90 protein-coding genes, 3 pseudogenes and 1 riboswitch (1 of these 94 running past the window's edge) are annotated in these 115,343 nt (G+C 71.3%); of the genes and pseudogenes, 60 read left to right on the top strand and 33 right to left on the bottom strand.

Features of this window, described 5'->3' with window-relative positions; translation table 11 throughout:
- Positions 1-750: the end of a catalase/peroxidase HPI gene (gene katG / locus ACIQMX_RS23925; RefSeq protein WP_363078823.1), read on the top strand. It extends 1,479 nt beyond the left edge of the window; 750 of the gene's 2,229 nt are visible here — the last part of the coding sequence; its start codon lies off the left edge, out of view; the stop codon is at positions 748-750.
- Between the two features lie 187 nt (positions 751-937).
- Entirely contained in the window at positions 938-1,555 is a 618-nt protein-coding gene (locus ACIQMX_RS23920; RefSeq protein WP_363077363.1) for an FABP family protein, read from the top strand.
- Here the strand turns inward: ACIQMX_RS23920 and ACIQMX_RS23915 are convergent.
- Positions 1,518-3,728 carry a HelD family protein gene (locus tag ACIQMX_RS23915; RefSeq protein ID WP_402480927.1) on the bottom strand — a complete coding sequence of 737 codons (2,211 nt, stop codon included), beginning with the start codon at positions 3,726-3,728 and terminating at the stop codon, positions 1,518-1,520. The genes ACIQMX_RS23920 and ACIQMX_RS23915 overlap by 38 nt on opposite strands.
- Before the next feature lie 217 nt (positions 3,729-3,945).
- Positions 3,946-5,031, bottom strand: a complete 1,086-nt coding sequence (locus ACIQMX_RS23910) for a GH25 family lysozyme (RefSeq protein WP_402480925.1) — start codon at positions 5,029-5,031, stop codon at positions 3,946-3,948.
- 198 nt (positions 5,032-5,229) lie between these two features.
- Here ACIQMX_RS23910 and ACIQMX_RS23905 point away from each other — a divergent pair, with 198 nt between their 5' ends.
- Positions 5,230-6,042 carry a M23 family metallopeptidase gene (locus ACIQMX_RS23905; protein ID WP_363077369.1) on the top strand — a complete coding sequence of 271 codons (813 nt, stop codon included), beginning with the start codon at positions 5,230-5,232 and terminating at the stop codon, positions 6,040-6,042.
- 234 nt (positions 6,043-6,276) lie between these two features.
- On the opposite strand, the gene ACIQMX_RS23900 is transcribed toward ACIQMX_RS23905, so the two are convergent.
- Positions 6,277-6,945, bottom strand: coding sequence for a DUF4097 family beta strand repeat-containing protein (locus ACIQMX_RS23900; protein ID WP_363077371.1), 669 nt, complete (start codon positions 6,943-6,945; stop codon positions 6,277-6,279).
- A 231-nt stretch (positions 6,946-7,176) separates the two neighbouring features.
- Between ACIQMX_RS23900 and ACIQMX_RS23895 the strand changes: the two are divergent.
- The 9 genes and pseudogenes from ACIQMX_RS23895 to ACIQMX_RS23855 all read left to right on the top strand — a co-directional run.
- A pseudogene (locus ACIQMX_RS23895) lies at positions 7,177-7,477 on the top strand (helix-turn-helix domain-containing protein); the annotation flags it as partial.
- Between the two features lie 266 nt (positions 7,478-7,743).
- Positions 7,744-8,151 (top strand): VOC family protein, encoded by a 408-nt coding sequence (locus ACIQMX_RS23890; protein WP_363077373.1) that lies wholly within the window; start codon positions 7,744-7,746, stop codon positions 8,149-8,151.
- Between the two features lie 153 nt (positions 8,152-8,304).
- Entirely contained in the window at positions 8,305-8,874 is a 570-nt protein-coding gene (locus ACIQMX_RS23885) for a PadR family transcriptional regulator (protein WP_402480922.1), read from the top strand.
- On the top strand, positions 8,861-9,643 hold the full coding sequence (locus tag ACIQMX_RS23880; protein ID WP_402480919.1) for an SGNH/GDSL hydrolase family protein: 783 nt from the start codon (positions 8,861-8,863) through the stop codon (positions 9,641-9,643). Before ACIQMX_RS23885 ends, ACIQMX_RS23880 begins: the two co-directional genes overlap by 14 nt.
- Before the next feature lie 569 nt (positions 9,644-10,212).
- Positions 10,213-10,799 (top strand): annotated as a pseudogene (locus ACIQMX_RS23875) (ABC transporter ATP-binding protein); the annotation flags it as partial.
- Positions 10,800-11,107: 308 nt separating this feature from the next.
- Positions 11,108-11,291, top strand: a riboswitch (cyclic di-AMP (ydaO/yuaA leader).
- Between the two features lie 5 nt (positions 11,292-11,296).
- Positions 11,297-12,175, top strand: a complete 879-nt coding sequence (locus ACIQMX_RS23870; RefSeq protein WP_363077379.1) for a transglycosylase SLT domain-containing protein — start codon at positions 11,297-11,299, stop codon at positions 12,173-12,175.
- A gap of 195 nt (positions 12,176-12,370) precedes the next feature.
- Entirely contained in the window at positions 12,371-13,855 is a 1,485-nt protein-coding gene (locus ACIQMX_RS23865; protein WP_402480917.1) for an FG-GAP repeat protein, read from the top strand.
- Between the two features lie 112 nt (positions 13,856-13,967).
- Complete coding sequence (locus ACIQMX_RS23860; protein ID WP_363077383.1) at positions 13,968-15,047, top strand: dihydrodipicolinate reductase; 1,080 nt, start codon at positions 13,968-13,970, stop codon at positions 15,045-15,047.
- A complete protein-coding gene (locus tag ACIQMX_RS23855) occupies positions 15,044-15,523 on the top strand; it encodes a carboxymuconolactone decarboxylase family protein (RefSeq protein WP_363077385.1) in 480 nt (159 codons plus the stop codon). Before ACIQMX_RS23860 ends, ACIQMX_RS23855 begins: the two co-directional genes overlap by 4 nt.
- A 90-nt stretch (positions 15,524-15,613) precedes the next feature.
- Here the strand turns inward: ACIQMX_RS23855 and ACIQMX_RS23850 are convergent, their stop codons facing one another.
- Complete coding sequence (locus tag ACIQMX_RS23850; protein ID WP_402480915.1) at positions 15,614-17,200, bottom strand: GMC oxidoreductase; 1,587 nt, start codon at positions 17,198-17,200, stop codon at positions 15,614-15,616.
- A 267-nt stretch (positions 17,201-17,467) separates the two neighbouring features.
- Between ACIQMX_RS23850 and ACIQMX_RS23845 the strand changes: the two genes are divergently transcribed.
- Positions 17,468-17,656, top strand: a complete 189-nt coding sequence (locus tag ACIQMX_RS23845) for an antitoxin (protein WP_363077388.1) — start codon at positions 17,468-17,470, stop codon at positions 17,654-17,656.
- Positions 17,657-17,888: 232 nt separating this feature from the next.
- Here the strand turns inward: ACIQMX_RS23845 and ACIQMX_RS23840 are convergent, their stop codons facing one another.
- Entirely contained in the window at positions 17,889-18,059 is a 171-nt protein-coding gene (locus tag ACIQMX_RS23840; protein ID WP_363077390.1) for a hypothetical protein, read from the bottom strand.
- Positions 18,060-18,193: 134 nt separating this feature from the next.
- Here ACIQMX_RS23840 and ACIQMX_RS23835 point away from each other — a divergent pair, with 134 nt between their 5' ends.
- The gene (locus ACIQMX_RS23835; RefSeq protein WP_402480911.1) at positions 18,194-20,710 is read left to right on the top strand and encodes a SpoIIE family protein phosphatase; all 2,517 of its coding nucleotides are present in this window, start codon (positions 18,194-18,196) and stop codon (positions 20,708-20,710) included.
- A gap of 30 nt (positions 20,711-20,740) precedes the next feature.
- Here ACIQMX_RS23835 and ACIQMX_RS23830 read toward each other — a convergent pair whose 3' ends face one another.
- Positions 20,741-22,075, bottom strand: coding sequence for a geranylgeranyl reductase family protein (locus tag ACIQMX_RS23830; RefSeq protein WP_402480909.1), 1,335 nt, complete (start codon positions 22,073-22,075; stop codon positions 20,741-20,743).
- Between the two features lie 626 nt (positions 22,076-22,701).
- Between ACIQMX_RS23830 and ACIQMX_RS23825 the strand changes: the two genes are divergently transcribed.
- On the top strand, positions 22,702-25,299 hold the full coding sequence (locus ACIQMX_RS23825; protein WP_402481407.1) for a SpoIIE family protein phosphatase: 2,598 nt from the start codon (positions 22,702-22,704) through the stop codon (positions 25,297-25,299).
- 63 nt (positions 25,300-25,362) lie between these two features.
- On the opposite strand, the gene ACIQMX_RS23820 is transcribed toward ACIQMX_RS23825, so the two are convergent.
- A complete protein-coding gene (locus ACIQMX_RS23820; RefSeq protein WP_402480906.1) occupies positions 25,363-27,549 on the bottom strand; it encodes a discoidin domain-containing protein in 2,187 nt (728 codons plus the stop codon).
- Positions 27,550-28,038: 489 nt separating this feature from the next.
- Between ACIQMX_RS23820 and ACIQMX_RS23815 the strand changes: the two genes are divergently transcribed.
- Complete coding sequence (locus ACIQMX_RS23815) at positions 28,039-29,454, top strand: helix-turn-helix domain-containing protein (RefSeq protein ID WP_402480904.1); 1,416 nt, start codon at positions 28,039-28,041, stop codon at positions 29,452-29,454.
- Positions 29,455-29,509: 55 nt separating this feature from the next.
- Here ACIQMX_RS23815 and ACIQMX_RS23810 read toward each other — a convergent pair whose 3' ends face one another.
- Positions 29,510-32,992 (bottom strand): M28 family peptidase, encoded by a 3,483-nt coding sequence (locus ACIQMX_RS23810; protein WP_402481404.1) that lies wholly within the window; start codon positions 32,990-32,992, stop codon positions 29,510-29,512.
- A gap of 458 nt (positions 32,993-33,450) precedes the next feature.
- Between ACIQMX_RS23810 and ACIQMX_RS23805 the strand changes: the two genes are divergently transcribed.
- Together ACIQMX_RS23805 and ACIQMX_RS23800 are read left to right on the top strand one after the other, a co-directional pair.
- Positions 33,451-34,365: an aldo/keto reductase gene (locus ACIQMX_RS23805; RefSeq protein ID WP_402480901.1), complete on the top strand. Its 915-nt coding sequence runs from the start codon at positions 33,451-33,453 to the stop codon at positions 34,363-34,365.
- Positions 34,366-34,455: 90 nt separating this feature from the next.
- On the top strand, positions 34,456-35,448 hold the full coding sequence (locus ACIQMX_RS23800) for an aldo/keto reductase (RefSeq protein ID WP_402480899.1): 993 nt from the start codon (positions 34,456-34,458) through the stop codon (positions 35,446-35,448).
- Positions 35,449-35,604: 156 nt separating this feature from the next.
- Here ACIQMX_RS23800 and ACIQMX_RS23795 read toward each other — a convergent pair whose 3' ends face one another.
- Positions 35,605-36,657: an Lrp/AsnC family transcriptional regulator gene (locus tag ACIQMX_RS23795; protein ID WP_402480896.1), complete on the bottom strand. Its 1,053-nt coding sequence runs from the start codon at positions 36,655-36,657 to the stop codon at positions 35,605-35,607.
- Between the two features lie 89 nt (positions 36,658-36,746).
- On the opposite strand from ACIQMX_RS23795, the gene ACIQMX_RS23790 reads away from it, so the two are divergent.
- Together ACIQMX_RS23790 and ACIQMX_RS23785 are read left to right on the top strand one after the other, a co-directional pair.
- The gene (locus ACIQMX_RS23790; RefSeq protein WP_402480893.1) at positions 36,747-38,048 is read left to right on the top strand and encodes an MFS transporter; all 1,302 of its coding nucleotides are present in this window, start codon (positions 36,747-36,749) and stop codon (positions 38,046-38,048) included.
- Positions 38,045-39,328: an amidohydrolase gene (locus ACIQMX_RS23785; RefSeq protein ID WP_402480891.1), complete on the top strand. Its 1,284-nt coding sequence runs from the start codon at positions 38,045-38,047 to the stop codon at positions 39,326-39,328. Before ACIQMX_RS23790 ends, ACIQMX_RS23785 begins: the two co-directional genes overlap by 4 nt.
- Before the next feature lie 120 nt (positions 39,329-39,448).
- Here ACIQMX_RS23785 and ACIQMX_RS23780 read toward each other — a convergent pair whose 3' ends face one another.
- From ACIQMX_RS23780 to ACIQMX_RS23760, 5 genes are all read right to left on the bottom strand, one after another.
- On the bottom strand, positions 39,449-40,555 hold the full coding sequence (locus tag ACIQMX_RS23780; protein ID WP_402480889.1) for a serine/threonine-protein kinase: 1,107 nt from the start codon (positions 40,553-40,555) through the stop codon (positions 39,449-39,451).
- A 271-nt stretch (positions 40,556-40,826) separates the two neighbouring features.
- Complete coding sequence (locus ACIQMX_RS23775; protein ID WP_402480887.1) at positions 40,827-41,552, bottom strand: HAD family hydrolase; 726 nt, start codon at positions 41,550-41,552, stop codon at positions 40,827-40,829.
- Between the two features lie 13 nt (positions 41,553-41,565).
- Positions 41,566-42,099, bottom strand: coding sequence for an Lrp/AsnC family transcriptional regulator (locus ACIQMX_RS23770; RefSeq protein ID WP_402480884.1), 534 nt, complete (start codon positions 42,097-42,099; stop codon positions 41,566-41,568).
- A gap of 131 nt (positions 42,100-42,230) precedes the next feature.
- On the bottom strand, positions 42,231-42,821 hold the full coding sequence (locus ACIQMX_RS23765) for a lytic polysaccharide monooxygenase (protein WP_402480882.1): 591 nt from the start codon (positions 42,819-42,821) through the stop codon (positions 42,231-42,233).
- Between the two features lie 305 nt (positions 42,822-43,126).
- Positions 43,127-44,305 carry a PP2C family protein-serine/threonine phosphatase gene (locus ACIQMX_RS23760; RefSeq protein WP_402480879.1) on the bottom strand — a complete coding sequence of 393 codons (1,179 nt, stop codon included), beginning with the start codon at positions 44,303-44,305 and terminating at the stop codon, positions 43,127-43,129.
- 280 nt (positions 44,306-44,585) lie between these two features.
- On the opposite strand from ACIQMX_RS23760, the gene ACIQMX_RS23755 reads away from it, so the two are divergent.
- From ACIQMX_RS23755 to ACIQMX_RS23720, 8 genes are all read left to right on the top strand, one after another.
- Positions 44,586-45,320 carry an ABC transporter ATP-binding protein gene (locus ACIQMX_RS23755; protein ID WP_402480876.1) on the top strand — a complete coding sequence of 245 codons (735 nt, stop codon included), beginning with the start codon at positions 44,586-44,588 and terminating at the stop codon, positions 45,318-45,320.
- A gap of 161 nt (positions 45,321-45,481) precedes the next feature.
- Entirely contained in the window at positions 45,482-48,805 is a 3,324-nt protein-coding gene (locus ACIQMX_RS23750; RefSeq protein WP_402480873.1) for an FtsX-like permease family protein, read from the top strand.
- Between the two features lies 1 nt (position 48,806).
- Positions 48,807-51,527 carry an FtsX-like permease family protein gene (locus ACIQMX_RS23745; RefSeq protein ID WP_402480870.1) on the top strand — a complete coding sequence of 907 codons (2,721 nt, stop codon included), beginning with the start codon at positions 48,807-48,809 and terminating at the stop codon, positions 51,525-51,527.
- Positions 51,524-52,486, top strand: a complete 963-nt coding sequence (locus ACIQMX_RS23740; protein WP_363077424.1) for an ABC transporter ATP-binding protein — start codon at positions 51,524-51,526, stop codon at positions 52,484-52,486. The genes ACIQMX_RS23745 and ACIQMX_RS23740 overlap by 4 nt, the downstream gene beginning before the upstream one ends.
- A gap of 113 nt (positions 52,487-52,599) precedes the next feature.
- A complete protein-coding gene (locus ACIQMX_RS23735) occupies positions 52,600-52,938 on the top strand; it encodes an inner-membrane translocator (RefSeq protein ID WP_363077426.1) in 339 nt (112 codons plus the stop codon).
- Positions 52,939-53,150: 212 nt separating this feature from the next.
- Positions 53,151-53,318, top strand: a complete 168-nt coding sequence (locus ACIQMX_RS23730) for a hypothetical protein (RefSeq protein ID WP_402480866.1) — start codon at positions 53,151-53,153, stop codon at positions 53,316-53,318.
- A 314-nt stretch (positions 53,319-53,632) separates the two neighbouring features.
- Positions 53,633-55,144 carry an FUSC family protein gene (locus ACIQMX_RS23725; RefSeq protein WP_402480863.1) on the top strand — a complete coding sequence of 504 codons (1,512 nt, stop codon included), beginning with the start codon at positions 53,633-53,635 and terminating at the stop codon, positions 55,142-55,144.
- A 132-nt stretch (positions 55,145-55,276) separates the two neighbouring features.
- Positions 55,277-56,341: a lactonase family protein gene (locus tag ACIQMX_RS23720; protein ID WP_402480860.1), complete on the top strand. Its 1,065-nt coding sequence runs from the start codon at positions 55,277-55,279 to the stop codon at positions 56,339-56,341.
- Positions 56,342-56,461: 120 nt separating this feature from the next.
- On the opposite strand, the gene ACIQMX_RS23715 is transcribed toward ACIQMX_RS23720, so the two are convergent.
- Positions 56,462-57,385 carry a hypothetical protein gene (locus ACIQMX_RS23715; RefSeq protein WP_363077434.1) on the bottom strand — a complete coding sequence of 308 codons (924 nt, stop codon included), beginning with the start codon at positions 57,383-57,385 and terminating at the stop codon, positions 56,462-56,464.
- Positions 57,386-57,465: 80 nt separating this feature from the next.
- Positions 57,466-58,527 (bottom strand): N-acetylglucosamine kinase, encoded by a 1,062-nt coding sequence (locus ACIQMX_RS23710; protein WP_402480858.1) that lies wholly within the window; start codon positions 58,525-58,527, stop codon positions 57,466-57,468.
- Positions 58,528-58,684: 157 nt separating this feature from the next.
- Here ACIQMX_RS23710 and ACIQMX_RS23705 point away from each other — a divergent pair, with 157 nt between their 5' ends.
- Positions 58,685-59,362, top strand: a complete 678-nt coding sequence (locus ACIQMX_RS23705; protein ID WP_328952227.1) for a uracil-DNA glycosylase — start codon at positions 58,685-58,687, stop codon at positions 59,360-59,362.
- 94 nt (positions 59,363-59,456) lie between these two features.
- Here ACIQMX_RS23705 and ACIQMX_RS23700 read toward each other — a convergent pair whose 3' ends face one another.
- The 3 genes from ACIQMX_RS23700 to ACIQMX_RS23690 all read right to left on the bottom strand — a co-directional run bounded on the left by ACIQMX_RS23700 (position 59,457) and on the right by ACIQMX_RS23690 (position 62,310).
- Positions 59,457-60,545, bottom strand: a complete 1,089-nt coding sequence (locus ACIQMX_RS23700; RefSeq protein ID WP_402480854.1) for a WD40/YVTN/BNR-like repeat-containing protein — start codon at positions 60,543-60,545, stop codon at positions 59,457-59,459.
- A gap of 132 nt (positions 60,546-60,677) precedes the next feature.
- The gene (locus ACIQMX_RS23695; RefSeq protein WP_402480852.1) at positions 60,678-61,205 is read right to left on the bottom strand and encodes a GNAT family N-acetyltransferase; all 528 of its coding nucleotides are present in this window, start codon (positions 61,203-61,205) and stop codon (positions 60,678-60,680) included.
- Positions 61,206-61,251: 46 nt separating this feature from the next.
- Positions 61,252-62,310: a LacI family DNA-binding transcriptional regulator gene (locus tag ACIQMX_RS23690; protein ID WP_219572646.1), complete on the bottom strand. Its 1,059-nt coding sequence runs from the start codon at positions 62,308-62,310 to the stop codon at positions 61,252-61,254.
- Between the two features lie 214 nt (positions 62,311-62,524).
- On the opposite strand from ACIQMX_RS23690, the gene ACIQMX_RS23685 reads away from it, so the two are divergent.
- The 14 genes from ACIQMX_RS23685 to ACIQMX_RS23620 all read left to right on the top strand — a co-directional run bounded on the left by ACIQMX_RS23685 (position 62,525) and on the right by ACIQMX_RS23620 (position 84,484).
- On the top strand, positions 62,525-63,772 hold the full coding sequence (locus tag ACIQMX_RS23685) for an extracellular solute-binding protein (protein WP_402480849.1): 1,248 nt from the start codon (positions 62,525-62,527) through the stop codon (positions 63,770-63,772).
- Positions 63,773-63,774: 2 nt separating this feature from the next.
- Positions 63,775-64,704, top strand: a complete 930-nt coding sequence (locus tag ACIQMX_RS23680; protein ID WP_363077446.1) for a sugar ABC transporter permease — start codon at positions 63,775-63,777, stop codon at positions 64,702-64,704.
- Between the two features lie 4 nt (positions 64,705-64,708).
- A complete protein-coding gene (locus ACIQMX_RS23675) occupies positions 64,709-65,602 on the top strand; it encodes a carbohydrate ABC transporter permease (RefSeq protein ID WP_363077448.1) in 894 nt (297 codons plus the stop codon).
- Between the two features lie 50 nt (positions 65,603-65,652).
- Positions 65,653-68,067: a glycoside hydrolase family 3 N-terminal domain-containing protein gene (locus ACIQMX_RS23670; protein ID WP_402480846.1), complete on the top strand. Its 2,415-nt coding sequence runs from the start codon at positions 65,653-65,655 to the stop codon at positions 68,065-68,067.
- Positions 68,068-68,222: 155 nt separating this feature from the next.
- Positions 68,223-69,320: an endo-1,4-beta-xylanase gene (locus tag ACIQMX_RS23665; protein ID WP_402480844.1), complete on the top strand. Its 1,098-nt coding sequence runs from the start codon at positions 68,223-68,225 to the stop codon at positions 69,318-69,320.
- A gap of 23 nt (positions 69,321-69,343) precedes the next feature.
- The gene (locus tag ACIQMX_RS23660) at positions 69,344-70,612 is read left to right on the top strand and encodes a glucarate dehydratase family protein (protein WP_402480841.1); all 1,269 of its coding nucleotides are present in this window, start codon (positions 69,344-69,346) and stop codon (positions 70,610-70,612) included.
- A 72-nt stretch (positions 70,613-70,684) separates the two neighbouring features.
- Positions 70,685-72,217 (top strand): sodium:solute symporter family protein, encoded by a 1,533-nt coding sequence (locus ACIQMX_RS23655; protein ID WP_402480838.1) that lies wholly within the window; start codon positions 70,685-70,687, stop codon positions 72,215-72,217.
- A gap of 83 nt (positions 72,218-72,300) precedes the next feature.
- Positions 72,301-75,483 (top strand): glycosyl hydrolase 115 family protein, encoded by a 3,183-nt coding sequence (locus ACIQMX_RS23650; protein WP_402480835.1) that lies wholly within the window; start codon positions 72,301-72,303, stop codon positions 75,481-75,483.
- Between the two features lie 34 nt (positions 75,484-75,517).
- Complete coding sequence (locus ACIQMX_RS23645; RefSeq protein WP_402480832.1) at positions 75,518-75,901, top strand: hypothetical protein; 384 nt, start codon at positions 75,518-75,520, stop codon at positions 75,899-75,901.
- Positions 75,902-76,031: 130 nt separating this feature from the next.
- On the top strand, positions 76,032-76,304 hold the full coding sequence (locus ACIQMX_RS23640) for a DUF1876 domain-containing protein (RefSeq protein ID WP_219572999.1): 273 nt from the start codon (positions 76,032-76,034) through the stop codon (positions 76,302-76,304).
- Positions 76,305-76,488: 184 nt separating this feature from the next.
- A complete protein-coding gene (locus tag ACIQMX_RS23635; RefSeq protein WP_402480829.1) occupies positions 76,489-77,586 on the top strand; it encodes an NADH:flavin oxidoreductase/NADH oxidase in 1,098 nt (365 codons plus the stop codon).
- Between the two features lie 250 nt (positions 77,587-77,836).
- On the top strand, positions 77,837-80,272 hold the full coding sequence (locus ACIQMX_RS23630) for a GH92 family glycosyl hydrolase (RefSeq protein ID WP_402480826.1): 2,436 nt from the start codon (positions 77,837-77,839) through the stop codon (positions 80,270-80,272).
- 262 nt (positions 80,273-80,534) lie between these two features.
- Positions 80,535-83,819: a LamG-like jellyroll fold domain-containing protein gene (locus ACIQMX_RS23625; RefSeq protein ID WP_363078268.1), complete on the top strand. Its 3,285-nt coding sequence runs from the start codon at positions 80,535-80,537 to the stop codon at positions 83,817-83,819.
- Between the two features lie 152 nt (positions 83,820-83,971).
- Entirely contained in the window at positions 83,972-84,484 is a 513-nt protein-coding gene (locus tag ACIQMX_RS23620) for a GNAT family N-acetyltransferase (RefSeq protein WP_402480823.1), read from the top strand.
- 80 nt (positions 84,485-84,564) lie between these two features.
- Here the strand turns inward: ACIQMX_RS23620 and ACIQMX_RS23615 are convergent, their stop codons facing one another.
- Both ACIQMX_RS23615 and ACIQMX_RS23610 read right to left on the bottom strand, forming a co-directional pair.
- Entirely contained in the window at positions 84,565-86,910 is a 2,346-nt protein-coding gene (locus ACIQMX_RS23615) for an AbfB domain-containing protein (protein WP_402480820.1), read from the bottom strand.
- An 89-nt stretch (positions 86,911-86,999) separates the two neighbouring features.
- On the bottom strand, positions 87,000-89,456 hold the full coding sequence (locus ACIQMX_RS23610) for an RICIN domain-containing protein (RefSeq protein WP_402480818.1): 2,457 nt from the start codon (positions 89,454-89,456) through the stop codon (positions 87,000-87,002).
- Positions 89,457-89,989: 533 nt separating this feature from the next.
- Between ACIQMX_RS23610 and ACIQMX_RS23605 the strand changes: the two genes are divergently transcribed.
- The 7 genes from ACIQMX_RS23605 (at position 89,990) to ACIQMX_RS23575 (ending at position 97,822) form a co-directional block, all read left to right on the top strand.
- Positions 89,990-91,075: an ABC transporter substrate-binding protein gene (locus tag ACIQMX_RS23605; protein ID WP_363078262.1), complete on the top strand. Its 1,086-nt coding sequence runs from the start codon at positions 89,990-89,992 to the stop codon at positions 91,073-91,075.
- A gap of 253 nt (positions 91,076-91,328) precedes the next feature.
- Entirely contained in the window at positions 91,329-93,014 is a 1,686-nt protein-coding gene (locus tag ACIQMX_RS23600; protein ID WP_402480815.1) for an ATP-binding cassette domain-containing protein, read from the top strand.
- Entirely contained in the window at positions 93,011-93,985 is a 975-nt protein-coding gene (locus tag ACIQMX_RS23595; protein WP_363078258.1) for an ABC transporter permease, read from the top strand. The genes ACIQMX_RS23600 and ACIQMX_RS23595 overlap by 4 nt, the downstream gene beginning before the upstream one ends.
- Positions 93,982-95,025, top strand: a complete 1,044-nt coding sequence (locus ACIQMX_RS23590; RefSeq protein ID WP_363078256.1) for an ABC transporter permease — start codon at positions 93,982-93,984, stop codon at positions 95,023-95,025. The genes ACIQMX_RS23595 and ACIQMX_RS23590 overlap by 4 nt, the downstream gene beginning before the upstream one ends.
- Positions 95,026-95,124: 99 nt before the next feature.
- Positions 95,125-96,162: a LacI family DNA-binding transcriptional regulator gene (locus ACIQMX_RS23585; RefSeq protein ID WP_363078254.1), complete on the top strand. Its 1,038-nt coding sequence runs from the start codon at positions 95,125-95,127 to the stop codon at positions 96,160-96,162.
- Between the two features lie 101 nt (positions 96,163-96,263).
- Positions 96,264-97,343, top strand: coding sequence for an aldose epimerase family protein (locus tag ACIQMX_RS23580; protein ID WP_402480811.1), 1,080 nt, complete (start codon positions 96,264-96,266; stop codon positions 97,341-97,343).
- 62 nt (positions 97,344-97,405) lie between these two features.
- A complete protein-coding gene (locus tag ACIQMX_RS23575) occupies positions 97,406-97,822 on the top strand; it encodes a thioesterase family protein (RefSeq protein ID WP_363078250.1) in 417 nt (138 codons plus the stop codon).
- Between the two features lie 7 nt (positions 97,823-97,829).
- On the opposite strand, the gene ACIQMX_RS23570 is transcribed toward ACIQMX_RS23575, so the two are convergent.
- The gene (locus ACIQMX_RS23570) at positions 97,830-98,432 is read right to left on the bottom strand and encodes a YdeI/OmpD-associated family protein (RefSeq protein WP_363078248.1); all 603 of its coding nucleotides are present in this window, start codon (positions 98,430-98,432) and stop codon (positions 97,830-97,832) included.
- A 148-nt stretch (positions 98,433-98,580) separates the two neighbouring features.
- Here ACIQMX_RS23570 and ACIQMX_RS23565 point away from each other — a divergent pair, with 148 nt between their 5' ends.
- A complete protein-coding gene (locus ACIQMX_RS23565) occupies positions 98,581-98,949 on the top strand; it encodes an ArsR/SmtB family transcription factor (RefSeq protein ID WP_402480808.1) in 369 nt (122 codons plus the stop codon).
- A 92-nt stretch (positions 98,950-99,041) separates the two neighbouring features.
- Here ACIQMX_RS23565 and ACIQMX_RS23560 read toward each other — a convergent pair whose 3' ends face one another.
- Positions 99,042-100,415 carry an FAD-dependent oxidoreductase gene (locus ACIQMX_RS23560; protein WP_402480805.1) on the bottom strand — a complete coding sequence of 458 codons (1,374 nt, stop codon included), beginning with the start codon at positions 100,413-100,415 and terminating at the stop codon, positions 99,042-99,044.
- Positions 100,416-100,528: 113 nt separating this feature from the next.
- Complete coding sequence (locus ACIQMX_RS23555) at positions 100,529-101,197, bottom strand: DUF305 domain-containing protein (protein ID WP_402480802.1); 669 nt, start codon at positions 101,195-101,197, stop codon at positions 100,529-100,531.
- A gap of 175 nt (positions 101,198-101,372) precedes the next feature.
- On the opposite strand from ACIQMX_RS23555, the gene ACIQMX_RS23550 reads away from it, so the two are divergent.
- Positions 101,373-102,863 (top strand): hypothetical protein, encoded by a 1,491-nt coding sequence (locus ACIQMX_RS23550; RefSeq protein WP_363078240.1) that lies wholly within the window; start codon positions 101,373-101,375, stop codon positions 102,861-102,863.
- Between the two features lie 247 nt (positions 102,864-103,110).
- Here ACIQMX_RS23550 and ACIQMX_RS23545 read toward each other — a convergent pair whose 3' ends face one another.
- The 6 genes from ACIQMX_RS23545 to ACIQMX_RS23520 all read right to left on the bottom strand — a co-directional run bounded on the left by ACIQMX_RS23545 (position 103,111) and on the right by ACIQMX_RS23520 (position 106,956).
- Positions 103,111-103,335 (bottom strand): hypothetical protein, encoded by a 225-nt coding sequence (locus tag ACIQMX_RS23545; RefSeq protein WP_363078238.1) that lies wholly within the window; start codon positions 103,333-103,335, stop codon positions 103,111-103,113.
- Between the two features lie 113 nt (positions 103,336-103,448).
- Positions 103,449-103,628, bottom strand: coding sequence for a hypothetical protein (locus ACIQMX_RS23540; RefSeq protein WP_363078236.1), 180 nt, complete (start codon positions 103,626-103,628; stop codon positions 103,449-103,451).
- A 70-nt stretch (positions 103,629-103,698) separates the two neighbouring features.
- Complete coding sequence (locus ACIQMX_RS23535; protein ID WP_402480798.1) at positions 103,699-104,400, bottom strand: HAD family hydrolase; 702 nt, start codon at positions 104,398-104,400, stop codon at positions 103,699-103,701.
- Between the two features lie 74 nt (positions 104,401-104,474).
- Positions 104,475-105,164, bottom strand: coding sequence for a phosphatase PAP2 family protein (locus ACIQMX_RS23530; RefSeq protein WP_402480795.1), 690 nt, complete (start codon positions 105,162-105,164; stop codon positions 104,475-104,477).
- 182 nt (positions 105,165-105,346) lie between these two features.
- Complete coding sequence (locus ACIQMX_RS23525) at positions 105,347-106,282, bottom strand: M56 family metallopeptidase (protein ID WP_363078230.1); 936 nt, start codon at positions 106,280-106,282, stop codon at positions 105,347-105,349.
- A gap of 86 nt (positions 106,283-106,368) precedes the next feature.
- The gene (locus ACIQMX_RS23520) at positions 106,369-106,956 is read right to left on the bottom strand and encodes a DUF5134 domain-containing protein (RefSeq protein WP_402480792.1); all 588 of its coding nucleotides are present in this window, start codon (positions 106,954-106,956) and stop codon (positions 106,369-106,371) included.
- A gap of 242 nt (positions 106,957-107,198) precedes the next feature.
- Here ACIQMX_RS23520 and ACIQMX_RS23515 point away from each other — a divergent pair, with 242 nt between their 5' ends.
- Positions 107,199-107,750 carry a GNAT family N-acetyltransferase gene (locus tag ACIQMX_RS23515; RefSeq protein WP_402480789.1) on the top strand — a complete coding sequence of 184 codons (552 nt, stop codon included), beginning with the start codon at positions 107,199-107,201 and terminating at the stop codon, positions 107,748-107,750.
- 72 nt (positions 107,751-107,822) lie between these two features.
- Here the strand turns inward: ACIQMX_RS23515 and ACIQMX_RS23510 are convergent, their stop codons facing one another.
- Both ACIQMX_RS23510 and ACIQMX_RS23505 read right to left on the bottom strand, forming a co-directional pair.
- On the bottom strand, positions 107,823-108,506 hold the full coding sequence (locus ACIQMX_RS23510; RefSeq protein ID WP_402480787.1) for a glycerophosphodiester phosphodiesterase: 684 nt from the start codon (positions 108,504-108,506) through the stop codon (positions 107,823-107,825).
- Positions 108,507-108,558: 52 nt separating this feature from the next.
- On the bottom strand, positions 108,559-108,711 hold the full coding sequence (locus ACIQMX_RS23505) for a hypothetical protein (protein WP_363078224.1): 153 nt from the start codon (positions 108,709-108,711) through the stop codon (positions 108,559-108,561).
- Between the two features lie 336 nt (positions 108,712-109,047).
- On the opposite strand from ACIQMX_RS23505, the gene ACIQMX_RS23500 reads away from it, so the two are divergent.
- The 4 genes from ACIQMX_RS23500 to ACIQMX_RS23485 all read left to right on the top strand — a co-directional run bounded on the left by ACIQMX_RS23500 (position 109,048) and on the right by ACIQMX_RS23485 (position 112,971).
- Positions 109,048-110,445: a DUF6421 family protein gene (locus ACIQMX_RS23500; RefSeq protein ID WP_363078222.1), complete on the top strand. Its 1,398-nt coding sequence runs from the start codon at positions 109,048-109,050 to the stop codon at positions 110,443-110,445.
- Positions 110,446-110,471: 26 nt separating this feature from the next.
- The gene (locus ACIQMX_RS23495; protein WP_363078272.1) at positions 110,472-111,239 is read left to right on the top strand and encodes an SDR family NAD(P)-dependent oxidoreductase; all 768 of its coding nucleotides are present in this window, start codon (positions 110,472-110,474) and stop codon (positions 111,237-111,239) included.
- Entirely contained in the window at positions 111,218-112,300 is a 1,083-nt protein-coding gene (locus tag ACIQMX_RS23490) for a low specificity L-threonine aldolase (RefSeq protein ID WP_148015410.1), read from the top strand. The genes ACIQMX_RS23495 and ACIQMX_RS23490 overlap by 22 nt, the downstream gene beginning before the upstream one ends.
- A gap of 71 nt (positions 112,301-112,371) precedes the next feature.
- On the top strand, positions 112,372-112,971 hold the full coding sequence (locus ACIQMX_RS23485) for a transglutaminase domain-containing protein (protein ID WP_363078219.1): 600 nt from the start codon (positions 112,372-112,374) through the stop codon (positions 112,969-112,971).
- A gap of 118 nt (positions 112,972-113,089) precedes the next feature.
- On the opposite strand, the gene ACIQMX_RS23480 is transcribed toward ACIQMX_RS23485, so the two are convergent.
- Entirely contained in the window at positions 113,090-113,812 is a 723-nt protein-coding gene (locus ACIQMX_RS23480) for a lysophospholipid acyltransferase family protein (protein ID WP_363078217.1), read from the bottom strand.
- A 218-nt stretch (positions 113,813-114,030) separates the two neighbouring features.
- On the opposite strand from ACIQMX_RS23480, the gene ACIQMX_RS23475 reads away from it, so the two are divergent.
- The 3 genes and pseudogenes from ACIQMX_RS23475 to ACIQMX_RS23465 form a co-directional block, all read left to right on the top strand.
- Positions 114,031-114,357 (top strand): TlpA family protein disulfide reductase, encoded by a 327-nt coding sequence (locus ACIQMX_RS23475; RefSeq protein ID WP_402480782.1) that lies wholly within the window; start codon positions 114,031-114,033, stop codon positions 114,355-114,357.
- A 196-nt stretch (positions 114,358-114,553) separates the two neighbouring features.
- Positions 114,554-115,060: a flavin reductase family protein gene (locus ACIQMX_RS23470; protein WP_402481401.1), complete on the top strand. Its 507-nt coding sequence runs from the start codon at positions 114,554-114,556 to the stop codon at positions 115,058-115,060.
- 199 nt (positions 115,061-115,259) lie between these two features.
- A pseudogene (locus ACIQMX_RS23465) lies at positions 115,260-115,343 on the top strand (electron transfer flavoprotein subunit beta); the annotation flags it as partial.

Below are 115,343 nucleotides of genomic sequence, written 5' to 3'. Positions count from 1 at the left end.
GGCGCCAACGGCGCCCGCATCCGCCTCGAACCGCAGAACGGCTGGGAGGTCAACGAACCCGACCGGCTCGCGGGCGTGCTGCGTACCCTCCAGGGCATCCAGGAGTCCTTCAACTCCGGCGCGCAGGGCGGCAAGCAGGTCTCCCTCGCCGACCTGATCGTGCTCGCCGGAGCGGCGGGCGTCGAGAAGGCGGCCAAGGACGCCGGCTCCGGCATCGAGGTCCCCTTCACCCCGGGACGCGTCGACGCGTCGGCGGAGCAGACCGACGTGGAGTCGTTCGTCGAGCTGGAGCCGCAGGCCGACGGATTCCGCAACTACCTCGGCAAGGGCAACCGGCTGCCCGCCGAGTACCTGCTGCTCGACCGCGCGAACCTGCTGAACCTGAGCGCGCCCGAGCTGACGGTCCTCGTCGGAGGCCTGCGTGTTCTGGGCGCCAACCACCAGCAGTCCTCGCTCGGCGTCCTCACCGACACCCCCGGGCAGCTGACCAACGACTTCTTCGTCAACCTGCTCGACCTGGGCACGGCGTGGAAGGCCACGTCCGACGACGCGAGCACGTTCGAGGCCCGCGACGCCTCGGGCAAGGTCAAGTGGACCGGCAGCCGGGCCGACCTCGTCTTCGGCTCCAACTCCGAGCTGCGCGCGGTCGCGGAGGTCTACGCGAGTGACGACGCGAAGGAGAAGTTCGTGAAGGACTTCGTCGCCGCCTGGGACAAGGTCATGAACCTGGACCGGTTCGACCTCGTCTGAGCGTGAGTCCGGGCCGGCCCCCTTCACGGGGCCGGCCCGGACGTGTGCCGCGGGGCGGCGCCCGCCGCCCCGGCCCCGGGGCCTTTCGCCCGGATGGTGCCGGGCGCGCGGGTCCGGCACCATCCGGACGAAAGGCCCTAGGCTGCCAACCGGCACCGGCACCGGCACCGATCCAGGAGCTCACCTCATGTCCGACCCCGCAAGCACACCCCCGTACCCCGATGCCTTCGGGCCGGACGAGACCCCCGCGCCGCACCCGCTGCTGGAGCCGCTGGCCGGAATCCTCGGCAGCTGGACCGGCCGGGGCCGCGGCGGGTACCCGACCCTCGCCGAGGACTTCACGTACGCGCAGCACGTCACCTTCAGCCATGACGGGCGGCCCTTCCTCCACTACGAGGCGCGTGCCTGGCTGCTGGACGCGGACGGGCTGCCCCTGCGGCCGGCCGCGCGGGAGAGCGGCTGGTGGCGGATGCAGCCCGACGGCCGGGTGGAGGCGCTGATCACCCAGCCCACCGGCATCGCGGAGATCCTGACCGGCCGCGCGGAGGGCGGCGCGGTCGACCTCACCACCCACCAGGTCGCGGTCACCCCCACCGCCAAGGACGTCGAGGCCAGCCGGCGCCGGTACACCCTGGCGGACGACGACACGCTCGACTTCGTCCACGACCTCGCGGCTGTTGGCCACCGGCTGCGGCATCACCTCACGGCGCGGCTCCGGCGCGAAGCCCCGAGCCGGGGGCAGGGCGCGGAGCGTCCGTCGGACGGGCTCAGCGCAACGCCTCCGGCAGCTCCGCCCGGTGGATGATGCCCAGACGCTGCGTGGCCCGGGTCAGCGCCACGTACAGGTCGCTCGTCCCGAACAGGGCGGGTTCCACGACCAGCACATGGTCGAACTCCAGCCCCTTCGCCTGCCGCGGGTCGAGCAGCACCACCGTGTGCGTGAGGTCGGGTTCGGCGCCCGCGGTGACTCCGGTCAGCGGAGCGCTGATCTCCTCGTGGAGCGCCCGCGGCGCGATCACCGCGAGCCGGCCCTCCTCGGGTGTCAGCTCCAGGACCGCCCGGGCCACCGCGCCCGCCAGATCGTCACCGGATTCGCGCAGCCACGGCAGCTCACCCGTGGACCGCACCGAGGCGGGCGGTTCGAACGACGGGTCATGGGCGCGCAGCACGCGGGCGGCCAGCTCCATGATCTCGGCGGGCGTACGGTAGTTGACCTTCAGCGCCACGTGCTCGAAGCGGTCACCGACGTACGGCGCCAGGATCTTCTCCCACGAGCCGACGCCCGCCTCCTCGGAGGTCTGCGCGGGGTCACCGACCAGGGTCATCGAGCGGGTCGGCGAGCGGCGCATCAGCAGCCGCCACGTCATCGGTGACAGCTCCTGCGCCTCGTCGACGATGATGTGCCCGAACGCCCAGGTGCGGTCGGCGGCGGCGCGCTCGGCAGCGCTGCGGTGATCGGCCTCCTCCTGGCGCTCCGCCATCCGCTCCGCGTCGATGATGTCGTGGGCGGCGAGGACCTCGGACTCCTCGTCCTCGAACTCGAAGGACTCCGAGCCCCGCGACAGCTCCAGCACGCCCTGCGCGTAGGCGATCCGCTCCTGGCGCTCGGCCTCCGCGGCCGCCCGCTCGGCGCTGTCGTCGGAGCCGAGGAGCTCCGCGGCCTCGTCGAGCAGCGGGACATCGGCAGGGGTCCACCGCGCACCGCCGGGCGCGCGCCGGATCGCCTCGGCGTCCTTAGCGGGTACGTGGACCGGGTCCGCCAGGTACTCGGTGAGGAACGCCTCCGGGGTGAGCGGCGGCCACAGCTCGTCGATGGCGCCGTGCACCGCGCCGCTGACGGCGACCGCCTTGCCGAGCTGGGCGATGTCGTCGGGGCCGAGGAAGTTGGGCCCGCCGTACGGATCGGCCCCGATGCGCTCCGTGAGCTGGGCGGTGAGGGCGTCGATGATCCGGAACGCGAAGTGCGGGCGGGCGAGATTGTGCGGCAGCAGGGTGTCGCGGGCCGCCTGGCGGGCCTCGTAGGCGATCTCCCAGTCGAGGATCAGGTCGCCGTCGTCGTGTGCGATGACCATCGGCGCACCGGGCTCGGGCAGCAACTGCCGGTCGCGTACGGCCATGGCGAGCGCCTCCGCCATCGGCTCGCCGCCCTTGACCGTGGCGGCGCGGGGGGTGTCCGTGCCGTCGGCGTGGACCCCGGGGAACAGCTCGGCCTGGGTGGCGAGCAGCACCCCGGTCTCGCCGAGCGCGGGCAGCACCTCACCGATGTAGCTCAGGAACGCCGGGTTGGGGCCCACGATCAGGACGGCCCGCTTGGCGAGCAGCTCACGGTGTTCGTACAGGAGGAACGCCGCCCGATGCAGCGCCACCGCCGTCTTTCCGGTACCGGGACCGCCCTCGACGACGAGCACACCGCGGTGCGGCGCGCGGATGATGCGGTCCTGCTCCGCCTGGATGGTCCGCACGATGTCGCCCATGCGGCCGGTGCGTGCCGAGTTCACGGCGGCCAGCAGCACGGCGTCACCGCTCGGGTCCTCGAACCCGGTGCGCTGCCGGTCCCCGACGTCGAGGATCTCGTCGTGCAGCTCGGTGACGTCGCGGCCCTCGGTGGTGATGTGCCTGCGCCGGCGCAGCCCCATGGGAGTGTGACCGGTGGCGAGGTAGAAGGGACGCGCGACCGGCGCGCGCCAGTCGATCAGCAGCGGCGTGTGCGCGGTGTCGTCCTCACGGATGCCGATACGGCCGATATGGTGCGCGGTGCCGTCGGAGAGATCGATTCGGCCGAAACACAGGGAGCCGTCCACCGCGTTCAGGGCGGCCAGCAGCCCGGAGCGTTCGGCGACGAGCACATCACGCTCGAGACGGGCCTGCAGCCCGTTCCCGACCGGCGTCAGCGCGTCCTCGACATGCTGGGCGGCGACTCCGCGCACCGCGTCGACGCGGTCGTAGAGCCGGTCGATGAATTCCTGCTCCTTCTGCAATTCGGCACTTTCCCGAGTTGACAACATTGCTCCCTGACGGATATGGTGTTTCTTAGTGGCCCCCCGTGCGGGGCCTTTTCTGTGGGCGCACAGAAACACTCAATATACTCGGGAAAATCCCCGGCCCGCAATTGCGGACCGGGGATTTCTTGTGCCGCGGGTCGTGTGGGGCGGCGGGTGGTCCTGGGGGTGTGGGTCAGTCCCACTGGTCCTGGTTTCAGTCCCACTGGTCCTGGTTGATGAAGCGGCTGAAGCCTCGCCAGGAGTTGGGTCCCATGACGCCGTCGATGGGTCCGGTGTAGCCGTGGGCGGCTGCGAGGCGTTGTACGGCGGCCCAGGTGTTGGTTCCGGGGACTCCGTCGAGGGGGCCGGTGTAGCCCCAGTTGCGCATGTTCAGCTGGAGCGCGGCGTAGGTGCGGGGTCCCGGGACCCCGTCGATGGGTCCGGTGTACCCGGACTGGATCCGGAGCCAGTTCTGCGTGCGCTGCCACATCACCGGGCCCGGCACACCGTCCTGCTCCGTCGACGTCTTCGGCAACCCGCCACCCGTCGGTGGCGGGTCGGTCGGCTCGGTGAGGTCGAACGCCCAGGGGCGGGCGAGGCTGAGATCGACCGGGGAGACGCCGCCGGCGGACCCCACGGAGGTGTACTGGTGCGCCGCCCAGTCGGGGTACCGGCCGCCGAGGTCGGGTGCGCCGGGCCAGGTGCCGTCGTTCGGCCCCCAGGAGGCGGCCCACAGATGGGCGCCCGCGGCGATCGTGCGGTTCCAGGTCCGGGACCGCAGCGCGCCGGTGCTGATGTAGAACCACGGCACGTAGCTGCCGACCCGCTCCCGTACGCGGTTGAACCAGGCGGCCACGTCCGTGTCGTCCCACAGGCGGGTCGAGTCGTCCAGGACCTCGACATCCAGCGCGAGCACGTCGCCGGCCCGGTAGTCGTGCAGATGGTCCACGAAGTAGTCGGCGGCGGCAGCGGGGGCGAGGAAGTCTCCCGACAGCCAGTAGTGGCCCACCCGTAGCCCGGCGGCGCGGGCTCCGTCGACATGGGCGGCATAGGAGGACGTGGTGTACGGGCCCTCGGCGAGCTGGCACCCGCCGGCCTTGGCGATCACGAAGCTACGGCCCTCAGCGGCCGCCCGGGCGTAGTCCACGCCCAGCTGGTAGTTCGAGACGTCGATGCCCTCCAGGTCGGCCGCCCGTGTGCGGGCCGGGCCGTCCGCGATCGCCGGGCCGGCGGCCAGGGCGATGCCGGCCGGGGTCAGGGCTGTCGCCACGAAGCCGCGAATCAGAGCTCTCCTGTGCATGTCTCCTCCGGTGGGGGCGGGGGTCCCGGCATGGATGTGCCAGGGGTGTGAATGTCATGCACTTATCAATATCTATGCGCGTAGGCTACCGTGACACCGCACCCCTCTGCCAGGTCAAGTCGCTTTATTCACAAGGGAGTTGCTGTGTGCGAGAAGCATGGTTCCGATGACGTCCAGAACGCTCGGCCCCGGGCCGGGATGAGCCGACGTACGCTGCTGCGCGGCTCGGTCACCACGCTCGGCCTGGCGGCCGGCGGTGTGCTGTTCTCGGGTAATCCCGCCCAGGCGCTGGACATCTACAACCCGTTCAGCGGCTATCAGATCACCGGCACCTGGCAGGACCACCTCGACAGCGGCTCGCTGGGCGGGATCGACTACGGAATGGGCGTCGGCACGGCGCTGCCGGCTGCGGGTGCCGGAGTCGTCACGAACATTCCGAACAACGGCACCGGCGGACACACGGTGACGATCACCCACAGCGACGGGTACCGGACGCAGTACATGCACCTGTCGCAGTTCCTGCTGGCCAACGGCGCCTCGGTCGGCAAGGGAGGAATCGTCGGCCGCTCCGGCGGCGCGGTCGGCGCTCCCGGCTCCGGCAGTTCTACCGGGCCGCACGTGCACTGGCACCTCATCACCCCGGGCGGCACGCGCGTCAATCCGCTGAACTACCTGGGGGGCGGTGGCGGGTTGCCGAAGACGTCGACGGAGCAGGACGGTGTGCCGGGCCCGGTGATGTGGCAGCGCACGCAGAACTGGCTCCGGATCCAGTCCGGGTACACCGGACCCATCGACGGGATCCCGGGACCCCGCACCTACGCCGCGCTCCAGCTGAACATGCGTAACTGGGGCTACACCGGCCCCCTCGACGGCGTCCCCGGAACCAACACCTGGGCCGCCGTACAACGCCTCGCAGCCGCCCACGGCTACACCGGACCCATCGACGGCGTCATGGGACCCAACTCCTGGCGAGGCTTCAGCCGCTTCATCAACCAGGACCAGTGGGACTGACCCACACCCCCAGGACCGCTCCGTGCGCGTGCCGGCCCAAGGGTCGAGGGCGCCGAAAGGGCGGCGTACGCCGACGTGTTGTCGGGGTGCGCCGCCCTTGCGGCGGGACGGGGTGAGGCGGATCCTGCGGCGGCATGACGGTCGCTCTGTTGCTTCGGGTCGTCCGCGCAGGACCTGCGCGGACCGTTCGCCGAGAAGGCCGGGTTGCGCAGGAGGGACGCTCTTTCTGCAGGTCTACAGGCTGCGGGCCGAGATGTCGCCGTGCGTGGTGGTCGCGTGGATGTTCAGACCTGCGTCGCCGTCGGTGTTCCTGAGCGCGTTCTCGATCCGGCCGAACGCGGCACCCGCGTCCAGGGACGCGGAGACGCCGCGGGCGGCGCCGACGGAGATGTGGCCGTACTCGGTGCGCAGTTCGACCGTGCCCTGCACAGCCTCCGCGACGTGGATGTCGCCCTTCTGGACGCGGATCTCCGCGGGGCCGCCCAGCAGGCCGACCGAGACGTCACCGGAGAGCAGTGTGACGCGGGCACCCGCGGTCTCGTCGAGCTTGACCGAGCCCTGAGCGCACTCGAGGACGACATCGCCGAGCCTTCCGACACCCCGGAGTTCGGCGTCGGCCGTCTTCGCCTCGATGCGGGAGCCGGCGGGCAGCTGGATGGTCACCTCGACGGAACCGGTGTTGCCGACGAGGCGGTTCTTGGCCGGTGCGGACTCGATCCGCAGAACGCCGTCGCCGTACCGGACGGTGGTCTGTTCCGCGGCCTTCGTGTCGCGGCTCTTGGAGGCGTCCGCGGGCAGGATCTCGACCGTGGTGTCGGGCCGGTCGGCCGCGATGAACCGGACGTGTCCGGCCGCGATGTCCAGGATGGCGAGGACCGGGGTGGGGGTGTCGTACTTCTGCATGATGCCTTCCTCCGACTCGTTGTTTCCGATGGCGAAAACGCTACGTTGCGTTCACTGATCGCGCAATGACGTTGTTGCTCCAAGTGGCCATACGTACAGGTGAAAGGTGTAGCATCGTTGCAATGGTTGTGCGGCTAACGCAACAACCCCGTCCTCATTCATTGCAATGGATTGAACGCGAACGCTACGGTCGGGGTATCGGCGCCGATGAAAAACCAGGGAGGGGCCGTGATGCCGGGAGGCAGGCTCGCCCAGCAGGAACGGCAGCAGATCGCGCTCGGGCTCACGGGCGGTCTCCGTACGCGGAGATCGCCCGACGCCCCGACCGCCCCACGTCGACGATCACGCGTGAGGTGAGGCGTAACGGCGGCCCACCACCTACCGCGCCGACCTCGCGCACCGTCACACCGAACGCCGCACGCACCAGTGCAGACAGGCCGTCCCCGGCGGATCGCAGGCATCTCCGCTGCCGCACGGGCGTGACGCCGAGGCCGTGCGCGCGTACGAGGAGGCGTTCACCACCGTCCTCGTCGCCCGCTTCCTCGACTTCGTGAACGAAGGCATAACACGCGCTGCGGAGCGGGCCCGTGAGGTTCTCCGCACGAAATCCGGAACGTTCTCGGGCGACGCCGCCGGACCGGACCCGGATCGCTTGTGGGCCGGCCAGGGCGTGCCCGGTCGAAGTGGCTCGACAGGCGGGCGGAACCACTCCTATGATCTCAGGCGGACATCGCGTGCCGGTCACCGGCCGGGTGAGGCATGGAGGTGTCCGGGAGATGCCTTCGGAGGCATTCCGCTTTGTCTGTCGAGTTGAATCACACGATCATCCACGCCCGGTCCAACCGGGAATCCGCCGAGTTTCTGGCCCATCTTCTGGATCTCGAAGTAGGCGCGGAGTGGGGGCCGTTCATTCCGGTCCTGTTCAGCAACGGCGTCACGCTGGACTTCGCCACCCTTCCGCCCGAGTCGATCGCCCCGCAGCACTACGCGTTCCTCATCGGAGACGCGGAGTTCGATGTCGCACTGCGGCGTATCCAGGACGCGGGAATCACGTACTACGCCGATCCGCGTCTCGAACAGGCGGGTGAGATCAATTTCCATCATGGCGGGCGCGGGCTGTACTTCATGGATCCCGCGGGTCATGGAATGGAAATCATCACGCGCCCTTACGGAAGTCACGCGGCGACGACGCCCCCGGCGTCGTAGGCCGTAGTCCTTCCCCAGGGCCGCAGCCCCTCCCGCCGCCGGGCGGCAGCATCGTCACTTGTACTCAAGAGCTTGAGTAGTCCTATTCTTGAGTACGACGGGTGTCGGCCGGTGTCGCCGGCCGACCGGTGAGGAGAGGGAGGGGCTGCTTCCATGGCCTTGCGACATGCCGTGCTGGCGGCGCTGCTGGACGGCGAGTTCAGCGGGTACCAACTGGCGAAGGCGTTCGACGTCGGCGTCGCGAACTTCTGGCACGCCCTGCCCCAGCAGCTGTACACCGAGCTGGCCAGGCTGGAGAAGGAGGGGCTGGTCGAGGGCCGGCAGGTGGTTCAGGAGACCCGGCCCAACAAACGTGTCTTCCAGGTCACCGACGCCGGCCGCGAGGAGCTGGAGAAGTTCGCCGCGACCACGTCCAAGCCGTCCTTCATCCGCGACGACCTGCTCGTCAAGGTCCAGTCCGCCGACCGCATCGGCACCGCACAGGTCATCGAGCAGCTCGATGAGCGAGTGGCCGCGGCGGACGCGAAGATCGCGCTCCTCGACGATCTGCTGCGGCAGATGCGCGGGGAAGCGGACGAGGACGAGTTCCTCCGCCACGGCGAGCGCATCGGGCCGTACCTGACGTGCCTGCGCGGCGTGGCCTTCGAGCAGGGCCACCGGGACTGGTGCCTGCGGATCGCGGCCGTGCTGCGGGAGAGGCAGGCGGCTCATGCCGGGCGTTGAGTACCTGCGCTACGTCGCGCTGGGCGACAGCCAGACCGAAGGGGTCGGCGACGGGGACGACATCATCGGCCTGCGCGGCTGGGCCGACCGGCTCGCCGAGCACCTCACCACCGTCAGCCCCGGCCTCCAGTACGCCAATCTGGCCGTGCGGGGACGGGTCGCCGGCCAGGTCCACGCCGAACAGCTGGAACCGGCTCTCGCCCTGCGCCCCGACCTGGCCACCGTCGTGGCCGGGGTCAACGATCTGCTCCGGCCGCGGGTCGACGTCGGGGAGGTGGCCGGCCACCTGGAGGAGATGTTCGCCGCGCTCACCGCGGCCGGGGCGCAGGTGGCGACCCTGACCATCCCCGACGTGGGGAAGATCGCGCCCGTCGCCCGGCCCGTCAGGTCCAGGGTGTCGGAGCTCAACACCCTCATCCGCGCCGCCGCGGCCCGCCACGGCGTCGCCGTCGCCGAGATAGCCCATCACCCCGTCGCCACCGACCCGCGCCTGTGGAGCGTCGACCGGCTGCACGCCAGCCCGCTCGGCCACGCGCGGATCGCCTCAGCCGTCGCCCAGGCCATCGACCTGCCCCACAGCGACTCCACCTGGACGCACCCGTTGCCACCCCAAGTGCTCCCCACCGGCTGGCAGTCCGCCGGGGCCGAACTGCGCTGGGCCGCCGCGTTCCTCGGCCCGTGGCTCGGGCGCCGGCTGCGCGGCCGGTCATCGGGAGACGGACGCACCGCCAAGCGCCCCCACCTCCTGCCCCTGAGTACCGCGGCATGACCGCCCGCCCGCGCCGCCGCGGCTGAGGTTCACGCACGGGTGCCCGAAGGGGTCCGGCCCACCGCGTCGCGCGGTGGGCCGGACTCCTTCGGCGGGTGACGGAAGGTCAGCGTGCGAGGCGGATGCGGTGCAGCTGGTCCTTGCCGTCGGCGCCCGCACCGGACGTGTCGATGACGGACGTGACCCCCGACAGCGCCGTGCTCCGCGCCGTCGACGCCCACACCGGAGTTGCCGACGAGGGACGTGGCCCCGTACGACAGCGTGGTGCTCCGCACCGGGACGCTCTCCTGGCTCCTCCGGAGGCGCAGCCCGCTGGCCTCAGCGCTGCTCGTTCCGCTGCCGGCTTTCCGCGTCAGCCTTTCAGTGATGGCGCGTTCGTCCGGGACGAGCCTGTCGCGGACTCTCTCGGGGTTCCTGGGAACCGGCGACGCCGGAACCGTCACGATCGTGTGGGAACCTCCGGCGGCCCCGCGTCTTCACCGGCCTGCTGGTCGGTGCCGCCTCGGCGTCGCGGGCAGTCCCACCCGGACCCTGGCCGCAAACCGCCTCGCCGCACCCGGGAGACCGGCCGCCGCAGGGCCGCCCGCCATGTCGCGCCGCTGCCGCAGTCGCCTCGGGCCCCCGAGGCGGTCACCGTGGACGGCCTGGTGCGGGCTACGGCCGCAGCCCGCACCAGAGGCTGCTGCGTCAGTGGTCGCGCGAGGACGAGCGGGCGGTACACGACGCACTCGACGCCACCGGCACCACCGGCCTGGCCGGAGGGGAGCGCGTCGACCGGTTGTCCCGGCGGGCAGCGCCGGCGCTGCCCGCGCGGTGGGGCCGGCCCGGCAGACCCCGGTCGTCCTGCTCGACGAACCGACCATCGCCCTCCACCCCGGGCCTGCCGTCGAGGTCCTGGAACCCGTCCGCGAGGTCGCGGCCACCGGCCGTGCCGTCGTCATGGTCCAGCACGGCCTGGCTGCCGCTGCCCGCTACGCCGACCCGCTCGTCGCCATGAAGGACGGCCGCGTCATCGCCTCGGGCGCCCCCCGGGCGACGGTCGACGCGGCACTGGTGAAGGAGCATGTACGCGCTCGGCGCGGACATGCTCGCCGCCCCGGGCGACGGCTCACCGGTCGTCGTGCCGCGCACCGAACAGGCGTCGCCGGGCAGGTGACCCCCACCCCTCAATGTCCCAATTAGGTGATTGATCGTAATAGTCGGGAATGCTCCCCGTGTCGCGGGCCCGGGGGTGCGGCGTCCGGGCGACGGGCAAATCGCCCGTTTCGGGCGCAGTGGCCAGCGTCACGTTTCCCGCCCCTGACGCGGAACCAGATGCTTCGGTTCCCTGTCGCCCCTAGAAAGCCGGCCCGCCCGGATGTGACCGGCATCGCACATTTCCTTTTATTGATCTTGCGAATCAATTGTGATCAGGAATTCCGGGCTTGTTTCGCCCGGTCTTTCTCGCTTACGGTCACCGTCAATCCGGATGGAACGCCGAATCCTGCCGCCGTCCGGTAACCCGACCACTCACGTACGGCAGGAGCGGGGGACCCAGGTTTGCCGCCGTTCCGGGAATCCGGAGCGGCTAGGGGTGAAGTCGCCATGCGCGGCCGGACATCTCCAGTCCGAACCCGACAGCTCACCTCGCAGGCGGCGGAGAGGAAAAGCGCCATGCCCATCAAGGGTCATCACCGTCGTTCCAAGTCCACCCCCCTGACCCGCGGTCTCATCGCCGTGAGCGCGGGCAGCGCGGTTCTCGCGCTCCCCCTGATCGCTGCCGGATCGGCTTCCGCCGCACCGGTCCAGTCGGTCGTCGCGGAAAAGGCCGTGGCCCCGGTTTCCGTTGCCGGCAAGGGAATTGCCGTACAGCAGGGCAAGTCCACCACCTATTCCGTGATCTCCGGCGATTCGCTTGCCAAGATCGCTCGTGGGCATTCCCTCGCCGGTGGCTGGGAGCAGCTCTACAAGGACAACCGGAACGTGGTCGGCGGCAACCCCGACCTGATCCACCCGGGCCTGAAGCTGACCATCGGCGCCAAGTCCACCGCCGCCGCCCCCAAGGCCGCGACCCCGAGCGATTCCAAGGCGGAGAACACCTCCGACAGCGCTTCGCAGTCGTCGGCCGCCCGTGCCGAGAGCGCCGACCGCGCCGACCGTTCCGAGCGGACGGCGATGCCCGTCGCCGAGCAGACCGCCGAGACCGCTCCCGCGCAGGCCGCGACGGCGTACACCGACGACCTCGACGGCTGGATCAAGGAGTCCCTCGCCATCATGGCCGAGCACGGTATCCCCGGCAGCTATGACAGCATCCACCGCAACATCATGCGCGAGTCCTCGGGCAACCCGCAGATCGTCAACAACTGGGACTCGAACGCCGCCGCCGGCACCCCGTCCAAGGGCCTCCTCCAGGTCATCCAGCCCACGTTCGACGCGTACCACGTGCCCGGCACCTCGCTGGACATCCTGGACCCCGTCGCCAACATCACCGCCGCGTGCAACTACGCCGCCGCGACGTACGGCTCGATCGACAACGTCTTCGGGGCCTACTGATCCACCGCGGTACCGCCCCCGCGCGGAGCCGTGAGAAGGGGTGGAAGGGAGCTCGGCAGCTCCCTTCCACCCCTTTTGCGATGCCGTACAACCCTTGCGCCGCCGAGCCGGTCCAACAGGGCGCCGGGAGGGAAACGGGCTCTTCCCGGCATCCCCCCGGTCTCGCCCGGTCATCCTTGAACCGAGGAGCCGCTCGTGCGCACCTACCGGCCGGCCGCCGTCGTCGCGGCCTCGTTCCTCCTGATCGCCGGGGCCGCCGTCACCGCGCCCTCCGCCTACGCCGCCGGCACTCCCGGCGGAACGCACGCGGACGACCGCAACACCGACTTCAACGGTGACGGCTACGAGGACGTGCTCATCGGCGCGCCCGGCGGGACCATCGGCGGCAAGAAGGGCGCGGGCTACGTGACCGTGCAGTACGGCGGGCCGGGCGGCATCGGCACCGCCCGGGGCGCCGTCCTCAGCCAGGACACCACCGGGGTACCGGGCGGCGCCGAGGCCGGGGACGGCTTCGGCACCGCCCTCGCCACCGGCGACCTGGACGGGGACGGGTACGACGACGCCGTCGTGGGCCTCCCGGGCGAGAACGTCGAACCGGTTACCGACGCGGGCGGCGTCATCGTCCTGTGGGGCTCCGCGCAGGGGCTCTCCGGCTCGGGCAGCGACTGGATGCAGGCCGGGGAACTCGCCGCCGGCATGGGGTTCGGCAGCGCCCTCGCCGCCGCGCACTTCAGCCCCGACATCCCCGGCGACCAGCTGGCCGTGACCGACCGCACCGGCTTCGCCCTGTTCCAGTACGCCCCGGGCACCCGCCGGAACGCCACGTCGAGCAGCAGCAGCGGCATCCCCGGCACCCCCGGGCGCGAGATCGCACCCCGTGCCCTGACCACCGGCGACTACGACGGCAACGGTCTCGCCGACCTCGTCATCTCCGGCGTCACCGTCGGCGACGAGCCGGGCCACGGATGGTCCGCGCTCCTCCTCGGCGAGGTCCAGGGGCTCCGCTACGACCACGACCTGCGCGGCGGTCCGGCAGTCGCCTCCGGCGACATCGACAACGACGGCTACGACGACCTGGTCACCGGGGAGCCGAACAGCCCGGGCGACGGCGGCGAGGCGATGACCGGCGGTGTGGTCGGCGTGTACTACGGCAGCGCCGGCGACGGACCGGTCGGCGCCGAGGGCCCGGGCACCCCGCCCGTGTGGTGGACGCAGGACACCCCGGGGGTCCCTGGTGTTTCGGAGGCCGGCGACGGCTGGGGCGCTGACCTCTCCGTCGCGGACACCGACGGCGACGAGTACGCGGAAGTGGCCATCGGCGCCCCCGGCGAGGACATCGGCGCTGTTGCCGACGCGGGTGCCGTGTGGGTGCTGCGCGGTGCGGCCGGCGGGCTGACCGCCGCCGGTGCGGGCTCCTGGGACCAGGACTCGGTGAACGTGCCGGGCGTTCCCGAACGGGGTGACCGCTGGGGCGGCCGGGTGCGGCTGACCGATCCCGACGATGACGGGCGGTCCGGTCTGCTGACCGCCGCGCCCGGAGAGAACGCCGGCGACGGCATCGTGTGGGCGTTCCCGGCCGGTACCGGCGGCGTGACAGCCGCCGGCTCGTGGACGTTCGACGCGGGAACGTTCGGAGGTCCGGAGAAGGGCGCCGGATACGGGACCGCGATCGACGAGTAGCAGCCCGGGGGAGCGGGGCGGGGACAGTTCTCCCGGGCCCGTCCCCACCCGCTCCCAAGCCGGTGCGCGAAGGCACTATGAACCTTTCATCCCGCGCGCTACCCTCCGCCGCATGATTTCCACGGTGGTCTGGGGAACCGGCAATGTCGGCCGTGCGGCCATCCGCGCCGTCGAGGCCCATCCGGCCCTGAAACTCGCGCACGTCCTCGTCCACGATCCCGGCAAGGTGGGCCGCGACGCGGGCGCCCTGGCCGGGCTGGAACGCGACCTCGGCGTCGCGGCGACCGACGACATCGAAGCGGTGCTCGCCACCGCCCCCCGGGCCGTCGTGTACGCGGCCTCCGGCGACATCCGTCCCGACGAGGCCCTGGCCGACATCACCAGGGCGGTGGCCGGGGGCGCCGTCGTCGTCACTCCGGCGCTGTACGCGCTCTACGACGGCCGCGGGGCCCCGCCCGAGCTGCGCGAACCGGTGCTGGCCGCCGTGGCCGGCGGTGGCGGATCGCTCTTCGTCTCCGGCGTGGACCCGGGCTGGGGCAACGACGTACTTCCCCTGCTCATCAGCGGTCTCGGCACCACGATCGACGCGATCCGCTGTCAGGAGATCTTCGACTACTCCACGTACGACCAGCCCGACTCGGTGCGCCACCTGATCGGCATGGGGCACCCCATGGAGTACGAGCCCCTCATGCTCGCGGCCTCCGTCCCGACCATGGTGTGGGGCGGTCAGATACGGCTGATGGCCCGGGCCCTGGGCGTGGAACTCGACGACATCCGCGAGACCATGGCCCGGCGGCCGCTCGAAACCACCGTCACGACCAGGACGATGGGTGAGTTCGAGGCCGGGACCCAGGGCGCGGTCCGCTTCGAGGTCCAGGGCATCGTCGAAGGCGAACCCCGCATCGTCATCGAGCACATCACCCGCATCCATCCGTCGTGCGCCCCGGACTGGCCGTCGCCGCCCGACGGCGCCGGCGCCCACCGGGTGATCATCGAGGGACGCCCGCGCATCGAGGTGACCGTCGAGGCCACCGACGAGGGAGAGAACCGCTCGGCGGGCGGCAACGCCACCGCCGTCGGACGGCTGGTGAACGCCATCGACTGGCTGGTGGAGGCGGAACCCGGACTCTACGACGCGCTCGACGTGCCCCTGCGTCCCGCAGCCGGCCGACTCGGAAGGAAGCAGTCATGATCATCGACATCCCCGAAGGCCAGGAGCCGATCGGATACGTGTGGGGTGACATGGTCCCCGGCATCGGCATGGCCGCCGCGAACTTCTCGCTCTCGGTGTACGAGCACACCACGCTCGGACTCCGTGAGTTCGAGGCCGCAAGGCTCCGCATCGCGCAGATCAACGGCTGTCTCTTCTGCCTGGACTGGCGCACCGAACGCGACGGGCGGAAGGTCGAGGAGGAGTTCGCCGGCGCGGTGAGCGACTGGCGCACGACCGATGCCTTCGACGACCGGACCCGGCTGGCGGCCGAGTACGCCGAGCGGTACGCCCTGGACCACCACGGCCTGGACGACGCGTTCTGGGCCCGGATGACCGCGCACTACAGCCAGCACGAGATCGTCGAGCTGAGCATGAGCATCGGCTCCTGGCTGGCGTTCGGCCGGCTCAACCATGTGCTGGGACTCGACGCGGTGTGCGTACTGCCGGGCCACTGAGAGACACCGGAGGACCCGGTCGTGGCGCGCATCCGGTAGGAGGCCTGTCCGGCACCTCCTACCGGAGGATTCGCGCGAGGGCACCCGCGGTCACAGATCGGTGGCGATGATCTTCTCGATGTTCCGTTCGGCGAGTGCCGTGATGGTGACGAACGGATTGACGCTGGTGTTGCCGGGGATCAGCGAGCCGTCGATGACGTAGAGGCCCGCATAGCCGTGCAGGCGGCCGTAGTTGTCGGTGGCCTTGTCGAGGACGGCGCCGCCGAGCGGGTGGTAGGTGAGGTGGTCGCCCCAGATCTTGTAGACACCGAAGAGGTCGGTCCGGTAGATCGTCCCCTCCCTGGCGTTGATCTTGTCGAAGATCGTCTTCGCCATGTTGATGGACGGCTGCTTCCAGGCGGTCTGCCAGTTCAGGTCGACCTTCCCCGTGGCGGCGTTCCAGGAGAACTGGGCGCGGTTCGGGTTCTTCGTGATCGACAGGTAGAACGAGGCGAACGTCTCGATCCCGGTCGGCAGCGGCGCGACCTCGGCGAACGCGCCTCCGGCGGCCCAGTTGTCGATGCCGCCGCACGGGATGCTCGACTGGACCGCGCCGGTCGCGTCCCACATGTGATTGGCGCGGCCGCACATGACGTTGCCGTTGTCGCCCCAGCCCTTGCCGATCTCGTCGTTCAGGCCGGACAGCGCGCCCGTGGCCTTCAGCCGGGTCAGCAGCTTGCTCGTGCCGACGCTTCCCGCGGCGAAGAACACCTTGTCCGCGACGACCGTCTTGGTGGTCGCCACGCTTCCGTCGGTGCGCAGTTCGTCGATCACGACCGTGTAGCCGCCGCCCGTCGCCGGGGTGACCGAAGTGACCTGGTGCAGCGGCGAGATGGTGACGTTGCCGGTGGCCCGGGCCTGGGCGAGGTAGGTCTGCTGCAGCGACTTCTTGCCGTGGTTGTTGCCGTAGAGGATCTCACCGTCCAGCGCCGACTTGGGTACGGTGCCGGCCGCCTCCTGCTCCATGTAGTCCCAGTCGTACACATCGGGCACGAAGACGAACGGGAAGCCGGAGCGCTGTGCGTGCTTGCGGCCGACCCGGGCGTACTGGTAGCAGTCCACGCTGTCGAACCACGCCGGGTCGACGGTGCCGACCCCGAGGCCGGCGTTGGCGCGCGGGTAGTAGGTGGAGTACATCTCGTCGGCGTTCACGGACGGGAGGACGGCGCCGAAGTTCTCCCGCCTGGGTGTCACCGCCATGCCGCCGTTGACCAGCGACCCGCCTCCGACGCCGCGCCCCTGGTACACCGTGATGCCGCTGAAGTCCTCGGCGTCCAGGATGCCGGTGTAGCGGGGGATCGCCCGGTCGATGGGAAAGCCGAGGAAGTTGCTGAGCGGCTGCTTGCTCTTCGTGCGGAGCCAGTACGAACGGCCGTCCGGCTGCGTCGTGTTGGCGAAGATCTTGCCGTCCGCCCCGGGGGTGTCCCAGGCCATCCCCATCTCGACGAGATGGACGTGGATCCCTGCGCGGGCGAGCCGCAGGGCGGCGACGGAACCTCCGTACCCGGTGCCCACGACCAGAACCGGGACGTGGTCGCCGCTGCCGATCACCGCCGCTGCGCCTGTGGTGCGCGCCTGGGCGGCGGTGGCATGACCGGAGAGGGCCGCGGCTCCCAGAATGAAACCTGTTCTTGCCATGAACCGGCGACGCGAGACCTCGCTCGATCTCTTGTGGGGTAAGCTCGAATCCGTCATGTGACGTTCCTCACTCTCGATCGAATGAGAACGAGTTCTACTGGCGCTCGCGTGAGAAGTCACTACATACCTATGGGTAATTTCCCCGGCCCGTGAGCGTCCGCCGCCGGTGCCGGGGGGTGCCGGTGCCGGCGGCCGTCGTCGTCCCGGATGCGGCACATGGGCATCGCATGGATGCTGGGAGGGTCAGCGTTCCATGAGGAGGAAGTCATGAGCATGCTCGACAAGATCAAGGACATGATCAAGGGGCATCCCGATCAGGCCCGCCAAGGAGTCGAGAAGGGCGGCGACTTCGTCGACAAGAAGACCGATGGCAAGTACGGCGGCCAGGTCGACTCCGCCCAGCAGAAGCTCAATGACGAGTTCGGTGACCGCCGTCCGCCCACCGGCGAACAGTAGAGCCGGCACCACCTCCGCAGGGCCCGCCGCCCGGATCCGGGCGGCGGGCCCTGCGTCGTGTTGCGGGTGGCAGGCGCTGCGCCGCGATTCGTACGCGGGCGCCGCGCTCCATGTCGTATTTCGTTCGGGACGGCGCCCGGAGGCGATACGGCCCGAGCGAGCGGCAGTCTCCGTGAGACGGTGGCTGCCGCTCCTGAGCGCGCGGTGGCGGTGGCGCCGGCGCGCCGCAAGGTCAGTTGTGGCCGAACTTCCGCTCGCGCTTGTGGGAGACCTGCTCCGAGATCGCCTTCACCGCATCGGGTTCGGGCGCCGTGCTCGTCTGCTCCTTGGCCTCCGCTGCAGCGGAGTGCTCATGGCCTCCGGTGCGGGCGCCGCGGTTGTGCCGGCTCTGCTTCTTGCCCATGATCGTGCCTCCTCGCGGATGTCGGACGATGGGCCGCCTTCAGAGTTGCATACAAGGACGCAGGGTGCATTTCGGCAGCCGGTGCCGGACGCTCCGAAATGCGCGCCGCCGTGGCAGGGGAGCATGCTGGCTGTGTGACCTGGTACGGCGCGGTCCGGCGCAAGCCGCTGAGCGAGGGCAGTGGTGTGTCCGGGAGGCTCATGAACGGCCGGGCGCCGGGCGAGCTGTCGCTGGTGCTCGCCCAGGCTGTCGTGAGCGCGATCGAATCCGCCGGCGGCCGGGCCGGCGGCGTCTATCTGCGTTCCCTCACCCCCGGGCTGCTGCGGCTCGCGGTTCTGGCCGGGCTGCCCGGCCCCCTGTTCCGGCCCTGGTGGCGGATGCATGTGAACCGGCCGTTCCCGGTCGCCGAAGCGTTCCGGTCGGGGCAGCCCGTGCACCTCGCCGACGCGGAGGAGGCGATGCGCCGCTTCCCCCAGCTGATGGCGGGGCTGCCGTTCCCCTTCAGCTCGTTGTACGTCCCGGTCATCAGCGCCGGCAGGCCGGTCGGCGTTCTGGTCGTGCTGCGCGCGGCGACCCCCGGAAAACCGGTGGCGAGCTCCGACCGGCGCAGACTGCAGGGCATCGCCGAAGGACTCGGAGGAGCGCTGGCCGCCCTGGAGTCCGCCGGGACCACGGTGGCGTGGGACGAGGAGCCACTGCCCGTACAGCTGCCGGCGGGCAGTTCGCCACCCGTGCGGATCGGGCGCTTCGACTGGGACCTGCGGAGCGGCGCCGTCGGCGCGGACGACGAACTGTGCGCCATCCTCGGCACCGGACGGCACCGGTTCCCCGGCACCATCGACGCGCTCGCGGCCCGGCTCGCCCCGGAGGACGTATACGGACTGTGGGCCCTGGCCCGCCAGGCCGCGGACTCGGGCGGCCCCGTCGTCCGCAGGATGCGGCTGCGCGGCCCCGACGGAGGTTCGCACCTGCTGGAGGTCTCCGGCCGGCGGGACACGGGCGCGGACCCCGGCGCCTCGACGCATCTGACCGGCTTCCTGGTGGATCTCGGCATCGGCCCGGTCGTCGCCGAGGCGGCCGACCGGCTGCCGCGCGGCATCTTCTCCCTCGACCGCTTCGCCCGGATCACCTACATCAACCGCCTTGCCGAGGAGATCCTCGACCACCCCCGGTCGGAGCTGGTGGGACGGGTGCTCTGGGAAGCCCTGCCGTGGTTCGCCAACCCGGCCTACGAGGACCACTACCGCGCCGCGATGCTCTCCGACGCCCCGGTCCACTTCCTCGCCCGTCGCACCCCTCCGCCCTGGCTCTCCGTCTCCCTGTACCCCGGCCACGACGGCCTCACCGCCGTACTGACCCCCACCGAACAGCCCGTCTACGCGCCGGGATCCGTCGTCTCGCCCGGCCTGGGCCTCGGCTCCCCGGCCGACCGCTCCGCCGCGCTCTACCGGCCGGTCGCCCTGGCCATCGCCCTCACCGAGGCGGTCACCGCCCGCCAGGTGTCCGCCGTGGTCACCGAGGAACTGCTCCCCGCCTTCGGCGGCCGCCAGCTCGCGATCTACCTGCTCAAGGAGCGCCACCTCTACCTGGAGTGGGAGACCGGCTTTCCCCAGGGCTTCCTCGACCGCTTCGACGGGGTGGACCTCGACGCGAGCATTCCCGGGGTCGAGACGCTGACGACCGGGCGCCCCATCTTCTTCGAGTCCATGCAGCGACTGGCCGCCGCATACCCCGGCATCCCCATGGAGACCGACGTCGGGGCGCGTGCCTTCCTCCCGCTGATCGCCTCCGGACGGCACGTCGGCTCCTGCATCCTCGGGTTCGACCAGCCGCGCGGCTTCAGCCCGGAGGAGCGCACGGTCCTGACGGCCCTCGCCGGCCTCATTGCCCAGGCACTGGAACGGGCCCAGCGGTACGACACCGAGGCCGCCCTGGCCCGCGGCCTCCAGGACGTCCTCCTTCCCCACGGGCTGCCCGTCGTCGTGGACGGCGTCGACACCGCCGGCCGCTACCTCCCCGGCACCCAGGGCATGGACGTCGGCGGCGACTGGTACGACGTCATCGAGACCGACGGAAAGCTCGCACTCGTCATCGGGGACGTCCAGGGCCACGGTGTCGCCGCCGCCGCGACCATGGGCCAACTGCGCAGCGCGGTCCGGGCCTTCGCGCTCAGCGGACACGATCCGCAGGAGGTGATGAGCGGCACCAACCGGCTGCTCATCGATCTCGACCCCGGCCAGTTCGCCAGCTGCTGCTACATCGTCATGGACCCCGCCACCGGCCTCACCCGGGCCGTCCGGGCCGGCCACCCGCAGCCCGTGCTCCGCCGCCCCGACGGCACGACCGAGGTCATGGACCTGCCGGGCGGCATCGTGCTCGGCATCGACGCCCAGGCCTCGTACCCCGTCACCGAACTGCTCCTGGACCCCGGCGCGATGCTCGTCCTGTACACCGACGGCATGGTCGAGGAGTCGGGCACGGACATCGACGTCGGCATCGAGCGGCTGCGCGGCATCATCGCCGCATGCGGCCCGGCGCCCCTGGACGAAACGGCCGACCACGTGATCGGCCGCGCCACACAGGCGGCCGACCGTCCCGACGACATCGCCCTGCTCCTCGCAGCCCGCTGGCACGACGGGGCCCGGGCCTGAACGGCCCCGGGCCCTGCCGGTGGCCGGGGATCAGCGCCGACGGGCGTCCGGCGCGGGGACCAGGCGTACCGCGGTGTTCAGCACATGGTCGATCACATCGCGCGAAGGCTTGTCCGTGAGGTTGGTGAGCAGCCGGGCCAGCGTGTTGAGGAGGAACGGCGAGCCCATCACGTAACGGTTGAGCACGGGCTGGAAACCCGACCGGCTGAACACCAGGTCGGCGGCCGTGTTGCCGAGCCGGTAGTAGCTGCCCCAGCGGCGGTTCATCTCGGCCGGATAGTGATGCAGCGCCCTCTCCCGCCCGGGGCCCTCCGGCAGGGCCAGCGCGAGTGCGGCCGTCTCGGCAGCGACCTCCCCGGCCTCCAGTGCCTGGCCGATTCCCTCACCGTTCCAGGGGCTGATCATGCCTCCGGAGTCGCCGACCAGGAGAAGCCCCCGGGTGTACAGCGGATGACGGTTGAAGCCCAGCGGCAGGGCGGCGCTGCGGACCGGCCCCTCAGCGTTCTCCTCGCGCAGCCCCCACGCCTCGGGGGTCCTGGCCATCCACCGGTCCAGGGCGGCCCGCAGGTCGGCCTTGCCGTGGCGGCGGTGCGGGATGGCGCCGAGGCCCACGTTGACGCGGCCGTCACCCATCGGGAAGATCCAGCCGTAGCCCGGCAGATAGCGGTCGCTCCGCGGGTACCGGAGGTCGGCCCAGAGCTCCAGGTACTCCTCGCGCGAACGCTCGGGACTGCGGTAGTAACGGCGGGCCGCCGTGGCGATCTGCCGCTTCGTGTCCCGCTGCAGCCCCATCGCGAGCGCGAGCCGCGCCGAGGCGCCGTCCGCCGCGATGACGACCGGGGCCCGGTGCACCACCGGATCCCCGGCACCCGACACCGCCGTGACCCCGGTGACCCGGCCGGACCGGTCCGTCACGGGATCCGTCACCTTCACACCGGTGCGCAGCCGGGCTCCGGCGGCCACCGCGTGGCGGGCCAGGATGTCGTCGAAGTCGTGCCGGCTGCGGGTGAGACCGAAGTCCGGGTAGCCGCCCAGCGCCGGCCAGTCGATCCGCACCTGCCTTTCGCCGGCCACCCAGCGCATCCCGCGCGACCGCGTCCAGCCGGGGGCCTTGATGTCGACGCCCATCCGGATGAGCTGGTGCACCGCGCGCGGAGTGAGGCCGTCCCCGCACACCTTCTCCCGCGGGAACGCGGACTTCTCCAGCAGCAGCACGTCGACGCCCGCTCTCGCGAGGTGGAAGGCGGCGGACGAACCCGCCGGCCCCGCACCCACCACGATCACCTGGGCCTCCTCGGACGGGCCGGGGGCGGAGCCTTCGCCCCGACCGGAAGGACCGGACTGGTCTTCGTGCGCTTCCCGCATGGGAACCCCTTCGTGGGACGGCCGGTGCCGTCCGCGGACGGTGACTCTGTACACCGACATCCTGCCGGGTCGCGGCGCTGCGCGGCAGGGCGCAACATCCGCGCGCGCCCCCCGCGACGTGCGGGAAGCGGGCGCCGGCCGGCCGCTCCGGAACGCGCCTCGGGGCCGCACGGTGTGCGGCCCCGAGAACAGCGGAAGAAGGGGTGGAGGCGTAAGTCAGTAGGGCAGCGGGCGCCCGGACGGCGTGCGCAGATCGAGCGGCGGCGGCCGGGACGGAAGCTGGGGACGTCGGACGATCCTGATGCGGCCCACGGGCACCACCTCCTGTCGGTAATCCGTCATATGCCCTGACGGCGCGCCGTTCACACGCCCGGCGGTCATCGACCCCGCCCGGGCCCCGAGGGGCGGCCCCGGCGAATCGTGTTAAACCTGAAGATGTGGGTGGTACAGGTCGGTTCGCGACGCGGTTTCGCCACTCCGCCCGACGGCGGCGTCGACACGATGGCGGCCGTCCGGGCGGTGACGGGCACGCGCCCTCCGGCCCGGGCGCGGGAAAGCCCCCGCTCCTTCGGAGGCTGCGCACCCTCTTCAGCGTCCATTCCGTGGCCGGCCAGGTGTTCGTCCTCATGCTGGCCATCGTGATGCTGCTCGTCACCGCGGCCGTCGTCGCCCTGGTGGTGCAGGGCAGACGGGACAGTATGAAGGAGGCGCGGACCCGGTCGCTGAGCGTCGCGGAGACCTTCGCCCACGCGCCCGGAGTCGCGGCCGCCATGGACAGCAGGGACCCCACAGCCATTCTGCAGCCCCGTGCCGAGGAGGTCCGGCGCAGCACGGATGTGGAGTACGTCGTCGTGGCCGGGACCGACGGCATCCGCTACACGCACCCCGACATCGCGCTCATCGGCAAGCACATCATCGGCCCGTACAAGGAGGCGCTCGAGGGCGAGTCCATCACGCGCACCGTCAACGCCAGCCGGGGCCTGGCGGTCAGCTCGGTGGTGCCGGTGGAACGCCGCGACGGCACGGTCGCCGGTCTGGTGTCCGTCGGCATCAAGGTCGACACGGTGAACAAGCTCGCCTATCCGAGCCTCCCGCTCGCCCTCGGCGCCGCCGGCGTCGCGCTCGCTCTCACAGCGGGTGGCGCGGGTCTGGTCAGCCGGCGTCTGGGCCGGCAGACGCATGGCCTCGGCCCCGCCGAGATGACCCGGATGTACGAACACCACGACGCGGTGCTCCATGCCGTTCGCGAGGGCGTCCTCATCCTCGGCGCCGACGGCCGGCTGGTCCTCGCCAACGACGAGGCACGCCGCCTCCTCGGGCTGCCCGCCGACGCCGAGGGCCGGGCCGTGACAGAGCTCGGGCTGGCCCCCAGTACCGCGGAGCTGCTGGCCTCCGGAAAGGTGGCCACGGACGAGGTGAGGCCGGCCGGGAACCGGCTGCTGGCCGTCAACCTCCGCCCCACGGGCGAACGAGGAGGGCCGCCCGGCACGGTCGCCACTCTGCGGGACACCACGGAGCTGCAGGCCGTCACCGGACGCGCCCAGACCGTACGGGAACGGCTGCTGCTCCTGTACCGGGCCGGAGCCCGGATCGGCACGACCCTCGACGTCACCACGACCGCGCAGGAACTGGCGGAGGTCTCCGCGCCCGGATTCGCCGACTGCGCGACCGTCGACCTCGCCGACTCCGTACTGCGCGGGGAAGAACCGGAACCGCCCACCGGGAACGTGATGGACATGCGCCGCACCGCCGTCAGCGGCATCGGCCCGGACCACCCCCTCTACCCGCTGGGCCGCGTCATCGGCTTCGTGCCGACCAGCACCGAGGGCATCGGCAGCAGCAGCGGCCACACCTGGATCGTGCCCGATCTCGCCGCGTCCCAGCAGTGGCGTCTGCCCGACCCCGAGCAGGCGGCACGGATCCTGGAGTCCGGATTCCACTCGCTGCTCTCCGTTCCCCTGCACGCGCGCGGGGTCATCCTCGGCATGGCCAACTTCTGGCGCGCCGGGAACGAGACCCCCTTCGACGCCGAGGACCTGTCCTTCGCCGAGGAACTGGTGGCCCGGGCGGCGGTCAGCGTCGACAACGCCCGGCGCTACACCCGCGAGCACGAGATGGCCGTGACCCTGCAGCGCAGTCTGCTCCCGAGCGGCCTTCCCGAGCAGAACGCCCTGGACGTCGCCTACCGCTATCTGCCGGCGCAGGCGGGGGCGGGCGGGGACTGGTTCGACGTGATCCCGCTGTCCGGCGCCCGGGTCGCGCTCGTCGTCGGCGACGTCGTCGGGCACGGTCTGCACGCCGCGGCGACCATGGGCCGGCTGCGCACCACGGTGCACAACTTCTCCACGCTGGACCTGCCGCCGGACGAACTCCTCGGCCATCTCGACGAACTCGTCGTCAGGATGGACCAGGACGAGGAGGCCGGCGGCGGGGGCATCACCGGGGCCACCTGTCTGTACGCGATCTACGACGCGGTCTCCGGGCGCTGCTCGGTGGCCCGGGCCGGCCACCCCGGACCCGCCCTCGTCCTGCCCGACGGCACTGTGGAGTTTCCCGAGATCCCCGCCGGCCTGCCGCTCGGCATCGGTGGCATGCCCTTCGAGGCGACCGAGCTGGAGGTGCCCGAGGGGAGCCGTCTGGTGCTGTACACGGACGGTCTCGTCGAACGTCGCGACCGGGACATCGACGACGGCCTGGAACAGCTGCGGAGCGCTCTGGCAGGCCGTGCACGCACACCCGAGGAGACCTGCGACGACGTGCTGGAGGCCCTTCTGCCCAGTCGCCCGGGCGACGACGTCGCCCTGCTGGTGGCCCGCACCCGCACCCTGGATCAGGACCGCCGCGTCCAGTGGCAGGTGGACCCCGACCCCGCGGCCGTCGCGGGTGTGCGCAAGCAGGCCGGCCGCTGGCTCGCCGACCGGGGGCTGGACGAGGAGGGCTTCGTCACCGAGCTGATCCTGAGCGAACTCGTCACCAACGCGATCCGCTACGGCTCCGAGCCGATCAGCGTACGGCTGCTGTACGACCGGGCGCTGATCTGCGAGGTGTCCGACTGCAGCAGTACCTCCCCGCACCTGCGCTACGCCGCGACGACGGACGAGGGAGGCCGCGGGCTGTTCCTGGTCGCCCAGTTCGCCGAGCGCTGGGGCACCCGCTACACCGAGCGCGGCAAGGTCATCTGGTCCGAGCAGTCGCTCGACGGGCCGCCGCCCGGTCAGGCATAGGCCGCGGGGCCCGGCAGCGACTGCCGGGCCCCGCGGGACGGTCGGATCACCCCATGCGCGGTGTCAGGGGAAGGACACCACGTTCGAGGGGATGGTCGAGGTGCCGGATGTGGGTGATCCGGTGTTGTTGATGACGTGTTCGTACTGGCCCTGGCCGCCGAGGGAGACGACGAGCAGGTCGTGGAACTTCACGCCGGGCTTCACCGGTGCCTGGAAGCCGTGGTCCTGGCGGATGGTCGGGTCGACGTTGAAGTAGCAGTAGCTGCCCAGGCCCCAGCCTTCGTGGGTGGTGACGGAGTCGTCGACCTTGTAGGCCGCGTAGCCCTTGGTGCCGCCGTTCTGGATGGCGGCCTGGTTCGGGGCGTCGTACGCCTTCTCGTTCTGGAAGAAGATCGTCTTCCCCCGCTCGCCGGACCAGCGGACGTCGTACTTGTTGAAGTGCTCCACGAACAGGCCCGTGGCGAGGACGTCGTCGCCGTTGACCTGGAGGCCGTAGTCGGCCCGGTTGGTCTCCCAGCCGACGCCGTCGCCGTGGTCGGCGCGCCACAGCCAGGTGTGGTCGATGATCGTGTCGTCGCTGTTGACGACCATGCCGGTGGTGGCCTTGCCCGCGCCCGCGCCGCCGACGCGCACGAACACGTCCTGGACGGTGGTCGGGTTCGCCGCGTGGTCGGCGGAGGCGCCGTCGGGGCCGACCTGAACGAGCACCTGCGAGTTCTGCGGTCCGGCGTCGACGAGGAGTCCGGCGAGCTTCACACCGTCCACGTCACCGACCTTGATGGCGGTGACCCCGTTGTCCGGGATGATCGTCGCGAGACCGAGACCCAGCACGACCGTGTTGGCGCGGTCGATGTTGATCGCCTGGTCGACGTGGTAGATCCCGGGTGTGAACAGCAGATGCAGGCCCTGCTGTACCGCCGCGTTGATGGTGGCGGCCGAGGCACCCGGCTTGACCACGTAGAACTGGCTCAGCGGGATGGACTCGCCCTGCGGCGTGCCGTTGGCCCACGAGACGCCGCGTGCGTTGGTGCGCTTGGCGGGCACGAAGACCTTGTAGTTGTTGCCGTCCAGGTAGAGGAACGGCTTCTCGCGGGAGACCGGGGTGTTCTCCAGCGTGGTGTACGGGGGGTTCGGGAAGCTCTGGGCGGGTGCGCCCTCGACGCCGGAGAACGTCATGTTCCAGACGCCGTTGCCCCAGCTGCCGATCGAGCTGTCGCGGGTGTACCACTGCTGCTGCGAGTACGGGCCGACCTGGCCGTCGATCTTGCTGTCGGCGATGTACCCGCCGCTCGCCCAGCCGTATCCGTTCGGCGCGAGGTTCAGTCCGCCCTTGACGTGCATGCGGCGGAAGGGCGCGGCCTGGGAGACCGCCCAGCGGTCCGTGCCGTTCACCGGGTTGAGCGCGAGGTTCTCGGCCGAACGCCAGAAGTTCTGGGTGGCGTTGCCGTTGAACCAGCCCGCGTCGACGGTCACGTCACCGTTGAACGTGGTGTCGTCCGGCTTGAGCCCGAGGCCGGCGATCTGGGTGTAGAAGCCGATCTGGGCGTTGATGTTGTTGTACGTGCCCGGCTTGAACATCAGCGCGTAGCGGCCGGTGCCGAACTGCGCCGACTCCTGCTGCTTGAAGATCTCGTCGACCTTGGCCTGGATGTTCGGCGTCGACGGGTCGAAGACCAGGACGTTCGGGCCGAGGTCGCCGCCGCCCGGGATCTGGGGGCCGCCCCCGCCACCGGTCGTGCCGAACACCTGGAACTCCCAGAGCGAGTACCCGTACTGGGTGGCCCTGGTGGTGCCGGTCAGCCGGACATAGCGAGCGTTTCCGGAGACGTTGAGCGTCTCGGTGCCACCGGGGCTCGTGGTGGTCGAGTAGGCGGTGCTCCAGGTGCTGTCGTCCGTGGAGAACTCGATCCGGTAGCTCTTGGCGTAGGCGGTCTCCCACTTCAGCGCGATCTGGCTGACCGAGGCGGTGGAGCCCAGGTCGACCTTGATCCACTGAGGGTCGGAGAACGCACTGGACCAGCGGGTCCCGTTGTCGCCGTCGACGGCGGCGGTGGCGGGGGTGCCGCCGTTCTCCTGGCTGGAGGTGGTGACCGTTCTGCCCTGCGAGAGAAGCGAGGGCGCCGCACTGGCGGAGGTGGACGGCGTGAAGGCGAGCAGCGAGACGACGAGGCCGGCGACGGCGGTCAGTACACCGGTGCGTCTTCTTCCGGTCGAGGGAGCGGGTCTGCGGAACAAGGGGGGTGTGTACATGGGGGCTTGTCTCCTGAGTCGCGGTAGCGGGTGCACGACACGAAGCCGGAGAGAGCGCTCTCTCCGGCCGATCGGATACTTCTCCCTTGCGTCCCCACACGTCAATAGGTGTGCAACAGCCGCTTGTTCCAGCCCTGTTGGGAACAAGAATTGACGACAGGTATCTCACGATTGCCCTGATTGCCTACGCCTTGAGATCGTCGTGGTGCGGATTCTGATGGGTCGTGGATTCAGATGATGATGTTGCGGGCATGCTCAACATGCATGGGCCGGGCTGTCGTTGCTCTCGTGGGCTCGACGGCGGCGGGGCGCCCGGAGAAGGGGACGGTAGCGGTGTGGGCAGGCAACCGCTGCGCCTGTTACCGGACATCTTGTCGACACCTGCGGGACAGCGGGCCCGGCTGCTCGCTATCCTCCGGGCATGAGCCGTGAGCGTGGCACGCCTGGCGCCGCTGACCAGGCGCGACGGGGTCCCGGGTGAACGAGGCCATGGGTCCGGTACCGGCGGGCGCCCGTACCGCGGAGGCGTGGCGGTCGTTCGGATCCCGGTTACGCCGGTGGCGCAGGCGGGCCGGGCTCACCCAGGCCCAGGTGGGTGCCCGGGTCGGGTACGACCACACCGCCATCAGCAGACTGGAGCACGGCAGCCGGCGGACGCCGTTGCCACTGGCCAGGCGCCTCGATGAACTGCTGATGGCTCAGGGCGAGTTGGTGACCGCCTGCGAGGCGGCCGAGGAGCAGGAGCGGGTGGGCGGCGTGCCGGGTGCACCGGCCCCCGTGCGGAGCGGCCCGCTGCCCGGGGAGCCCGCCGGCGGGGCGCTGCTCGCGATGCTGCCGCCGGGTACCGTCCTGCCCGCGAGCCTGCCCGCCTACGGACTCGTCTGCCCGCTGCACGGCCGCGACGGCTGCACGGTCCCGGTCCTCGCGGACGTCATCGCGCTGCACGCCGCCTTCTGCGCGCTCGGCCCCGACGCACGGTCACGCCCCGTCCTCGACAGCGATACCGTGCACGCGCTCACCGCCCTGCTCGCGGTCTGTCTGCGCGCCGACGAGGAACGGGCCTGGCCGGGGGCGACCGTCGTCGTCGAGGGCACGCTGCACGCCATGCTCCGGTGGATGGCGCTTCCCGCCGCGTCGTACCAGGCCCAACTGGCCCCGCTGGCAGCCGAGTACGCGCAGTCGGCGGGCTGTCTGCGGCTGTTGTGGGGTCGCAACGGGACCGCGATGGCCTGGCTCGACCGCTCGCTGCAGTGGGCAGCCATCGCCGGCCGTGTCGGGACCCAGGTCGCGGCACTCGGCGACATGAGCACCCTGGCCCGGCTGGAGGGTGACGGTCCGTCGGCACTCGTCTACGGCGGGGCGATCGGCGAGGCCGCCGCGGGCCGGCACTGGGCGGGCGCCTTGAGCGACCTCTACCAGGCGCGCGGCCACGCGGTCCGCGGCGACGCCGCCGGGACGCTCAGGCACATCGACCGGGCCTGGTCGCAGATGGACCGCGCCGGCGAGCGCGACGAGACGGAGGCGCCCTGGCTCTCCGTCGCCTCCGTGCGCCTGCGGGTGGAGTCGGGTGCGGCCGGCGCGCTGCGCGATCTCGCCGCGGCCACCGGTGACCGCCGCTTCGCGCTCCGCGCCGTCGGGGCGGCCCGCACCGCGCTCGGGCTGCTGCCGCCCGGCATGCATTCGGCGCGGATGCTGTTCCTGGCCCGGATGGCCGACGCCCACGCGTGCGCCGGTGACCCGGCGGCGGCGCAATCCGTGGCGGACCCGGTCCTGGACACCACCGAGATCAATCCGTCGACGCTGCTGGGCCAGGAACTCCGCGGACTCCACACGCGGCTGGCGGCCCGGGGCCGCCGCCCGGAGACCGACGACTTCGTCCGCAGGCTGGCGGCGGTGGTCCGCTGACACGCAGGGGCGGGGCGTGTGGATCACGCCCCGCCCCGGTTGCCGTGTATCCGGATCAGCTCACGTTCAGCGCCACGTCGTCCACGACGAAGCTGGTCTGCAGGTAGGCGTCCTCCTTACTGGTGAACCCCAGCGTCACCGTCTGTCCCGCGGCGGAGCCGACGTCGAAGGACTGCTGCACGTAGCCGTTGCTCGCGTCGAGATTCGAGTACGTCGCGAGGGTCCGGGAGCCCAGTTTCACGGTGAACGTGTCGTAGGCGGTCGGGTCACCCGCCGACTCGTCGGTGTCGGTGCTCAGATAGAACGACAGCCGGTACGTCGAGCAGCCCGCCGGAACGGTCACAGACTGCGTGGCCGTGTCGCTGTGGGTACTGCCCCAGCCGCCGAACCACGCCTGGTACGAACCGCTGTGTGCGGGCTTCTCGGAGGTCCGGTTGTTGATGATCGCGTCCGACTGGGTCCATGGCGTGGTGCCGTTCTCGAAACCGCCGTTGGCGACGACCTGCCGCGCCTGGCAGGTTCCGCCGCCACCGACGACCAGCGAGTACGTGGTGGTGTGGGTCGCGGTACCCGTACCGGTCACAGTCAGGGTGTACGTACCCGCGGTGACCTGCGTTCCGGCCGAGACGGTCATCGTGGACGACGAGCCCGACTGCACGGAGGACGGGGCGAACGAGACGGTGACCCCGCTCGGCGCACCGGAGGCCGTGAGCCGCACCGTCTGCGCGGAACCGGTGGTGGTGGCCGTGGACACGGCCGCGGTGACGGAGGCGCCCGGCTGGACGCTGCCGGACACCGGGTTCACCGAGATGGAGAAGTCGTCGGCCGGTGCCGTGGTGCCGACGGCCGTCTTCCACAGCGTGTAGGCGACCCCGTCCGCGCTGCGGTTGAGCGCGGTCGCGTTGATGTTCGCCGTCGTGTCGCACGCCTGGTGGTAGCACGGATCGTACGAACGGCCCGCGGAACCGCCCCACTTGGCCGCCTGAGCGGACGACTTGGTGTCACTGGCCCCGGTGGCGTACCCCGAGGTGGCGATGCCGCCCTGCTGGAACGAGTAGTCGTCGGAGCGGCCCTGGCCCTCGACGTTCTCCTCCGGGGCGAGGCCGAGGGACGTCCAGTACTCCTTCATCGGCGCCGAGGCCGTGGAGTTGAGGTTGTTGATGAAGTATCCGCCGTTGGTGGAGGCGACCATGTCGAAGTTGTAGTACGCGCCGATGGCCGACCGCTGGGCCGCGGAGAGCTGGCCGACGTAGTACTCGGAGCCCTCCAGGCCCTGCTCCTCGCCGTTCCACCAGGCGAAGCGCACATGCTTGGTCATCGTCGGGTTCTGCTGGGCCAGGGCGAGCGCGTTCTCCAGCAGCGTGGCGGAGCCGGAACCGTTGTCGTTGATCCCGGGCCCGGCGGCCACGCCGTCGAGGTGGGCGCCGAACATCACGGTCCGGTCGGCGGGACCGCCCGGCCAGTCCGCGATCAGGTTGTTCCCGCGGTAGGTGCAGGTGGTGCAGGTCTGCTCGCTGACGGTGTAGCCGGCCGCCTGGAGCTTGCCCTTCACATAGGCGAGCGAGGCGGTGTAACCGCTGCTGCCGGCCCTGCGGTTGCCGCCGTTCTGCGTGGCGATGGTGTTGAGCTGGGTCAGGTGCGCCTGCACGTTGGCGACGCTGATGTCGGGGGCCGTGCCGCCCGGATTCCCGCCGTCACCGATGGTCAGGGTGTACTGCGCGGTGTGTTCCTGTGTGCCCGCGCCCTTCACGGTGAGCGTGTACGTACCGGGCGCCGCGGCCGATGTGGCCGACACGGTCATGGCCGACGTCGCGCCGGACTGGACCGAGGACGGGCTGAACGAGACGGTGACACCGCTCGGCTGTCCGGTCGCCGACAGGTTCACCGTCTGCGCGCTGCCGGAGGACACGGTGGTCCTGACCGTGGCCGTCACCGAACCGCCCTGCTTCACCGAGCCGGAGGCGGGGTCGAGCGACAGGGAGAAGTCGTTGTTTCCGCTCGGGGCACACGTCGGGTCGCCGCTCTGGGCGGGGACGCTCACCGCGTCCCAGGCCGCCTTCGCGCGGTTGAACAGCACACAGGTGGCGTCGAGGGCCTTGGCCGAGGTCAGTGTCGCGGTGCGGTAGCGCTTGTACGTCATGCCGCTGGTCTTGAGCAGCATGCCGCCGTAGAAGACCTTGCCGGCGCTCTGGATGCCCACACCGGTGACCGAGGAGCTGTTGCACGTGGGACTGGACGGCTTGCCGCCGCCGGGGTTCGAGCCCTCGGCCAGCAGATAGAACCAGTGGTTCAGGGGGCCGGCCGCCGCGTGCTCCTCCGTGCTGGGTATGGAGGAGCTGTAGCAGTTCGGGTCGCCGATCTGTCCCGGGTTGTACATGATCCGGATCGGTCCGTTGCCCACCAGGTTGATCTTCTCGCCGACGGTGTAGTCCGGGTCGTCGTACGGCGCGGGCTCATTGGTGTACGCCTCGGTCAGCGCTCCCATGATGTCGCCGGTGGCCTCACCGAGACCGGACTCGTTGTTGGCGCCGCCGGGGGTGTACTGGTCGATGCCGTGGCCGAACTCATGGCCCACGACGTCCATGGCAGCGATCCACTGGTTGGCGTTGTTGTGGCCGATGGAGACGGTGGATCCGTCCCAGTAGGCGTTCACGTCGTTGAGGCCGACCTTGACCGGCCAGCTGCGGCCGTTCCCGTCGTGTCCGTTGCGGCCCAGCCAGTCGCGCAGCATGTCCCATTCGTGCTGGGCGGCCCACATCACGTCGACGCAGCCGGTCTCCTTGCTGGAGGCGCTGCCGGTTCCCCAGGAGTCGCTCGACTTGGTGAAGACGCTCCCGGTGCTGTAGTCGGCGCAGCTCAGCCCGGGACGGGCCGGGTCGCGCAGTGAGTAACTGCCGCCGGAGGAGGTGGTGTTGATGGACAGTGGGGAGGGGCCGTTCCACTGGCTGTTGCCCGTTCCGGCCTTGACGTCGTCGTAGCTGTCGAGCACCTTGCCGGTGCCCGCGTCGACGAAGACGTGCAGTCGGCTCGGCGCCTTCGCGGTCCGGCCGGTGAGCACGGTCTCCCAGGCCAGCCGGGACTTCGCGCCGGTGGCCCGGACGACCAGCCGGTGGCTTTCGACCCGCTCCACCGTGCGCAGTTCCCCGCGTGAGGTGGCCTCGGCGGTCTTCGCGGAGACGGTCGCGGCGACCGGCACGTTGATGCGCCGGGAGACCGCCGACTGGGATCCGCGGACGCGTCCCTCGGCGTCGGCCACCACGACGGCGTCGCCGCCGACGACCGGCAGGCCGCGGTAGGTGCGTTCGTAGGCGACGGAGTAGAGCCCGTTGACCCAGGGGGTCACCATCTGCCGCTCGTACCGCTCGTCCGGCCCCTTGGCCAGGGCGTCGAGACCACTGGCCGCCGCCCGGTCGGCGGCGGACACGGCGGTCGACAGCGCGCTCGGGGTGGGCGGCGGCGACGGTTCCGCGGAAGCTGACTGGCCACTCGTGGCAACCAGCATTCCGGCGAGGACGGCCAGGGTTGTCCCGGCCGTCATCGGTCTGCGTTTCATCGAGGCTCCTCGGTTCGTGGGGAGCTCGGTCACGGGCAGCGGCGTGGGGAGACGTACCGTCCCTGCCGTCGGTACGGGGCGTCCGCCCAGGTGGTGTCCGTGATCGGGCGACCGAACACTCACACGTGGGCATGACCCCGTCAACGAACTGCGGGCGTACGGGGAGGGCTTGGCAAGTCTGGTCAAGTCGTCATGGTGCGATCGCACAGCCGGCCCACAGGAAGGGGGCGGTGGCGAACGGTCCGAGAGGGGCTGTCGAGGGGGGCGGGCCCGGAGGGGGCTGGACAGGATGATGGCGTGGATCTATCCTGCATGCGCACCAAGTGGAGTTAGCGACAGACGCGTTGGCGCAAAGATATCATGAAGTTGTAAATTAAGCAAGCTTTCTGGCGTGTCATCACTTTGTGCACATCGGCTCACCCGTTTCATGGAAGGCATCACCCTTGACGCTGGAAACTCCCGACGCAGCGGCTGCCGGTACCTGGCAGCTCGGCGATCTGACCGTCAACCGGATCGGTTTCGGCGCCATGCGCCTGACGCAGAACGGTGCCGCGTTCAGTGACGACCGCGGCCCGCACGACCGGAACCGGGCGATTTCCGTGCTGCGCCGCGCCATTGAGCTCGGCGTGAATCACATCGACACGGCGGCCTTCTACTTCTCGCCCCTGCGTTCAGCCAACGAGCTGATCAACCGGGCACTGGCTCCGTACGGCGACGACCTGGTCATCACCACCAAGGTAGGCCCCGGACGCGGCCCCTCCGGTGACTGGCAGGAGTGGGCGCGCCCCGAGCAACTGCGCGGACAGGTCCAGGAGAACATCCGTCAGCTGGGCCTGGACCACCTCGACGTGGTGAACCTGAGGGCGAACGGACCCGCCCCGATCGGCGAACAGTTCGGTGCCCTGGCCGAGCTGCGGAAGGAGGGCCTCGTCCGCCACCTGGGTCTCTCCAACGTCCGGCCGGACCAGCTCGCCGAGGCCCGTGCCATCGCGCCCGTCGTCTGCGTGCAGAACAGGTACGGCATAGGCGAACGGCGTGGTGACTGCGAGGACGTCCTTCGTACCTGCGGTGAACTCGGCATCGCCTTCGTGCCGTTCTACGCCATCGCGGCCGGCGGCCGCGAGGCCGGTGCGGACCTCACCGCGGAGCACGAGGTGCTGCTCGACATCGCCCGGGCCCACGACGCCTCTCCCGCCCAGGTCAGGCTCGCCTGGACGCTTCGCAGGGGCCCGCACGTCCTGGCCATCCCGGGCACGGGCAACCCCGCGCACCTGGAGGCCAACGTGGCCGCGGGTGCCCTGCGGCTCACCGACGACGAGGCCGGCCGGCTCACCGCACTCGGTCAGCCCGCCGGCTGACCGCCGGCCGGGGCGGGGAACGAGGTGGCCCGCCCCGGTTCTCCGGGCGGCTGCGGCGCCGCTCCGGACCGGCCACCCGGCGGACGTAGCATGATCGCCATGGAGCAGCGAGAACTGGGCAGGACCGGACGGAACGTTTCGGTCGTAGGGCAGGGCACATGGCAGCTCGGCGGCGACTGGGGCGAGGTGCGCGAGGCCGATGCCTTCGACGTCCTCGACGCCGCCGTCGGAGCGGGCGTCACCTTCTTCGACACCGCGGACGTGTACGGGGACGGACGCAGTGAACAGCTGATCGGCCGCTATCTGAAGGAGCGCCCCGACGCGGGCGTCCTGGTCGCGACCAAGATGGGCCGGCGCGCCGACCAGGTGCCGGAGAACTACGTCCTGGACAACTTCCGTGCCTGGAACGACCGCTCACGCGCCAACCTCGGGGTCGACACCCTCGACCTCGTGCAGCTGCACTGCCCGCCCACGCCCGTCTACTCCCGCGACGAGGTCTACGACGCCCTGGACACGCTCGTCGCCGAGCAGCGGATCGCGGCCTACGGGGTGAGCGTCGAAACGTGTGCCGAGGCGCTGACGGCCATCGCCCGCCCCGGTGTCGCGAGCGTGCAGATCATCCTCAACCCGTTCCGCCTCAAGCCGCTGGACGAGGTCCTGCCCGCCGCTCGCGCGGCCGGCGTCGGCATCATCGCGCGGGTGCCGCTCGCCTCCGGGCTGCTGTCCGGCAAGTACACCGCGGACACCGTCTTCGCACCCGAGGACCACCGTGCGTACAACCGGCACGGGGAGGCGTTCGACCAGGGCGAGACCTTCTCGGGGATCGAGTACGGAACCGGGCTGGAGGCGGCGGCCGAGTTCGCCGGACTCGCTCCCGAGGGGGCGACACCCGCGCAGACGGCACTGCGCTGGATCATTCAGCAGCCCGGTGTCACCAGCGTCATCCCCGGGGCCCGCTCGGTGGAGCAGGCCCGGGCCAACGCGGCCGCGGCGGCGCTGGAGCCGCTGCCGCGGAGCACGCTCGACGCGGTGCGCGGCCTGTACGACCGCAGGATCCGGGCGGCGGTCCACGACCGCTGGTGACGGACCCTGCTCAACCCGGGGGCCTGTCGGTGGCGGACCGGGCCCGGGGGGTCCGGTCCGCTCCCCGAGGTTCGGTCTCTGCCCGGTCGGGGGACTCCCGGCGCTGCCGTCGGCCGCCCGCTGTCGCACCGTCGACGACTCGCTGACGAGACGCACTCAGAACCCCAGCGCCACGTGCCCCACCGCGCGCCCGTCCTCCCCGAGGAGGCGGCCCATGCGCTTGGCGGTGTGCAGGGTGACGGTGCGGTCCTGGACGGTCAGCCGGGGAAACCGCGCGTCCAGCAGCGCCTCCAGGGCCGTGATCCCGTCCAGGTCGCGCAGCCATATCGAGAAGAGCAGGTTGCACGAGCCGGTCACGGACGCGCACAGCCGGACCTGCGGCAACCGTGCCAACGCCTTCCCGGTGGCGTCGAGTTCACCGTGCGGCACAACGGCCCGGTACGTGGCGATGCCCGGCCATCCGGCCGCTTCCTGGGCGAGGTCGCAGCGCACCAGAATGTCCCGGTCACGCAGCTCGCGGGTGAGGCGGCGGCGCACCGTGGACTCGCTCAGCCCGGTGTGCGCGGCGAGTTCGGCCCAGCCGGCACGGCCGTCCGCGCCGAGCGCGTCCAGGAGCCGGCGGTCGATCTCCGCGCGCGGCGCGTGTGCGGAAGGACCGCCGGCCGAGTGCGGTGCGGCGAGCCGGGCGCGCCGCGCCGGTTCGAGGGCCCGCACCTTCCATCCGCTGCCCTCCTGGTAGATCCGCAGACCCAGCCGGGTGCGGGTGGACCGCACGCCCGGCAGCATCCCGAGGTCGGTGCCGATGCGGCGGCCGAGCGCGGCCAGGTCGGGCGCGACGACGGTCAGGAACAGGTCGCAGTCGCCGACCACGTGCTCGACGCTGGCCACCCACGGCAGCGCAGCGGTCCGCTCGCTCAGCTCGGTGAGGCGGCGCGGCCGGCAGCCGAGCTCCACGTAGCCGACGGTCGCGGTGGCGGGCCCCGCGTAGGCGGTCACCCAGGCCAGGCCCGCCCGCTCCAGGCGTGCCCAGCGGCGGGCCGCGGTGGTGGCGTCGACGCCGACCGCCGGTCCGATGCGGGACCAGGGGGCGCGCGGATCGGTCTGCAGGGCGTCGACGAGCGCGAGATCCGTCTCCTCGAAGGCCGTGATCCCTTCGAGCGTGGTGGCGGAATCCGGATCCGATGTCGGTCCTCTGCCTGTTTCCTGCAATTCGGGCCTCATTTCGTGCGGCGGCCGGAGTCTGTCCCCACTTCCGAGCCGCACCACCACCATCGCACGCCACCCTGGAAGGAGTGCCCGTGGCTCCATCGTCCCCGGACCGCAGCAGAGAGCGCCTTGACCGTGGCGCGAGGATCACCGTCGCGCTGCTCTTCGGCGCCTGGCTGATCGACTACGTCGACCGGCTCGTCATCAATCTCGCGCTTCCCTCGATCGGCGAGGAGTTCGACCTCAGCCGCGCACAGCAGGGCTTGGCCGTCTCGGCGTTCTTCCTCGCGTACGCGGTCTGTCAGATACCTGGCGGAATGCTCGCCGACCGGTACGGCGCCCGGCGGGTGACCTGCTGGGCGTTGCTGCTCTGGTCGGCGTTCACCGCGCTGACCGGATTCGCCGGGTCGTTCGCGATCCTGCTGGTGGTGCGGTTCCTCTTCGGGGCCGCGGAGGGGATCTTCCCCGGTGCCTCGATGAAGGCGATCACCGAGCGGACCACCCCGGGGCAGCGGATGGGTGCCAACGGTGTCGTCCAGTCCGCGAACGCGATGGGCGCGGTGCTCGCGCCTCTGGTGGCCGCCCCGCTGATCATGCAGTTCGGCTGGCGCTCCGCGTTCTTCACGGTGGCCGGCATCGGCGTGTTCGTCTACGCGGCGGTCCGGCTGTGGCTGCCCGAGCCGATCGCGCAGGACGCCGGCCCGCAGGACGCCGGCCACCGCGTCCGGCCCTTCGGCGGCGGGGCCGGAGCCGTGCTGCGTTCGCCCGCCATGTGGGGTTTCGCCGCGATGTTCTTCGGTTACGACATCATCGTGTGGGGCCTGAACACATGGGTGCCGTCCTACCTGAGCCAGGAGCGGGGCATCTCGTTGACCTCGGCCGGAGCGCTCGCCGTCATCCCCGCGGCCGCGGCGGCCGCGGCCGTGATCACCGGAGGGCGGCTCGCGGACCGGCTCCAGGGGAACCAGCGCAGAATCGTGGTGCCCTCGATGAGCGTGGCCGCCGTCGCCCTGATCCTGATGGCGACCGCGTCCGGCACGGCCGTGTTCATTCTGTGGATGACCGTGGCCGTCGGCTCCGCCTCCCTGTCGTACATGCCGGTCTACGCGGTTCCGCTGCGCAGTCTGCCGCCCGGACTCACCGGCGCGGGCGCCGGGCTCATCACCTTCGGGGGTCAGCTCGCCGGCGTGATCGCGCCGACCGCGATGGGCCTGCTCGCGGACCGGCTGGGCTTCGGCGCCGCCTTCGGTTTCCTGGTCCTCGGTGCCGTACTGGCCGGAGTGGTCGCGGTCTTCACCCCGCAGGACTCCGCCTCCTTCCACCGGGCACTGCGGCTGCCGGACCCCACCGCCGCATCCTCCGCCTCCCGTCCCGCAGAAAGCGAGCTGACATGACCACCGCCTCCACCCCTCCCGACGACGGCCTCGACGCGCTGCTGCCCGGCCTGCGCGAGCTCTACCGGGACCTGCACGCCCACCCCGAACTCTCGCTCCAGGAGACCCGCACGGCAGCTGTCGCCGCGGCCCGGCTCCGCGCGCAGCCCGGCTGGGAGGTCACCGAAGGCGTCGGCGGCACCGGAGTCGTCGGCGTGCTGCGCAACGGCGACGGGCCGACCGTGCTGCTGCGGGCCGACATGGACGGCCTGCCCGTCCTGGAGACGACGGGCCTGCCGTACGCGTCCGTGGACCGCGCCACCGATCGCGACGGCAACGATGTGCCGGTGATGCACGCCTGCGGTCACGACATGCACGTGACCTGTCTGCTGGGCGTCACCGCGCTGCTCGCGCGGCAGCGGGGCACCTGGCGCGGCACCGTCGTCGCCGTGTTCCAGCCCGCCGAGGAGACGGCCGAGGGCGCGCGCGGCATGCTCGACGACCGCTTCGCGGAGCGCTTCCCGAAGCCGGACATCTGCCTCGGCCAGCACGTCGGCCCGTTCCCGACGGGCGTCGCGGTGACCCGACCCGGGCCGCTGATGGCAGCGTCCGACAGCTACCGGGTCCGTCTGTTCGGCCGCGGCGGACACGGCTCGTCGCCCGAGTCGACGGTGGACCCGGTGGTGATGGCGGCGGCCGTGGTGCTCCGCCTCCAGACGGTCGTCTCGCGCGAGGTCGGCGCCTCGCAGGCGGCTGTGGTGACGGTGGGCTCGATCCACGCCGGCACGAAGGAGAACATCATTCCGGACGAGGCGGAGCTGAAGATCAACATTCGCTCCGTGGACCCTGTCGTACGCGAGAAGGTCCTGGCCGCGGTGCACCGGATCGTCCATGCCGAGGCGGTGGCGTCCGATGCGCCCAAGGAACCGGAGATCACGCCTCTGAACGCCTTCCCCCTCACCGTGAACAGCGCGGGTGCCACCGAGACGACGATCGAGGCCCTGCGCGTCGTCCTCGGCGAGCAGGCGGTGATGGTCCTGCCGCAGCCGGTCAACGGCAGCGAGGACTTCGGCCTGTTCGGCAGCGAACTCGGCGCGCCGTCGGTGTTCTGGCACTTCGGCGGCGCCGATCCGGCCGCCTTCGAGGGCCTCGACCCGGCTGTGCTCGCCACGCGCGGGCTGCCGGCGGACCTTCCCATGAACCACTCGCCGCTGTACGCACCGCTTCAGGACCCGACGATCGAGCTGGGCGTACGGGCACTGCTGGGCGCCGCCCGCAGCTGGCTCGCCGACGGGGAGTGACAGGGGGCCCGGAGAACGGGAGCGGGCCGCCGTTGTCCCGGGCGGGCCCCCACGGTCGTGTCCGCGAAGTCTCGTCCGGGCCCGGCCGTCCGGGCGGACGACGACACCGCGCGGACACTCCTAACGGCCGGGCGCGGGGGACTGCGGTCCGCTCGTCGTCGGGCTGCCGTCCGGGGTGGTGGCCGAACTGGACTCCGGGGAGAACAGGCTCATCCCCAGATACACGGCTGCGAGGAAGGCGATCGTGCCCGCGATGGCGCTGGCCACCCGGGGTCTGCGTCTGATGGCCTCGCGGGCGCTGCGCCGTCGCCGGACGTTCTGGGGACGGGCCGCGGCGCGCCTGCCGTGTCCGGCCGCCTGGGGCAGCCGGTAGGTCGTCGGGGCGCCCGAATCCGTTCCGGACCCGGGGACGGGTGCGGGCGGTCCCTGCGGGGGAGCGGGCCGGTGCCGCGGCAGCGGTTCCGGCCGCCCCCGCCAGGCCTCGCTGTGGAACCAGTCGGCGACCTGCTGTGCGGTGGGCCGGTCCTCCGGCTGCTTGGCGAGCAGACCCAGCAGGTACGAATCGAAGGCGGCGGACATGTCGACGCCGCGCTGCCGCAGCGGCACGGGAGGCGTGTCCACGTGCTGGTACAGGGTCGCGGTCGGGGTGTCCGAGCGGAACGGCGGCTGGCCGAGCAGCAGTTGGTAGACGACACAACCGAGTGAGTACATGTCCGAGGCGGCGCCCGCGGTGTGGCCGAGGGCCCGTTCCGGAGCGAGATAGAGGCTCGTGCCGACGATGTGACCCGTCGTGGTGAGGGCGGCCGAGGGGTCGTCGACGAACTGGGCGATGCCGAAGTCGCCGATCTTGACGGATCCTTCGGCGTCCAGCATCAGGTTCCCGGGCTTGATGTCCCGGTGGACGATGCCCTGCCGATGGGCCGCCGCGAGTCCGGCGGCCGCCTGGCCGGCGATCCGGGCGACCTGTTCCGGGCCCAGCCGCTCCTGCGACAGGAGCAGGTCGGACAGGCTCCTGCCCTCGACGAGCTCCATCACCAGGAAGAGCCGGTCCTCCCAGGAACCGAAGTCGAACACGGCCACCAGATGCGGGTGGCTCAGCCGGGCGGCGGTCTGGGCCTCGAGCCGGAACCGCGCGGTCGCCGACTCGTCGGCGTGTTCGCCGAGCAGCAGCTTCACGGCGACGGACCGGCCGAGTACCTCGTCCGTGGCCCGCCAGACCTCACCCATCCCGCCACGGCCGATGGCGGATATCAATCGGTACCGACCAGCAACCAGCACCTGCGCACACCTATCTCGAATAGCTCACGTGTCTCGAACAGCTCGGGCCGAGGACCGCTTCGGCTGCCGCGGCGGCGACCTCGCCGGGAACGGGGGACGGGGTGGGGGCACGCGGCAAGATCAGGATATCCGGCGCGGGGACCCGGGGCGACCGATTGTCATTTCGCCCCGGCCACCCCGACGGTGACGGCCCGGCAGCCCCGCCCGCGTCCCGCCGGGCTCAGGCAGCCGGTCCGCGCTCCTTCGGCCCCGGTGCGGTTCCGGGGAACAGCCAGGTGTACGCCGCCCGAGCGGTGAACTCGTCCTGCCCGGCGGGGAAGAGCAGCCCCGCCGTGTCGAACGCCGGATCCGTGGTGTCCACCGGTACGTAAGGGACCGCGATGCAGCGCATTCCCGCCGCATGCGCGGCCCTCGCGCCGGGCGCGGCGTCCTCCACCACCACACAGTCGGATGGCGCGGCGCCCAGGCGCCTGGCGGCCTCCAGGAACACATCCGGCTCCGGCTTCCCGCGCCGCACCTCGTCGGCGGAGACGTACGTGGTGAAGAAGGCGTCCAGGCCGGTGCCCGTCAGCACGGCCTCGATCCCGGCCAGGGACGAGCCCGATGCCACCGCCACGGGGACACCTCGCCTGTGCAGCAGCTCGACGAACTCCCGCATCCTGGGGAAGACTTGGGTGGATTTCCGTGCCAGGTCCAGATAGATCGCGTCCTGACCGGCCACCAGCTCGTCGGCGGACGCGGCGATCCGGTACTCGGCGCGCAGGACCGTCAGCGCCTCCAGGTTGCTGATCCCGATGAAGCGGGCGTTGCGCTCCCAGGTGAAGTCGGCCACGCCGTACCGTCCGAGGAGCAGACGCATCGACTCGTAGGCGTTCGGCTCACTGTCGACCAGGGTGCCGTCCAGGTCGAAGATGACGGAAAGAGCGTCTGCGTGCGATGAGTTCATGGCCGCCATGGTCTCAGCCGGGCGGCCGGGGCCGTTCCGGCGGACCCGCTTCGGGCGGTCCCTGGCCGCGTCCGGGCGAAGCCGCCCGGCCCACCGACTCCACCAGCGGCAGCAAACGGTGCGGTACCCGTTCGCGCAGCGCGACCTCGGTCCGGGTCCTGACGACGCCCGGAAGCTGGATCAGTCGCTGGATGACGTCCTCCAGGTGCCCGTTGTCCCGGGCCACCACCTGGGTGAGCAGATCGCCGCCGCCCGTGGTGGAGAACGCCTCGATGATCTCCGGTACCTCGGCGAGCGCCTCGCCCACGTCGTCGAGATGTCCCTGCGTCACTTCCAGGTGTACGAAGGCGAGCACCGGGTGGCCGAGGGCGGCGGGGGAGAGGAACGGGCCGCTTCCGGTGATGACGCCGTCCCGTTCGAGGCGGTCGATACGGGCCTGGAGGGTGCCCCGGGCGATGGCCAGGATCCGCGCGTACTCGCGCACGCTCGTCTGCGGCTGCTCGATGAGGAGCCGCAGGATCCGGGTGTCGAGCGCGTCCACCGCCATGGTCCGCCGGCCTTTCCCTGGTACGTCGTTCGCGGCAGCGACTGTACCAATGGCCCACCGCCGCCCGCGGCGCCGGACGTCCGCCCCCGGCCCCTCGTGCGGGCGGGCACGGGGCCGGGGGCGGCGCGGCGTCAGAACTTCACGTCGGAGCAGGCGTAGAACGCGTTGCCCGTGTCGGAGATCGTCCAGACGCCGAGGATCAGGTGTTTGCCGGACTTCTGCGGCAGCACGCCCGAGTGGGTCACGGTCGAGCCGGGCTGCCTGCCGCCGAAGGGAACGGTGAGGAACGGCTGCGGTTCGAGGTCGGCCCGGGTGAGCGGCTGGGACGGGTCGTAGCCGTCCCGGGTGATGTAGTACCGGAAGTCGGTCGTCGCGTGCCGGGCCTCGATCCGCCAGCGGAAGGTGTAGCTCTGCCCGGCGGAGACCTGGGTGGCGGGCCAGGCTCCGCCCCGCGGGTCGTCGAGCTCGGAGAAGCGGCCGATGCCGCCCGAGCAGATGTGGCCGTCGGCCGGTCCACGGGTGGGGAATCCCTTGGGGCCCTCGACGCTCGGCGGCTCCCACTGGATCTGGCCGCAGTGCTTGACGGTGCCGATCCCGCAGAGTTGCTGACGGCTGATCGGCGCGTCGGTGTAGCCGTGGCTCTGCGCGCTGCCGGATGTGGCCAGCAGGGCCACGCCGGCCAGGCCGAGCCCGGTCAGTAAGGAAGTGATCTTTCTGCGCATACGTCGCTCCTGGAGATGTGGGGTGATGTCCGGAGAGTGCTGCGGTCTAGACCAAGGGTGAGCGTAGTGATGTCAACTCGGTGTGTCCATACCGCCCGGAGCGGGCTCCTGGCACCGTGCACGGCCCGTCCGCCGGCGGGTCGCCGGGGAAGCTGCCGGGCGGCCTGATGCCGGGTGCTCGGCCTTCCGGGGCACGCCGGGGGAGGACGGCGGCCCTGTCGGTCAGTTCCCGCAGGCGGCACCGTGTCGTGCGAAGGGACGGTGGAGTTCAGGGCTGAGCCACGTCTGCGAAGCCGCGGTGGCGTTCAGACCGGCGGGCCCCTCCACTCGAACATCAGGATCGTCGCGTCGTCACGAAGGGTCGTGCTCTCCGGGTCCAGGAGGGAGTGGATGAGCCGGCGCAGGGTCTCCGGCGCGAGTTCTCCGGACGCGGCGGCACGTACGACGTAGTCGGCGAAACGTTCGAGGCCGAACTCCGTTCCGTTGCGCATCCGGGATTCGGTGGCGCCGTCCGTGTACATCAGCACGCGGTCCCCCCGCTCCAGGGCGATCCGGTGGACCTTGCGCGGTTCCGGCGCGAAAGCGAAGGGGAAGCCCATGGGCGGGTCCGCTTCCTTCTCCATCGCATGCGGGACCAGGGCACGGTTCCGGATGAGCAGCGGGGCCGGATGGCCGCAGTTGCTCCAGTGCAGCACGCCGGAGGCCAGGTCCAGTTGGGCCAGGATCCCCGTACAGAACTGTTCGGGAAGCCACCGGGTGAGTGCCCCGTCGACACTCTCGACGAGCCGGGGGAGATCGGCTCCCGTGCGGCGCGCATTGCGGCAGGCGGCCAGGGTGACCGAGGTGGCGAGGCCCGAGGCCAGGTCGTGCCCCATCGAGTCGAGGATCGAGGCGTGCAGGGTCGTGGGCGTGAGGGCGTGATCGAATCCGTCCCCCGCGATCTCGTACGCGGGTTCCAGGACGGCCGTGGACACGACGTGCGCCGTACCGATCGTGCGGGGAGGCAGGAACGCCCGGAGCATCTCCGCGGGCAACTCCATGGGTTCCGTGCGGGTCCGGGCGACGAACGAATCCTTGTAGGACCGCTTGGAGGTGATCATCATGGCCAGCAGCGAGGCGAGTACCCGGGCGCGGCGCAGCAGCACGGCGTCAAGCGTCGCGGACAGCACCGCCACGACACCCAGGCGCTCCGCGCCGTCGACGAGCGGCAGCCACGCCGTCAGGCCGCCCATGTCCGCTTCTTCCACCCGCAGCGACTGGGTGCGGTACGCCCAGCCCGCCAGCGAGTCGTCGATGATGAGTTCGGGGCCGTAGCCCGTCAGGGGAGCCAGGACGCGCTGCTGCACATCGGCCAGATAGACCGTCGAATGCTGGAGGCCGAGGGCCTTGGAACAGCGGTCCACGGCTGTGGTCAGGTCGAGGGCGGAGTTTGCCGGGTCGGCCAGAAAATCGCCCAGCAGGTCATCGCTCGCGGACGCCGCCATTCCTCAGCCTCTCCCCGTCGTCTGCCCGTCCCCCTGGGTAGTCTCGCCCGGGCACGCGCCTCCCGCGCGGCGGGGCGGTCCCGTCCCCGGGCTGCGCGGGCCCGGCGACGGGGCGAAGGGCCCGGACCGGGCCGTTGCCGAAGGGGCGGCGCACGACCGCGTCATCCGGTGCCGGACAGGGCCCGCCATGGCCGCGTGACCTCCGGCGGCCACCCGCCATTGCCCGGGCGCAGGCCCCTGCACATACTTGGCCGGACCGATTCCGTACGGGGGACCCTTCATGGCAAAGAACATCAGCGCGCACTCCGGCACGACCCTTGCGGCGGGCAGGGACGGGGAGCCCATGGTGCGTGTGGAGAACCTGCACCGCTCCTACGGCTCCGGGGCCGCCGCCGTCCACGCGCTGCGCGGCGTCTCCTTCGACGTGGCGCCCGGTGAGCTGGTCGCGCTCAAGGGCAGATCGGGCTCCGGCAAGACGACGGTCCTCAACCTGGTCGGCGGGCTCGACTCCCCCGACGAGGGCCGCGTCACCGTGGGCGGCACCGATCTGGCGGACCTCGGTGAGGACGGCCTGCTGGAGCTGCGGCGTGACCGCATCGGCTTCATCTTCCAGTCCTTCGGCCTGATCCCGATCCTGACGGCCGCCGAGAACGTCGGTGTGCCGATGCGTCTGCGCAGAACCGATCCGAAGGAGCGCGACGAGAGGGTCGAGCTGCTCCTGGCACTGGTCGGACTCGCCGAACACGCGGAACAGCGGCCCGGTGAGCTCTCCGGTGGCCAGCAGCAACGTGTCGCCATCGCCCGCGCACTCGCCAATCGGCCCGCCCTGCTGATCGCCGACGAACCGACGGGCCAGCTGGACGCGGAGACCGGGCTGGCGGTGATGGAGCTGCTGCGGGCCGTGGTGCGGGCCGAGGGGGTGACGGCGCTGGTCGCCACGCACGACGCCCAGCTGCTGGGTCTGGCCGACCGGGTGCTCGAACTCAACGACGGCCACATCGTCGAGCACGTCTGACGCACGGCTGGAGCTCCGCATTCCGGTACTCACGCACCGAAATGCGGTCACAATTCGGTCAAGTCGTGGGGGAGAGTGGTGCCCTCTGGTCGCACTCTCTGTAAACATCCCTTTCGAAAGATTTTTCGGGGGATGTGTGCAAGGCGCTTCGGGGGAGACCGGTGACGGGATTTGTGTTTCTGCGCGTCCGCGCACACCGGTTGCTGGTCACGGCGGCGCTGCTGGCCGTCCTGCTGACCACCGCCGTGCTGGCCACGCTCGCGGCTTTCGCGGGTTCCGTCGGGGACGCCGGTCTGCGTCACGCCCTGCAGACCAGGGACGCGGCCGCCGCCTCGCTGATCATCAAGGCGGAGAGCCCCGGCGCGGACCGCGCCGCGGCCGCACAGGCGGTCCGGCGCGGAGCCAGGCAGTCCTTCGACGGGCTGCCGGTGACCCTGCGGCAGTTCGACCGCTCGGGGCCGTACGCGCTGCCGCGGAGTCTGCAGCCGGCGGCCGCCCGCGCGGGCGAACCCGACCTCACCACGTTCGCTCTGGCCGACCGCTCGCGGGTCCGCCTGTCGAAGGGCGCCTGGCCGACCGCGGGACAGGATGACGTGGTCGGGGTCACCGTGCCCGAGGTCGCCGCGAAGCAGCTGAAACTGGAGCCGGGACGGGTCATGACCCTCACCGACCGGTTCGGCGGTCCCGCCGTGCGCATACGCGTCACCGGCGTCTACCGTCCCGTCGACCGGAACGATCCGTACTGGCAGCTGGACGAGCTGGGCGGGCGCGGCGTGCACAAGGACTCGTTCATGACGTACGGGCCGCTGCTGACCGACACCGCGGCCTTCGGGTCCGGCCGGGTCACGCAGGGCGGTCTGTCCTGGCTGGCCACGGCCGACTTCACCGCGTTCGGCGCCGACCGGATCGACTCGCTGCGCACGGCCGCGAAGAACAGCCAGAAGTTCCTCGCCGCCCAGCCGGGGCTGGAGAGCGACGTCACCACGCGTACCTCGCTGCCCGACGTCCTCGGCTCCTTGGAGCGGGCACTGCTCGTGTCCAGGGCGACCCTCCTGATCATCTCGTTGCAACTGGTGCTGCTCGCCGCGTACACGCTGCTGCTGGTGGCCCGGCTGCTGAGCACGGAACGCGCGGGCGAGGCCCAGGTGCTGCTGGCCCGAGGCGCGTCCCGTCGCCGTCTCGCCGCGCTCTCCGCCCTGGAGGCGCTGCTGCTCGCGCTGCCCGCCGCCGTGTGCGCGCCGCTGCTCGCGGGTCCGCTGACCCGGTTGCTCGCCGGCCAGGGGCTGCTGGCCAGGATCGGGCTGAGCGTCGACACCGGTCCGACCGCGGAGGTCTGGCTGGTCGGCGTGGCGGCGGCGCTGGCCTGTGCCGCGGCCGTGGTGGCCCCGGCGCTCACCGCGGCAGTGGCGGCACGCGGCCGAGGCCGCACGCTGCCCGCCCCGCTGCGGACGGGCGCGGACATCGCCCTCGTGGTCGTCGCCGCGGTCGCGTTCTGGCAGCTGGACCGGCGTACCTCGGGCGGCGGCGCCCTCAACGGTGACCGTGAGGGCGCGTTGGGCATCGACCCGCTGCTCGTCGTGGCGCCGGCGCTGGCGCTGCTGGCCGGAACCGTCCTGACCTTGCGGCTGCTGCCGCCGACCGCGAAACTCGCCGAGCGGCGGGCGACCGCGGGCCGGGGTCTGACCGTCTCGCTGGCGGGCTGGCAGATCAGCCGCAGACCGCAGCGCGGCGCGGGACCGGTGCTGCTGCTGGTGCTCGCCGTCGCGATGGGCATGCTGGCGATCGGTCAGGGCGCGTCCTGGGACCGCTCGCAGGACGACCAGGCGGACTTCCGGGCCGGCGCCCCGGTACGCGTGCTGGGCAGCGGCACCTCCCGGTTCGGCCAGGGCGGTGTGTACGACGGGATGCCGGGCGTACGGGCAGTGGCGCCGGCCGCCCGGACCGCTCTCGGTCTCTCGGGCGGACGCCAGGCCACCGTGCTCGCGCTCGACACCGGGCTCGCAGGCGGGGAACTACGGCTGCGAGGCGACCTGGCCGACACCGACCCGGGCGGACTGCTGAGGACCCTGACCCCGGCGAGGACCGCACGCGCCGGTGTACTGCTGCCCGATGACACGGTCCGCCTCGTCCTCGACGTCACGCTGAGCGCCGCCTCGGACGGCCCGAACGAGCGAGAGGGCACCGCCATCACTCTCACCTTCGAGGACCGTTTCGGGGTGTCCTACCGGCTGGAGTCGGACGCACCCGTGCCGGACGGCAAGCCGCACGCGCTGACCGTCGACTTCGCCAAGGCGGCGGACGCCCCGGCGGGAAGGCCGGCGGGTCCGCTGGCGCTGACCGGGGTGGAATTCGACGAAACCGGCTACCCGGATCGGATCGCCGCCAAGCGCCTCACGATCGGCGCGATGCGCTCGGTCACCGCGGACGGCGCCACCCGGCGGGTCACCGTGCCGAAGGGGCCGGCGTGGGAGGCCAGGGCCACGGCGAGCGTCGAGCCCGACCTCTCCCGGAACGAGCGCGGCCCCGCGATCACCGCGGTGAGCTCGTCGTCCCGTACACCCCTCGACGTCACCTACCACACGGGCAGAGCGGTGTCCGAGGACCAGTGGGGCCCCGAGCGCAGGGTCACCGTCCGGGTCACGGCCAAGCGCGGGAAGCCGGCTCTGCCCGCCGCGCTCGCGACCGACCGCTTCCTCGAATCCAGTGGAGCGAAGACCGGGTCCCTGATCGACATCCCGATGCCCGGAGGCGCCGTCAGGGCGAAGATCGTGGGCACGCTCCGCGGTGTTCCGACCACCGGACCCGGGGCGGGCGCCCTCGACCCGGCCGCCACGCCCGCCACCGACGGCGGCGCGCTGCTGATCGATCTGCGCGCCGTCAACCGGGTGCTCGCCACCCGTCCCGACTCGTCGTTCCCGCCCACCGAATGGTGGCTGTTCACCGAGCGCGGAGCCGCGGACGAGGTCGCGGCGGCGCTGCGCGACAGGGCCGAGATCGACCCGACCCAGATCCAGGTCCGCGACGAGATCGCCGAGGACCTGCACGACGATCCGCTCGGCGCGGGCCCGCAGTCGGCGCTGCTCGCGGTGGCGCTCGTCGCCGCCGCACTGGCCGCGGTCGGCTTCGCGGTCAGCACGGTGGGAACGCAGCGGGAACGCTCGGCGGAGCTCGCTGTCCTGCGGGCACTCGGCGCCCCGCGACGCCAGCTGGCCCGGCTGCTCACCGTCGAGCAGTCACTGCTGATCGCGCTCGGGCTGCTGATCGGGGTGGCCCTCGGCGCTGTGCTCACCCGTGCCGTCGTACCGCTGATCGTGCTGACCGGACAGGCCACACAACCCGCTCCGAGCGTGCTGGTGGAACTGCCGCTCGGGCGCGTGGCGCTGCTGGTCGCGGGAGTCGCCGCCGCACCCGTGCTCATCGTGGCGATGTGGACGATGCGCCGAGGCGATCCCGCCGCGGCGCTGCGTGTCCAGGGAGGCGAGTGACATGAAGACCGCTGCCCCCTGGGTCCGCACCCGGCTGCGTACAGCGCCGGGGTCCGCCGCCGCCCTGCTGCTCCTCGTCCTGGTCACCTCGTTCCTCGCCGCGGCGTTCCCGGGCGCGGTGGACGCGTACGAAAGCCGGGGTCTGCGCCACGAGGTGAGCGCCACCTCACCGGATGGAACCGTCATCCAGCTGAGCAGCGATCCCGGACAGGACGTGGACGGTGGACCGCAGGCGCGTACCGACGCACTGCGGGCCCGTCGGCTGACCGAGAACTACCGGCAGATCCTGGCCGCCCTGCCCGGGTCCCTGCGCGTCGACACCCGCCAGTCCGCCTACGGAGCACGCACCCTCAAGCCGGTGGAGGTCACCGACACGTGGCTGCCCGAGCTGAACGGCGGCCTGCCGGTATTCACCCTGTCCGCCCAGACCGCGGTCGCCGAGCACTCCACGCCGGTCTCCGGACGGATGCCCAGGGCGACCGCGGGGTCCGTCACCCCGGCCACCGGCACCGTCGAGGCAGCGGTCACCTCCGCCACTGCCGGGGCGCTGCGCATCAAGGTCGGCTCGACCATCCATGTGCCGCGCGCCGAAGGCGCACCCCTCGCCGTGCGGGTCACCGGCATCGTCGAGCCGCTGCGCCCGCAGCAGAGCTACTGGTCCGTCGAATCCGTGCTGCGCACGCCGACCTACCTCCACACGCCCGATCAGCCCCCACTGCCGTACTGGCACGGCTCGCTGCTGCTGGCCCCGGAAGCGGCACCCATCCTGCTGTCCATGCCCGTGGACACCGAGGCCTACTGGCGTATCGCGCCCGACCCGGCCGGGATGGACATCGCCGGCCTGCCCCGGATCAAGCAGACGATCGCCTCCCTCGAACACGGCCCGCTGCAGAGCGCGCTGCGTACCGAGATCGCGCCGTGGCTGGAGACCAGTTCCGGCCTGGACGACGTCCTCGTCGAGTTCGACGGCATCCGTGCCGCCCTCAAGCCCGTGGTCGCCGTCGCCGCCTTCGGCGTCGGCAGCGTCGCGGCCGTCGTCCTGCTGATGACCGGCGGCCTGGCCGCCTCGCGCCGGCACGCCGAGCTGTCGCTGCTCCGCTCACGGGGCGGATCGGTCCGGGGAATCGCGGGGCGGCTGCTCGCCGAGGTCGCCGTGCCCGTGCTGACCGGCGCGGCCCTCGGCTGCGCGCTCGCGCTCGTCGCCGTGCCCGAGGGCAGGACGCTGCCGGCGCTGCTCGCCTCGGCCGCGGTCGCACTGTTCGGCTGTGCCACGCTGCCGCTGCGGGCGGCCTTCGTGCACCGGCGGCCGCGCCTGCACGGTGACCGTGACGATCTCGTACGGGCCAGGCCCTCCCGCCGCCGGACCGTGGCGGAACTGACGCTGCTCGTGCTGACCGTGGCAGCGGTCACCGCGCTGCGGCGCCGCGGCACCTCGGACGGCGACGCGGACGCACTGATCAGCGCCGCCCCGGTCCTGGTGGGTGTGATCGCCGCGCTGCTGCTCGTACGGCTGTATCCGCTGCCCCTGCGGCTCGCGGCGCTGCCGATGGCGAGGCGGCGCGGTGCGGTCGGCTTCCTTTCGCTCGCCCGTGCGGGCCGCTCCTCCGCCGCCTCCACCGTGCTTCCGCTGCTGGCGCTGCTCGTGGCCCTGACGACGACGGCGTTCGGCGGCTCGGTACTCTCCGGTGTCGCCGACGCCCGGGACCGGGCGTCCCTGGCCGCGATCGGTGCCGATGCCCGGATCGACGCGGACCAGGGGCTGCCGGACGCGCTGGCCGGGACGGTACGGAAGGTGGCCGGGGTGAGCGATGTCGCGCCCGTCCACCGGGAGTACGACCTGGACCTGCGGGACGGCAGGCTCGAGCGCGTCACCCTGCTCGCCGTCGACCCCGATTCGTACGCGCGTCTCGCCGGCCGCACCGGCCTCGGTCCGTTCCGGGCCGCCGAACTGCGGAAGTCCTCCGGGGTGCTGCCCGCGCTCGCCTCGCCCGCAGTCGCCGAGCGGCTGCGTGGCGGGACGGCGACGATCGGCTCGGCGGCGGAACCGTTCTCGGTCCGTGTGGACATGGTGCGCAGCACCACGCCCGCCGCCACCGACGGCGACTTCCTGGTGATCGACGCAGCCGGCCTGCCGGGCAGGCACCCCGCCTCCATGCTGCTGATATCCGGGCCCTCCGTGGCCGGCGCCGACCTGGGGGCAGCGGCCCGCGCAGCGGGCTCCGCCACGGTGAAGCTGCGCTCCGCCGAACGGGCCGGATTCACGACGTCACCCGTGCAGAGCGGCGCCGAACGGATCTACGCGGTGGCCGCGGGTGTGGGAGCCGGGTACGCGGTGCTCGCGCTGGTGCTCTCACTGCTCCAGACCTCCGCCGAGCGGGCCGCGCTGCTGGGACGGCTGCGCACCATGGGCCTGACTCGCAGGCAGGGGCGCCGTCTGCTGATTCTGGAGAACCTCCCGCAGGCCCTGCTGGCCGCCGTGGGCGGTGCGCTGGTGGGCTGGGTGGCGATCCTGCTGCTGGCTCCCGGAATCGATCTCGGCCGGCTCGCCCTGGCCGATCGGGCGGTGTCGCTCGGCGAGGTGGAGCTGCGCGCAGATCCGCTGAGCCTGCTGCTGCCCGCGCTCGCCCTGGTGGCGATCGCGTCGGCGGTGGCCGCCGCGCAGGCCTGGGTGATCACCCGGCGTACGACAACGACCGAACTCAGGGCAGGAGACACGCGATGACCGAGACCTCCACGGGCATCACCCTCGGCGAGCTGGAGCGCCGGGCGGCGGCCCGGCGCGACCGGCCCGAGTACGGCCACGACGCGCTGATCACCTGCGACCGTCTGGTCCGCATCTTCTCCACGGACGGAGTCGAGGTGCAGGCGCTGCAAGGGCTCGACCTGCTGGTCCGCGAGGGAGAGCTGATGGCGCTGGTCGGGGCGTCCGGCAGCGGCAAGTCGACGCTGATGAACGTCCTGGCGGGTCTGGACGAGCCGACGGCGGGCGCGGCGAAGGTGGCCGGCTGTGATCTGCTGACCATGAACGCGAAGGACCGGCTGCGCTACCGGCGTGAGGTGGTGGGCTTCGTCTGGCAGCAGACGGCACGCAACCTCCTGCCGTACCTGAGCGCCGTGCAGAACGTGACGCTGCCCATGCAGCTGGCCGGCCGCACGAGGAAGAAGGCCGAACGGGCCGCGCGCGCCGAGTCACTGCTCTCGCTGCTGGAGGTGGCCGACTGCCGCGACCGCCGCCCGCACCAGATGTCCGGCGGCCAGCAGCAACGCGTCTCCATCGCGGTGGCCCTGGCGAACGAACCGTCGGTGCTGCTCGCCGACGAGCCGACGGGAGAGCTCGACTCCCAGACGGCCGAACAGGTCTTCGCCGCGCTGCGGATGGCGAACCAGGAGCTCGGCACGACGACCCTGATCGTCACCCACGACCAGTCGGTGGCCTCCGAGGTCCGCCGCACGGTGGCCATTCGCGACGGCCGAACCTCCACGGAGACCCTGCGGCGCACGGAGGTCGACGCGACGGGCCGGGAATCAGTGGTGGCCAGGGAATACGCGATGCTGGACCGCGCGGGCCGCCTGCAGCTGCCCGCCGACCACACCGAAGCCCTGGGCATGCGTGACCGGGTGATGCTGGAGCTGGAGACCGATCACATAGGCATCTGGCCCGACGACACGGCGGTGCACTAGTCCCCTCGTTCGGATCATGCCGGGCTCGTCGGGGCATGAAGAGCCGGGCACGCCTCGGTTGCGAGTCGGCTACGGCCCGTTCGGAATGGTCTGTTCCGGGTGATCGTCGAGCCATGACCGAACGTGCCGACAAGCAGCCCTCCGGCGGAGAGCGTGCCCTCACCGCAGGTTGTCTTCTGTTCCTCGTCATGGCGGCGGACGCGGCGGCCGGGTTGCTGGTCGTCATCGTGCTCGCCGTGCGGGGACTGGACCGCATGGGCTCCGGCTCCGGACGGACGGCGACCGGCATGCCGCCCCTGGACCGGGCGCCGGTGCTGGGCTTCGGCGCTCTGGCCCTGGCGGCCGGCATCACGGCCGTCGTATTGCTGCGCATCGGGCACCGGGCCATCGGGGCGGTGCAGCTGACGTTCTGCGTTCTCCTGGCGGTCCAGGCGCTGAGGTCCTGGCCCTGACCTGGGCGCGGCGCTCACGGCGTCGTGTGCCGGCAAGCGCGAGCGCCGTGCAGGCGTGGAGGCCTGGTGCCGCCCGGAGCAGGCAGGGGGGGAAGCATCGATTGCTGACAGAACTGTGCATTCCGGTTTAAGTCGGCTCTCGCGGGTATCCCGTCACACACGGGCCGGATGCCAAGCGGCCCGCACGCTACGACGCGGAGGCCAGCGAACACATGGAACGGCACGCCGCACTCATCCGAGCCCTGGCGATGAAGGCGAAGGGGGCCAAACTCAAGTCCGACGGCGCAGCGCTCGGCGACGAACGCCTCAAGGCGGAAGGACGGCGATGGGCCGAAGCCGGACGCGCCGTCCAGGCAGGCGCGAAGGTCCCCCGTCACTGAGACTGCCTGCGCGGGCCCGGCGCCGCGAGCGGGACCCGGTGGACCTGGCGCGGTCCACGCGCCGTGTGAACGGCCACCCTGCTCCGGCGGGTCCGGTGGGTGCGGACGTCGTGGCAGCCTGATCCGTTGGCTCTGCCGTGGCCCGGCAGCGTGGGGTGATCATGAGCCATTGGTCCATAGGTGGTGGTTCAAGTTGAACCATTAGCTCTTCAGGTGCTGAAATGGCTCTATCAATGGCGCTGCGGGTCCCCCGGGATCTCTGTGGCGCCTTTTTCATGTCTGCGCTGATGCATGCGCGAAAGGGGCGGGGCCACGTGCTGAAGAGGGCGTTCATCGCACACGATCCGGGGCGGATCCGGTTGCGGTTCGCGTCCAGAGCCGTGCTCGGCATCGGGCTCGCCGTGGCGCTGTGCGGGGCGGCCGGGCACTCCCTGGCGGCGGCCATCACCGGCGGTCTGGCCGCGCTGCTCGCGCTGTTCACGGTGACCGACCCGACAGTGCGTGGACAGGCGGTCACGACCGCGCTCCTCCCCGTCGTCGGCCTCCCGGTCCTCACGCTCGCGGCCGCGCTGCACGATGTGCCCGTCGCCCGCGACCTGGCGTTCCTCGCGGTCGTGGGGGCGGGCGTGTACGCCCGGCGGTGGGGGCCGCGCGGGCACTCGCTGGGCGTGTTCGGCTTCATGGCCTACTTCTCCGCCCAGTTCCTGCACACCGTTCCCGGCAAGCTGCCCGAGCTGTACGCGGCGGTGCTGCTGTCGCTCGTCGCGTCGTCGGTGGTGCGGTTCGGGGCGTGGTGCTACGAGCGGCGGCTCGCGGCACCCGTGGCGGTCGCCCTTCCGGCCGGGGGAGCAGGGCTCGCGCGGATCACGACACGCCAGGCCGTGCAGGCGACGCTCGGATCGGGGTTCGCGCTCGCCGTGGGGCAGGTGCTCTCCGACCAGCGTTGGTACTGGGCGGTCGGCGCCACCTGGTGGGTGTTCGTGGCCACGACCTCGCGGGGCGAGACCGTCGTGCGCGGGTTCAGGCGATTCCTGGGGACCGTGCTCGGAATCGGTCTGGGCTTCGCCGTGGCCGTGCCGCTGCACCACGAGCCGGTCGTGGCCGCCGTGGTCGTGGCGATCAGCGTGTTCGGCATCTTCTACTCCGCCGCTGTCTCCTACACCTGGATGATGCTGGCCGTGACCGTGATGGCGAGCATGCTGTACGGGCTGCTCGGTGTGCTCGACGCGGATCTGCTCGTGCTGCGGGTGACCGAGACGGGGGCCGGGGCGCTCGGTGCCGTACTGGCGGTGCTGTTCGTGCTGCCGGTCACCACGCACTCGGTGACCGAGGTCTGGGTGGAGCGGGCGCTGCGGTGCGTGCACACGTGCACGGCGGAGGCCGCCGCACGGCTCGCCGGGAGCGAGGAAGCCGACCCGCCGCGGCGCGTCGCCGAGCTGGAGGCGATCCTCGGCCGGGTGCGCCTGTCGCTCGCGCCCCTGGTGCACCCGCTCAACCCGATGAGGGCCCGCAAGCGACGGGCACGGCATGTGCTCGCCCTGCTCGACGACTGCGCGCGGGAAGTACGCGGGCTGGCCTCTGTCGCGGCGGACCCGGAAGCCTCCCACGACGCCCGGCTCGCCGCCGCCTGCTGGCGCGTCGAGAGCGCCGTGGAGGCGCTCACCGCGCCCGAGCGCCCGGCCCGTGCCACAGCGGCCGGGGGCGTCCCGGCGCACTCGGCGGCCACCGAACCCGCGCTCGCCCACCTGCACAGCCTGGAGCGCGCGCTCGCCGAACTGGCCGCGCCCCTGCACGCCCCGCGCCGCGCACCCCTCCTCCCGGCCTGACCCCGCACCCCCGACTCCGTACCGCCGAGTCCGCACCCCTGGTCCAGACCAGATGGAGACACTGCTACGGTCGCCGCGGAAGATCGCGGCGGCCGTCGTCGTCGTGATCAGTCGGCGGAGAGAGGCAGTGCGGTGGACAGCAGCAACGGTGCCGGACGGGCATACATCGGGTCGTTCACCTCGGCGGGCGGGCGGGGCATCACCGTCGCCGCCGTGGACGAGGAGACCGGGGCGCTCACCGTCCTCGGTGCGACGGACGCCGTACCCGACCCCTCGTACCTCGCGCTCGGCCGGGGCGCCGGCGGCGCGGTCCTCTACGCGGTGAGCGAGACGGAGAAGGGTGCGGCGGCGGCCCTCGACGTCAGCCACGATGTTCCGCGGCTCCTCGGCGAGCTCCGGCCGGTCGACGGTGACAGCCCCACCCATCTCGCGCTCGTGGGCGGCCACGTGGTCACCGCCAACTACGGCTCCGGAAGCGTCACCGCGCTGCCCGTGCTCGCCGACGGTTCGCTCGGAGCCGCTTCCTGCGTACTCGCGAACGAGGGCAGCGGCCCGGTCACCGAACGCCAGGAGGGGCCGCACGCCCACCAGGTCCTTCCCGACCCGTCGGGAAACTGGGTGCTCGGGGTCGACCTCGGCACCGACTCCGTACGGATCTGCGCGCTCGACGCGGAGACCGGGGAGCTGCGCGCGCACGGCGAGACGGTGCTGCGGTCCGGCACCGGCCCGCGCCATCTCGCGTTCCACCCCGCAGGCGGCCACGCCTATGTGCTCAACGAGCTGGAGCCCACGGTCATGGTGTGCCGGTGGGACGCGACCGCCGGGGTCCTGGAGGCGGTCGGCGAGACGCCCGTACTGCCGGCCGGGGCGAGCGGTGACGCCGGCCGGGCGAGCTATCCGTCCGAGGTCGTCGTCGCGCACGACGGCCGGTTCCTCTGGGTGGCCAACCGGGGCCACGACAGCATCTCGGTGCTCGCCCTCGACTCCACGGGCGAGCAGGTGTCCCTGATCACGACCGTGAGCTGCGGCGGGCACTGGCCGCGCGACCTCGCCCTCGATCCGTCCGGCCGGCGGCTGTACGCCGCCAACGAGAGGTCCGGGGACGTCAGCTGGTTCGCCGTCGACCCGGAGACCGGCATCCCGGCGCCGGAAGGGTCCCTGGAGGTCCCAGCGGCCTCCTGCGTGATCTTCGCCTGAGGAACGGCGCAGGCCCCGGGACCCGCGAACGGGTCCCGGGGCCTGCGCGTGTCCCGGACGGGCCGGTGCGCCGTCCGTCCCGCTTCCGCGACGGACGGCGCACCCGGCTCCCGGCCCGGGTCAGTGCGCCTGGGCTCCCTGCGCCACCGCCGGGGCGATGCCGAGCGAGGACATGTACATCGACAGCACCAGCTTGCCGATCGCCGGGTACGCGCCGAGCGGCTCGGCGCTCGCGCAGCCGGCCTCCTTCACCGCGGCGTCCAGCATCCCGTCGGCGATCTCGGGGCCCACCAGGTAGGGCGCCACGGCCAGCTGCACCGACCCGGACCCCTTCAGCTGCTCGGCGATCGAGGCGACCGAGCCCTCGACATCGAGCGCCGCGGCCATCACCGGCACGGCGAGGCGTGCGGCCAGCAGCATGCCGGTGATCCCTGCCGCCTGCACGGCCTCCTCGCCGCCCACGGTGGCCAGCACGATGCCGTCGGCGGCCGTGGCCACGGTGAACAGCCTCGCGCGGTCCGCGCGGGCGAGACCCGCCTCGGAGAGGCGTACGTGCAGCGCCTCGGCGAGCAGCGGGTGCGGGCCGAGCACATCGGTCAGCTCGGCCGGGGCCCCACTGTCCTCGATCGCGCCGCGTATCCGCTGGACCAGCGTGCTGTCGGGTCCCGCGAGCAGCGGCACCACGACGGCGGCCGGGCCCTCGGGCTCGGCGACCTCACGGCCGACGGCCATCGCCTGCTCGAAGCGCGCGACGCGCTCGGCGGCGGCGTGCGCGAGAGCGGAGGCAAGGCTGGGGTACTCGGTGTCGTCGCCGTCGAGGTAACCGATCAGGGCGTTCAGACCGGGCAGCTCGGAGCGGGCAATGCTGATGACCTCCTCGGCCAGACCGCGGCTGGCCGGGGAAGGGGTACCGGGAACGGCGAGAACGAGCGCGGCAGCGCCCTCAGGTGCGACCACGGGCTCCGGGCGGCGGTGCCGTCCGGACTGGCGAGGTCGCGGCATTCGTACAGGCAGGCCGGAAGCGGGCCCAGTGGGGGTGCTCATGGCGCCGCATGCTACTGGTTTTGGGTACCCCACTGCTCGGGGAGGGGCCGGTCGAGCGTTGTCTGTCCGCATTTATCCGATCAGCGGCTTACCGGTCGACTGCCCTGCTCTGTCGCCCCCCGGGAAGTGCCGGATTCCTGCGGGGACACGGTGACCCGGAGCAGCGTGGCGTGGAGTGGCAGCCGAAGCCCCTCGGTGGCGAGCGCCTGCGCGATGCGCAGCGAACCGATCAGCGGATCACCCGAACCGGGGACCGCCCGGGCCTGCGGGAGCTGTCGCGCCAGCTCCTCGCGCAACGGTGCGAGCAGTGGCTCGCCCATCCGGAACAAGCCACCGGTCAGAGCCACTTCGCATCCCGCGCCGCCCGCACCCGCCTTCGGGCACACCGCGGCGGCCGCCTCCGCGATGTGCCCGGCGGCGTCACGGAGGATGCCTTCGGCGACCGGGTCGTGCGCCGCGCACGCGGCCACCTCGGGAGCGAACGAGGCCAGGACCGCGGGCCGGTCGGTACGCGGATAGAGCAGGCCGGGCAGTTCCGGCGCCGGGCCGAACACCGCCTCCAGTCTGGCCAGCAGGGCCGGGGAGCCCCCGCGCCGTCCGTCGTGGGCGCGCATCGCCGCGTCGAGTCCGGCCCGCCCGATCCACGCACCCCCTCCGCTGTCACCCAGCAGATGCCCCCAGCCGTCGGCCCTTCGCCACTGCGTGAGATCCGTTCCCAGCGCGATCAGGCCGGTACCGGCCGCCACCACCGCGCCGGGCCGCTGGCCGACCGCTCCGGCGTACCCGGTCACCGCGTCGGCGGCCAGTGCCAGCTGCCGCAGACCGAACGCGTCCGCCAGGGCCGCGGGCAGTTCGGCACGCAGCTGGTCGCCCAGCGTGGCCATGCCGGCCGCCCCGATCGCGGCGGTGGCGATCCGGTCGCCTCCGCCGTGCCGGGCGAGCAGCCGACGGACGGTGGGCAGCAGCTGGTCGAGTAGGTGGGAGGCGTCGATGCCGGAGGGGCCGGTCCGCACCGGCTCGTCGCACTCCGACGTGGCCAGGGGCGCTTCACCGGCCACGGTGCCCAGCGCAACCCGCAGCCCGGAACCGCCCGAGTCGACGCCGAGGACGTACTCCCCGGCCGCATGCCCGTGTGACTCCATGGAGCGGCTCCCGTCAGCAGAGGAATGACGGCGGCAGCCTATCCCCAGGCCCTGCGCGGCGAGCCGGAGACGTCGCGGTGGACCGCACCCGGGCCGTGCGGTCACCGCAGGCGGGGGAGGCGCAGGACACCCGTCGTTACGCCGGTAGGGTGAGGCTGTGACTGCGCGACCGTTGAACGAAGTTGTGGAGCCCGGATGGGCTCAGGCGTTGGCCCCCGTGGCGGGACGCATCGCCGAGATGGGGGACTTCCTGCGGGCGGAGGTCGCGGCAGGCCGTACGTATCTGCCGTCGGGGGCGAACGTGCTGCGCGCGTTCCAGCAGCCCTTCGACGAGGTGCGCGTGCTGATCGTCGGTCAGGACCCCTACCCCACGCCGGGGATGGCGATCGGGCTGAGCTTCGCGGTGGCACCCGAGGTTCGTCAGCTTCCGGGCAGCCTGGAGAACATCTACCGCGAACTGCACACGGACCTGGGCCTGCCCCGCCCGTCGAACGGCGACCTGACCCCGTGGACGCGGCAGGGCGTGCTGCTGCTGAACAGGGCGCTGACGACCGCGCCCCGCAAGCCGGCCGCTCATCGGGGCAAGGGCTGGGAAGAGGTCACCGAGCAGGCCATCCGGGCCCTGGTCGCGCGGGGCACCCCGCTGGTGTCCATCCTGTGGGGCCGCGACGCCCGCAATCTCCGTCCGTCGCTGGGGGACTTCCCGGCGATCGAGTCGGCCCACCCGTCTCCCATGTCGGCGGACCGGGGCTTCTTCGGCTCGCGCCCCTTCAGCAAGGCCAACGAACTCCTCGCGCGCCAAGGGGCGCAGCCGGTGGACTGGCGCCTCCCGTAGCCGCGGGCGGGCGGGCCCCCCGCCCGTCACCCCGCAGCCCGCGCTTGGCCCGGTCCCACCGGAGCGGGTCTGCCGGTGGCGCGGCGTTGCCCGGTCACCCGCCGATCGTGGCCGCCCGGACACACAGGACGTCGGGCAGGTGCGAGGCGAGCTGCTGCCAGCTGTCCCCGTCGTCCGCGCTCGCGTACACCTCCCCGTTGCGGTTGCCGAAGTACACGCCGGCCGGATCGGCGTCGTCCGTGCAGAGCGCGTCACGCAGCACCGTGCCGTAATGCGCGCCGTCGGGGAGTCCCGATGACAGCGGCTCCCAGCTGTCGCCCGCATCGGTCGTCCGGAAGACGCGGCAGCGGTGGCCGGCCGGGACCCGGTCGGCGTCGGCGTTGATCGGGAAGAGGTACGCCGTGTCCGCGCGGTGCGGGTGCGCCGCCACCGCGAAGCCGAAGTCGGAGGGCAGGCCCTGGCCGATGTCCGTCCAGTTGCCCCCGGCGTCGTCGCTGCGGAACACGCCCCAGTGGTTCTGGAGATAGAGGCGGTCGGGATCGACGGCGTCCCGGCTGACCTTGTGGACGCACTGTCCGAACTCCGGGTCCGGATCGGGCAGGAAGACCGCCGACACCCCCCGGTTCGCCGGGGTCCAGCTCTCGCCGCCGTCCGCGGTCCTGAACACCCCGGCGGTGGAGACGGCGACCGTGACCGACCGCGGGTCCCGCTCGTCCGTCAGAACCGTGTGCAGCCCCTCGCCACCTCCGCCCGGCACCCACTTCGAGCGCGTCGGATGCTCCCAGAGCGGGCGCACCAGCTCGAACGACTCGCCCCGGTCCCGCGAGCGGAACAGCGCGGCCGGCTCGGTGCCCGCGTACACGACATCGGGCGCCTCGGGGCCCGCCGGGTGCAGCTGCCAGACCCGTTCCAGTGACGTTCCGGTGAACTCGGGGAACTTCACGGCCGGTTGCGCCGGCTCGACCCAGCTCGCGCCCAGGTCGTCGGAGTGGAAGACGGACGGGCCCCAGTGCGCGCTGTCACCGCCCACCAGCAGCCGGGGTACGTCACCGCGCTTGTCGATGGCGATGGAGTAGATCGCCTGTGCGTTGAAGTGCGGATCGCCGAACTCCCACGCCCCGCCGCTCCTGCGGCCGATGAAGAGCCCCTTGCGGGTGCCGACGGTAAGCAGAACATCGGTCATGACCGAACCTCCCGAAACGCCGTTGTACCGGATATGCGCCAGTCTGCACCCGGCCACTGACAGTGGCGCGCAGGACGGCTCCGGACACCGCGGCATACGCGGCGGGAGACGGGTTGCAGGAAGCCCGGACGCTCAGCGCCCCGAGCCGGGCGCCTTCGGACGGGTCAGGAGGCGGGTCGTGCTTCCGTCGTCCTCGGCGAGGTCACGGACGTGACGGAAGCCGATGCGGGTCAGCAGGGCGAGCGACGCCTCATTGGCGGCGTCGACGGTCGCGTGCACCTCGGCCAGGCCCAGGGTGCCGAAGCCATGGGCGACCAGCGTCTCGGCGATCTCGGTGCCCAGGCCCTGACCCCATGCCGTGGGGGTCACGGCGTAGACGATCTCGTGGCCGTCCACGCCCGGGGTGGGGGACGGCTTGATCTCGGCGTGCCCGACTGCCCGCCCGTCCTGCCGCACCACCCAGACGCCGAACAGGTCCTGTGCGTACACCTTCGTGAAGAGCCGGCCGAACAGGGCCCGGTCCTCGGCCTCCTCGTCCACGCCGTCGCCCATCCAGCGCCCCACCCGGGCGTCCTGGAAGAGCGCGACGAAGTCTTCTTCGTCGGTGGGTGCGTACGGCTCCAGCAGGAGCCGACGCGTGTGCAGGACAGGGGTCTTCATGCCGCCGGACGGTACCCATGCCCGCACCCGGCCGCAACCGGGTTGATCAACGTCCGGGGGCCGCCGTGCTGCTGCGCACGACCAGGTTGGTGGCCAGGTCGACGCGGGTGGTCGCGGGCTGCCGGCCCCGGCCGAGGTCGAGGACCAGCCGGGCCGCGGTCTCCGCCATCTCTATGAGTGGCTGGCGCACCGTGGTCAGCGGCGGCCCGATCCACCGGGTGAGCGGCAGGTCGTCGAAGCCGACGACGCTGAGGTCCTCGGGGATGCGCAGTCCGAGTTCGCGTGCGGCCTCGTACACGCCGAGCGCCTGGAGGTCGTTCCCGGCGAAGATGGCGGTCGGCCGGTCCGCCATGCTCAGCAGCTCCATGCCCGTGGTGTATCCGGCCTCGTGCTGGAACTCGCCCTCGCGGACCAGGGCGGGGTCGATCGGCAGGCCCGCGGTCTCCAGGGCGGCACGGTAGCCGTCCACCCGGGCGCGGCTGCACATCATGCGCGACGGGCCGCTGATGACGCCGATCCTGCGGTGGCCGAGGCCGGTCAGGTGCCGGGTGGCGGCGAGCCCGCCCTGCCAGTTCGTCGTTCCGACGGACGGGACGTCGTCGCCGGGGTCGCCGGCCGGGTCGACCACCGCGTACGGAATGTTCCGGCTGGTGAGCTGGGCGCGCTGGGCGGCGGTGAGGTCCGACAGGACCAGGATCACCCCGACCGGCCGGCGCGCCAGCACTCCGTCCACCCAGGTCTGCCCGGGGGTGAGGCGGCCCGCGCTCTCGGACAGGACCAGGCTCAGGCCCTCCTCGCGCGCGACGTTCTCCACCCCCCGCACGACCTCCATGGCCCACGCGCTGTCCAGCTCGTGGAAGACCAGATCGATCAGCTGCGACTGCGTCGTGGAGCCGCGTCTGCGGCGGTAGCCGTGCAGCAGCAACAGCTCCTCGACCTTGGTGCGTGTGCCGGGGGCTACATCGGCCCGTCCGTTCAGCACCTTCGAAACTGTCGGAGCCGAGACTCCGGCCGCTCGGGCGATTTCCGCCAGGGTGGCGGTGCCGTCCGACGACTCGCCGGCCGGCGCATTCTCCTGATGTGACTGGACGTTTGCGGGGCTCATACAGGGAATCGTAACTGCCCGCCGCCCGGAGGGAGGGGTGGGCCCCCAAGGAAAATTCCCTCGACCGGCCCTCTTGACTGGCCCGAAACACGACCGTACGGTTCCGGCAACATTCGCAAGCAGGGCCGAAACATTCGACAGAGGTGCGGTCATGGGGTCGGGAATTTTCACTCAGAGTACGCGGGCGGCGAGATGGACCGCTGCCGGTGCGGCCATGCTGATGGCGGGCGTGCTGGTGGGCTGCGGGTCGGACGGCGGCAGCGGCAGCGACGGAGGCAGCCTCACCGCGTACGTCTACGGGGACGACGCGGTCAAGGTGCAGGAAGCCGCGGTCAAGGAGTTCAACAAGACCTCGAAGGTCAAGGTCAAGCTCGTTCCGGTTCCGGGCACCGAATACGTCAACAAGCTGCGGAGCGCCATGGGCTCTCCGAGCGCGCCCGACATCTTCTTCAACTGGGGCGGCGGCTCCATCAAGCCGTACGTCGACGCCGGCCAACTGGTCGACCTCACGTCGACGGTGAAGAACGACCCCACGCTCAAGGCCGGCTTCCTGCCCTCGATCATCACCGCCGGCGGCCTCGACGGGAAGACCTACGGCATCCCCATGCGCGGCATGCAGCCCGTGATGCTCTTCTACAACAAGACCCTCTTCGCCGAGAACGGCATCGAGCCCCCCAAGACGTGGGAGGACCTGCAGAAGGCCATCACCACCTTCAAGGACAAGGGCATCACCCCGTTCGCGCTCGGCGGCTCCGACAAGTGGCCCGAGCTGATGTGGATGGAGTACCTCCTGGACCGGATCGGCGGCCCCGACGTCTTCCGGAAGATCCAGAACGGCGACACCTCGGGCTGGGGCGACCCGGCCGTGCTCAAGACGGCCCAGACGGTCAAGCAGCTCGTCGACGAGGGCGCCTTCGGCAAGAACTTCAACTCCGTCGACTACGGCAACGGAGGCGCGCCCACCCTGCTCAACAAGGGCAAGGCCGCCATGCACCTGATGGGCTCGTGGGAGTACTCGACCCAGCTGGGGAAGGCGCCCGAGTTCGCCAAGAAGGACCTCGGCTGGACGGCGTTCCCGACCGTGGCCGGCGGTGTCGGTGACGCGGCGAACGTGGTGGGCAACCCCACCAACTACTGGTCGGTCAACGCCCGGACCAAGCACAAGGACGCGGCCATAGCGTTCCTCAAGGCCATGGCGTCCAAGACCTACGCCCAGGCCCTCGTCGACAACGGTGACGTCCCGACCACGTCGAACGCCGCCTCCATGCTGAGCGGCTCGCCCAACCCGAAGTTCGCCACCGACCAGTACGACATGGTCCAGAAGGCCCCGGACTTCACACTCTCCTGGGACCAGGCACTCGAGTCCCGGTACGCCACCCCGCTGCTCACCGAGATCAGCAAGCTGTTCGCCGGGAAGTCGACCCCCGAGCAGTTCGTCGCCGCGATGAAGGCCGTCAAGTAACAATGTCCCCTGTCTCTTCGTACAAAAAGGTGCGCGGAGGAAGGAAGGCGGCCGTCGGCAACGTCGGCCGCCCCCCGGTCGCCTGGGCCGTGCCCGGCATCCTCTTCTTCGCGCTCTTCGCGATCGTCCCGCTCGCGATCGCCGTCTATCTCTCCTTCTGCCAGTGGGACGGGCTGAACTCCCCGACACCCGTCGGCACGGACAACTGGACCCGGCTGTTCAAGGACCCGGAGTTCCGTCAGGCCGCGTGGCTCAGCCTGCTCCTCACCACGATCAGCTGGGCGTTCCAGACCCCGGTGGCGCTGCTCCTCGGCGTCTGGGCGGCGGGCAGGCAGCGCAGCCGGGCCGTGCTCTCGGCGGTCTTCTTCATCCCGCTGCTGCTCTCCACGACGGCCATCGCCATGCTGTTCCACGCGCTGCTCGACCCCAACTTCGGTGTCATCAAGACGATCGGACCCTGGTTCGGGATCGATCCGAACATCATGGGCTCGTCCACCGGCGCGCTGCTCACCGTGGCCTTCGTCGGCGGCTGGCAGTTCATGCCGTTCCACACCCTGATCTACCAGGGCGGCACCCGGCAGATACCGCAGGTCCTGTACCAGGCGGCGGAGATCGACGGGGCGGGCATGCTCCGCCAGTTCTTCCACATCACCCTGCCGCAACTGCGCAACACCATCACGACCTCGTCGGTCCTGATGATCGTCGGCTCGCTGACGTACTTCGACACCGTGCTGATCATGACCAAGGGCGGTCCCGGCACGGACACCACCGTGCTGCCGTACCTGATGTACCGGACCGGTTTCCAGACCTACGACCTCGGCTACGCCGCGGCGATCGCCACGGCCCTGGTCGTGGTGGCCACCGCCCTGTCACTGATCCTGGTCCGCTTCAGCGGCTTCGGGAACATGCGGTCCACCCGGGAAGGTATGTGACGCGATGTCTATCGACACCCGCCCCGCGGCGCGCCCCACGTCGCCCGTGACCCGGAGCCGGCCGGCCGCCGCCCGGCGCCGCAGGAAGTGGGGCAACCCGCTGGCCGGCCTGGGCTCGCTGGTCTGGCTGCTGCTCGTGGTCGTCCCGCTCTACACGCTGGTCTCCTCCTCGCTCATGCGCCAGGACGAGGCCCTCAACGGCGACCCGCTGGCCGTCCCCACCGACCCCACGCTCGACAACTACCGCACCGTGCTCGACAGCGGCTTCTCGACGATGCTCGCCAACACGGCCGTCGTCGCCGTGGCCACGGTGGCCATCGTCCTGCTGCTCTCGGTTCCCGTCGCGTACGTCGCGGTACGGACCCGCAGCCGGCTCTCGTCGCTCGCCTTCCGCACCTTCCTGCTCGGCGTCGCCATCCCCGCGCAGGCCGTCATCGTTCCGCTGTACCTGCTGATCAGCAAGATGGGTCTGTACGACAGTCTGCCGGCCATCATCCTGCCGACCGCGGCGTTCGCGATGCCGGTGGCCGTACTGATCCTCAGCGGCACCATGCGCGATGTGTCCGAGGAGATGTACGAGGCGATGGCGCTCGACGGCGCGAGCCCCCTGCGGATGCTGTGGCAGCTGGCGATCCCGATGTCCAAGGCGGGCATCAGCACGGTGGCGATCTACACGGCTCTGCAGGCGTGGAACGGCTTCCTGTTCCCGCTGATCCTGACCCAGTCGGAGGAGAACCGGGTTCTCACGCTGGGCCTGTTCAACTTCATGTCCCAGTTCGGCGTCAACGTGCCGGCCATCCTGGCCGCGATCGTGCTCTCCGTCGTGCCGATCTTCGCCGTGTACCTCGTGGCACGCAAGGCACTGGTCAACGGACTGATGGGGGTGGGCGGCAAGTAGCACTCCAGGCCGCCCCGTACCACCGCACTTACGAGAGGAACCCTGCCCCCATGGCAATCCCCGCTGTCCCGCACGCCCGCAGCACCGGAGCGGCCCCGCCCGTCGACGGCCCCTGGCGCGATCCCTCCCTCACCCCGGAGGAGCGGGTGGCCGACCTGATCCCCCGGATGACCCTGGAGGAGAAGACCGCCCAGCTGTACGGAATCTGGGTGGGCGCCGACGCCGAGGGCGACGGGGTCGCCCCGCACCAGAACGACATGGTCGACCCCGTCGACTGGGACGACCTGACGGCCCGCGGTCTCGGCCAGCTCACCCGGCCGTTCGGCACCGCACCCGTGGACCCCGGTGTCGGCGCCCTCGCCCTGGCCCGGGCCCAGGGGCGGATCGCGGAGGCCGGCCGCTTCGGCATCCCCGCACTCGCCCACGAGGAGTGCCTGGCCGGCTTCACCGCCTGGGGCGCGACGGCTTACCCCGTCCCCCTGTCGTGGGGAGCGGCGTGGAACCCGGACCTGGTCGCCGAGATGGCCCAGCGGATCGGCGCCGACATGCGGGCCGTCGGGGTGCACCAGGGCCTCGCACCCGTCCTGGACGTGGCCCGCGACCTGCGCTGGGGCCGGGTCGAGGAGACCATCGGCGAGGACCCCTACCTGGTGGCCACGATCGGCACCGCCTACGTGCGGGGGCTGGAGTCCGCCGGGATCATCTCCACGCTCAAGCACTTCGCCGGATACTCGGCCTCCGCCGGCGCCCGCAACCTCTCGCCGGTACGGGCCGGGGCCCGGGAGATGGCGGACGTGATCCTGCCGCCCTTCGAGATGGCCCTGCTGGAGGGCGGGGCGCGCTCGGTGATGCACTCGTACGCCGAGATCGACGGCGTGCCCGCGGCCGCCGACCCGGCCCTGCTCACCGGACTCCTCCGGGACACCTGGGGATTCACCGGGACCGTCGTCGCCGACTACTTCGGCATCGGCTTCCTGGAGACCCTGCACAAGGTCGCTGCCGACCGCGCGGGCGCCGCCCGGCTCGCCCTGGCCGCCGGCGTCGACGTGGAACTGCCCACCGTCCGCAGCTACGGCGACGTCCTCGTCGCCGCCGTCCGGGACGGGGCGGTGGACGAGGCGCTCGTCGACCGCGCCCTGCGCCGCGTCCTGCTCCAGAAGTGCGAGCTCGGACTGCTCGACCCGGACTGGTCGCCGCTGCCCGCCGTACTGAAGGGCGCGGACCCCGAGGAGGCCCGGGACACCGTCGACCTCGACCCGCCGGAGAACCGGGCCCTGGCCCGGGAGCTCGCCGAACAGGCCTGCGTGCTGCTCGCCAACCCCGGCGGCACGCTGCCGCTGCGGAACACCGGGCGCATCGCCGTGGTCGGGCCCCGCGCGGACGACGCGCTGGCCATGCTCGGCTGCTACTCCTTCCCCAGCCACGTCGGCGTCTCGCACCCCGAGTTCGCGATGGGGATCGACGTGCCGACGGTGCTGGACTCGCTGCGCGGGGAGTTCCCCGGTTCCGCGGTGGACTTCGCCGCCGGCTGCGAGGTGGACGGCACGGACGGCTCCGGGATCGCGGAGGCCGTCCGGCTGGCCCGGGACTCCGGTGTCTGCGTCGCCGTACTCGGCGACCGGGCCGGTCTCTTCGGCCGCGGCACGTCCGGCGAGGGCTGCGACGCGACCGACCTCTCGCTGCCCGGCATGCAGGGCGAGCTCCTCGACGCCCTGCTGGCGACCGGCACCCCGGTGGTCCTGGTCCTGCTGACGGGCCGTCCGTACGCGCTGGGGCGCTGGGCGGACCGGACCGCGGCGATCGTGCAGGCCTTCTTCCCGGGAGAGGAGGGCGGTCCGGCGCTGGCCGGGGTGCTCTCCGGTCGCGTCAACCCCTCCGGCCGGCTGCCGGTGGGCGTTCCGCAGGGACCCGGCGGTCAGCCGTGGACGTATCTGCAGCCGCCGCTCGGCCTGGCGAGCGGGGTCAGCAACCTGGATCCGACGCCGCTCTACGCCTTCGGGCACGGCCTGTCGTACACGGCCTTCGACTGGGAGCAGGGCGATCCGGCCCCGGCCGAGATTCCCACCGACGGTTTTGCCGACGTCGAGGTGACGGTCCGCAACACCGGGGAGCGCGACGGGGCCGAAGTGGTGCAGCTCTACCTCCACGACCCGGTGGCCCAGACCACCCGGCCCCAGGCACGGCTGATCGGCTACGCCAGGGTTCCGCTCGCCGCCGGCGCGGCGGCCAGGGTCCGGTTCCGCTTCCACGCGGACCTGGCGTCCTTCACCGGCATCGGCGGCCGTCGCGTCGTCGAGCCGGGCGCGCTCGAACTGCGGCTCGCCGCCTCCAGCGACGCGGCCGACGTACGCCGGACCCTGCACCTCCGGCTCACCGGTCCCGAGCGGATCGTGGACCACCGCCGGCAGCTGGTCTGCGGCACTTCGGTCGAGCCCGTCCCCGTACCGGAGCCGGCCGCGCACTGACCGGCTCCGCCCGCACAGCCGCACCATTCCCCGTGAACCTCCCCGCCGCGACTGCGGGGAGGTTCACGAAACTTTCGAAGCATCTTCATCGAACGTGCGTCGATCCCGGGCAAGCAGATCCCGCGGGAGGCGCGCCCACCGAAAAGGGACATGTCATGCGCAAGACAATTCGGTCCGCCATGGTCGGCACCGCCGCCGCGGCCCTGCTCGTCTCCTCCTTCGCGCTCAGCGCCTCGGCGGCCCCGGAACGCCCCGCCTCCCACCGGAAGCCGAAGCCCCCCGCCGCCGACACCCTGGGCGGCCTCGGCCTGCGGGCCGGCCTGCGCATCGGAACCGCCGTCGACATGGCGGCCCTGGCGGCGGACGCTCCCTACCGGGCCAAGGCGGCGGGCGAGTTCACCTCCGTCACCCCGGAGAACGTCATGAAGTGGGAGGCCGTCGAGAAGGAGCGGGGCACCTACGACTGGACCGCGGCCGACGAACTGGTCGACTTCGCCGCAGCCAACGGCCAGCTGGTGCGCGGCCACACCCTGCTCTGGCACAACCAGCTGCCGTCCTGGCTCACCGAGGGCGACTTCGGTGCCGACGAGCTGCGCGCCATCCTGCGCAAGCACATCACCGACGAGGCCGGCCACTTCAGGGGCCGGATCTGGCAGTGGGACGTCGTCAACGAGGCCTTCAACGACGACGGCACCCTGCGCGACAGCATCTGGCTCCGCAAGCTCGGCCCCGGCTACATCGCGGACGCCTTCCGCTGGGCCCACCGGGCCGACCCCAAGGCCAAGCTGTTCATCAACGACTACAACATCGAAGGCGTCAACGCCAAGAGCACCGCGCTGTACAACCTGGTCGTGGAGCTGCGCAGGCAGCACGTACCGATCGACGGCGTCGGCATCCAGGGCCACCTCTCCGTCCAGTACAACGCCCCGCACGACATCGCCGAGAACATGTCGCGGTTCGACGGCCTCGGTCTGGAGACCGCGATCACCGAGGCCGACGTCCGCATCCCGATGCCCTCCGACAGCACCAAGCAGGAGGCCCAGGCCGAGGGGTACGACGTGCTGCTGCGCGGCTGCCTGCTCACCCGTCACTGCACCGACTTCACCGTGTGGGGCTTCACCGACAAGTACTCCTGGGTGCCCTCCACCTTCGAGGGCGAGGGCGCGGCCAACCTCTTCGACGAGAACTACGCGGCCAAGCCCGCGTACAAGGCACTGACCCAGGACCTGAAGCTCGCCGCCGGCCGGGACTGACCGCTCACCCGAAGGGCATCGGTATGACGAACAGCCTCCGGATCACCGGAGTGAGGATCACCCCGGTGGCCTTCCGGGACCCGGCTCTGCTGAACGCCGTGGGCGTGCACGAACCGTACGCGCTGCGGGCCATCGTCGAGGTCGGCACCGGCGAAGGACTTGTCGGGCTCGGCGAGACCTACGCCGACGAGGGGCATCTGCGCCGCCTGCGGGCGGCCGCGGACGCCCTCACCGGGATGGACGTGTACGCACTGGGCGCCATGCACCGCAAGGTGGCCGAGGCGCTCGCGGGGGACGACGGCACCGGCGGTTCGGGACTGACCGGGATGATCGCCACCAGCAGCGCCGTCGACCGGGTCTTCTCCCCGTTCGAGGTCGCCTGTCTGGACCTCCAGGGGAAGGCGGCAGGCCGCCCGGTCAGCGATCTGCTGGGCGGTGCCGTGCGGGACTCCGTCCCGTTCAGCGCCTACCTCTTCCACAAGTGGGCGGGGCACCCCGGCGGCGAGCCCGACGACTGGGGCGCGGCACTGGATCCGGACGCCCTCGTGGCCCAGGCCCGGCGCATGATCGCCGAGTACGGATTCACCGCCGTCAAGCTCAAGGGCGGTGTCCGGCCGCCCGAGGAGGAGGTCGAGGCGGTCCTCGCCCTGCGCGAGGCCTTCCCGGGGGTGCCGCTCCGGCTGGATCCCAACGCCGCCTGGAGTGTGCCGACTTCGGTGGCGGTGGCCCGCCGGCTGGAGGGCGTCCTCGAATACCTGGAGGACCCCACCCCGGGACTCGCGGGCATGGCGGAGGTGGCGCGGCAGACCCCGGTGCCGCTCGCCACCAACATGTGCGTCGTCGCTTTCGAGCACCTGGCGCCGGCCGTGCGGCAGGACGCCGTACAGGTGGTGCTCTCCGACCATCACTACTGGGGCGGTCTGCACCGCTCGAAACAGCTCTCCGGCATCTGCGACACCTTCGGCATGGGGCTGTCCATGCACTCCAACTCCCATCTCGGCATCAGCCTGGCCGCGATGACCCACCTGGCAGCCGCCACACCCCACCTCACCTACGCCTGTGACACGCACTGGCCGTGGAAGACGGAGGAGGTCGTCGAGCCCGGCGTACTCGAGTTCACCGACGGGTCCGTCCAGGTGCCCGAGGGGCCGGGGCTCGGGGTGGAACTCGACCGGGACGCGCTGGCCCGGCTGCACGAGCAGTACCTCGGCTGCGGTCTGCGCAACCGGGACGACACCGGCTACATGAAGCGGATCGACCCGCGCTACGAGAGGAAGTCACCGCGCTGGTGACCCGCCGCGGAGCCCGCTGCGGGTTCCGCGGCCCACCCTCCGTACCCCCTCACAGGACATCGAGGTTCTGTCATGGCCCCACTCGACTGGGCCGCTCTGGGCGGCTACTTCCTGGTGATGCTGCTCATCGGCCTCTGGTCGCACAAGCGCGTCGGTGACGTCAGCGACTACTTCACCGGCGGCGGCCGGATGCCCTGGTGGCTGTCCGGCATCTCCCACCACATGTCCGGCTACAGCGCCGCCGTGTTCGTCGCCTACGCCGCCATCGCCTACAGCTACGGCATCACCGTCTACGTCTGGGCGTTCCTGCCGCTAGCCCTCGGCACCGGCGTGGGCGCCTGGCTGTTCGCCCCGCGCTGGAACCGGCTGCGGCAGCGTTACGCCGTCGCCTCGCCGCTGGAGTACCTGGCCCGGCGGTACAACGTCCCCACCCAGCAGGCGCTCGCATGGAGCGGCGCCCTGCTCAAGGTCTTCGACGTCGCCGCGAAATGGGCGTCGGTAGCGGTCCTGCTCAACGTGTTCGCCGGTATGTCCATGACGGCCGGCATCCTGATCACCGGCGTGGTCACCCTGCTGTACTGCACCGTCGGCGGGCTGTGGGCCGACGCGCTCACCGACTTCGGCCAGTTCGTCATCCAGGGCTTCGCGGCGCTGGCCATGGTCTGGGTCGTCCTCGACCGGCTCGGTGACGGCATCACCGGACTCGGCACGATCTGGCACCGGCTGCCGGAGGGCCACGGCCATCCGCTGGTCGGCCCGTACACGGCCACCTTCCTCGGCGCGTACGTCGTCGTGAAACTCTTCGAGTACAACGGCGGCATGTGGAACCTGGCCCAGCGGTACATGGCCACCGACACCCCGGAGGCCGCCCGGCGTTCGGCCGGGCTCTCCGCCGTGCTGTACGTGGTGTGGCCCGCTGTCCTGCTGTTCCCGCCACTCGCCGCGGCCGTACTCCTGCCGGACATCACCGATCCGCAGAAGGTCTACGCGCTGATGGCGCAGTCGTACCTGCCGGCGGGCCTGGTGGGGCTGACCCTGGCGGGGATGTTCTCCCACACGATGGCCATGGCATCGTCCGACGCCAACGCGGTCTCCGCCGTCGTCACCCGCGACATCATCCCGGCGCTCGTGCGCGGCGCCAGGAGCCTGCCCCCGGCGACGGGGCTGCTCATCGCCCGGGTCTGCACGGTCGTCTTCATCACCATCAGCATGGTCGTCGCCATCGAGGCCGATCACTTCGGCGGAGTGCTGGGCATCATCGTCGGCCTGGTCGCCGCCGTGATGGGGCCGATCTCCATCCCGATGCTGCTCGGTCTGCTGCCGCTGTTCCGCCGGTGCGGTCCGCGGGCGGCGCTGTCCTCCTGGGCGCTCGGGCTGACCGGCTACGTCCTGGTGAAGTTCGTGCTCGACAGCACCGACCAGACCCTCGTCATCGTCACCCCGCTGGTGACCTCGCTGGTGGTGTACGTCGTCGTCGGGCTCATCGCTCCCGAACCCGACGCGACGGCCGACGCGATCGTCACGGCCGTCTCGGGTCCCGACGGCGACGAGGAGCCGGCCACGGCCGCGCAGCCGGAGCCCGTGGTTCCCGGCTCCGCCGGCTGACCGGGCCCGGCCCCTTGCCGGAGAACTGATCCGGGCACTCATCCACCCAATTTGTCAAGAATATGAACAAATAGGAGAGCAGTATGGACGACAACGTTCCGCAGTACGCGGGCCGCAGAGCGGTGCTGGGACTCGGGCTGGGTCTCACCGCACTCACCGCGACCCCTCTCGGCTCCCTCCTCGGCCTGTCCGCCGAGGCGTCCGCGAGCGGCCCCGCCCCGGCGGTGCGGCCGACGGACCCCGGCGCGTACATCTCGTTCACGCCCCGGCGCGGCAGCTTCGCACTCGTCAGGAACGGGCGCGCGGTCCCGATCCTGGTCAGCGACCGCGACTGGGCCGGAGTCGTCCGGGTGGCCGGGGACCTCCAGAGCGACATCGAACGGGTCACCGGTGTCCGCCCCGTCCTCTCGCACGGCGCGGCGCCCAAGGGCCGTGAGATCACGATCATCGGAACCCTGGGCCGCAGCCCGCTGATCGACGGACTCGTCGCCCGCGGCAAGCTCGACGTCTCCGCGATCCACGGCAAGTGGGAGACCAGCCTCCAGACCGTCGTCGACCAGCCGCTGCCCGGGGTGGAGCGCGCACTCGTGATCGCGGGCAGCGACCAGCGCGGCACGATCTTCGGGACGTACGACGTCTCGCGCGGCATCGGTGTCTCGCCCTGGTACTGGTGGGACGACGTCGCTCCCGTGCACCGGGACGAGATCCACGTCCTGCCCGGCCGGCACACCCAGGGCACCCCGGCCGTCAGGTACCGCGGCTTCTTCATCAACGACGAGAACCCGGCGCTCGGCACCTGGGCGCCCGCCTACTTCGGCCCCGGCAAGGCGCCCGGCTTCGAGGGCGGATTCAACGCCGACTTCTACGCCAGGATCTTCGAGGTGATGCTGCGCCTCAAGGCCAACTACCTCTGGCCCGCCGTCTGGGGGCGCGCGTTCGCCGAGGACGACCCGCTCAACCACGCCACAGCCAAGGCGTACGGCGTCGTGATGGGCACCTCGCACGAGGCCCCCATGATGCGCGGCATCGAGGAGTGGAACCGTCACGCGGTCGCGGCGGTACGCGACAGCGCGGGCACCGTCACCACACCCGGACACGACCCGTACGGCGGCACCGGCGAGTGGTCCTTCCGCCGCAACGCCGAGGCCATCAAGGCCTACTGGGCCGACGGCATCCGCCGGATGAAGGACGAGGACTTCGAAGGCGTCGTCACCCTGGGCATGCGCGGCAACGGCGACGTCAGCCTGCCCGACGGCGACGGCATCGAGCTGATGACCGAGATCATCGCCACCCAGCGGCAGATCCTGGCCGAGGTCTCCGGCAGGGACGTCACCACCATCCCGCAGGTCTGGACGCTCTACAAGGAGGTCCAGCGCTACTGGGACCGCGGACTGCGGGTCCCCGACGACGTCACGGTGGTGCTCACCGACGACAACTGGGCCAACATCCGCAAGCTGCCCGACCTGGAGCACGATGCCCGCGAGGGCGGTTACGGGCTCTACTACCACTTCGACTACGTCGGGGTCGGCCGCAACTACAAGTGGGTGGACACCGCTTCCCTGCCCAACATGTGGGACCAGCTCCACCAGTCCGTCGCCTACGGGAACCACGGACTGTGGATCACCAACGTCGGCGACCTCAAGGGCAACGAACTGCCCACGCAGTTCTTCCTGGAGTACGCCTGGGACCCGGAGCGGTGGACCCTGGACCGGCTGCCGGAGTGGGAGGAGCGCTACGCACGGCAGAACTTCGGCGAGAAGCAGGCCGCCGCGATCGCCTCCGTCCTGCGCGCCTACGCCCGGCTCCAGTCGCGGCGCAAGCCCGAGCTGCTCAACCGGAGGATCACCCTCGACCCGGCCAAGGACCCCGCCGAGGACAGCTCGGCGATCGTGTACGACGACCGGGCGACCCCGTTCAGCATCGTCGACTACCGCGAACTGGAGCGCGTCACGGAGGAATGGCGGCAGCTCGGCGCGGAGGCCGAGCGCGTCGGACGCCGGCTGCCGGCCTCCGCCCAGGACGCCTGGTACGAACTGGTCGGGTACGAGGTGCAGGCCACCGCCAATCTGTACGCCCTGCGCGAGGCGGAGTTCACCAGCCTGCACTACGCCGCTCAGGGCAGGGCCCGCACCAATGACCTGGCGGCCGACGCCGAGGCCCGGCTCGCCGACGACCTGGCCCTGGCCGACCGCTTCAACACGCGGATCGCCGGCGGAAAGTGGCAGGGCTTCCAGACCCAGCCGCACATCGACTACGGCGACGTGGCCCGGTACGGCCCGAACGCCCCCTGGCAGCAGCCCGAGATCAACAATGTCGCGCTCAAGGACGTCCTCTTCCCGGCGGTCCGGCGCATCGACCTGCCCGCCGGAGCCGAGATGGGCGTCGCCGTCGACGGCTCGGCAGCGTGGTGGCCGCACGAGCAGGGCCCTGCCGTGCTCCCGGTCTTCAGCCCGTACCAGAGCCAGCCCGCCCAGTACATCGAGGTGTTCAACCGGGGCCGCGAACCGTTCGACTACCGGGTGCGCACCGGTGTCTCCTGGCTGACCGCGGACCGGGTCAGGGGCCGCGTCGAACAGCAGGACCGGATCACGCTGCGCGTCGACTGGGCCAGGGCCCCGAAGGGTGTCACCGAGGTCCCGGTCACCGTCAGCGGGCCGGACGGGGCGGAGGTGGTCGTCACGGCGGTCGTCGACCGTCCCGCGCTGTCCCGCTCACGCCTCGACGGCTTCGTCGAGGCCAACGGGTACGTTTCCATCGAGGCGGACCACTACAGCCGGGCCGTCGGCGGCGCGGGCATCAGCTGGCAGCGCATCCCGGACATCGGGCGGACCGGCGCCGGGATGGAACCCTTCCCGGTCACCGCCGCCCGGCAGACGCCCGGCGGCTCCGGCCCCCGGCTGGAGTACCGCGTCAGCCTGTTCACCACCGGCCCGGTCACCGTCCACGCCTATCTGTCGCCCCGCAACAACCCGCTGCCGACCGACGGGCTGACGTATGCCGTCTCCTTCGACGACGCCGCACCGCAGTCGGTGAACGTCACGAAGGTGACGGGGGCCGACGACGGGACCATGAACGCGCAGTGGGCCCGCAACACCTCCGACAACGTCAACGTCACCGCCACGGAGCACCACATCGCCGCCCCCGGAGTGCATGTGCTGAAATTCTGGATGGTCGACCCGACGGTCGTGCTGCAGAACCTGGTGGTCGACACCGGCGGCCTCAAGCCCAGCTATCTGGGCCCGCCGGAGAGCCTCCGGCTGCACTGAGAAGCCCGGGCCCGGGCAAGGGAGAGCAGAGCCAATGACGAGCGGCAACGACGGCACCGGTGCGCAGGGCGGCCGCCTGGCGGCGGCCGCCGTCGGTGAGGGCGTCGAGATCAGGGTCGGCACACCGTCGGGAGAGCTCGCGCTGACCTGCACCCCGGCCCGGGCCCGGGAACTGGCCACCGCTCTCGGACTCGCGGCGGACGAGGCCGAGAGCGCGCGGTCACAGGCCCCGGTCACCGTCAGGGCGGACGAGCTGCGCCGCGGGGACGTGCGCGACGGTGAGCGCGCGATGACCGTGGACTCCGTCCGGACCGACGGGGCCACCACCCACATCACCTGGAAGTCGGGTCCCGGCCGCAGCTGGAACCAGCTCTACGACGCCGACGCCCGCATCACGCTGCGCCGTCGCGGACGGTGACGACCTGGCTGCCGGGAGCCCGTCCGCTGGCGCGCACCGGAGCCCCATCCGGTCCGGGGCCCCGCCCCGGCGCGCACGGCGGCGGGACCAGGCGCACCCTGGAAGGAAGACGACTCCGGAGGTGAGCGCCATGACACAGACGGCTGTCGGATGGCACATCGAGCTGGAATTCGAGGAAGACACCCACCGCACCCGCGCGGCCGCTCTGGTGCGGCTCTCCGACGGGAGCGAGGTCCGTGCCCACGGCTATGCGAGCCGCCATCCCTCCGACTCCGAACAGCCCAGGGTGGGCGAGGAGATCGCGGGGGCCCGCGCACTCAACGAACTGGCGATGAAGCTGCTGACCAAGGCCCATGACGAGATCGACGAGGCGTCCGGCCGCACGTCGTACCCGCTGACCTGACCCGCATCGCTCCGGACTCCGTTCCGTCCCGGGTCTCTCGGTTCGGATCACGCCGGACCGCGCTCCTTCTCCGGCCTGATCGGCGAAGGACCCTAGTACGAGAGACGTCGTAATTTGACGGACGTCGTAGTACGGGATGTATCGTACTAGCGATCCTTCCGTACCCGACGAAACGGAGTCCGTCGTGAGTGCCCTTTTCGACCCCTTCACCCTGAGGTCGCTCGTCGTGCCCAACCGGGTATGGATGGCACCCATGTGCCAGTACTGCGCCGCGGTGGAGGGGCCCGGGACGGGCGTGCCCACCGACTGGCACTTCGCGCATCTCGCCGCCCGCGCCACCGGCGGCACCGGACTGATCCTCACCGAGGCGACGGCCGTCAGCCCCGAGGGGCGCATCAGCCCGGCCGACCTCGGCATCTGGAACGACACCCAGGCAGCCGCCTTCCGCCGCATCACGGACTTCGTCAAGGCGCAGGGGTCGGTCATCGGGATCCAGCTCGCCCACGCGGGCCGCAAGGCCTCGACCGCGGCCCCCTGGACCGGCGGCGGACCCGTCGGGCCCGAAGCGCACGGCTGGACCCCCGTCGCCCCGAGCCCGCTGCCCTTCGACGCCGGCTACCCCGTGCCGCACGAGCTGACCTTCGACGAGATCCAGGCGGTCGTCGCGGACTTCCGTGAGGCCGCGCGCCGCGCCCTCGAAGCGGGCTTCCAGGTCGCCGAGGTGCACGGCGCGCACGGCTACCTCGTCGGCCAGTTCCTGTCGCCGCACAGCAACCACCGCACCGACGCGTACGGCGGCAGCTACGAGAACCGCGTCCGCTTCGCCCTCCAGGTCGTCGACGCGGTCCGGGAGGTGTGGCCCGAGGAACTGCCCGTCTTCTTCCGGATCTCCGCCACGGACTGGCTCACCGAGAACGCGGAGGACGAGCGCGAGGGCTGGACCGCCGACGAGACCGTACGGCTGGCCGAGGAACTGCGGGCGCACGGCGTCGACCTGCTCGACGTCTCCACCGGCGGAAACGCCCCCCGCGCCCGCATCACGACCGGACCCGGCTACCAGGTTCCCTTCGCCGAGCGCGTGAAGCGGGAGACCTCGCTCCCCGTCGCGGCCGTCGGTCTGATCACCGACCCGCAGCACGCCGAGAAGATCCTCACCGAAGGCAGCGCGGACGCGGTTCTCCTCGGGCGTGAACTGCTGCGCAGCCCGTCCTGGGCGCAGTACGCGGCGCGTGAACTGAACGGCCGGGCACACGCCCCCGAGCAGTACGCGTACGCGATCTGAGCACACCCGCCGCGCCCTCTGCGTGCTCCGGCCCGCCATCTCCCGATGGCGGGCCGGAGCACGCAGAGGGCGATTGCGTACCCGCCGTCCGGATCGCGGCATCCGTTCACCGCGCATTCATCCGGGATGACGGCTGGGGCATTCCCTCCCGTGCTCCGGGGATCTACGCTCGGCCGCGCATCGATCACGTGGTCACGGGCCGCAAGCCGGCCGCTGACAACGTTGTCCGAACTCCCGGAAGGTACGCGACATGCCCCCCAGACCGCTGACCGCGCCCCGGCGCCTCGCCGCGCGAACAGCCGCCCTGGTCGTCACCGGCGCACTGGCCGCCGCCGTGCTGCCCGCCGCAGAGGCCGCCGCGCCCGTCACCCGCCCGACCGCCTACGTGGATCCGCTGATCGGCAGCGCCAACGGCGGCAACACCTTTCCCGGCGCCACCCTCCCGTACGGCATGATCGCCTGGTCGCCGACGAGTACCACGGGAGACCAGACCAGCACCGGGGCCGCGAACGGCTACGAGTACGGCGTGACCCGGCTGCGCGGACTGAGCCTCACCCATGTCAACGGCGCCGGATGCAACCCCGGAGCGGCCGGTGACATCCCGATCATGCCGTTCGTCGGGGACGTCACGTCGTCGCCGTCCGCCGACACCAAGGACGCCGTCTACGCCGCGGACTTCTCGCACGACAACGAGCGCGCGGTCCCCGGCCGCTACACCCTGGGCCTCGACTCCGGAGCCACCGCCGACCTCGCGGTGAGCCGCCGCGCGGGCGTGGCCGACTTCGCGTTCCCGGCCGGCAAGCCGGCCAACCTCCTCTTCCGGGTCTCCAACTCGCTGAACGGCAGCGAGGACGCCCAGGTCCGGATCGACACCGCGGCCCGCAAGGTCACGGGCTCCGTGCTCACCGGCGCCTTCTGCGGGCGGCGCGCCAACGGCGGCACCAACAACCGCAAGAGCTACTACCGCCTCTACTTCACCGCCTCCTTCGACCGCGCCTTCTCCTCCACCGGCACCTGGAAGGACGGCACGCTCGCCCCGGGCTCGACCGAGGGCAGCGGCGGTGAGGGGTACGCGACGGGCGCGGACCGGGCGGGCCGCGGATCGGGCGGCTGGGTCGGCTTCGACACCCGTTCCGACAACGATGTCCACATGCGGATCGGCATCTCCTACGTCAGCCAGGCGGGCGCCGAGGCCAACCTGCGGGAGGAGATCGCCCCGCATGCGGCCGTGGACGACGTCGCGGCCGCCGCGAGCCGGACGTGGGACCGGGAGCTGGACTCCGTACGTACGGGCGGCGGGACCGAGGCCCAGCGGACCACGTTCTACACCGCGCTCTACCACTCCCTGATGCAGCCCAACCTCATCAGCGACACCGACGGCCGCTACCCCGGCATGGACGGGAAGGCCCACCGGATCGAGCGCGGACAGGGTGCGCAGTACAGCAACTTCTCCGGCTGGGACCAGTACCGGGCCCAGATACAACTGCTGGCCCTCCTCAAACCGGAGATCGCCGGGGACTTCGCCCAGTCGCTGTACAACTTCGCCCGGCAGAACGGCGGGGTGTGGGACCGCTGGGTTCACATCAACGGTGCCACCCACGTCATGACCGGCGACCCCACCGCGGCCACCCTCGCCACGTTCTACGCCATGGGCGTGCGGAACTTCGACTACGAGGGCGCGTACGAGTCGCTGGCGCGCCAGGCGACCGTTCCCGTCGACGACGGGCTCTCGGACGCCGGCTGCCCGGGCCAGTGCACCGGTCAGCGGCCCAATCTGGCCCAGTACCTGGAGTCCCGCTTCGCGCCGCAGGACGTCTGCCACTGCTGGGGCGGCGCCGCCGAGACGCTGGAGGACGCGGTCGCCGACGCCGCGCTCGGACGCTGGGCGGAACTCCTCGGGCGTGACGAGGAGGCCGAGGCGTTCAAGGAGCGCGGCGGCTGGTGGCGCAACGTGTACAACCCCGACGCCACGGACGGCGCCGGCACCACCGGTTACATCCAGGCGCGCAACGTCGACGGCTCCTGGGTCACGCCGTTCGGCCCGGGCAGCGACCGCGGATTCGCGCAGGGCACCAGCGCCACGTACACCTGGATGGTTCCCCAGGACGTCCAGGGTCTCGCCGAGGCGATGGGCGGCCGGGACGTGGCGGCGCGACGCCTGGACGGGTTCTTCCACAAGGCGGACGGCTCCTGGTCGGTCAGGGGCGGCGACGCGGTCCGCTACGACCCGACCAACGAACCCGGCATCCACGCCCCCTGGCTCTACAACGCCCTCGGGCAGCCGTGGAAGACCCAGGAGACGGTGCGCGAGATCCTGGACACGGTCTACGGCACGGGGCCGCGGGGCCTGCCCGGCAACGACGACCTGGGCACCATGTCCGCCTGGTACGTCTTCTCCGCGCTGGGCCTGTACCCGCAGACACCGGGCGGCGGCGAGATGCTGCTGGGGACCCCGCTGTTCCCGAAGGCGGTGATCGGCCGGCCGCACGGCAGGGGCATCACGATCACCGCTCCGGCGGCCGACGCGGCTCATCCCTACGTCGACGCGGTGACGGTCAACGGGCGTGCCCATGACCGGTCGTGGACGGACGCGAGCCTGCTGACCAGGGGAGGAAAGGTGGCCTACCGGCTGTCGGGGCAGGCCAACACTTCCTGGGCCACGGACCCTTCGGGGCTTCCGCGGTAGTCGCCGGGTGACGCCGCGCCGGATTCCGCTTCCCGTACGCGGCGATCCGGTCGTGACGCCGCGCCGGATCCCCGCGTCCTGTACGCGGAGATCCGGCGCGGCGTCGGCCGGTCCGGCCCGCTCGATTTATATCGTTGAAAATTCTCCGTGCACGACTGTTGTTTTGCGTTTGGTGCTGTGGCTCAATGTTCGATTATGTGCTGTGCCTCGCAGGTTCGAGGCACTTCAGCCCTCTCGACAGGACGACGCCTTGAGACGACAAATGCCCGTATCCCGAGCTGTGTTGAGGACGGTGGCCTGTGCCGCCGCACTCCTGATACCCGTCGGTGCCACTCTGGTCCCGGCCGCCGCGGCCACCCCGGCCACGACCGCCTCCGCCACGCCGGCCACCTTCGCGGCCGGAGACCCGGCGACGGCTGTACACGGGCTCAAGGGCGAGTACTACAGCATGTCCGCGCCCGGTGCGCGGGACTTCGGCACGCTCGGCGGTGTCTCCCTGGAGCCGCAGATCAACTTCCCCGGCCTCACCGGCACGTTCGAGTCCACCACCGGCCGGACCGAGAACACCACCGCCCGCTGGACCGGCAACATCACGGCCCCCGAGGACGGCGACTACACCTTCGCCGCCAGCGGCGACAACGGCTTCCGGCTCTTCATCGACGGCGAGGTGGTCATCGACCACTGGGAGCCGGACTGGGACAACGAGCAGACCAGCAAGCCGGTCGCGCTGAAGGCCGGTGAGCCCCACACGTTCAAGCTGGAGATGTTCCAGGACACGGGTGGCGCGAACATGTTCCTGCGCTGGTCCAGCGCGACGCTGGCCCGGCAGATCGTGCCCGAGTCCGCGTTCACGCCCCCGGCGGACTTCGAGGTCTACCCGGTCGGCCTGAGCGTCGCCGACGACGGCCTGAAGCTCCAGGCGGTGTTCGATGACAAGGTCAGCGACTTCGCCACACTGAAGGATCACCTCACGATCGAGGCCGACACCTCGCCGATGCCGGTGAAGTCCGTCGCGCCCACGCCCGGCAACCCCCACGCGCTGACCGTCACCCTGGCCGCACCCGTTCTCAAGGGCCAGCGGGTCAGGGTCGCCTACGACGGCGAAGCGGGCGTCCGGGTGGGCGGCGAGACCGTTCCGCAGATCAGCCGCAGCGCCGGGAACCTGTCCACGCACCGGCTGACCACGACCTTCGGCGACAAGGTCGACCGCGACCACCCGCTGCCGGAGTACCCCCGGCCGCAGCAGGTCCGCGACGACTGGAAGAACCTCAACGGATCCTGGGAATTCGCCGGAGCGGCCGCGGGCGAGCAGCCCGTCTTCGGGAAGAAGCTGGGGGAGCGGATCACCGTGCCGTACCCCGTCGAGTCGCAGCTCTCCGGCCTCGAGCGCCACGAAGACCACATGTTCTACCGCAAGCTCGTCACCGTCCCGAAGAACTGGTCGGTGAAGGGCGGCAAGGGCGACAAGGGCGGCAAGGCCAACCGGCTGAAGCTCAACTTCGGCGCCGTCGACTACGAGGCCCGCGTCTGGGTCAACGGCAAGCAGGTCGCCCAGCACACCGGCGGCTACACCGCCTTCAGCGCCGACATCACCGACGCGGTCAAGGGCACCGGCCCGCAGGAGATCGTCGTCGCCGTCACCGACACCACCGGCGCCGACCAGCCCACCGGCAAGCAGTCGGCCAACCCCGGCGGGATCTTCTACACCGCCTCGTCCGGCATCTGGCAGACCGTCTGGATGGAGCCCGTCGCCCCGGCCGCGGTCGACTCCCTGACGACCACCCCGGACATCGACAAGGGCCGGCTCGCCCTGACGGTCAACTCCGAGGACGCCTCGAAGTCCGCCCGGATCACCGCCGTCGCCCGTGACAAGAAGGGCAAGGTCGTCGGCAGGGTCACCGGCCCGGCCAACCGCGAGCTGAGCCTGCCGGTCGCGAAGCAGCACCTGTGGACGCCCGACGACCCGTACCTCTACGACCTGAAGGTCACCCTCGACGACGGCCGCTCCAAGGACACCGTCGACAGCTACTTCGGCATGCGGTCCTTCGGCGTCGCGAAGGTCGGCGGCTACCAGAAGCTGGTCCTCAACGGGAAGCCGTTCTTCTCCCTCGCCCAGCTCGACCAGGGCTTCTACCCGGACGGCCTGAACACGGCACCCAGTGACTCCGCCCTGCTCTTCGACCTGAAGGCGCAGAAGGACCTCGGCTTCAACTCGGTGCGCAAGCACATCAAGGTCGAGCCGGCCCGCTGGTACTACCACGCCGACCAGCTCGGACTGCTGGTCTGGCAGGACTTCGTCTCCGGCAACATCACCGGCGAGAAGGGCCAGAAGGCCTTCCTCGACCAGGGGGCCGAGATGATGAAGCAGCTGCACAACTACCCGTCGATCGGTGCCTGGATCGTCTTCAACGAAGGCTGGGGCGAGTGGGACCGCACCGAGACCGGAAAGATCACGGAGAAGGTCCAGGCCGCCGACCCCTCCCGCGTCGTGAACGCCCACAGCGGTGTCAACTGCTGCAACTCCAAGGGTGACTCGGGCAAGGGCGACATCATCGACCACCACGACTACAACAACACCGACCCGGCCTTCCCGGACGAGAACCGTGCGGCGATGGACGGTGAGCACGGCGGCTTCACCCTGCGGTCGCCCGGACACATGTGGCCCGGCGCGCCCACCGCGATCTACAGCGGCGTCGCCGACAAGGCCGCGCTGACCGCCAAGTACGTCGAGAACACCCGTAAGTACTACCTGGAAGCGGCCGGCGCCGAACTCTCCGGGTCCATCTACACCCAGGTGACCGACCTGGAGAACGAGCTCAACGGCCTCTGGACGTACGACCGCCGTGAGATCAAGGTCGACCCGGCCCCGGTGCGCAAGATCAACCAGGAGGTCATCGCCGCCGGCGCCGCCGCCGGTGAGCGGGACGAGGTCAAGGGCGGCGGCGCCTGGTCCCTCGACGAGAACAAGGGCACCGAGGCCGCCGACAGCGGGCCCAACCACAAGAACCTCACACTGACCGCGGGCACGTCCTGGGCGCCCGGCGTGCAGGGTTCGGCCCTGAAGTTCAACGGCCAGGGGCAGTACGCGCAGACCGACGGCCCGGTCCTCGACACCACCGGTGACTACACCGTCTCCGCCTGGGCGTCGCTGGACGCACTTCCCGGCAACTACGCCACCATCGTCAGCCAGGACGGCCGGCGCCAGGAGAACCCGTTCTACCTCCAGTACGGTCAGGGCGGCTTCGCCTTCTCCACCCCCGGCGCCCACCGCGCCCGGTTGGAGATCACTCCCGAGCTCGGCCGGTGGTACCACGTGGTCGGTGTCCGCAGCGGTGACGAGATCAAGCTGTACGTCGACGGCAAGCTCGCGGCGACCTCGGCCGCCGGGACCGCCGACGTCAGCACCGGCGCACTGTCCGTCGGCCGCGCCAAGTGGTCGGGCGGCAACACCGACTTCTGGAACGGTTCGGTCGACCAGGTCGCTGTGTACGACAAGGCCCTGACGGCGGACGAGGTGAGCGCGCTGCACGACGCCGTGCGGCCGTAGCCCCGGACCGTTCGTGAACGACTGAACCACTGCACGACTGAACCACCGGACCACTGAACGCTGCCTGCTGCCGCATCCGTGCGGCGGCAGGCAGCGGCTTGTGCCGGCCCCCGGCGAACCTGCCCGGGGCGGCACCGTGTGAGGATCGGGCCATGGGAGAGCTGGAGATCCGCCGCCGCCGCGACGACGACATGAAGGCGTGCGTCGAGGCGCTGGCCACGGTGCACGACGCGGACCGCTACCCGGCTCAGTGGCCGGCCGATCCGGGTGGCTGGCTGACACCGCACGGCATGCTCGGCGCCTGGGTGGCGGTGGACGGTCCGGACGTGCTGGGCCATGTGGCCCTGACCCGTACGGACGACGTGCTCGCAGCGGACGTGGGGCGCCCGCCGGCGGAACTGGCCTCGGTGGCCAGGCTGTTCGCGACCGCCTCGGCGCGCCGGCGCGGCGTGGCGAGCGGCCTGCTCGCCACCGTGGCGAAGGCTGCGGCCGATGAGGGGCTGCGGGCGGTCCTGGAGGTGGAGGAGGGCGGCGAGGCCGCTGTGGCCCTCTACGAACGGGCCGGATGGCGCCGTGCCGGCAGCCGTCCCGGCGACTGGACGACGGCCGACGGCCGGACGGCGCTGCTGCACACGTACGTCGCCCCGGGCTCGGGTACGCGGTAGACGGCCGACGGCCCGGACACGACGCGGTCGGCGTCGCATCCGGGCCGTGGCCCGTGCACGAGAGGGCGGGCGGAGTCAGATCACGGCGCCCAGGGCGCCTCCACGGCCCAGGTGGTGTCCTCCGTGAAGGTGGCCGGGTTGTCCCAGGCGTGTCCGCCGCCCGGTGTGGCCAGCCACACCTCCGAGTCGATGTGCCGCAGATAGCTGCCGGGCAGATTGGCGCTGGACAGCCGCACGCCTCCCGTTCCGGCGACCGCACACCAGGTGGCGTCGGCCTTGAAGAGCGCCGAGCCGTCGTTCGCGTCCCTGCGCACCCGGAAGTCCCGGTGCCTGAGGTACTCGCCGGGATAGTTGCGGGACTCCAGCGAGTAGCAGTTGCTGTTGGCGAGCCCGGTGACGATCTTCCAGGTGGAGTCGTTCTTCAGCAGCGCGCTGCTCGCCCCGTCGACGACCGACGTGAAGGCCAGCGCATCCTGATGGCGCAGGTACTTGTCGGTGTACCCGGGGGTCGTGACCCGGAGCGACTTGTACTGTCCGGTGGGCAGGGTCACCGGCGGGGCCGGGTTGCGCGAGGCGTTGATGAGGGCCTGATTGGCGGCCTTCACCCGTGCGGTGTCCACCTTGACGACCTGCCGGTCGTAGGTGAGCAGCCCGTTCGCCTCGTTCTCCACATCGGTGATCTCCGTGTAGACCGAGGCGGAGAGGCCCGCGGGCAGCTGGCCCACGCGGATGCTGTCGAGCAGTCCCACGAACCGGTTGTTCAGCGCGGAGACGCTCGCCTGGTCCTCGTAGCTGAATCCACCGCCGGGAAACCACTCGTGCCCCGGGACCTTGTAGCCGAGGCCGCCGAACTCGCCGAGGACGGCCGCCCGGGTCGCGGTCGGCGCGGTGTTGCCGGGGCCGACGTAGATGTGGTTGTCGACCACGTCCCCGTTGCCGCCGTCCACCGACCCGCAGCAGTTGACCCCGCTCATGTTGTTGACCAGCCGGGACGGGTCGTACGCCTTCACCTCGTTGGCGATCCTGGCCTGGTCGTACTGTCCCCAGCCCTCGTTCTGGTCGACCCACATCACCAGGGACGGCGAGCTGCGGTGCTGGTCGATGATGGCGTGGAACTCGGCCTCCCACTGGGTGCGGGCCGCCGTGCCGGGGCTCTTGCCGGTGTCCATGGCCGGCATGTCCTGCCAGACCAGCAGGCCCAGCTTGTCCGCCCAGTAGAACCAGCGCTGCGGTTCGACCTTGATGTGCTTGCGGACCATGTTGAAGCCGAGGTCCTTGTGCGCCTGGAGGTCCGACTTCAGGGCGGCGTCGGTCGGCGCGGTGTAGATGCCGTCCGGCCAGTAGCCCTGGTCAAGGGTTCCGGACTGGAAGACGAACTTCCCGTTGAGGACCGGACGCAGGACGCCGTCGACCTTCGCCACGGCGATCGACCGCATGCCCGTGTAACCGGCGGCCGAGTCGGTGACCGCCGATCCGTCGAGCAGCTCCGCCTTCACGTCGTACAGGAACGGGTCCTCAGGAGTCCACAGACGCGGGTTCGGCACCGGTACGGAGATCTCGGCGCCGACGGTTCCGGTCGCCGTGCCGACGACGTTCCCGCCACTGGAGACGGTGACCCGGGTGGTGCGGCCGGACGCGGAGGCGCCCTGGACCTTCACCCGCAGGGTGCTGTTGCCCAGGTTCGGCGTCATGTCGAGACGCGTGATGTGGGCGGCCGCGACCGGTTCGAGCCAGACCGTCTGCCAGATGCCGGAGGCCGCGGTGTAGAAGATGCCGCCGCCGTTGTGCGGCTGCACGTCGTTGATCCGCTGCTTGCCGACGGCCTGCCCGCCGGTCTGCGTCGGGTCGTACACGGAGACCACGACGGTGTTCGTACCGCCGTTGAGCTGCGGGGTGATGTCGTAGGCGAACGAGTCGTAGCCGCCCTTGTGCGCGCCGACCTGGGTGCCGTTGACCCAGACAGTGGTCTGCCAGTCGGAGGCGCCGAAGTTGAGCTCGACCCGGCGGCCGTTCCAGTTCGACGGCACGGTGAAGGAGCGTTTGTACCAGAGCTTGTCGTTCTCGGTGATCTTGCGCTGGATGCCGGAGAGCGCGGACTCCGCGACGAACGGGACCCGGATCTGATCAGGGAACGAGGCCGGCTGCCCGGCGTCCCTGCCGGTCACCGCGAAGTCCCAGATGCCGTTGAGATTGGCCCAGTCGGGGCGGGTCAGCTGCGGACGCGGGTACTCCGGCAGCGGTGTGTCGACGGGGACCTGGCCGGTCCACGGCGTCGTCATCGGGGACGGCTTGGGCGCCCAGGAGGCGGCACCGGCGGGCGCCGCCCCGACTCCCACCAGCGCCGAGGACACCAGCGCCAGCAGTCCGGTCGTGACGACCGCCCGTCTCCACCACGGCCTCCGGCCGGGCACACGTAAACGACTCATTTCTTGTCTCCTTCGTGAGGTTCTGTTCCGGTACGGGAAACTCCCCGCGCCGGGTGGCGCGGGGAGCGGTGCGGGGGTGCGTGGAACAGTCAGGAGGGCCGGACGAGCTGCCAGAGGTGGTCGTCGGTGCCGTTGTCGTCGAACTGGACGACGTGGGCGCTGTCGGCCGTGGACATGTTGTCCACGCCGAGGACCTTGCCGGAGTGGCGGTTGCGGATCCGGTACCAGCCGTCGCCGTCGGGGACGAGCTGCCAGAGGTGGTCGTCGGTGCCGTTGTCGTCGAACTGGACGACGTGGGCGCTGTCGGCCGTGGACATGTTGTCCACGCCGAGGACCTTGCCGGAGTGGCGGTTGCGGATCCGGTACCAGCCGTCGCCCTCGGGGACCAGCTGCCAGTCGTGGTCGTCGGTGCCGGTGTCACCGAACTGGACGACGTGGGCGCTGTTGGCGGTGGACATGGTGTCGACGCCGAGGACCTTGCCGGAGTGGCGGTTGCGGATCCGGTACCAGCCGTTGGAGAGCCAGTGCTCCGCGCCCGGATCGGTCGTGGGGAACGAGGTGATGCGCAGCCGCGCCGCTCCCATCGGGACGAGCGTGATCTCCTCCACCGGCTCGGAGCTGCCGGCCGGACCGTCCTGGAGCGGGGCGACGACGTGCTCCCCGTCCGCCGTCCACTCCGGGATCCGCCGGGCCCTCGCCGTCATGGTCAGCGGGGTGCCGTCGAGCGTGAACGGGTTGGTGTCCTTGACGGGGCGGACGCTGTGATGGCGCAGCGAGGCCGCCGGCTTGCGTTCGTCGAGGACGAGCCCGTAGTTCCACGGACCGGTGGCGTGCACCGCGTACTCCGGGAACCGGTCGGTGCCGCCGATGCGCTCGTACTCCTCGCCGATGCGCAAGGAGTACGTGAGGGGGCCGCGGTCCACGCTCACGGCACCGTGGTTGTGCTCCCAGGTGCGGACCGTGGTCCTCTGCGGGAAGCGGAGGGTGACCCGGTCGCCGTCGGACCACGTACGGTCGACGCGGGTGAACGCCGGTCCCGCGGGGGCGTCGACCGGACGCCCGTTGACCTCGATCTCCGGGTTGTCGCACCAGGCGGGAACGCGCAGCACCAAGGGGAACGACAGCCTCTTCGGTGCCTTGAGCGTCAGGGTGACCGTGTCCGTGAAGGGGTAGCCGGTCTCCTCGGTGAAGGTGACCTCGGTGCCGTCCGCGACCTTCGCGGTGACCTCGCAGCTCGCGTACATCGCGGCGGCCAGCCCCCCGTCCGGGGTGGCGAGCCACAGCTCCTCGACGAAGTACGGCCAGCCCATGCCGTAGTTGTGCGGGCAGCAGCGGTACTGGTCGACGCCGGGCAGGAACGCCTGCATGGCGAAGCCGTTCTGGAACTGCCGGCCGCTCTTCGGCACGTTGTCCAGGTCCACGCTGTTGGCGCTGGTGATGTAGTGGACCGCCTTGCCGGACGGGTCGAGCGAGGCGGGCAGCGAGTTGAACGCCAGCTCCTCGCAGCGGTCGGCCCACAGCGGGTCGCCGGTGATCCGGGTGAGCAGTTGGTGGCTGGCCATGAACTCGACGATTCCGCACGTCTCGAAGCCCTGCCGGGGGTCTCCGTGGCCGGGACGCGCGTTCTCGTCCCCGGCGAAGCCGCCGCCGGGGAACTGCCCGTACTGGTCCATGGCCTTGCCGTACGTGCCGTACGTGTTCCGGGTGTCCTCGGCGGAACCGCTGCGCAGCGCGTACTGGGCCGGCTCGCGGAAGCCCTGCGCGATGTTCACGTTGTGCGGGTTGACCAGGTTGTCGCCCCAGTCGGCGCCGTTCGCGTGGATCTTGTCGGCGAGGTCGAGGAGGAAGGTGTCGCCGGTGCGGTTGAAGAGCCAGAAGACGCTGTCCAGGCCGTCGCCCCAGCGCAGGGCTATCCAGCTGGTGTTGAAGGCGCCGGGCCCCTGGGCGTTCATGTAGCGGAAGAACCGGCTGAGGAAGGGAATGACGCGGGTGTCGCCCGCGTACTCCTGCCAGGAGCGCATGGCCTGGATCAGCGGCAGGAAGGGCCAGAAGTCCGGGCCGCCGTTCAGGGACGTACGCAGCGCCTTCGGGCCGAAGAAGCCGTCGGGCTGCTGGGTGGTGAGGATCGCGTCGAACCAGCGGCGCACGGCGGCGAGGGCCTTGGCGTCGCCGGTCACGATCGCGAGGTCGGTGTATCCGCGCAGCCAGTACGGGACTTCCTCCCAGCCGCCGAGTTCGGGGCGGACCCAGCCGGTGGCGGTGAAGTCGAGGAAGTGCGAGAACTCCTCGTAGCGGCCGCACAATCCGTCCAGCTGGAGCTTCAGCTGTCCGGCCAGCCAGCCGCGCGCGGTGACCCGGCCGGGCGGGAGCTTCAGGAACGCGGTCGGGTGCAGCGGTGCGGCGTTGGGGGAGTAGTGGCCGCCGTGCGCCGGCTTCGCCCGGTGTCCGGCCGCGGTCGCGGTGGTGGCCCAGCGGCCGGAGGCGGCGGTGGCGGCGGCGGCGGTGGCCAGCGCGCCGGCCATGAGTTGTCTGCGGTTCAGGGGCATGGAGGGCTCCTGCTCTCGGCCGGCCGTGTGGGGCACCGGCTCGGAAACGGCACATGACACTGCGGGACTTGCCGGACACTGCGGGCCTCGCCAGGCCGCCCAACGGGCCCGGGTGCGGATCCCGGACGCGCGCACGGCAAGGCACGCCGTCGCGACCGGAGGGGGTGGCGCGGCAACGTGCTTGCAACGTTGGAAAATTGGGTACCGGCGGTATGACAGCACGGCGCCGGCCTGCTGTCCAGGGGTGCGGCGACAACTGTGGGGCGGGAGCGGTTCACCGGGGCCGCGTGACTTCGACACATTTTGGAAACGCATCGACCACGCTCTTGCCGCCCGTGCCGCGGCGCCTATATAACGTTGTAAACCGAGCCGCCGAGAGGCCGCGCAGACACTCACGACCGCAGTTTGTCCAGCTAGCGGGGTCGTGAGGAATGCAGTGACATCAGCCGCCGAGCGGCAGCCGATGCATCGTCCAGCCATGCCCGACCGCACGCCCATCGGCGTGCCGTCATCCCGCCAAGGAGCTCCCGCGCATGATGATCCAGCGCCGAACCCGTACCCTCGCCGTGGCCTGCCTCCTCGCCGCCACGGCCACGCTGGCCGCCTCCGGCTGCTCCAAGTCGGAGACCTCGGACAACGCGACCTCCGACACCAGCCAGGGCGCTCAGGCGGCCAAGACCCCGGAGTCCTCCTCCGGTTCAGGCTGCTCGCTGCAGACCTACGGTGCGCCGAAGCTGGACCTGAAGAACGCCGTGGTCGGCTTCTCCCAGTCCGAGAAGGAAGCCAACCCCTTCCGGATCGCCGAGACCCAGTCCATCAAGGACGAGGCGAAGAAGGTCGGCGTCAAGAAGCTGCTCACCACCAACGCCCAGTCGCAGCTGTCCAAGCAGATCAGCGACATCCAGGACATGCTGTCGCAGGGAGCCCAGTTCCTGATCGTCGCCCCGCTGAACTCGGACGGTCTGGAGCCGGCGCTGAAGGCCGCCGCGGCCAAGAAGGTCCCGGTCCTCACGATCGACCGCAAGGTCAACTCCACCGCCTGCAAGGACTACGTGGCCTTCCTCGGCTCCGACTTCGTGGAGCAGGGCAAGCGCGCCGCTGACGCGATGATCAAGACGACCGGCGGCAAGGGCAAGGTCGCCATCCTCCTCGGCGCCTCGGGCAACAACGTCACCACGGACCGCACCAAGGGCTTCGTCGACCAGCTGAAGGCCAAGGCCCCCGGCCTGGAGATCGTCGCCCAGCAGACCGGCGAGTTCGCCCGCGACAAGGGCCAGCAGGTCATGGAGCAGCTGATCCAGTCCAAGCCCGACATCACCGCCGTCTACGCGGAGAACGACGAGATGGGTCTCGGCGCGGTCACCGCCCTGAAGGCCGCCGGCAAGAAGCCCGGCAAGGACGTCAAGGTCGTCTCCGTCGACGGCACCCGCAACGCCGTCCAGGCCCTGGTCAACGGCGAGTACAACGCCGTCATCGAGTCGAACCCGCGCTTCGGCCCGCTGGCCTTCGCGACCGCCCAGAAGTTCTACGCCGGTGAGGAGATCCCGGAGAACGTCATCATCACCGACCGCGCCTACGACGAGTCCAACGCGAAGGCCTCGCTCGGCGGCGCGTTCTGACCGGGACGGGCTCCGCCTGCCCGTAGCAGGCGGGGCCCGCAGGCCGGTCCGGCCGCGTACCGGTCCGTATACGGCTCCCGGTTCGTACGCGGCCCCCCGGTCCGGCCGCGTACCGGTTCGTACGCGGCCCCCGGTCCGTACCGGACCCGCCGGACCACCACGACCACTACCACCACCCGCCGCCGTGACGCCGCCACCCGTCACGGCGGCCCCGGGCCCACACCCTTGGAAGAGCGGAAGGCCAAGAACAGCCATGGCACCACCCGAAGCAGTACCGCAGCCGCCGCAGCCGGCCGCCGGCGCGAAGGAGGCATCCGCGTCGCCCGCCGACGTGACGGAGGCGCCCGCGCCGGCCGCCGGTGTGTCACCGGACCCCGCGTCGGCCGCGTCCGTCCTCGAAGCCCGCTCGGTGAGCAAGCGTTTCCCGGGCGTCGTCGCCCTCGACGACGTCTCCTTCACCCTGCGCGCCGGGGAGACCCACGCGCTCGTGGGGGAGAACGGAGCCGGCAAGTCCACCCTGATCAAGGTGCTGACCGGCGTCTACCGGCCCGACGAGGGCGAACTGAGGCTGGCAGGCGAACAGATCGCGTTCGCCCGGCCGTTCGAGGCCCAGCAGGCCGGCATCTCCACGATCTACCAGGAGGTGAACCTCGTCCCGCTCATGAGCGTGGCGCGCAACATCTTCCTGGGCCGTGAACCCAAGAACCGGTTCGGCCTGATCGACTTCTCCCGGATGCACCGCGAGACCACCGAACTCCTCGACGGCTTCGGCGTACGCGTCGACCCGAAGAGGCCCCTGCACACCCTGGGCATCGGCACCCAGCAGATGGTCGCGCTGGCCCGCGCCGTCTCGGTCAACGCCCAGGTCGTCATCATGGACGAGCCCACCTCCTCGCTGGAGCCGCGCGAGGTCGAGACCCTCTTCCGGGTCATCGAGGACCTGCGCGCACGCGGCATCGCCGTGCTCTACGTCAGCCACCGTATGGACGAGCTCTACCGGATCTGCGACCGCGTCACCGTGCTCCGCGACGGCCGGCACATCCACACCGGGGACCTCGCCGACCTCGACCGCATGCAGCTCGTCTCGATGATGCTCGGCCGCGACATGGCCGAGGTCCGCCGTGACGGAGTCACCAGCTTCGGCTCCGAGGGCCACGACGCCTCCCGCACCCCCGTGCTCACCGCGACCGGCCTCTCCCGCGACCACCAGCTCCACGACATATCCCTGTCGTTGTACGCGGGTGAGGTGCTGGGTCTCGGCGGGCTCCTCGGCTCCGGCCGCAGCGAGACCGCGAAGGCCCTGGCCGGCGCGCTGAGCCTGGACGCCGGTGAACTGAGCATCGGCGGCCGCACCCTGCGCCGCCTCACCTCCGCCGGCGCCATCCGGGCGGGCATCAGCCTGCTGCCCGAGGACCGCAAGGCCGAAGGCATCGTGCCCGGGCTCTCGGTCCGCGAGAACATCGTGCTGGCCGCGATGCCCCGCCTCTCCCGCGCCGGCATCGTCTCGCGCGCCAAGCAGGACCGGATCGTCGACATCTTCATGAAGCGGCTGCGGATCAAGGCCGCGAGCCCCGAGCAGAAGGTCGGCGAGCTCTCCGGAGGCAACCAGCAGAAGGTCCTGCTGGCCCGCTGGCTCTGCCTGGAGCCCAAGGTCCTGCTGCTCGACGAACCCACCCGCGGCATCGACGTCGGTGCCAAGGCCGAGGTCCAGAGCCTCATCGACGACCTCGCCCGCGAGGGCCTCGCCGTCCTGCTCATCTCCTCCGACATCGAGGAACTCATCGAGGGCGCCGACCGCATCGTCGTCCTGCGCGGCGGCGCGGTCGCGGGCGAACTGTCGGGCGACGAGGTGGCCGAGAGCCATCTGCTCGCCGTGCTCGCCGACCACTCACCGGCGCCCGCAGGCAACGCCCCGGCCGCCAAGGAGGACCCCCGATGACCCAGGCCGCACTCGCCACCCCCGCAGCCCGGCCGCTCGCCCGGCTGCGCGACCCCGCCTGGTACCAGGAGTACGGCGTCTACCTCGCCGTCGCGGTCGTCCTTCTCTTCAACGCCCTGTTCACCGAGCACTTCATGACCGCGGACAACCTCCGCACCCAGCTCGTCCAGGTCGCCCCCATCGTCATCGTCGCCCTCGGCATGGCGCTCGTCATCGGCACCGAGGGCGTCGACCTCTCCGTCGGCTCGACCATGGCGCTGGCCACCGCGCTGCTGCCGCTGTACCTCGGGTACGGACTGGTGCCCGCCCTCGTCATGGCGCTGCTGGCCGGCGCCGTCGTCGGAGCGATCAACGGCTCCCTGGTCTCGCTCGTCGGACTGCAGCCCATCGTCGCCACCCTCGCCCTGTTCGTCGGCGGCCGGGGCCTGGCCCTGGTCATGGCGGACGGTCAGCTCAAGCAGATCGTCAACCCCGACCTGCTGTCGCTCGGCACCGGCTCCTTCCTCGGCATTCCGCTGGTCGTGCTCATCGCCGCGGTCCTCGCGGTCGCCGTCGCCTTCCTGGTCCAGCGCACCACGTTCGGCCGTCAGGTCGTCGCCATCGGCGGCAACCGGTCCGCGGCCGCACTCGCCGGACTGCCGGTCCGCCGTGTACTCATCGGTGTGTACGTGCTCTGCGGGGTCCTGGCCGCCCTGGCCGGCATCCTCGCCACGGCCCGGCTCACCGCCAGCGACCCCTCCTCGCTCGGCACCCTCATGGAACTCTCCGCCATCACGGCGGTCGTCGTCGGGGGCACCCCGCTCAACGGCGGTTCCATCCGGGTTCTCGGCACGGTCGCCGGCGCCCTGCTGATGCAGCTGCTGCGCGCCACCCTCGTCAAGCACGACCTGCCCGACTCCACCGCACAGATCGCCCAGGCGGCCATCATCATCGCCGCCGTCTACGTCGCCCGGGAGCGTCGGTCCCGATGAACGAAACCTCACCCGCCCCCGCGGTCCAGGCCCCGGTTCCGCGCAAGGCCCCGGCAGTGTCCGGCACCGGCGCGGCGCGTCCCCCGGCCGGACAACGCATCGCCGAACTCCTCCAGCGCCAGGGCGTGCTCGCGGTCCTGCTCACGGTGGTCATCGTCGCGTCCTTCGTCTACCCGACGTTCGGCACCCTGGACAACGCGCGAGGCGTGACCGTCCAGGCCTCCTTCGGCGCCGTGGTCGCCCTCGGCATGACGATGGTCATCATCACCGGCGGCATCGACCTGTCCGTCGGCTCCGTCTTCGCCCTGGGCGGCGTCCTCGCCGCCTGGGCCTCCCAATGGGGCTTCCTCGCCGCGCTGTTCGTCCCGCTCGTCGTGTGCGGTGCGATCGGACTGCTCAACGGCTTCCTGGTGGCCCGTGCCGGGATGGCACCGTTCATCGTCACGCTCGCCACCCTGCTGGGGGCGCGCGGTCTGCTCCTCGCGATCACCGACGAGGGTGCCACCACCTACCTGATCCCCAAGGGCTCCGCGTTCGCCGAACTCGGACAGGGCAGTGTGTGGGGCTTCGGATACCCGGTCCTGATCGCCCTGGCGCTGTTCGGCATCGGCGGACTGGTCCTCCAGCGCACGTCGTTCGGGCAGACGCTGTTCGCGGTCGGCGGCAGCAGCGACGCGGCCATGCTGATGGGCCTGCCCGTCGCCCGTACGAAGATCCTCGTCTACACGCTCAGCGGGCTGCTGGCAGGGCTCGCCGGCGCGCTCAGCGCCGCCAGGCTCTCCTCCGGCGTCACGATCGTCGGCGTGGGCATGGAGCTCGACGCGATCTCAGCCGTCGTGATCGGAGGCACCCTCCTGGTCGGCGGTGCCGGATCGATCAGCGGAACGCTCTGGGGCGTGCTGCTGCTCCAGGTCATCCAGAACCTGATCAACCAGATCGGATCGCTGAACTCCTCGTACCAGTCCGTCGTCAGCGGCGGATTCCTTATCGTTGTCGTCGTGGCCCAGCGCTATCTGGCGCGCAGCCGCAGAAGCACCTGAACCGGTGCCGGGGCCGGCGGCCCCGGCACCGTTCGAGCCGAACCGGCAGAGCCGGGCCACCGCGCGTCAACGCGCGACCAGTCGATTTCAGGGAGTGCCGTGGGCGTCAGCCTCAAGGACGTTGCACAACGGGCGGGCGTGTCCATCAAGACCGTGTCGAACGTGGTGAACAACTATCAGCACGTCACACCGAAGATGCGGGCCAAGGTGCAGCAGGCCATCGACGAGCTCGGCTACCGGCCGAACCTCACCGCACGCCATCTGCGCAAGGGCCGCACCGGCATCATCGCCCTCGCCGTCCCCGAGTTCGGCAACCCGTACTTCGCGGAGCTGGCCGGCGAGGTCGTCGACGCGGCCGCCCGGCACGACTACACCGTGCTGGTCGACCACACCGGCGGGCTGCGGGAGAAGGAACTCCTGGTCAGTCAGGGTTTCCGGTCCCATGTGATCGACGGCCTCATCCTCAGCCCGATCCATCTGGAGACCGAGGACCTGATGGCGCGTACCGAGACAGCGCCCCTGGTGCTGCTCGGCGAGCGCGAGTACGAGGCCCCGTACGACCACATCGCCATCGACAACGTGGCGGCGTCCCGCGAGGCCGTGCGCCACCTCATCGACCACGGCCACCGCAGGATCGCCTTCCTCGGCTCGCGCACCGGACGCGAACGCCAGCCCGCCCATCTGCGGCTGCGCGGCTGGCGCGAGGAGCTCGCCGCCGCGGGCATCGAGGCCGACGAGTCGCTCGTGGTCGTCACCGACGGGTACGGCCGCGAGGACGGGGCCACCGGCATGGCCGCCCTCCTGGACCGCGGCGAGCGGCCCGACGCCGTGTTCGCGTACAACGACCTCATCGCCATCGGGGCGATGCGCACCCTGTCCGAACGGGGACTGCGCATCCCCGAGGACGTGGCCGTCGTCGGGTTCGACAACATCGAGGAGAGCCTCTACGGGGCCACCACGCTCACCACGGTGGCCCCCGACAAGGAGGCGATCGCCCGGCTCGCCGTCGACAGCCTCGTCGAACGGCTCTCCGGCAACCCGGTGTCCGAACCCCGGCGGCCCCGGCCCGGCTACCGTCTCGTCGTCCGTGAATCCACCGTTCCCCGGCCGGCCGCCGAGCCCGCCGCCGGACCGTAGATCCGGCACCGGACCCCCGCACTGCCGGGGGAGTCCGGCGATTGTGTCCAGGCCCGCCGTTCTCGTCCCGCCGGGCCGTCCGCTCGTCCCAAGGATCTCTGATGCCTCGCCCCACCGTGAACCGCAAACCGTTCGGCGCCCACGGGCACACGGACGTCGACGTCTGGACGCTCGACTCCGGCACCGGAGTCCGGGCGGAGATCCTCAGCTACGGCGGCATCCTGCACCGCCTCACCGTGCCGGACACCCGGGGAGCGTCCGCGTCGGTCGTGCGGTCCCTGGTCTCCCTGGACGACTACACGGGCAAGAACCCGTTCTTCGGCGCCCTCATCGGCCGCTTCGCCAACCGCATCGCGCACGGCCGCTTCGTCCTGGACGGGGAGGCGTACCGAGTCCCGGCCACCGACCGGGGCCACGCCCTGCACGGCGGCCCGGACGGCTTCCACACCCGCGTCTGGCAGGCCGAGGGCGAGGCCACCGACACCGCGGCGACGCTCCGGCTCACCCTGCACAGCCCCGACGGCGACATGGGCTTCCCCGGCGCGCTGGACGTCGCCGTGACGTACACCCTCGACACGGCGGGCACCCTCGCCCTCGACTACACCGCCGGCACGGACCGCCCCACCGTCGTCAACCTCACCAACCACGCGTACTTCGACCTCACCGCACAGGGCGACATCCTCGGGCACACGCTCCAGGTGGACGCCGGCCACTACCTCCCCGTGGACGACGAGGGCATCCCGGAAGGCCCGGCCGCGGCGGTGCACGCGACCCCGTTCGACCTCACCGCACCGCACCGCATCGGGGACCGCATCGCGCTCCCGGACGAGCAGCTGCGCAGGGCCGGCGGGTTCGACCACTGCTGGGTCCTGGACACCGCCGGAACACCGGACGGCCTGCGCCGCGCCGCCCGGCTGACCGCCCCGGGCGCCGAACGGGTCATGGAGGTGTGGACGACCGAACCGGGCATCCAGGTCTACACCGCCAACCAGCTGGACGGCACCCTGCCCGCCCCCGGCGGCGGGCACCACGAGCGCCACAGCGCCATCTGCCTGGAGACCCAGCACCTGCCCGACTCGCCCAACCGGCCCGGCCACCCCAGCACCGTCCTGCGTCCGGACGACGTCTTCTCCAGCCGCACGGAGCTGAGGTTCCCGCACCTGGTCGCGGCGACGGACTGACCGGCGCGCCACCGCTCGCGCGGTGCGGGAATGCGGGAATGGGCCCGGCTGTTTCGATGTCCATGACCTTTTTTGTGGACGTGACCGTACGGGGCTACGAACTCGATACGCAGGGGCATCTCAACCAGGCGGTATACCTCCAGTACGCCGAACACGCGCGCTGGGAGATGCTGCGGGCCGCCGGGCTGTCCCAGGAGAAGCTGCTGTCCGACGGGGTGGGGCCGGTGGCGCTGGAGGTCACGGTCAAGTACCGCAGGGAACTGCGCGGCGGGGAACGCGTACGGGTGTCCTGCCGGTTCGACTACGGGCCGGGCAAGACGTTCACCATCGCCCAGCAGATCCTCAAGGAGGACGGCACGGTGGCCGCCGAGGTCTCGGGCGTGGCCGGCATCCTCGACCTGGCGACGCGCAGGCTGGTCGTCGACCCGGGCGGCCGGCTCGCCTCGCTCGCCAAGGACCCGGAGCTGCTGAGCGGCTGACCGGGCATCAGCGGACCTTGCGGCCCGCCGCCATGGAGGCCACCGCCTTCTGGAGGCGGGCCGCCCTGACTTCGGGGGTCGTGGCCGTCATGAGACGCAGGAGCACCAGATAGCGGTCCGACCTGCTGAGCCGGTCGAAGAAGACCCGCGCCGCGTCGTCCGCCGCCAGGGCCGCGACGAGGTCGTCCGGGACGGTGGCCCTGCTCTGTGACGGGTACGCCACCGCCCACCGCCCGTCGGAACGTGCGGCTTCGACCTCGGCGAGCCCGGCCGGGCGCATCCGCCCGGCCCCGGTCAGTTCCCCGACCTTCTCCACGTTGATCAGCGACCAGGCGCTCCGGCGCCGGCGGGGCGTGATCCGCTGGAGGTAGTACACGGCGTCGAAGGACTTGCGCTGCCCGTCGATCCAGCCGAAGCAGAGCGCGGAGTCGATGACCTCGGAGGCGCTCACCGACTCCACGCCGGAGTCCCGCTTGGCGATTTTCAGCCAGAGCCCGGTCCGGTCGGCATGGTGCTGCTCCAGCCACGATTCGAGCTGGGCGGTCCGCGCGAAGTGACGTGCGTTCTCCGGGGTGTCAGGAGTTTCCTGGGTGTCCTGGGTGTCCGTCATCCGGCTGCGCCTCCTCAGGCCGTCGGGCCCCGTGCCCGGCTACCACCACGCTAGCCATCCTTCAGGTCGGATTCTGTCCTAATGAGTCGTACTACGACGGGCCTCGTATCATGGGGATCCCCGGACGATGCGACGATGCGGAGCGACCGTGACCCCTGCCAGCGCCACAGACCCGGCGGCCGGCGCCCGTACGCTGGCCCATCCCGCGCGCGACGAGATCAGGCTCGAGTCGGTCCTGCACGCGCTCTCGGACCCGGTCCGGCTGTGTGTGGTCCGCGAGCTGGCCGCCGCCGACGCCGAGCTCACCTGCTCCCGGTTCGATCTCCCGGTGACGAAGTCGACCAGCACGCATCACTTCCGGGTGCTCCGGGAGAGCGGCATCGTCCAGCAGATCTACCGCGGAACGGCCAAGATGAACGGGCTCCGGCGTGAGGACCTGGAAGCGCTCTTCCCCGGACTGCTCGACCGCGTGCTCGAAGCGGCCGACCTCCAGGCGGGCCGCCTCCGCGAGGGCTGACCGCGGCCGCGTGGGGACGCTTCGCGCCGGTGCCGGGGAATTCTTCGTGCGGGTGGCGGGGACGCTTCGCGCCGGTCCGGACGGTCGTGTCGTCACGCCGGGCCGTCGCCGTGTGCCGCGCCCATCAGACCCGGCCAGTCCGGGATCTTGACCGGTCCCCGGCCGAGCGAGCGGCCCAGCGTCGCCTCCGCGCGCTCGATGGACAGCCAGCCGTCCCACTCCACCGGCCGCAGCCCCCAGGACCGGAGCACGGCCAGTGGGTCCGGGACCGACGGGTGTGAGGCCAGGAGGGGCGCGTCCTCGATCAGCGATCCGACGGTCTCCTTCGCGCACGAACGGTTCGAACCGATGACCCCGGTCGGGCCGCGCTTGATCCACCCCGCCACGTACTCCCCGGGCGAAGGCACCCCGTCCCGCAGCACCCGCCCGGCCCGGTGGGGCACCGTGCCGTGCACCGCGTCGAACGGCAGCCCGGGCAGCGGCATGCCGCGGTAGCCGACCGCCCGCAGTACGAGTTCGGCACTGATCTCCTCGTACGTACCGGTGTCGCGCACCCCGCCGTTTCCGTCCGGGGCGGTACGGGCGAACCGGACCCCGGCCACCCGGCCACCGCGCTCCAGCAGCTCGACCGGGCGCAGGAAGAACCGCAGTCCGATCGTCCGGGGGCGGCGGTCGTCCGCCCGGGGCGCAGCGGACGCCCATCCGCGCAGGACGTCGAGGTTCCGCCGTACCATCGCCGGCAGCGGCGGGGCGCCGGGGACCGCATCGCCGTACGCGGGGTCCAGGGCGAGCTCCGCCGGGTCCACGACCATGCGGGCCCCGGGGAGCGAGCCGAGTTCGCGGAGCTCCTTGGTGGTGAACCGGGCCTGGGAGGGGCCCCGCCTGCCCGCCATGTGCACCTCGCGTACCCGGCTGCCGGCCAGCACGCCGAGCGCGGGCTGCGGCACATCGGTGGGCCTCAGCTCATCGGCGCCCCGCGCCAGGATCCGCGCCACGTCGACGGCCACGTTGCCGACCCCGATCACGACGGCCGAGCGGGCCCTCAGCGCGAAGAGGTCCGTCGCCGCATCAGGGTGGGCGCTGTACCAGGAGACGAACTCGGTCGCCGAGTGACTCCCGGGCAGGTCCTCGCCCGGGATGCCCAGCGGACGGTCCGTAGCCGCTCCCACGCAGTAGACGACCGCGTCGTAGAGCTCGCCCAGCCGCTCGGGCGGCACGCCGTCCCCGCCCACGGCGACATTGCCCACGAAGGTGACGCGCTCGTGTTCCAGGACGGCGCGCAGGCTCTGCTGCAGCGACTTGATCTTCTCGTGGTCCGGTGCGACGCCGTACCGCACCAGCCCGTACGGACAGGGCAGCCGGTCCAGGACGTGCACCCGCACATCGGGCAGCAGGGTCTGGGTCACCAGGGCCTGAGCGGTGTAGACCCCGCTGGGGCCGGAGCCGACGACGGCGACACGAAGCACGGCGCACCTCTTCCCGGAGGGTGTCTCCAGCATCGCACCGGCGGACCCGGTGGGGGAGAGGCGCGCCCGATGCTCTTCGTTCCACAGCGTGTGCACCGGCCCACTGTCCGTCGTCAGGAGGACAGGGCGCGCATCCGGTTGATCTCGGTGGTCTGCTGGGCCACGACGTCGCCCGCCATCTCCTCGACCTGCACGTTGTTCCCCTCGGAGAGGACGTCGGTGGCCATGGTGACGGCGCCCTGGTGGTGCGTGATCATCAACTTCAGGAACAACCGGTCGAAGGCCGTGCCCTTCGCGGCCCTGAGCTGCTCCAGCTGGCCGGCCGTGGCCATACCGGGCATCGCTCCGTGGTCGTGCTTGCCGGACTGCCCGGACCGGCCGTGACGCGACAGCCATCCCTCCATCGCGCCGATCTCGGGCCGCTGGGCGGCGGTGATGCGTTCGGCGAGCCTCTTGACCGTGTCCGAACGGGAGCGGCTGGGGACCAGCCCGGTCAACTCCAGGGCCTGAGTGTGGTGCTGGATCATCAGCTGCACATAACGGACGTCCGCCGAGTTGGGACTGTCGACCCCGGCTTCCTTGACGGCTTCCGAGGGCGAGAGCGTCCGTGCGGGCTCGCCCGGCTTCCCGGGCGCCACGACCGAACCGGCCTGGTGGGCCCCGGACTTCGAGCCGCTGTCACCACCGTCCGCGTCGCAGCCGGCCGACGTGAGCACGGCTGCCGCGACGGCCGCACCGAGAACGAATCGGCGCAACCGCAAGGACTGACGACGAATCAACAAAGCGACCTCCGTTGGCACAGGGCTGGTTGCGCTCTGTCCTAGCACGCCAACGCACAGCTTTGATCAAAAACTTTCATTACGTCTCTGTTGCCATCTGTTGAGATGTCCATGGCAGGGACCATACTGCCGGAGTCCGTGAACCGGTCACCTACTTTTGGATCCATGGGAGGACGCAGTGACCTCGTTGCACACCACCCCGGTGCGGCGCAGACGTCTGGGCGTGGCGGCAGCCGCCGCCGGGCTCTTCGCCACTCTGCTGATGGCCGGGCCCGCGGCCGCGACACCCGACCCCGGGGACGCGGCCGTGAGCCGAACCGATGTCTCCGCGAGCCAGGAGGCGGAGGCGGCCGCCGCGATCCGAAGCGGTGAGATACCGGGCGTGGACGAGATCGTCCACAGCCGCAACATCACCCACCTCGCCAATGTCCCCAAGGACGCGCTCCAGGGACTGAACACCGACCTGGCCTTCCAGGGGAAGTACGCCTTCGCCGGAAACTACGACGGCTTCCGGATCTTCGACATCAGCAACCCGAAGGCGCCCCGCACCGTCGCCCAGGTGCTGTGTCCCGGATCGCAGAACGACATCTCCGTCTCCGGGAACCTGCTGTTCCTGTCCACGGACTCCTCGCGCAGCGACAACTCGTGCTCCAGCACCACCCAGCCCGCCACGGAGAAGTCCTCCTGGGAGGGCATGAAGGTCTTCGACATCAGCGACAAGCGCAACCCGAAGTACGTCGCCGCCGTCGAGACCGCGTGCGGATCGCACACCCACACCCTGGTTCCGGAGCGCAACAACGTCTACGTGTACGTGTCCTCGTACTCGCCGAACGAGACGTTCCCGGACTGCCAGCCGCCGCACGACGGGATCTCCGTCATCAAGGTGCCGCGCAAGGCGCCCGAAGAGGCCCGCATCGTGAACTTCCCGGTTCTCTTCCCGGACGGCGGCAACCCGGGCGGACCCACCAACCCGGGTGTCTCCAAGACCACGGGCTGCCACGACATCACCGTGCTGCCGTCCAAGGACCTGGCTGCCGGTGCCTGCATGGGTGACGGTCTGCTGTTCTCCATCAAGGACCCGGAGAACCCGAAGATCATCGACCGGGTGCAGGACAACGTGAACTTCGCGTTCTGGCACTCCGCGACGTTCAACCAGCGGGCGGACAAGGTCGTCTTCACCGACGAGCTCGGCGGTGGCGGCGCGGCCACCTGCAACGAGGAGATCGGCCCGAAGCGCGGCGCCGACGGCATCTACGACATCGTCGGCAAGGGCGATCACCGCAAGCTCGTCTTCCGCAGCTACTTCAAGATCGACCGCCCGCAGGCAGACACCGAGGTCTGCGTCGCCCACAACGGTTCGATCATCCCGGTCAAGGGCCGCGACCTGATGGTCCAGGCCTGGTACCAGGGCGGTGTCTCGGTGTGGGACTTCACCGACTCCTCCCACCCGAAGGAGATCGGCTTCTTCGAGCGCGGCCCCGTCACCACCGACGAGGTCACCACCGCCGGCCCGTGGTCGGCGTACTACTACAACGGCTACATCTACTCCAACGACATCGCCAAGGGCTTCGACGTCCTGAAGATCGACGACCGGCGGACCGACCCGGCGAAGCGGGTGCGGACGGACGAACTCAACGTCCAGACGCAGCCGGACTACTTCGACCGCTGAGCCCGCCGGACCCGCTGATCCCGCCGGTCCCGTCCGGGCTTCCCGGGCGGGACCGGCCTGCCGCGGGCGGGACCGGCCTTTCGCGTGGACCGTCGGTTCATTGACCGATCCGCCACGCCGGGACATGCTGTACCCCCGCACCGGCAGCCGTGATGCGTCGCAGTCCGCCGCGCGGTTCCCGGCCGTCTCTCCGGCCGGGGTGACCGGCTGGTTCCGGCGACGCAGGGGATCGCCGGAATCAGAGGTCTCAGGCCGCCTCGTACCGGTGCGCCCGGCCGCCCCGCCACTCGACCCACTCGGGGCTGTCCAGGATCCGCTCGGGATCGTCGAGCCCCGCACCCTCCAGGAACACGATCACATCGTGGTCCGAGTGGGCGAGGCCGAGGATCTGGACCCGGCCCTCGTGCTGCACGGTGACGCGCCGCCCGCCGGTGGGGGACGGCCGGAAGATCACGATCGGCGCAGGAGTCATGCCTCCAGGGTGCGGCGTGCCGGGAGCCGGCGCACGGCCGAACCGCAAACCCGGCCCGGCAGCAGATCAGGCGGGCCCGCACGGGTCACACGTGCCGTCGCCCCACGGACGGGTCAGGCCGCGGAACGGGCGCTGCCGCCGGTGGCCGCCGCCCACTCGACCAGCAGCCGCTGGTACTCCTCCTCGTCCTCCGGGGACAGGTGTCCGCCCGAGCGCTGCCACAGGTCGCGAATGTCTTCATTCACCTCTGCGGCGGAACGCACGGAACCGGACGGGCACGGAGTCGGGGACATAGCTACCAGGCTAAGGCCCCGATGTGACAATCCGACCCATGGCGCGTCAGGGACATCTCTCACATGTCTCTCAGGCAACCTCGGAGGCCAGCCCGAGCTCACGCAGCCCGTTCGGCCGCTCCTCGACCGGCAGATGCTGAACGAAGCGCACCTCACAGCCCAGCGCGGACGCCCCGGCGTCAGCGTGCCGGTCGTCGCCGACCATCACCACATCGGTCGGATGGTGTCCCAGAAGTGTGCAGGCGGTGTGGAAGAGGCGTGCGTCCGGCTTCTGGATCCCGTGCTCGAAGGACAGCACATACGCATCCACATAGGCGTCCAGGCCGTGCGCCCGGAAGACCGGCCTGAGGTCCCAGCCGATGTTGCTGACCACGCCGATCGCGACGCCGCGCTCACGCAGCGACGCGAGCACCTCCTCGGCGTCCTGATACGGACGCCAGGCCGCCGGGGTCCGGTGCCGGTCGTACAGGGCGTCGTAGAGTCCGGGGTCCGGCAGCGCCACCTCGCGCGCCAGGCCCGTGAACGCCTCGCGGTGCCGGTGCGCGCTCTCGTCGCGGGAGGCCCAGGCCGACGCCAGCGCGCCGGGCACCCGCTGCGGGGCCGGGCCGCCCGGCAGCGCGCCGGCGACCTCCAGTTCCCTTGCGTAACGCTCGAAGTCGGCCTCGTCCACACGCACCCCCCGCTCCGCGAGGGTGGCGGCGAGCCAGGAACGGACGGACTCGATCCGGAACAGCGTCCCGGAGAAGTCGAAGAGAGCACCCTTGATCGGCATGGCCCCGATCCTCGCCGAGGCGGCGCGGGCGGGGCAAGTGCGCCCAGCCGGAGGCACCGGGCAAAGACGCCTGTTCAGTCCGTGCCCACCCGGGGCCGGGAGGCGTAGCGGTCGTACGACGCCGCCGCCAGGGCGACCAGGGCCGCGCCGAGCAGCCATCCGCCCACCACGTCGGACGGCCAGTGCACGCCCAGGTAGAGCCGGGTCAGGCCGACGCCGAGCACCGAGACCCCCGCGGCGGCCAGGGCCGCCCGCCGGATCCAGGGCCGGCAGCCGGACCGTTGCAGCAGCCACAGCAGCAGGCCGCAGCTCACCACTGCCGTCATCGCGTGTCCCGAGGGGAACGCCGCGTAGTGGGCGGAATCCACCGGGTCCGGCCACCGCGGGCGCTCGCGGCCGACAGCGGCCTTGATGCCCTGCTGGAGAAGGCTGGAGACCAGGGTCGTCACCGCCACCCAGGCGGCGAGCATCCGGGCGCCGCGCTGCCACAGGACGACCACGGCGACCGCGATGAGCGCACGCATCGTCCACGGATCCCACAGCCAGTCCGTCAGGATCCGGTTCAGATGGACGAGGCCGGGCTCCGTCACCGCCCGCCGGTGCAGGGCTTCGGCGATGTCCCGGTCCAGGCGCGTCAGCGGGGACCATCGCACCGCGACCAGGATCAGCAGCACCAGGGCGAGAGCCCCGCAGACGCCTCCCGTCCACAGGGCTGGAGAGGGGCTGCGGGTGTGGCGTGCGGGGGAGAGGAGCGGGGAGTGCATGAGGGGATCCTCGCCGACGTTCGGGGCGCAGGGCCATCCCGGCGCGGCGGGGACGTGCGGCGGTGCTGTGAGCGGGGCGGGCCGGGAACTCCGCGGGGGCGCTGTGAGTGGGCCGGGACCGGACCGTGCGGGTGCCGGGGACGGATCGGGCCCGGACGGGGCGCGGCAGGAGCGGCGGCCGCCTACCCCAGCGCGCTGAGCGCCGGGACGAACGCGACCAGAAGCGGAATCGCGGGCAGCAGCGTGGCCGCCGCGGTGAGCCGCAACCGGCGGCCAGCCGTGAGCCTGCCCGCGGGCGACAGCAGCCGGTTCACCCGCAGCGGCATCTGCGCGTCCGGAGTCGGGCAGGGGCCGAACACCCCGCGGTCCTCGTTGAGTTCGACCAGGGCCAGGGCGATCGTCAGCCGGCCGAAACGCCGGGAGGCGGTGTCGTCGGCGGCCAGTTCGACGAGCCGGTGCATCTCGCCGCGGAAGGCCGCGAAGACCGGAACCTGCGGGAAGCCGGTCGCCAGCGCCGTCGAGCAGTTCAGCAGCCAGTCGTGGCGGGCGTTCGCATGGCCCTGCTCGTGAGCGAGTACGGCATCGAGCTGACGGCCTTTCAAGCGGCCCAGCGCGGCGGTGGTGACGACGAGCCGGGGCGCCGCGCCCGGCAGCCACCAGGCGTCGGGACGCTCTCCTTCCAGGACCACCAGCCGGCCACTGCCCGGTTCCTCGCCGGGCAGCAGCGGTGAACGCTCCAGGAGTTCGGCCCGCCGTCGCCTGCGCTCCAGGCGGACGCGGCGGATCTCGCGGGTCAGCATCGCGGCCGTCCACACCCCGCCCAGGGCCAGCAGCACGGCCATCACCGCCGACCACGGCCCGTAGGCCGCGAGCGCATAGGCCTCCACGACCGCGTGCGGGGCGGGCGCGAACACATGCCCGCGCACCGCCTGCCAGGCCGCGGCAGCGCTGAACGTCATGGAGAGCGCGAACGACAGCAGTACTCCGGCCACCACGCACTGCCACACCCACAGCGCCACCACGGGCTCGCGCTCGGGCCATTCGGCCCGGGCCATCAGACGCGGGGTCACGACGGCGGCCAGTGCACCGAGCAGCAGCAGCACGAGGGAGACCAACATGGCGTCAGCCTATGAGTGGTACGGCACACACGGGTATGGCTGCGCTCGGCAAGTGACGTACGCCACGGTTTGCCGGACCCTCTGTCTCACAGAGTGAGCAGCATGGCGAACATGGCTATCCCCATGGTCAGCCGGCAGGCCAGCGCCAGTTCCGGCCTCGCCCCCCAGCCCTCCGCCGATGGCCCGGTGACGGCCCCGGCCCCGGCGGTCGCCGCCGGCACCGGGATCAGCCGGGCTCCCGAGCGCAGCACATACGCGGCGTAGTAAACGAGGAGCAGTCCGGTCAGCAGCGGAACGCCGCCCGCGGTGGCCATGGCGTGGGATGCGTGGGAGCCGTGGGCCGCCGCGCCGGACCCCGCCATCACGACGGACATGTAGACCATCGCCGACGAGCCGACCAGGTGGTGCAGATGGTGACCGCTGCGGCGCGAGGACCAGAGCGCGCGCAACGCGGCGACGCCGAACAGCGCGGCGTACAGCAGCCACCCCCAGGCGGGCGGCGCGACGACGGCCGTCGGCACCGCCATCGCGGCCATGCCGAAGCCCATCAGCGCCTCGGCGCGTGCCGTCCTGCGCTCCTCGCCGGTCCCGGCGCGGGCCCGCAGCAGGCAGTACGCACCGGTCGCCGCGCACAGCGCCATCAGCAGCCAGCCGGACATCGCGGGTCCGTGCACAGCGGAACCTCCCCCTGGGCGAACGACATCGCCGTCGTCCAGACGATGCCCGTGGCCCGACGCCCGTACGCGGCGCACTGGGGCAAAGGGGGAGCGCGCGACGGGGGTGAACCGCGGGAGAACGGTGCGGGCCCGCCGGGTTCCGGGCCGCGCTGCGCACGGGGCACGACCCGGAACCCGGATCCGTACCCGGGAGTTACGCTGCTGCCGCACACCACAGCACCGAAACGGAGAGCCTCGCCATGGACACCGCCCCGCACCGCAACCCCGGTCAGCTGACCTACCGCGACGCGACCGACGCGGACGTGCCCGTGCTCGTCGAGCTGATCCAGTCCGCGTACCGCGGTGATTCCAGCCGGGCGGGGTGGACGACGGAGGCGGACATCCTGGAGGGGCAGCGCACCGACCCGCAGGGGGTCCGCGATGTGGTGCGGGCTCCCGGCAGCCGTCTGCTCGTCGTGGAACGCGACGGTGAGCCGGCTGCCTGCTGCCAGCTCGAACACCGGGGTGAGGCCGCCTACTTCGGAATGTTCGCGGTCCGCCCCTCGCTCCAGGGTGCGGGACTCGGCAAGCTGATCATCGCCGAGGCCGAGCGCACCGTGCGGGAGAGCTGGGGTGCGCGCGAGATGCACATGACCGTGATCTCCGTGCGCGACGACCTGATCGCCTGGTACGAGCGCCGCGGCTACCGCCGTACGGGCCGGCTGAGCCCGTTCCCGTACGGCGACGAGCGCTTCGGCATCCCGCAGCGCGACGACCTCGCCTTCGAGCTGCTGGTCAAGGACCTGCTCTGAGAGGTGTCCGCGGTGGCTGGTGCCGCCTCGGCCAAGGGTTTGCCCCGTCGGCGAACCCTGGCTGAAGCGGCACTACGCGGTGAAGCGGCCGGCGCGGCGGATCTCCGGGAAGTCGGTGGTCGCGCCGTCGAGCCCGAGTCCGCGGGCCAGCCGCAGATGATCCTGGGTGTTGACCACCCAGCCGACCACCGTCAGTCCCTCGGCATGGGCCCGCTCGACCAGTTCCAGCGTGATGCGCCGGACGTTGAGCACCAGCCGGGTGGCGCCCACGGCCTTCGCGCGGTCCACCACGTCGTTGCCCCAGCGGCTGGCCACGAGAGCCGTCCGCACCCCCGGCACCAGCTGGGTGATCTCGGCGATCGCCTCGTCGTGGAACGAGATCACCTCGACCCGGTCGACGAGATCACGCCGCCGCATCACCTCCGCCAGCGTGCGCGCGGCGGCCACGTCCTTGATCTCCGCCTGCAGCGGGGAGCGCACGGCGTCCAGGACCTCCTCGAAGACCGGCACCCGCTCGCCCTGCCCGGCATCGAGTTCGCGCAGCTCGGACAGGGTCTTGTCGGCGATCGGACCCTTGCCGTCGGTCGTCCTGTCCACCTCGGCGTCGTGCATGACGGCGAGGGCGCCGTCCTTGCTCAGATGAAGGTCCAGTTCGATGAGGTCCATCCCGGCCTGTTCGGCATGGATGAACGACCGCAGCGTGTTCTCCGGCTCGACACCCATCACCCCGCGGTGGCCGATGGTGAGAAAAGACAAGGGACTCTCGCTTCCGTCGACGGCTTCTCCCCGTGTGCCTACCCACCCGGGGCTACCGCATGACCGCGAATCCGGCCGCCGGGTGATCCGTCGCGGAGTGCGGGGGCGCCGTGCTCCGCGGAGTGGCTCCGTGTCCCTGTACGTCGGCTGCGCCGAGCAGGAATCCGGTGATGAGGGCGGCGACCAGGACGGCACGGATGCTCACGCGCGGGTTCTCCCGAGTGCGGACGAGGGGTGGACGCCGTCCGTCCTACCGGCAGTGGTCCGCACACCGCGAGCAGTGTCACTCATGGGTGGGCGTGTCCTTCGCGGGCTTGCCGGGCAGGCGTGCGAACGGGAGCCGGGTTGCGCGAGCCGGTTCCGTCCGCCGCTGTGCGTGACGCCCGTCTTTCCACCGAAGAATGCGCCGGAGCGCTGGATCGCAGGAAAAATCGCGGTGACCATGGGGGTGGGCAGGATAATTTTCACGACTCCACTTGTCTCAGGGAACCGCACACAGATACGGTTGCTTGACGCGAGGTTCTCCCGTGGAGGAAGTGTTATGACGGAAATTCTTGTGCACGACGTCGCCGCCGGCGACATAGCTTCCGCCCAGCGGGTGGTCGAGCATCCGGCCTGGCCCGCGCTCAAGAATGCCGTGGAGGAGATCCGTCCCTGGCAGTCGAAGGACGGGTCCATCGACTTCGAGGCCGAGGACGCGCCCGCGCCGGCAGCGGCCGAAGCGGCCGTGGACCGGGTGGTCGCCGCGGTCGAGCAGCTCTCCCCGCTGCTCCCGCACGACGCCGCGTACCACCGCGCCCTCGTCACGGACCTGCGCCGCTGGGCCGCCGACGGATTCGGCGTACCCGACTTCCTCGACTCGCTGCTGGCGTTCCAGCCCGCCAAGGACCGTGTCGACGGGCTCCAGCACCTCGCCGTCTTCGCGATGTACACGCAGAACGGCAATCCGGACCGCAACCTCGAAGCGGTCGTGCTCCGGATGGTCTGGCCGGAATGGCTCGCCGATCTGGAGGCGACCCGCTACGACAACCCGTTGTTCTGCGGCATCACCTTCGAGGACTTCACCGCCGGGTACGACACCAATTCCGCCGTGCTCTTCCCGGAGACCATCGCCGTGCGCGAGGCGCCCGAGCGCTTCAGCTGGGGCGGTATCTTCTGCGACCGTGAGGCCGCCCGCTTCCGCCGCGTCACCGAGGCCTCCGTCGAGCTGCTGGGCGTCGAGCTGCCCGAGGACATCCGTGAGATGGTCGGCGATCAGCGGCGCTGTGAGCAGGCCTTCGTGCTGTGGGACATGGTCCACGACCGTACCCACAGCCACGGTGACCTGCCGTTCGACCCGTTCATGATCAAGCAGCGCCAGCCGTTCTGGATGTACGGGCTCGAAGAGCTGCGCTGCGACCTCACCGCCTTCAAGGAGGCCGTGAAGCTGGAGTCCGAGGGCAACGCCCACGGCCGAGACGTGCAGTACGCCGTGCTGTTCGACCGGATGTTCCGCTTCCCGGTCACCGGCGAGCGCGTGCGCAACTACGACGGTCTCGGCGGTCAGCTGCTCTTCGCGTACCTCCACAAGCACGATGTCGTGCGCTGGACGGACAACACCCTGAAGATCGACTGGGAGCGGGCCCCGCAGGTCACCAACCAGCTCTGTGCCGAGATCGAGAAGCTGTACCGGGACGGCATCGACCGCCCCAAGCTCGTCCACTGGTTCGCCGCGTACGACCTGGTCGCGACGTATCTCGCGCCGCACCCCGGATCCCGCTGGGCCAAGGGGCCGGACGCGCTGGACCTCTCCCAGCCGCCCCGCAAACTCGTCGACGACGTGCTTCCGGACGAGTTTCCCCTGAGCATGTTCTATGAGGCGCTCTCCAAGAAACTGAAGAACGTGATCGCCTCCACCAAGGGGATCACCGCCGCGGACGCCGGGCAGGCGGCCGCGTGAGCGCACATCATGAGGAGGCGGTGGCCATGAACGGAAACGGCAAGGGCAGCGGGAGCGGTGCGCTCGAAGGTGCTGTCGTGGCTGTCGCGGGGGCGGCCGGTCCCGCCGGCCGGGCGACGCTGCTCCGGCTCGCCGAGGCGGGTGCGGTCGTCGTCGCGTCGGACGCGAACGCCACCCGGCTCGCCGAGGCGGTGGACGCGGCGCGCTACGCCCACGGAGGCGCCACCGTCACCGGCGACACCGTGGACCTGCTCGATCTCGCCGCCGCGCGTGACTGGGCCGACAAGACCGAGAAGGAGTTCGGCAGGATCGACGGGCTGGTCCACCTCGTGGGCGGCTGGCGCGGCAGCAAGACCTTCGCCGACACCGACCTCGCTGACTGGACGCTCCTCGAGAAGCTGCTGATCCGCACCGTCCAGAGCACCTCCCTGGCCTTCCAGGACGGCCTCCGGCGCAGCGACCGCGGCCGGTACCTCCTGATCAGCGCGGCCGGCGCGAGCAACCCCACGGCGGGCAACGCCGCGTACGCGGCGTCGAAGGCGGCTGCGGAGGCCTGGACCCTCGCGCTCGCGGACTCCTTCCGCAAGGCGGGGGGCGACGAGGGCCCGCAGAGCGCTGCTGCGATCCTGGTCGTGAAGGCACTGGTGCACGACGCGATGCGCGCCGAGCGCCCGAATGCGAAGTTCGCGGGCTTCACCGACGTCAAGGAGCTGGCCGATGCCATCGCCGGCGTCTGGGACCGGCCCGCCCCGGAAGTGAACGGAAAGCGCCTGTGGCTGACCCCGCAACCGTAAGGACCGACGCGCGTCGTCATCACGACCCGCAGGTACGCGGATTCGCCAGTGACAACTACGCGGGGACCCACCCGGAGATCCTCGCGGCCCTCGCCCTGGCCAACGGCGGCCATCAGATCGCCTACGGCGAGGACGACTACACCGGTCACCTCCAGCGCGTCATGCACAGCCACTTCGGCCCGACCGCCGAGGCCTTTCCGGTCTTCAACGGAACGGGCGCCAACGTGGTCTCGCTCCAGGCGATGACGGACCGCTGGGGCGCGGTCATCTGCGCCGAGTCCGCCCACATCAACGTGGACGAGGGCGGAGCGCCGGAACGGGTCGGCGGCCTCAAGCTGCTCACCGTCCCCACCGAGGACGGCAAGCTCACGCCGGAGCTCATCGACCGGCAGGCGTACGGCTGGGACGACGAGCACCGTGCCATGCCGCAGGTCGTCTCGATCACCCAGAACACCGAGCTGGGCACGGTCTACACACCCGACGAGATCCGGGCGATCTGCGAGCACGCCCACGGGCACGGCATGAAGGTCCACCTCGACGGGGCCCGCATAGCCAACGCCGCGGCCTCCCTGGACGTACCGATGCGTACGTTCACCAACACCGTCGGCGTCGATGTGCTCTCCTTCGGCGGGACGAAGAACGGGGCCATCTTCGGCGAGGCCGTCGTGGTGCTGAACCCCGACGCCGTGCGGGCGATGAAGCATCTGCGCAAGCTGTCGATGCAGCTCGCCTCCAAGATGCGCTTCGTGTCCGTCCAGCTGGAGGCGCTGCTCGCCGGCGATCTGTGGCTGCGCAACGCCCGGCACGCCAACAGCATGGCTCAGCGGCTCGCCGAGGGCGTCCGGGCGGTGGACGGTGTGGAGATCCTCTACCCCGTCCAGGCCAACGCCGTCTTCGCGCGGCTGCCGCACGAGGTGAGCGAGCGGCTGCAGAAGCGCTTCCGGTTCTACTTCTGGGACGAGAAGGCGGGCGATGTGCGCTGGATGTGCGCCTTCGACACCACGGAGGATGACGTCGACGCGTTCGTCCTCGCCCTCAAGGAAGAGATGGCTGCACAGTAGGGCCTGTATGAATATGCGGCTGACCGGAAATCCATTGACTCCGGTCGGCCGCTTCCCTACGCTCGGCGGCCATGGAGCTCACACAGCAGGTTCCCGACATCTCCGCCTACCTGGCCGCCGACGACGCGATCGACCATGAACACCCGCTGGTCCGCGACACGGCCGCACGGCTGCGCTCCGCGACCACGGACGCATACTCATACGCGGAGGCGGCGTACTGCCTGGTACGCGACACCGTCCCGCACTCCGTGGACTCGGGTGACACGCGCGTCACCTGGCGTGCCTCCGACGTCCTCGCCACCCGCAACGGCATCTGCCACGCGAAAGCGCACGCCCTGGCCGCCCTGCTGCGCGCGGAGGGCATCCCGGCCGCGCTCTGCTACCAGGGGCTCGCCGACGACGACGGCGAACCCGGAGTGGTGCACGGGCTGATCGCGCTCCGGCTCCCCGGCCGCAGCCGCTGGGACCGGCAGGATCCGCGGGGCAACAAGCCCGGCGTGGACGCGCAGTTCTCGCTGGACGAGGAGAGGCTGGCCTGGCCCGTCCGGCCGGAACTCGGCGAAGTCGACTACCCGACGCTCTACGCGGCGCCGCATCCGGCCGTTCTGCGGGGCCTGCGCACGTCCTCCGATCGTGCCGGACTCTGGCGCACGCTGCCGACGGCGCTCTGACCGACGCGGCTGCGTGGCCGGCCGGCCCCGCCGGGTGCCCGGTGGGGCCGGATCCGGAGCCCGGACCGGCGTCCGTGCTCCGGAGTGACGTTTCCGCCGCCGGGCCCCCGCGGGTGCCTCAGCTGCGCTCGCGGACCTCCGCGGCCGTCGGAGCCGTACCCCCGAGGTGCGAGGGCACCCACCAGGTGTCGCTCGCGTCCTTCGGGCGCACCGGGTAGGCGCGCTGAGCGGCCTCGAGCAGCTCCTGCACGCGCTCGCGCAGCCGCCGGGTGATCGCACCCGCGTACTGGTCGGCCGGGGCCTCCAGGGGCTCACCGACCCGGATCGTCACCGGGATGTGGCTGCGCCTGAAGTTGCGCGGGCGGCCCTTGGTCCACAGGCGCTGGGTGCCCCACAGCGCCATCGGGATCAGCGGCACGCCGGCCTCCTGGGCCAGGCGCGCGGCGCCCGACTTGAAGCTCTTCAGCGTGAAGGACTCCGAGATCGTCGCCTCGGGGAACACTCCGACGATCTCGCCGGAACGGAGCGAGGCCAAGGCGTGCGCGTACGCGTCCTCGCCCTGCTTGCGGTCGACGGGAATGTGCTTCATGCCGCGCATCAGGGGACCCGAGACCTTGTGCCGGAACACCGATTCCTTGGCCATGAACCGCACCAGCCGCTTCTGCGGCAGCGACACGAGTCCGCTGAAGATGAAGTCCAGATAGCTGATGTGGTTGCTCACCAGAACCGCGCCACCGGTCTTCGGGATGTGCTCCGAACCCTGAGTGTCGATCTTCAGGTCGAGCGCCGTGAAAAACGTACGAGCGGCGCCGATGACCGGTCGATAGACGAGTTCTGCCATCTGGAGAAGACCCTTCTTCAGCGCCTGGGGAGGGTTCTCCCGGCGGAAGTTACGCAGCCGTAGGTTTTCGGCATTGGGCCGATCGTGCCCCATGCGCGTCGCGGTGGCCAGTCCCGTCGGGCACGGGGCGCGAGATTCTCGTCACGTGGAACGTCGGGGAATGTCCCGGCGGCCGCGGGTGCTGACCCTTTGCGTAGAGCTCTGACAGGAGGCCGAAGGTGGATGTGCGGACGCGTGCGGAGCGGCTCGATGCCGCCCAACTCGGCGTGGAATTGGGCGAGAGGGCCACGCTCGTCCAGTTCTCCAGTGCGTTCTGCCAGCCCTGCCGGGCCACCAGGCGGACCCTCGCGGAGGTGTCGGGCATGGTCGAGGGCGTCGCCCATGTGGAGATCGACGCCGAGGCGCATCTCACTCTCGTGCGCGCGCTCGGCATCAGCCGGACCCCGACCGTCCTGGTCCTCGACGCCTCCGGGCTGGTGGTCCGCCGGGCCGTCGGGCAGCCGCGCACCGTCGATGTCGTCGCCGCCCTGGGGCAGGCGATGTGACGGACCGTGATGCTTCTCCCACCTTGTGGGACGGCCTTGACTCCACCCGTCGCGCATCGTCAGTCTGACGTTATGCCGCCGGAACTCCTTCTCTACGGCCGGGTCCACGTCGATCTCGCCCGCAACGCGAGTGCGCGCTGTCCGGATGCCTGAGCATCCACGCCACCGCACCTCCGACGCGCAGAAGGACATCTCCATGACGGCATCACCCGAGACCGGCACCCCCCGCACGGCATCCCCGGACCTCCTGCGCTCCGTGTTCCGGCAGCACGCCGCCGGAGTCGCCGTGATCACCGCCGCCGGTGAACGGCCGGTCGGTTTCACCGCCACCTCGCTCAACTCCGTCGCGGCCGACCCGCCGCTCATCTCCTTCGGCGTCGGCACCTCGTCCTCCAGCTGGCCGGTCGTCGCGCAGGCCGACCACATCGGTGTCCACATACTCGGCGAGCATCAGCGGGAGCTGGCCGCCACCTTCGCGCGCAGCGGGGCCGACCGGTTCGGTCCGTCCACCGACTGGCGCAGCGGGCCGGAAGGTGTCCCGGTGCTGGGCGGTGTGCTCGCCTGGCTCGTCTGCCGGGTCGTGGCGCGGATTCCGGCGGGGGACCACCGGATCGTGATCGCGCAGGCGGTCGTCGGGGATCCGGTGGGCGGCGGCAGGCCGCTCGTCTATCACCAGGGCAGGTTCACCGCTCTGCGAGACTGAGATCCTCCGTGGCGCCGGACTGTCCCGCGTAGGCCAGATCACAGTGCCAAGCGCTTGCTTAATGGGCACCCAATGGGTGTACTGGCGAGTAATATTACGGTCGGAGCGCCGGTCGCCCCGACCGGAAAACGCCCCATCAGGCGCCTATGCTGCGTGCAACAAGGCAGCCCGGAAATGACGATGCAGTAGGAGAGCCGGCGTGAGCTTGAGGATCGTTGTCTGTGTGAAGTACGTGCCCGACGCGACCGGTGACCGGCATTTCGCCGATGACCTGACGCTGGAT

It is taken from the genome of Streptomyces sp. NPDC091416 (assembly GCF_044756845.1).
GTDB lineage: Bacteria > Actinomycetota > Actinomycetes > Streptomycetales > Streptomycetaceae > Streptomyces.
The sequence above is the reverse complement of the archived record's forward strand: the minus strand, read 5'-3'. Positions and strand labels throughout refer to the sequence as shown.

What these genes read in the sequence shown, in the direction of transcription:
- ACIQMX_RS23615 (WP_402480820.1), bottom strand. Translation starts at nt 86,910, where the DNA reads ATGAGTCGTTTACGTGTGCCCGGCCGGAGGCCGTGGTGGAGACGGGCG.
- ACIQMX_RS23580 (WP_402480811.1), top strand. Translation starts at nt 96,264, where the DNA reads ATGCCTCGCCCCACCGTGAACCGCAAACCGTTCGGCGCCCACGGGCAC.
- ACIQMX_RS23850 (WP_402480915.1), bottom strand. Translation starts at nt 17,200, where the DNA reads ATGGCAAGAACAGGTTTCATTCTGGGAGCCGCGGCCCTCTCCGGTCAT.
- ACIQMX_RS23570 (WP_363078248.1), bottom strand. Translation starts at nt 98,432, where the DNA reads ATGACGGACACCCAGGACACCCAGGAAACTCCTGACACCCCGGAGAAC.
- ACIQMX_RS23870 (WP_363077379.1), top strand. Translation starts at nt 11,297, where the DNA reads ATGCCCATCAAGGGTCATCACCGTCGTTCCAAGTCCACCCCCCTGACC.
- ACIQMX_RS23640 (WP_219572999.1), top strand. Translation starts at nt 76,032, where the DNA reads ATGACACAGACGGCTGTCGGATGGCACATCGAGCTGGAATTCGAGGAA.
- ACIQMX_RS23660 (WP_402480841.1), top strand. Translation starts at nt 69,344, where the DNA reads ATGACGAACAGCCTCCGGATCACCGGAGTGAGGATCACCCCGGTGGCC.
- ACIQMX_RS23770 (WP_402480884.1), bottom strand. Translation starts at nt 42,099, where the DNA reads ATGGCGGTGGACGCGCTCGACACCCGGATCCTGCGGCTCCTCATCGAG.
- ACIQMX_RS23820 (WP_402480906.1), bottom strand. Translation starts at nt 27,549, where the DNA reads ATGTACACACCCCCCTTGTTCCGCAGACCCGCTCCCTCGACCGGAAGA.
- ACIQMX_RS23630 (WP_402480826.1), top strand. Translation starts at nt 77,837, where the DNA reads ATGCCCCCCAGACCGCTGACCGCGCCCCGGCGCCTCGCCGCGCGAACA.
- ACIQMX_RS23920 (WP_363077363.1), top strand. Translation starts at nt 938, where the DNA reads ATGTCCGACCCCGCAAGCACACCCCCGTACCCCGATGCCTTCGGGCCG.
- ACIQMX_RS23885 (WP_402480922.1), top strand. Translation starts at nt 8,305, where the DNA reads ATGGCCTTGCGACATGCCGTGCTGGCGGCGCTGCTGGACGGCGAGTTC.
- ACIQMX_RS23710 (WP_402480858.1), bottom strand. Translation starts at nt 58,527, where the DNA reads ATGGAGTCACACGGGCATGCGGCCGGGGAGTACGTCCTCGGCGTCGAC.
- ACIQMX_RS23625 (WP_363078268.1), top strand. Translation starts at nt 80,535, where the DNA reads ATGCCCGTATCCCGAGCTGTGTTGAGGACGGTGGCCTGTGCCGCCGCA.
- ACIQMX_RS23610 (WP_402480818.1), bottom strand. Translation starts at nt 89,456, where the DNA reads ATGCCCCTGAACCGCAGACAACTCATGGCCGGCGCGCTGGCCACCGCC.
- ACIQMX_RS23515 (WP_402480789.1), top strand. Translation starts at nt 107,199, where the DNA reads ATGGACACCGCCCCGCACCGCAACCCCGGTCAGCTGACCTACCGCGAC.
- ACIQMX_RS23855 (WP_363077385.1), top strand. Translation starts at nt 15,044, where the DNA reads ATGATCATCGACATCCCCGAAGGCCAGGAGCCGATCGGATACGTGTGG.
- ACIQMX_RS23880 (WP_402480919.1), top strand. Translation starts at nt 8,861, where the DNA reads ATGCCGGGCGTTGAGTACCTGCGCTACGTCGCGCTGGGCGACAGCCAG.
- ACIQMX_RS23675 (WP_363077448.1), top strand. Translation starts at nt 64,709, where the DNA reads ATGTCTATCGACACCCGCCCCGCGGCGCGCCCCACGTCGCCCGTGACC.
- ACIQMX_RS23775 (WP_402480887.1), bottom strand. Translation starts at nt 41,552, where the DNA reads ATGAACTCATCGCACGCAGACGCTCTTTCCGTCATCTTCGACCTGGAC.
- ACIQMX_RS23540 (WP_363078236.1), bottom strand. Translation starts at nt 103,628, where the DNA reads ATGTCCCCGACTCCGTGCCCGTCCGGTTCCGTGCGTTCCGCCGCAGAG.
- ACIQMX_RS23785 (WP_402480891.1), top strand. Translation starts at nt 38,045, where the DNA reads ATGACCACCGCCTCCACCCCTCCCGACGACGGCCTCGACGCGCTGCTG.
- ACIQMX_RS23695 (WP_402480852.1), bottom strand. Translation starts at nt 61,205, where the DNA reads ATGAAGACCCCTGTCCTGCACACGCGTCGGCTCCTGCTGGAGCCGTAC.
- ACIQMX_RS23745 (WP_402480870.1), top strand. Translation starts at nt 48,807, where the DNA reads ATGAAGACCGCTGCCCCCTGGGTCCGCACCCGGCTGCGTACAGCGCCG.
- ACIQMX_RS23845 (WP_363077388.1), top strand. Translation starts at nt 17,468, where the DNA reads ATGAGCATGCTCGACAAGATCAAGGACATGATCAAGGGGCATCCCGAT.
- ACIQMX_RS23530 (WP_402480795.1), bottom strand. Translation starts at nt 105,164, where the DNA reads ATGCACTCCCCGCTCCTCTCCCCCGCACGCCACACCCGCAGCCCCTCT.
- ACIQMX_RS23830 (WP_402480909.1), bottom strand. Translation starts at nt 22,075, where the DNA reads ATGCGGGAAGCGCACGAAGACCAGTCCGGTCCTTCCGGTCGGGGCGAA.
- ACIQMX_RS23760 (WP_402480879.1), bottom strand. Translation starts at nt 44,305, where the DNA reads ATGGCGGCGTCCGCGAGCGATGACCTGCTGGGCGATTTTCTGGCCGAC.
- ACIQMX_RS23525 (WP_363078230.1), bottom strand. Translation starts at nt 106,282, where the DNA reads ATGTTGGTCTCCCTCGTGCTGCTGCTGCTCGGTGCACTGGCCGCCGTC.
- ACIQMX_RS23860 (WP_363077383.1), top strand. Translation starts at nt 13,968, where the DNA reads ATGATTTCCACGGTGGTCTGGGGAACCGGCAATGTCGGCCGTGCGGCC.
- ACIQMX_RS23595 (WP_363078258.1), top strand. Translation starts at nt 93,011, where the DNA reads ATGACCCAGGCCGCACTCGCCACCCCCGCAGCCCGGCCGCTCGCCCGG.
- ACIQMX_RS23620 (WP_402480823.1), top strand. Translation starts at nt 83,972, where the DNA reads ATGGGAGAGCTGGAGATCCGCCGCCGCCGCGACGACGACATGAAGGCG.
- ACIQMX_RS23735 (WP_363077426.1), top strand. Translation starts at nt 52,600, where the DNA reads ATGACCGAACGTGCCGACAAGCAGCCCTCCGGCGGAGAGCGTGCCCTC.
- ACIQMX_RS23740 (WP_363077424.1), top strand. Translation starts at nt 51,524, where the DNA reads ATGACCGAGACCTCCACGGGCATCACCCTCGGCGAGCTGGAGCGCCGG.
- ACIQMX_RS23470 (WP_402481401.1), top strand. Translation starts at nt 114,554, where the DNA reads ATGACGGCATCACCCGAGACCGGCACCCCCCGCACGGCATCCCCGGAC.
- ACIQMX_RS23495 (WP_363078272.1), top strand. Translation starts at nt 110,472, where the DNA reads ATGAACGGAAACGGCAAGGGCAGCGGGAGCGGTGCGCTCGAAGGTGCT.
- ACIQMX_RS23480 (WP_363078217.1), bottom strand. Translation starts at nt 113,812, where the DNA reads ATGGCAGAACTCGTCTATCGACCGGTCATCGGCGCCGCTCGTACGTTT.
- ACIQMX_RS23780 (WP_402480889.1), bottom strand. Translation starts at nt 40,555, where the DNA reads ATGGGTGAGGTCTGGCGGGCCACGGACGAGGTACTCGGCCGGTCCGTC.
- ACIQMX_RS23840 (WP_363077390.1), bottom strand. Translation starts at nt 18,059, where the DNA reads ATGGGCAAGAAGCAGAGCCGGCACAACCGCGGCGCCCGCACCGGAGGC.
- ACIQMX_RS23910 (WP_402480925.1), bottom strand. Translation starts at nt 5,031, where the DNA reads ATGCACAGGAGAGCTCTGATTCGCGGCTTCGTGGCGACAGCCCTGACC.
- ACIQMX_RS23810 (WP_402481404.1), bottom strand. Translation starts at nt 32,992, where the DNA reads ATGACGGCCGGGACAACCCTGGCCGTCCTCGCCGGAATGCTGGTTGCC.
- ACIQMX_RS23905 (WP_363077369.1), top strand. Translation starts at nt 5,230, where the DNA reads ATGAGCCGACGTACGCTGCTGCGCGGCTCGGTCACCACGCTCGGCCTG.
- ACIQMX_RS23575 (WP_363078250.1), top strand. Translation starts at nt 97,406, where the DNA reads ATGACCTTTTTTGTGGACGTGACCGTACGGGGCTACGAACTCGATACG.
- ACIQMX_RS23715 (WP_363077434.1), bottom strand. Translation starts at nt 57,385, where the DNA reads ATGAGCACCCCCACTGGGCCCGCTTCCGGCCTGCCTGTACGAATGCCG.
- ACIQMX_RS23665 (WP_402480844.1), top strand. Translation starts at nt 68,223, where the DNA reads ATGCGCAAGACAATTCGGTCCGCCATGGTCGGCACCGCCGCCGCGGCC.
- ACIQMX_RS23730 (WP_402480866.1), top strand. Translation starts at nt 53,151, where the DNA reads ATGGAACGGCACGCCGCACTCATCCGAGCCCTGGCGATGAAGGCGAAG.
- ACIQMX_RS23815 (WP_402480904.1), top strand. Translation starts at nt 28,039, where the DNA reads ATGGGTCCGGTACCGGCGGGCGCCCGTACCGCGGAGGCGTGGCGGTCG.
- ACIQMX_RS23700 (WP_402480854.1), bottom strand. Translation starts at nt 60,545, where the DNA reads ATGACCGATGTTCTGCTTACCGTCGGCACCCGCAAGGGGCTCTTCATC.
- ACIQMX_RS23680 (WP_363077446.1), top strand. Translation starts at nt 63,775, where the DNA reads ATGTCCCCTGTCTCTTCGTACAAAAAGGTGCGCGGAGGAAGGAAGGCG.
- ACIQMX_RS23485 (WP_363078219.1), top strand. Translation starts at nt 112,372, where the DNA reads ATGGAGCTCACACAGCAGGTTCCCGACATCTCCGCCTACCTGGCCGCC.
- ACIQMX_RS23765 (WP_402480882.1), bottom strand. Translation starts at nt 42,821, where the DNA reads ATGCGCAGAAAGATCACTTCCTTACTGACCGGGCTCGGCCTGGCCGGC.
- ACIQMX_RS23655 (WP_402480838.1), top strand. Translation starts at nt 70,685, where the DNA reads ATGGCCCCACTCGACTGGGCCGCTCTGGGCGGCTACTTCCTGGTGATG.
- ACIQMX_RS23600 (WP_402480815.1), top strand. Translation starts at nt 91,329, where the DNA reads ATGGCACCACCCGAAGCAGTACCGCAGCCGCCGCAGCCGGCCGCCGGC.
- ACIQMX_RS23605 (WP_363078262.1), top strand. Translation starts at nt 89,990, where the DNA reads ATGATGATCCAGCGCCGAACCCGTACCCTCGCCGTGGCCTGCCTCCTC.
- ACIQMX_RS23590 (WP_363078256.1), top strand. Translation starts at nt 93,982, where the DNA reads ATGAACGAAACCTCACCCGCCCCCGCGGTCCAGGCCCCGGTTCCGCGC.
- ACIQMX_RS23650 (WP_402480835.1), top strand. Translation starts at nt 72,301, where the DNA reads ATGGACGACAACGTTCCGCAGTACGCGGGCCGCAGAGCGGTGCTGGGA.
- ACIQMX_RS23825 (WP_402481407.1), top strand. Translation starts at nt 22,702, where the DNA reads ATGCTGGCCATCGTGATGCTGCTCGTCACCGCGGCCGTCGTCGCCCTG.
- ACIQMX_RS23690 (WP_219572646.1), bottom strand. Translation starts at nt 62,310, where the DNA reads ATGAGCCCCGCAAACGTCCAGTCACATCAGGAGAATGCGCCGGCCGGC.
- ACIQMX_RS23670 (WP_402480846.1), top strand. Translation starts at nt 65,653, where the DNA reads ATGGCAATCCCCGCTGTCCCGCACGCCCGCAGCACCGGAGCGGCCCCG.
- ACIQMX_RS23535 (WP_402480798.1), bottom strand. Translation starts at nt 104,400, where the DNA reads ATGCCGATCAAGGGTGCTCTCTTCGACTTCTCCGGGACGCTGTTCCGG.
- ACIQMX_RS23800 (WP_402480899.1), top strand. Translation starts at nt 34,456, where the DNA reads ATGATCGCCATGGAGCAGCGAGAACTGGGCAGGACCGGACGGAACGTT.
- ACIQMX_RS23645 (WP_402480832.1), top strand. Translation starts at nt 75,518, where the DNA reads ATGACGAGCGGCAACGACGGCACCGGTGCGCAGGGCGGCCGCCTGGCG.
- ACIQMX_RS23685 (WP_402480849.1), top strand. Translation starts at nt 62,525, where the DNA reads ATGCTGATGGCGGGCGTGCTGGTGGGCTGCGGGTCGGACGGCGGCAGC.
- ACIQMX_RS23545 (WP_363078238.1), bottom strand. Translation starts at nt 103,335, where the DNA reads ATGACTCCTGCGCCGATCGTGATCTTCCGGCCGTCCCCCACCGGCGGG.
- ACIQMX_RS23500 (WP_363078222.1), top strand. Translation starts at nt 109,048, where the DNA reads ATGACGGAAATTCTTGTGCACGACGTCGCCGCCGGCGACATAGCTTCC.
- ACIQMX_RS23900 (WP_363077371.1), bottom strand. Translation starts at nt 6,945, where the DNA reads ATGCAGAAGTACGACACCCCCACCCCGGTCCTCGCCATCCTGGACATC.
- ACIQMX_RS23755 (WP_402480876.1), top strand. Translation starts at nt 44,586, where the DNA reads ATGGCAAAGAACATCAGCGCGCACTCCGGCACGACCCTTGCGGCGGGC.